84 protein-coding genes (1 of these 84 running past the window's edge) are annotated in these 102,166 nt (G+C 35.9%); 45 read left to right on the top strand and 39 right to left on the bottom strand.

Annotated features, from left to right (window positions below):
- Positions 1 to 193 precede the first annotated feature (193 nt).
- Complete coding sequence (locus LNP19_RS15385) at positions 194 to 595, top strand: acyl-CoA thioesterase (RefSeq protein ID WP_230062775.1); 402 nt, start codon at positions 194 to 196, stop codon at positions 593 to 595.
- A gap of 20 nt (positions 596 to 615) precedes the next feature.
- On the opposite strand, the gene LNP19_RS15380 is transcribed toward LNP19_RS15385, so the two are convergent.
- The 3 genes from LNP19_RS15380 to ribD are packed head-to-tail and all read right to left on the bottom strand — an operon-like array spanning position 616 to position 2,884.
- Entirely contained in the window at positions 616 to 1,227 is a 612-nt protein-coding gene (locus tag LNP19_RS15380; protein WP_230062774.1) for an IMPACT family protein, read from the bottom strand.
- An 18-nt stretch (positions 1,228 to 1,245) separates the two neighbouring features.
- A complete protein-coding gene (locus LNP19_RS15375; RefSeq protein ID WP_230062773.1) occupies positions 1,246 to 1,842 on the bottom strand; it encodes an HAD family hydrolase in 597 nt (198 codons plus the stop codon).
- On the bottom strand, positions 1,835 to 2,884 hold the full coding sequence (gene ribD, locus LNP19_RS15370) for a bifunctional diaminohydroxyphosphoribosylaminopyrimidine deaminase/5-amino-6-(5-phosphoribosylamino)uracil reductase RibD (protein WP_230062772.1): 1,050 nt from the start codon (positions 2,882 to 2,884) through the stop codon (positions 1,835 to 1,837). The genes LNP19_RS15375 and ribD overlap by 8 nt, the downstream gene beginning before the upstream one ends.
- A 118-nt stretch (positions 2,885 to 3,002) precedes the next feature.
- On the opposite strand from ribD, the gene LNP19_RS15365 reads away from it, so the two are divergent.
- The gene (locus LNP19_RS15365; protein ID WP_230062771.1) at positions 3,003 to 3,488 is read left to right on the top strand and encodes a GNAT family N-acetyltransferase; all 486 of its coding nucleotides are present in this window, start codon (positions 3,003 to 3,005) and stop codon (positions 3,486 to 3,488) included.
- Between the two features lie 37 nt (positions 3,489 to 3,525).
- Positions 3,526 to 4,386, top strand: coding sequence for a peptide chain release factor N(5)-glutamine methyltransferase (gene prmC, locus LNP19_RS15360; protein ID WP_230062770.1), 861 nt, complete (start codon positions 3,526 to 3,528; stop codon positions 4,384 to 4,386).
- A 45-nt stretch (positions 4,387 to 4,431) separates the two neighbouring features.
- Here the strand turns inward: prmC and LNP19_RS15355 are convergent, their stop codons facing one another.
- Positions 4,432 to 4,791, bottom strand: a complete 360-nt coding sequence (locus LNP19_RS15355) for a four helix bundle protein (protein ID WP_230062769.1) — start codon at positions 4,789 to 4,791, stop codon at positions 4,432 to 4,434.
- 72 nt (positions 4,792 to 4,863) lie between these two features.
- On the bottom strand, positions 4,864 to 6,108 hold the full coding sequence (locus LNP19_RS15350) for an ABC transporter permease (protein ID WP_230062768.1): 1,245 nt from the start codon (positions 6,106 to 6,108) through the stop codon (positions 4,864 to 4,866).
- Between the two features lie 196 nt (positions 6,109 to 6,304).
- On the opposite strand from LNP19_RS15350, the gene hisS reads away from it, so the two are divergent.
- The 11 genes from hisS (at position 6,305) to LNP19_RS15295 (ending at position 15,916) form a co-directional block, all read left to right on the top strand.
- A complete protein-coding gene (gene hisS / locus LNP19_RS15345) occupies positions 6,305 to 7,675 on the top strand; it encodes a histidine--tRNA ligase (protein ID WP_230062767.1) in 1,371 nt (456 codons plus the stop codon).
- A 316-nt stretch (positions 7,676 to 7,991) separates the two neighbouring features.
- Complete coding sequence (locus LNP19_RS15340) at positions 7,992 to 8,573, top strand: nucleotide exchange factor GrpE (protein WP_230062766.1); 582 nt, start codon at positions 7,992 to 7,994, stop codon at positions 8,571 to 8,573.
- Between the two features lie 49 nt (positions 8,574 to 8,622).
- Positions 8,623 to 9,738, top strand: coding sequence for a molecular chaperone DnaJ (gene dnaJ, locus LNP19_RS15335; protein ID WP_230062765.1), 1,116 nt, complete (start codon positions 8,623 to 8,625; stop codon positions 9,736 to 9,738).
- A gap of 168 nt (positions 9,739 to 9,906) precedes the next feature.
- Complete coding sequence (locus tag LNP19_RS15330; RefSeq protein ID WP_230062764.1) at positions 9,907 to 10,827, top strand: ABC transporter ATP-binding protein; 921 nt, start codon at positions 9,907 to 9,909, stop codon at positions 10,825 to 10,827.
- Positions 10,828 to 10,920: 93 nt separating this feature from the next.
- Positions 10,921 to 12,237, top strand: a complete 1,317-nt coding sequence (locus LNP19_RS15325; RefSeq protein WP_230062763.1) for an ABC transporter permease — start codon at positions 10,921 to 10,923, stop codon at positions 12,235 to 12,237.
- A 48-nt stretch (positions 12,238 to 12,285) separates the two neighbouring features.
- Positions 12,286 to 13,449, top strand: a complete 1,164-nt coding sequence (locus tag LNP19_RS15320) for a sigma-54-dependent transcriptional regulator (protein ID WP_230062762.1) — start codon at positions 12,286 to 12,288, stop codon at positions 13,447 to 13,449.
- Positions 13,450 to 13,505: 56 nt separating this feature from the next.
- A complete protein-coding gene (locus LNP19_RS15315) occupies positions 13,506 to 14,153 on the top strand; it encodes a DEAD/DEAH box helicase (protein ID WP_230062761.1) in 648 nt (215 codons plus the stop codon).
- Positions 14,154 to 14,240: 87 nt separating this feature from the next.
- Positions 14,241 to 14,486 carry a hypothetical protein gene (locus LNP19_RS15310; RefSeq protein WP_230062760.1) on the top strand — a complete coding sequence of 82 codons (246 nt, stop codon included), beginning with the start codon at positions 14,241 to 14,243 and terminating at the stop codon, positions 14,484 to 14,486.
- Between the two features lies 1 nt (position 14,487).
- The gene (locus LNP19_RS15305) at positions 14,488 to 14,787 is read left to right on the top strand and encodes a type II toxin-antitoxin system RelE/ParE family toxin (protein WP_230062759.1); all 300 of its coding nucleotides are present in this window, start codon (positions 14,488 to 14,490) and stop codon (positions 14,785 to 14,787) included.
- A 28-nt stretch (positions 14,788 to 14,815) separates the two neighbouring features.
- Complete coding sequence (locus LNP19_RS15300; RefSeq protein ID WP_230062758.1) at positions 14,816 to 15,034, top strand: putative signal transducing protein; 219 nt, start codon at positions 14,816 to 14,818, stop codon at positions 15,032 to 15,034.
- An 84-nt stretch (positions 15,035 to 15,118) separates the two neighbouring features.
- Positions 15,119 to 15,916 (top strand): Cof-type HAD-IIB family hydrolase, encoded by a 798-nt coding sequence (locus LNP19_RS15295; RefSeq protein WP_230062757.1) that lies wholly within the window; start codon positions 15,119 to 15,121, stop codon positions 15,914 to 15,916.
- 504 nt (positions 15,917 to 16,420) lie between these two features.
- Here the strand turns inward: LNP19_RS15295 and LNP19_RS15290 are convergent.
- Positions 16,421 to 16,672, bottom strand: coding sequence for a hypothetical protein (locus LNP19_RS15290; protein ID WP_230062756.1), 252 nt, complete (start codon positions 16,670 to 16,672; stop codon positions 16,421 to 16,423).
- A gap of 122 nt (positions 16,673 to 16,794) precedes the next feature.
- Here LNP19_RS15290 and mtaB point away from each other — a divergent pair, with 122 nt between their 5' ends.
- A complete protein-coding gene (gene mtaB / locus LNP19_RS15285; protein ID WP_230062755.1) occupies positions 16,795 to 18,123 on the top strand; it encodes a tRNA (N(6)-L-threonylcarbamoyladenosine(37)-C(2))-methylthiotransferase MtaB in 1,329 nt (442 codons plus the stop codon).
- Between the two features lie 185 nt (positions 18,124 to 18,308).
- Here mtaB and LNP19_RS15280 read toward each other — a convergent pair whose 3' ends face one another.
- Together LNP19_RS15280 and LNP19_RS15275 are read right to left on the bottom strand one after the other, a co-directional pair.
- On the bottom strand, positions 18,309 to 19,025 hold the full coding sequence (locus tag LNP19_RS15280; protein ID WP_230062754.1) for a 3-ketoacyl-ACP reductase: 717 nt from the start codon (positions 19,023 to 19,025) through the stop codon (positions 18,309 to 18,311).
- A 139-nt stretch (positions 19,026 to 19,164) separates the two neighbouring features.
- A complete protein-coding gene (locus LNP19_RS15275) occupies positions 19,165 to 20,001 on the bottom strand; it encodes a DUF6929 family protein (RefSeq protein ID WP_230062753.1) in 837 nt (278 codons plus the stop codon).
- A 194-nt stretch (positions 20,002 to 20,195) separates the two neighbouring features.
- Here LNP19_RS15275 and LNP19_RS15270 point away from each other — a divergent pair, with 194 nt between their 5' ends.
- Complete coding sequence (locus tag LNP19_RS15270) at positions 20,196 to 21,074, top strand: PPK2 family polyphosphate kinase (RefSeq protein ID WP_230062752.1); 879 nt, start codon at positions 20,196 to 20,198, stop codon at positions 21,072 to 21,074.
- 49 nt (positions 21,075 to 21,123) lie between these two features.
- Here the strand turns inward: LNP19_RS15270 and LNP19_RS15265 are convergent, their stop codons facing one another.
- Positions 21,124 to 21,660, bottom strand: a complete 537-nt coding sequence (locus LNP19_RS15265; RefSeq protein ID WP_230062751.1) for a hypothetical protein — start codon at positions 21,658 to 21,660, stop codon at positions 21,124 to 21,126.
- A gap of 206 nt (positions 21,661 to 21,866) precedes the next feature.
- On the opposite strand from LNP19_RS15265, the gene LNP19_RS15260 reads away from it, so the two are divergent.
- Positions 21,867 to 23,261 (top strand): MATE family efflux transporter, encoded by a 1,395-nt coding sequence (locus tag LNP19_RS15260; protein WP_230064248.1) that lies wholly within the window; start codon positions 21,867 to 21,869, stop codon positions 23,259 to 23,261.
- A 7-nt stretch (positions 23,262 to 23,268) separates the two neighbouring features.
- Entirely contained in the window at positions 23,269 to 23,499 is a 231-nt protein-coding gene (locus LNP19_RS15255; protein ID WP_230062750.1) for a hypothetical protein, read from the top strand.
- A gap of 4 nt (positions 23,500 to 23,503) precedes the next feature.
- Here LNP19_RS15255 and meaB read toward each other — a convergent pair whose 3' ends face one another.
- On the bottom strand, positions 23,504 to 24,589 hold the full coding sequence (meaB, locus tag LNP19_RS15250; protein WP_230062749.1) for a methylmalonyl Co-A mutase-associated GTPase MeaB: 1,086 nt from the start codon (positions 24,587 to 24,589) through the stop codon (positions 23,504 to 23,506).
- Positions 24,590 to 24,773: 184 nt separating this feature from the next.
- Here meaB and LNP19_RS15245 point away from each other — a divergent pair, with 184 nt between their 5' ends.
- Positions 24,774 to 25,685 carry an AEC family transporter gene (locus tag LNP19_RS15245; RefSeq protein WP_230062748.1) on the top strand — a complete coding sequence of 304 codons (912 nt, stop codon included), beginning with the start codon at positions 24,774 to 24,776 and terminating at the stop codon, positions 25,683 to 25,685.
- Positions 25,686 to 25,807: 122 nt separating this feature from the next.
- Positions 25,808 to 26,446: a peroxiredoxin gene (locus LNP19_RS15240; RefSeq protein ID WP_230062747.1), complete on the top strand. Its 639-nt coding sequence runs from the start codon at positions 25,808 to 25,810 to the stop codon at positions 26,444 to 26,446.
- Between the two features lie 84 nt (positions 26,447 to 26,530).
- On the opposite strand, the gene nudK is transcribed toward LNP19_RS15240, so the two are convergent.
- The 5 genes from nudK to LNP19_RS15215 all read right to left on the bottom strand — a co-directional run bounded on the left by nudK (position 26,531) and on the right by LNP19_RS15215 (position 32,261).
- A complete protein-coding gene (gene nudK / locus LNP19_RS15235; RefSeq protein WP_230062746.1) occupies positions 26,531 to 27,112 on the bottom strand; it encodes a GDP-mannose pyrophosphatase NudK in 582 nt (193 codons plus the stop codon).
- A gap of 100 nt (positions 27,113 to 27,212) precedes the next feature.
- Positions 27,213 to 28,484: an adenylosuccinate synthase gene (locus LNP19_RS15230; RefSeq protein ID WP_230062745.1), complete on the bottom strand. Its 1,272-nt coding sequence runs from the start codon at positions 28,482 to 28,484 to the stop codon at positions 27,213 to 27,215.
- Positions 28,485 to 28,558: 74 nt separating this feature from the next.
- The gene (locus LNP19_RS15225; protein ID WP_072938880.1) at positions 28,559 to 29,032 is read right to left on the bottom strand and encodes a Fur family transcriptional regulator; all 474 of its coding nucleotides are present in this window, start codon (positions 29,030 to 29,032) and stop codon (positions 28,559 to 28,561) included.
- Between the two features lie 103 nt (positions 29,033 to 29,135).
- Entirely contained in the window at positions 29,136 to 31,355 is a 2,220-nt protein-coding gene (locus LNP19_RS15220; RefSeq protein ID WP_230062744.1) for a RelA/SpoT family protein, read from the bottom strand.
- A 120-nt stretch (positions 31,356 to 31,475) separates the two neighbouring features.
- Positions 31,476 to 32,261, bottom strand: coding sequence for a TrmH family RNA methyltransferase (locus LNP19_RS15215; protein WP_230062743.1), 786 nt, complete (start codon positions 32,259 to 32,261; stop codon positions 31,476 to 31,478).
- A gap of 213 nt (positions 32,262 to 32,474) precedes the next feature.
- Between LNP19_RS15215 and LNP19_RS15210 the strand changes: the two genes are divergently transcribed.
- Positions 32,475 to 33,077, top strand: coding sequence for a trimeric intracellular cation channel family protein (locus LNP19_RS15210; protein ID WP_230062742.1), 603 nt, complete (start codon positions 32,475 to 32,477; stop codon positions 33,075 to 33,077).
- Between the two features lie 82 nt (positions 33,078 to 33,159).
- On the opposite strand, the gene LNP19_RS15205 is transcribed toward LNP19_RS15210, so the two are convergent.
- The gene (locus LNP19_RS15205) at positions 33,160 to 33,843 is read right to left on the bottom strand and encodes a cell division ATP-binding protein FtsE (protein WP_230062741.1); all 684 of its coding nucleotides are present in this window, start codon (positions 33,841 to 33,843) and stop codon (positions 33,160 to 33,162) included.
- A gap of 273 nt (positions 33,844 to 34,116) precedes the next feature.
- Here LNP19_RS15205 and LNP19_RS15200 point away from each other — a divergent pair, with 273 nt between their 5' ends.
- Positions 34,117 to 37,131, top strand: a complete 3,015-nt coding sequence (locus LNP19_RS15200) for a tetratricopeptide repeat protein (protein ID WP_230062740.1) — start codon at positions 34,117 to 34,119, stop codon at positions 37,129 to 37,131.
- Between the two features lie 122 nt (positions 37,132 to 37,253).
- Positions 37,254 to 39,005, top strand: a complete 1,752-nt coding sequence (locus LNP19_RS15195) for a porin family protein (protein ID WP_230062739.1) — start codon at positions 37,254 to 37,256, stop codon at positions 39,003 to 39,005.
- Between the two features lie 130 nt (positions 39,006 to 39,135).
- Here the strand turns inward: LNP19_RS15195 and LNP19_RS15190 are convergent, their stop codons facing one another.
- Entirely contained in the window at positions 39,136 to 39,681 is a 546-nt protein-coding gene (locus tag LNP19_RS15190; protein WP_230062738.1) for a DUF2911 domain-containing protein, read from the bottom strand.
- Positions 39,682 to 39,904: 223 nt separating this feature from the next.
- Here LNP19_RS15190 and LNP19_RS15185 point away from each other — a divergent pair, with 223 nt between their 5' ends.
- Positions 39,905 to 40,354, top strand: a complete 450-nt coding sequence (locus LNP19_RS15185; RefSeq protein WP_230062737.1) for a GreA/GreB family elongation factor — start codon at positions 39,905 to 39,907, stop codon at positions 40,352 to 40,354.
- A 213-nt stretch (positions 40,355 to 40,567) separates the two neighbouring features.
- Positions 40,568 to 42,244 carry an asparagine synthase B gene (asnB, locus tag LNP19_RS15180; protein WP_230062736.1) on the top strand — a complete coding sequence of 559 codons (1,677 nt, stop codon included), beginning with the start codon at positions 40,568 to 40,570 and terminating at the stop codon, positions 42,242 to 42,244.
- A gap of 92 nt (positions 42,245 to 42,336) precedes the next feature.
- On the opposite strand, the gene LNP19_RS15175 is transcribed toward asnB, so the two are convergent.
- Entirely contained in the window at positions 42,337 to 42,795 is a 459-nt protein-coding gene (locus LNP19_RS15175; RefSeq protein WP_230062735.1) for an RNA methyltransferase, read from the bottom strand.
- Between the two features lie 200 nt (positions 42,796 to 42,995).
- Between LNP19_RS15175 and gyrB the strand changes: the two genes are divergently transcribed.
- From gyrB to LNP19_RS15150, 5 genes are all read left to right on the top strand, one after another.
- On the top strand, positions 42,996 to 44,939 hold the full coding sequence (gene gyrB / locus LNP19_RS15170) for a DNA topoisomerase (ATP-hydrolyzing) subunit B (protein ID WP_230062734.1): 1,944 nt from the start codon (positions 42,996 to 42,998) through the stop codon (positions 44,937 to 44,939).
- Positions 44,940 to 45,051: 112 nt separating this feature from the next.
- Positions 45,052 to 45,987: a malate dehydrogenase gene (mdh, locus tag LNP19_RS15165; protein ID WP_230062733.1), complete on the top strand. Its 936-nt coding sequence runs from the start codon at positions 45,052 to 45,054 to the stop codon at positions 45,985 to 45,987.
- Between the two features lie 225 nt (positions 45,988 to 46,212).
- On the top strand, positions 46,213 to 49,185 hold the full coding sequence (gene secDF, locus LNP19_RS15160) for a protein translocase subunit SecDF (RefSeq protein ID WP_230062732.1): 2,973 nt from the start codon (positions 46,213 to 46,215) through the stop codon (positions 49,183 to 49,185).
- A gap of 145 nt (positions 49,186 to 49,330) precedes the next feature.
- Entirely contained in the window at positions 49,331 to 49,942 is a 612-nt protein-coding gene (locus LNP19_RS15155) for an acyloxyacyl hydrolase (RefSeq protein WP_230062731.1), read from the top strand.
- 151 nt (positions 49,943 to 50,093) lie between these two features.
- Entirely contained in the window at positions 50,094 to 51,644 is a 1,551-nt protein-coding gene (locus LNP19_RS15150) for a T9SS type B sorting domain-containing protein (RefSeq protein ID WP_230062730.1), read from the top strand.
- A gap of 62 nt (positions 51,645 to 51,706) precedes the next feature.
- On the opposite strand, the gene lgt is transcribed toward LNP19_RS15150, so the two are convergent.
- The 5 genes from lgt to LNP19_RS15125 all read right to left on the bottom strand — a co-directional run bounded on the left by lgt (position 51,707) and on the right by LNP19_RS15125 (position 56,769).
- Positions 51,707 to 52,660 carry a prolipoprotein diacylglyceryl transferase gene (lgt, locus tag LNP19_RS15145; RefSeq protein ID WP_230062729.1) on the bottom strand — a complete coding sequence of 318 codons (954 nt, stop codon included), beginning with the start codon at positions 52,658 to 52,660 and terminating at the stop codon, positions 51,707 to 51,709.
- A 65-nt stretch (positions 52,661 to 52,725) separates the two neighbouring features.
- Entirely contained in the window at positions 52,726 to 52,974 is a 249-nt protein-coding gene (gene yidD, locus LNP19_RS15140; protein ID WP_230062728.1) for a membrane protein insertion efficiency factor YidD, read from the bottom strand.
- A 39-nt stretch (positions 52,975 to 53,013) separates the two neighbouring features.
- A complete protein-coding gene (gene cysS, locus LNP19_RS15135; RefSeq protein WP_230062727.1) occupies positions 53,014 to 54,492 on the bottom strand; it encodes a cysteine--tRNA ligase in 1,479 nt (492 codons plus the stop codon).
- 147 nt (positions 54,493 to 54,639) lie between these two features.
- Positions 54,640 to 55,311, bottom strand: coding sequence for a GTP cyclohydrolase I FolE (gene folE, locus LNP19_RS15130; protein WP_230062726.1), 672 nt, complete (start codon positions 55,309 to 55,311; stop codon positions 54,640 to 54,642).
- A 264-nt stretch (positions 55,312 to 55,575) separates the two neighbouring features.
- Entirely contained in the window at positions 55,576 to 56,769 is a 1,194-nt protein-coding gene (locus tag LNP19_RS15125) for a pyridoxal phosphate-dependent aminotransferase (RefSeq protein ID WP_230062725.1), read from the bottom strand.
- A gap of 128 nt (positions 56,770 to 56,897) precedes the next feature.
- Between LNP19_RS15125 and LNP19_RS15120 the strand changes: the two genes are divergently transcribed.
- Positions 56,898 to 58,226 carry a PDZ domain-containing protein gene (locus LNP19_RS15120; RefSeq protein ID WP_230062724.1) on the top strand — a complete coding sequence of 443 codons (1,329 nt, stop codon included), beginning with the start codon at positions 56,898 to 56,900 and terminating at the stop codon, positions 58,224 to 58,226.
- Positions 58,227 to 58,285: 59 nt separating this feature from the next.
- Here LNP19_RS15120 and LNP19_RS15115 read toward each other — a convergent pair whose 3' ends face one another.
- Entirely contained in the window at positions 58,286 to 58,678 is a 393-nt protein-coding gene (locus tag LNP19_RS15115) for a DUF1573 domain-containing protein (RefSeq protein WP_230062723.1), read from the bottom strand.
- 229 nt (positions 58,679 to 58,907) lie between these two features.
- On the opposite strand from LNP19_RS15115, the gene LNP19_RS15110 reads away from it, so the two are divergent.
- Entirely contained in the window at positions 58,908 to 61,541 is a 2,634-nt protein-coding gene (locus tag LNP19_RS15110) for a valine--tRNA ligase (protein ID WP_230064247.1), read from the top strand.
- Positions 61,542 to 61,683: 142 nt separating this feature from the next.
- On the opposite strand, the gene LNP19_RS15105 is transcribed toward LNP19_RS15110, so the two are convergent.
- The 6 genes from LNP19_RS15105 to LNP19_RS15080 form a co-directional block, all read right to left on the bottom strand.
- On the bottom strand, positions 61,684 to 62,355 hold the full coding sequence (locus tag LNP19_RS15105) for a ferredoxin reductase domain-containing protein (protein WP_230062722.1): 672 nt from the start codon (positions 62,353 to 62,355) through the stop codon (positions 61,684 to 61,686).
- A 237-nt stretch (positions 62,356 to 62,592) separates the two neighbouring features.
- Complete coding sequence (locus LNP19_RS15100; protein ID WP_230062721.1) at positions 62,593 to 63,141, bottom strand: PepSY-associated TM helix domain-containing protein; 549 nt, start codon at positions 63,139 to 63,141, stop codon at positions 62,593 to 62,595.
- 125 nt (positions 63,142 to 63,266) lie between these two features.
- Complete coding sequence (locus tag LNP19_RS15095; RefSeq protein ID WP_230062720.1) at positions 63,267 to 65,660, bottom strand: TonB-dependent siderophore receptor; 2,394 nt, start codon at positions 65,658 to 65,660, stop codon at positions 63,267 to 63,269.
- 200 nt (positions 65,661 to 65,860) lie between these two features.
- A complete protein-coding gene (locus tag LNP19_RS15090) occupies positions 65,861 to 66,328 on the bottom strand; it encodes a DUF6265 family protein (protein WP_346432216.1) in 468 nt (155 codons plus the stop codon).
- Between the two features lie 241 nt (positions 66,329 to 66,569).
- Entirely contained in the window at positions 66,570 to 68,861 is a 2,292-nt protein-coding gene (locus LNP19_RS15085; protein WP_230062718.1) for a DNA topoisomerase 3, read from the bottom strand.
- 299 nt (positions 68,862 to 69,160) lie between these two features.
- Positions 69,161 to 69,673, bottom strand: coding sequence for a hypothetical protein (locus tag LNP19_RS15080; RefSeq protein ID WP_230062717.1), 513 nt, complete (start codon positions 69,671 to 69,673; stop codon positions 69,161 to 69,163).
- A 902-nt stretch (positions 69,674 to 70,575) separates the two neighbouring features.
- On the opposite strand from LNP19_RS15080, the gene prfA reads away from it, so the two are divergent.
- The 4 genes from prfA (at position 70,576) to LNP19_RS15060 (ending at position 74,570) form a co-directional block, all read left to right on the top strand.
- Positions 70,576 to 71,652 (top strand): peptide chain release factor 1, encoded by a 1,077-nt coding sequence (gene prfA, locus LNP19_RS15075; RefSeq protein WP_230062716.1) that lies wholly within the window; start codon positions 70,576 to 70,578, stop codon positions 71,650 to 71,652.
- Between the two features lie 263 nt (positions 71,653 to 71,915).
- Positions 71,916 to 72,758 carry an orotidine-5'-phosphate decarboxylase gene (gene pyrF / locus LNP19_RS15070; RefSeq protein WP_230062715.1) on the top strand — a complete coding sequence of 281 codons (843 nt, stop codon included), beginning with the start codon at positions 71,916 to 71,918 and terminating at the stop codon, positions 72,756 to 72,758.
- 207 nt (positions 72,759 to 72,965) lie between these two features.
- Positions 72,966 to 73,772, top strand: a complete 807-nt coding sequence (locus tag LNP19_RS15065) for an ABC transporter substrate-binding protein (RefSeq protein WP_230062714.1) — start codon at positions 72,966 to 72,968, stop codon at positions 73,770 to 73,772.
- Positions 73,773 to 73,784: 12 nt separating this feature from the next.
- Positions 73,785 to 74,570, top strand: a complete 786-nt coding sequence (locus LNP19_RS15060) for an alpha/beta fold hydrolase (RefSeq protein WP_230062713.1) — start codon at positions 73,785 to 73,787, stop codon at positions 74,568 to 74,570.
- Positions 74,571 to 74,849: 279 nt separating this feature from the next.
- Here LNP19_RS15060 and purU read toward each other — a convergent pair whose 3' ends face one another.
- Together purU and LNP19_RS15050 are read right to left on the bottom strand one after the other, a co-directional pair.
- The gene (purU, locus tag LNP19_RS15055; RefSeq protein ID WP_230062712.1) at positions 74,850 to 75,704 is read right to left on the bottom strand and encodes a formyltetrahydrofolate deformylase; all 855 of its coding nucleotides are present in this window, start codon (positions 75,702 to 75,704) and stop codon (positions 74,850 to 74,852) included.
- Positions 75,705 to 75,735: 31 nt separating this feature from the next.
- A complete protein-coding gene (locus LNP19_RS15050) occupies positions 75,736 to 76,446 on the bottom strand; it encodes a DUF4197 domain-containing protein (protein WP_230062711.1) in 711 nt (236 codons plus the stop codon).
- A gap of 310 nt (positions 76,447 to 76,756) precedes the next feature.
- Here LNP19_RS15050 and LNP19_RS15045 point away from each other — a divergent pair, with 310 nt between their 5' ends.
- From LNP19_RS15045 to LNP19_RS15035, 3 genes are all read left to right on the top strand, one after another.
- Positions 76,757 to 80,197 carry a methylmalonyl-CoA mutase family protein gene (locus LNP19_RS15045; protein WP_230062710.1) on the top strand — a complete coding sequence of 1,147 codons (3,441 nt, stop codon included), beginning with the start codon at positions 76,757 to 76,759 and terminating at the stop codon, positions 80,195 to 80,197.
- Positions 80,198 to 80,700: 503 nt separating this feature from the next.
- The gene (locus tag LNP19_RS15040; protein ID WP_230062709.1) at positions 80,701 to 81,921 is read left to right on the top strand and encodes a 3-oxoacyl-[acyl-carrier-protein] synthase III C-terminal domain-containing protein; all 1,221 of its coding nucleotides are present in this window, start codon (positions 80,701 to 80,703) and stop codon (positions 81,919 to 81,921) included.
- 1,162 nt (positions 81,922 to 83,083) lie between these two features.
- Positions 83,084 to 88,876, top strand: coding sequence for a T9SS type A sorting domain-containing protein (locus LNP19_RS15035; RefSeq protein ID WP_230062708.1), 5,793 nt, complete (start codon positions 83,084 to 83,086; stop codon positions 88,874 to 88,876).
- A gap of 146 nt (positions 88,877 to 89,022) precedes the next feature.
- On the opposite strand, the gene tnpC is transcribed toward LNP19_RS15035, so the two are convergent.
- From tnpC to tnpA, 3 genes are read right to left on the bottom strand one after another with little or no spacing between them, the layout of a single operon-like run.
- The gene (tnpC, locus tag LNP19_RS15030; protein WP_230061927.1) at positions 89,023 to 90,615 is read right to left on the bottom strand and encodes an IS66 family transposase; all 1,593 of its coding nucleotides are present in this window, start codon (positions 90,613 to 90,615) and stop codon (positions 89,023 to 89,025) included.
- A gap of 55 nt (positions 90,616 to 90,670) precedes the next feature.
- Positions 90,671 to 91,021 carry an IS66 family insertion sequence element accessory protein TnpB gene (gene tnpB / locus LNP19_RS15025; RefSeq protein WP_230061926.1) on the bottom strand — a complete coding sequence of 117 codons (351 nt, stop codon included), beginning with the start codon at positions 91,019 to 91,021 and terminating at the stop codon, positions 90,671 to 90,673.
- Complete coding sequence (gene tnpA, locus LNP19_RS15020; protein WP_230061925.1) at positions 91,021 to 91,305, bottom strand: IS66 family insertion sequence element accessory protein TnpA; 285 nt, start codon at positions 91,303 to 91,305, stop codon at positions 91,021 to 91,023. Before tnpA ends, tnpB begins: the two co-directional genes overlap by 1 nt.
- A gap of 256 nt (positions 91,306 to 91,561) precedes the next feature.
- On the opposite strand from tnpA, the gene LNP19_RS15015 reads away from it, so the two are divergent.
- Together LNP19_RS15015 and LNP19_RS15010 are read left to right on the top strand one after the other, a co-directional pair.
- On the top strand, positions 91,562 to 93,910 hold the full coding sequence (locus LNP19_RS15015; protein ID WP_230062707.1) for an Ig-like domain-containing protein: 2,349 nt from the start codon (positions 91,562 to 91,564) through the stop codon (positions 93,908 to 93,910).
- Between the two features lie 177 nt (positions 93,911 to 94,087).
- Positions 94,088 to 94,597 (top strand): hypothetical protein, encoded by a 510-nt coding sequence (locus LNP19_RS15010; RefSeq protein ID WP_230062706.1) that lies wholly within the window; start codon positions 94,088 to 94,090, stop codon positions 94,595 to 94,597.
- Positions 94,598 to 94,718: 121 nt separating this feature from the next.
- On the opposite strand, the gene LNP19_RS15005 is transcribed toward LNP19_RS15010, so the two are convergent.
- Entirely contained in the window at positions 94,719 to 95,123 is a 405-nt protein-coding gene (locus LNP19_RS15005; protein WP_230062705.1) for a helix-turn-helix domain-containing protein, read from the bottom strand.
- 181 nt (positions 95,124 to 95,304) lie between these two features.
- On the opposite strand from LNP19_RS15005, the gene LNP19_RS15000 reads away from it, so the two are divergent.
- Positions 95,305 to 95,856 carry a hypothetical protein gene (locus tag LNP19_RS15000; RefSeq protein WP_230062704.1) on the top strand — a complete coding sequence of 184 codons (552 nt, stop codon included), beginning with the start codon at positions 95,305 to 95,307 and terminating at the stop codon, positions 95,854 to 95,856.
- A gap of 69 nt (positions 95,857 to 95,925) precedes the next feature.
- Positions 95,926 to 96,558 (top strand): hypothetical protein, encoded by a 633-nt coding sequence (locus LNP19_RS14995; RefSeq protein WP_230062703.1) that lies wholly within the window; start codon positions 95,926 to 95,928, stop codon positions 96,556 to 96,558.
- 231 nt (positions 96,559 to 96,789) lie between these two features.
- Here LNP19_RS14995 and istB read toward each other — a convergent pair whose 3' ends face one another.
- Together istB and istA are read right to left on the bottom strand one after the other, a co-directional pair.
- Positions 96,790 to 97,527 carry an IS21-like element helper ATPase IstB gene (istB, locus tag LNP19_RS14990; protein WP_131910895.1) on the bottom strand — a complete coding sequence of 246 codons (738 nt, stop codon included), beginning with the start codon at positions 97,525 to 97,527 and terminating at the stop codon, positions 96,790 to 96,792.
- Positions 97,528 to 97,544: 17 nt separating this feature from the next.
- Positions 97,545 to 99,092: an IS21 family transposase gene (istA, locus tag LNP19_RS14985; RefSeq protein WP_230061790.1), complete on the bottom strand. Its 1,548-nt coding sequence runs from the start codon at positions 99,090 to 99,092 to the stop codon at positions 97,545 to 97,547.
- Positions 99,093 to 99,130: 38 nt separating this feature from the next.
- Between istA and LNP19_RS14980 the strand changes: the two genes are divergently transcribed.
- Positions 99,131 to 99,331 (top strand): hypothetical protein, encoded by a 201-nt coding sequence (locus tag LNP19_RS14980; RefSeq protein ID WP_230062702.1) that lies wholly within the window; start codon positions 99,131 to 99,133, stop codon positions 99,329 to 99,331.
- A 159-nt stretch (positions 99,332 to 99,490) separates the two neighbouring features.
- Here LNP19_RS14980 and LNP19_RS14975 read toward each other — a convergent pair whose 3' ends face one another.
- Complete coding sequence (locus tag LNP19_RS14975; protein ID WP_230062701.1) at positions 99,491 to 100,465, bottom strand: TerC family protein; 975 nt, start codon at positions 100,463 to 100,465, stop codon at positions 99,491 to 99,493.
- A gap of 299 nt (positions 100,466 to 100,764) precedes the next feature.
- On the opposite strand from LNP19_RS14975, the gene LNP19_RS14970 reads away from it, so the two are divergent.
- On the top strand, positions 100,765 to 102,166 hold the 5' portion of the coding sequence (locus tag LNP19_RS14970; protein ID WP_230062700.1) for a glutamine synthetase III family protein. 788 nt of this gene lie beyond the right edge of the window; only the first 1,402 of its 2,190 coding nucleotides appear in the window; the start codon lies at positions 100,765 to 100,767; the stop codon falls past the right edge of the window.

Genomic DNA, 102,166 nt, shown 5'->3' with positions numbered 1-102,166 from the left:
AAATTCTATTAAATTATTTTTTTTAGTAATCGGCGTCTTATTAAATAAAACCAAAAAAAGTCTTATTTTTCGGGGTAACAAATATGTGAACAATTTTCTGTAAAAAAAAATTATTAGGGGTTGATTATGTAGAAATATTGTCGTAAGTAGGTAAAAAGGCGTTTGCTTTAATGTTAAATATAGAAAAATTAAGATGAAAGAACATGAATTTTCAGTAAGGGTACGCTATTCTGAAACGGACCAAATGGGAGTAGTTTATCATGGGAATTATGCCCAGTATTTTGAGATGGGACGCGTGGAATGGCTTAGAAACCTTGGGGTTTCCTATAAATGGATGGAAGAAAATGGGGTGATGCTTCCGGTGGTTTCTTTAAGTATGAATTATAAAAAACCGGCACGTTATGATGACTTATTAACGGTAAAAACTATTTTTAAAAGCCAGACTTCTGTCAAGATAGAATTTGATTATGAAATCTATAATGAGAAAAAGGAGTTATTAACAATTGCCCATTCAACATTGGTTTTTGTAGACATGAAAACGGGTCGTCCTACGCTTCCTCCGGAATATGTAAAGGAAAGGCTTTTGGCAATGTAGAATTAATAAAGAATAATTGATTATTCTTTGATTTTAATATCTATTTCGAAAAGTGAATTGAAAATGTCGAATACCATTTCGGCATTTTTTTTTCGGGTTTTGATTTCGATTTCGCAGCTCATTTCCATTTTTTGATTGACAATATCTAGATTTTTTTCTTTGATAATGCGCATGACTTTATTCATGTTTTTGTAGTCAAATGCAATTTGGTAATGAACGTCGATTGTTTTCTCAATTATTTCACAACTTTCAAGTGTTAATTGAGCCGATGTTTTGTAAGCAGAGATTAAACCGCCAACGCCTAGTTTTACGCCACCAAAAACCCGAACCACCACAATTAATGTATTGGTTAGGGAAAAGGACTGAATTTGGCCATAAATTGGCATTCCGGCGCTATTACTTGGTTCGCTGTCGTCATTGGCTCTGTAAGAAAGTTTGTCAGTGCCAATTTGATAAGCATAACAAAAATGACCAGCATTGGGATGTTGCTTTCTCAGAACATCGATAATTGGTTTTACTTCTTCCTCCGATTGGATGGGAAAGGCGTAACCAAAAAATTTGCTGTTTTTTTCTTTGAATAGTATTTCTTCAGAAGGGAATGCAATGGTATTATAAGTGTCTTTGATTTCCAAGAGTTGTTTTCTTCTAATTTATATTTTTTCAAACAGATCCACTACATCTTCTTGTCCTACTTGAAGATTCCAAACGTTCATTCCGAGTGAAAGTGCAGCATCTGTATTTTCTTTTTTGTCATCAACAAACAAAGTCCGTTTGGCTTGCAGGTCGTGTTTGTTTAAAACGTGGTTGAAAATTTCAGCATCGGGTTTTCGCATTCCCATTTCAAAAGAGAAATAGACTTTTTCAAAACATTGATAAAAATCGCTGTAAAAAGAAACGCCATTTTTTTGTTCAAAAGTATCGATATGAATAGCATCAGTATTACTCAATAAAAACAAGCGGTATTTTTGCGAAAGCATCTGAAGGAATTCTAGTCGGTACAATGGGAAATCTAATAAGATAGCATTCCATGCCTCTAGAATTTCTTCTGTTGTGGCTTTTGGCACGTGTTTTTGAATGCCTGAAAGGAAGTTTTCTTTTGAAATTTCGCCTTTTTCAAAAAGAATGTTTAATTGATTCAAGTCGTCATTCCATTCCGAGAGACCTATTTTTTTCAAACCTTCGAAAGTTGCTTTTTTGTCTAAATTGATAAAGACATCTCCAAAATCGAAAATAATTGCGTTAATCATGGTTTCTGGATATTATAAGTTCATCTTGATCAATCCAATGTTTTTTGAATTGTTTTTGAGTCATAATCGGAGCTTTTACGCCATCTCCCAAGACGGAATTTCCAATAAAAACGCGTGCTTCGTCCCAAAGGTTTGCATCGATAAAAGTTTGTAATATTTGGCTTCCGCCTTCAATAATTACAGACTGAATTTGATGTTTGTAAAGCAGCTTTGTAATTTGTGACGCTATGTTTTGCTCGAAATCAATACTTTCAAAGATAGTATTTTTTGAGCCTGTTTCTGTTGTTTTTCCGCAAATAATGATTGTTTTGGTTTGATTATCAAATATATGGTTGGTTTTTGGAATTCGATTATTTTGATCCAAAATCACCCGAACAGGATGATTTCCAGTCCAGTCTCTTACATCCAGTTTCGGATTGTCATCAATGACAGTTTGAGTTCCCACAAGAATGGCCTGTTCCTCGCTTCGCCATTTATGAACTAACTGTCTGGAATACGGATTTGTAATCCAAACCGGTTTTTTTTCGTTGCGTAAAGCTGTGTTTGGAGCAATGAAGCTGTCCTTACTTTCGGCCCATTTCAAGATGATATAAGGTCTTTTCTTGTTGTGAAAAGTAAAAAAGCGTTGATTGAGTTCATTACATTCATTTTCAAGAACACCTACGGTCACCTTTATTCCGGCTTCTATCAGTTTTTTGATTCCTTTGCCCGCTACTTTTTCATTGGGGTCAACGGTTCCTATCACTACATTTGGAATTTTATTTTGGATAATTAAATCGCAACAGGGCGGTGTTTTTCCAAAATGGCTGCAGGGTTCCAGACTGACATAAATAGTCGCTTTTTCAAGTAGTGATTTGTCTTTTACCGAATTGACCGCATTTACTTCGGCATGAGGTTCTCCGGCTTTTTTGTGCCAGCCTTCCCCAATAATTTTATTGTTGTAAACAATAATGCTACCTACCAAAGGATTGGGGTAGGTGGTTCCTAGGCCATTTTTGGCGAGTTCGATGCAACGTCGGAGGTATTTTTCATGTATTTCCACAGTACAAAAGTAGTATTTTTGAATGTAGTGCCGAAACTTCAGGATTAGTTTTAAAACTTTCGAGAATAACAATAAACAATGGCTATTTTTGTGTTTTTAAAACAAGTATAGAAAAGCAATGGAAAATTGGGTTATTAGAAAAATTGAGAAAGAAGATAATCAAGGTGTTGCTCAATTGATACGAGCTGTTTTTGATGAATTAAATATCCCCAAAGTAGGAACGGCCTATGCTGATCCTTATTTGGACTTGATGTTTGAGGAATACAATAAACCCAGATCGGCTTATTTTGTTGTAGAATTTCAGGGCGAAATTGTTGGTTGCGCTGGGGTGGCTCCGCTTGAAAACGAGGCTGAGACGATTTGCGAATTGCAAAAAATGTATTTTCTTCCCGAAACCCGAGGGAGAGGTATTGGAAGCCAAATGATGGCTGAATGTTTGCAAAGTGCCAAAGATTTTGGTTTTGAGCATTGTTATCTTGAAACCATGCCTTTTATGAAAGATGCTCAAAAACTTTATAAAAAAGTAGGATTTGAATATATTGATGCTCCATTGGGAAGTACGGGGCATACTTCTTGCCCAGTTTGGATGCTGAAAAAATTATGAATTATGGTTTCTAACCCATAAAATAATGCCTAATACGATGAAAATTAAAGAATACAGAAGTCAATTTATTCAAGAACTCACGCCCATTTTTGATGCTGGCGAAGCCGAGAGTTTTTTCTATCTGATACTGGAAGAAAAGCGTCAGTTGAAAAGAATTGATTTGGCTTTGCATCCGGATTTGGTTTTTTCGACAGAAGAAATTGGGAATTGGAATGCTCTTTTGGAACAGTTAAAAAAGGAAATTCCCGTTCAATACTTATTGGGGAAAACCAGTTTTTATGGATTGGATTTTGAGGTCAACGAAAATGTTTTGATTCCAAGACCTGAAACCGAAGAATTAGTCGAATGGATTATTCAAAGTCAAAAGTCAAAAGTCAAAAGTCAAAAATTAAGGATTTTAGACATCGGGACCGGAAGTGGTTGCATCGCGATTTCATTGGCAAAAAACATTCCGAATGCCCAAGTTTACGCCATAGATGTTTCGGAAAAAGCGTTGGCTACTGCCCAAAAAAATGCGGAAATTAATAAAGTTGAGGTAACTTTTTTAAATCAAAATATTCTTGAAACGGAAGATTTGAGGCAAGAGTTTGATATCATCGTTTCAAATCCTCCTTATGTTCGAAATCTGGAAAAGCAGGAAATCAAGAAAAATGTCTTGGATAACGAACCGCATTTGGCTCTTTTTGTAGATGATAACGATGCCTTAATTTTTTATAGAAAAATAGCTCAATTAGCGCAGAAAAATCTAACTTCAAAAGGACAGCTGTATTTTGAAATCAATCAGTATTTAGGCAAGGAAATGATCGAATTGCTTGAAAAAATGAATTTTAAAAATATCGAATTGCGCAAAGATATTTATGGTAATGACAGAATGATTTTTGGGGAGATAGCAGACTAAAGAATTTAGAAAGCAGGGAAAAAATAAATTTTCTTTTTTTTTACTTTACGAGAATTTATTTGGATTGTTAATCATGTAATTTATTAGTTTCCCAACTTCCAAACTTTTATTTGTTAATTCTATAAATAATTCTTGTGAGATATATTCACAAGCTAATGAATACTCCAGCCATGTTTGGGTTTCTGCATTTTCTGCGTCACAATCTGTGAGTTTTGAAATGAAGTTTTTTTCGTATCTTATTTTTCTTGATGCTTCAGCTAAATTTGCGGAAACACTTCGCGAAGAGCGTCTAATTTGGTCTGTTAATGAATATTTTTCTTCACTCGGGAAATATTTGGTCATTCTGAAAATCAACATCGACAATTCAAATGATTTTTTATAGGCTAATAAATCTTGAAATTTCATTTTAACTTTTTTTAGTTAGAAATCTATTTTCTGCTTTCTGAAATCCGCCTCCTGCTTTCTGGATTCTCAAATCTACTCGTATCGCAAAGCCTCAATCGGGTCTAACTTAGATGCTTTTATAGCAGGATACAAACCAGAAACGATAGCAACCATGAAGCTGGTAAAAAAAGCTGCAAATATCGCTGTCCACGGAATTACAAATGCAAAATCCATGGCGGTTGCAATCCCAAGACCAATCAGGATTCCAAAAATGATTCCCGCCAATCCGCCTAATTGACCAATCAACAAGGTTTCTATGAAAAATTGGAAAGCTACAGTGGTTTTCTTGGCGCCCAATGCTTTTCGTACACCTATTTCACGAGTACGTTCTGTCACCGAAACAATCATAATGTTCATCAAAGCAATAGAAGAACCCAAAACAGTTATAATTCCGATGAGCCAAGAAGCCAGTCCCAGGTATTTGGTGATACTCAGGATTCGGTTAATTAAATCATCACTTCGTACCACACCAAAATTATTGTCTTTTATCGGGCTCAGTTTGCGAACCCTGCGCATGGTGCTGTTTGCATTGTCTATGGCTTGATCCAGTAATTCCTTTTTAGAAACCATTACACTTATGGTATAATTTATTCTAGGTGCTGTAAACAAAGATCTAGCTACTTGAATGGGAATTAAAACCCTTAAATCTTGGCTGTTGCCAAAAGTGGAGCCTTTCTCTTTTAGGACACCAATGACTTTGAATTTAGCGCCTCGAATCGAAATGGTTTTGTCAATTGGGTTGATGTCTTTTAATAATCCTTTTTCAAAATCAGAACCCACAATACATACATAAGAATTGTTGTCAACATCAAATCCTGTGAAATTGCGCCCCAAGCTGGTTTCTAAACCGGAATTGGTTAAAAAATGTTCGTCAACTCCTACAATAGAAATTTCCGGATCTGTTTTTGTCGCCTCATATTTTACTTCCGCTTTGGATGTGGCCGTAAAAGAAAGTGAAGTTTCGGTAAAAGGATACTTGTATTTGTTTTTGAAAGCGACCGCTTCGGGATAGGAAATAATAGGATTTATGATTTCTCTCTCTCCGCCTCCGCGTCTTCGAGCACTGTTTTCGTATTGGTTGATATTGAAAGTATTGGCTCCCATAGAAGCGAAATCTTTGGAAAGGGTGTTTTCTAAAGCCGAAACGACTGTTAGGATACCAACCAAGGCCGTTATTCCTATCGCAATAATTACGATGGTAAGTACGGTTCTAAGCAATTGTGTTCTTATTGAACCAATAGCAATACGGACATTTTCTTTGAATAAATTTAGCATCATAGCAGTTTGACACGAAAATACAATTTTTGTTACAAGTTTGCTTTCGAAGGAGTAATTTTTTATTTTAAAAATAAGATATTTGCAATCAAAATTTACGATTCACGTCCCGATAGTTATCGGGATTGCTTTCCGATTAGTTCTTTTGAGAACGAGCGCGGGAGCTAAAATACCAAATGATCTAAAAATCCAATAAAAAATGGCATCAAAACCGAGTATACCTAAAGGAACTAGAGATTTTTCACCTGCCGAGGTGGCAAAACGTCAGTATATTATCCAAATCATAAAAGATAATTTCGAGAAATTTGGCTTTCAACCGATAGAAACCCCTTCTTTTGAAAATTCCGAAACCCTGATGGGGAAATATGGAGAAGAAGGTGATCGTTTGATTTTTAAAATTTTGAATTCCGGAGACTATTTGGCTAAAGCCAATGCGGCTCATTTGGAGAGCAAAGACAGTACAAAATTGACGGCAAGTATTTCTGAGAAAGCCTTACGTTACGACTTGACGGTTCCTTTCGCGAGATATGTGGTGCAGCACCAGAATGATATTGAATTTCCATTTAAAAGATATCAAATCCAGCCGGTTTGGCGTGCCGATAGACCTCAAAAAGGGCGTTTCAGGGAGTTTTTTCAATGTGATGCCGATGTGGTTGGATCGAAATCGCTGTGGCAGGAAGTAGAATTAGTGCAATTGTATGATACTGTTTTTACGACTTTGGGGTTAGAAGGAGTGACAGTTAAAATTAACAACCGTAAAATATTATCCGGAATTGCCGAAGTAATTGGGGCTTCTGATAAGCTTATTGATTTTACGGTGGCTTTGGATAAACTCGATAAAATAGGTGAGGACGGTGTAAAAAAGGAAATGATCGAAAAAGGAATTTCCGAAGAAGCGATTGTGAAAGTGCAGCCGTTATTTAATTTCACCGGAACCATTTCTGAAAAAATCGAAAAATTATCCCAACTTTTATCTGCTTCAGAAGAAGGGATGAAAGGAGTGGAAGAATTGCGTTTTATATGCGATAACGTGATGAATTTAGGATTGTCATCTGCAATTTTAGATTTAGATGTAACTCTTGCAAGAGGGTTGAATTATTATACGGGTGCCATTTTTGAAGTGGCTCCGCCAAAAGGAGTGGCCATGGGATCTATTGGCGGTGGCGGAAGATACGATGACTTAACGGGAATTTTTGGGTTGAAAAACATGAGCGGTGTTGGAATTTCCTTTGGTTTGGATCGTATTTATTTGGTTGTCGAAGAGTTGAGTTTGTTTCCTGAAACCGTTACGGCAAGCTCTAAGGCTTTATTCATCAATTATGGTGACAAAGAAGCTTTTTATGCTATGAAAGCAATTAAGGATTTAAGAGCTTCTGGGATAAAAGTCGAGTTGTATCCTGATAATGCAAAAGTAGCCAAGCAGTTTCAGCATGCTGATAAACGCAATATTCCTTTTGCGGTGATTGTTGGTGATAAGGAAATGGAATCGAATACGTATTCGCTTAAAAATTTAGTGACAGGAGAACAGCTTTCGATTGATTTTGAGACTTTAAAGAATAGTTTGTCTTAAGAAATTTTTCGGTCAATAAAAAAAGCTTTGTTTTTAAAACAAAGCTTTTTTTTAATATAAGGTACTGATGAATTAATAATTATTATAGTGAACAACCTTAAATTCTTTTTTGGAAAATTAAATCTAAAATGATTCATTAACAAACTTAAAAATAATCAGTGTAAGATAGTCATAATATTTTATTAAATTTTGAACTATGAAAAAAAATAATTTGGAGTGCTTTTGGATAATAATTTCGAATCTAAAAAAAAGAATGACAATTTGACATTTTACAAGAATTGGCAGTACTTTTGCAATCCAAAGAAAAGTGTAAAAAATGAAGTTTAAGAATATTTTTAAAAATACAAGTACTATGACTACTGATAATACAGAAATCAATCAAGAGATAGAGGATGCTACAACATTAGAGCAAAATGGAAATACAGAGCAAAACGGGATTGATGAATTAAGTGTTGAAGAACAATTAGCGCAAGACTTAGCTAAAGAGAAAGATAAGTATTTGCGTTTATTTGCTGAATTTGAAAATTACAAAAGAAGAACTTCAAAAGAACGTATCGAATTATTCAAAACAGCTAATCAAGATGTTTTAATGTCGATGTTGCCTGTTTTGGATGATTTTGACAGAGCTATAATCGAAATTGCGAAATCGGAGGATGAGGCGATGGCGAAAGGTGTGGAACTTATTCATGAGAAACTCAAAAGCACATTAGCAGCCAAAGGTTTAGAGCAAGTTGATGTTAAGGCAGGTGATGCTTTCGATGCTGATTTTGCCGAAGCAATTACACAAATTCCGGCTCCTACACCTAAACTAAAAGGTAAAATTGTTGATGTTATTGAAAAAGGATACAAACTGGGAGATAAAATCATTCGTTTCCCAAAAGTGGTAACAGGGCAATAAATTTGATAGAGATGCACAGTAGTGTGACTCCACAAAAGAAAAAATAAAAATGAAAAAAGATTTTTACGAGATATTAGGTGTTTCAAGAAGCGCTGATGCTGCGGCGATAAAGAAAGCCTACAGAAAGAAAGCCATTGAGTTTCATCCTGACAAAAACCCTGGAGACAAATCGGCAGAAGATAAGTTTAAAGAAGCTGCTGAGGCCTATGAAATTTTAGGTGATGCCGATAAAAAAGCAAAATACGACCAATACGGACACCAAGCTTTTGATGGTTCAGGCGGATTTGGCGGTGGTCATGGCGGCATGAACATGGACGATATTTTCAGCCAGTTTGGTGATATTTTTGGTGGTGGTTTCGGCGGTTTCGGCGGAAGCAGAAGCGGAGGCGGAGTACGTCGCGCCAAAGGAAGTAATTTGCGTATCAAAGTGAAATTGAGTTTGGAGGAAATTGCTAATGGTGTTGAGAAAAAAGTAAAAGTAAAACGCAAAGTTCAGGCTCCCGGAGTAACATACAAAACCTGTTCTACTTGTAATGGTCAAGGGCAGGTAATGCGTGTGACCAATACCATTTTGGGCAGAATGCAATCGGCTTCTACTTGTCCTAGTTGTGGCGGATCAGGTCAAATTTTAGACAAAAAACCATCCAATGCGGATTCGCAAGGGATGATTCTAGAAGATGAAACCGTTTCTATAAAAATTCCGGCAGGAGTTGTTGACGGTATGCAATTGAAAGTTTCCAATAAAGGAAATGATGCGCCAGGAAACAGCATTCCAGGAGATTTAATTGTAGCTATCGAAGAGTTAGAACATGAATTCTTGAAACGTGAAGGAGAAAATTTGCATTATGATTTATATGTAAGTTTTCCAGAAGCAATTTTGGGAGTTTCTAAGGATATCGAAGCAATCAATGGTAAAGTAAGAATCAAATTGGAAGAAGGAATTCAATCCGGTAAGATTCTTAGACTAAAAGGAAAAGGAATTCCAAGTATCAATGGATATGGTAGCGGAGATTTACTGGTGCATGTAAATGTTTGGACTCCAAAAACATTGAACAAGGAACAAAAACAATTTTTCGAGAAAAATATTACCGACGAAAATTTTATTCCAAATCCTGAAAAATCAGACAAATCCTTTTTTGAAAAAGTGAAAGATATGTTCTCTTAAATAGAAAACTGCATTAATCGCTTTTATTAAGATACAAATTCCCATCCTTGTAAAAATGAGGATGGGTTTTTTTATGTAACAATCACAAGCATTTCGCTACTAATTATTTACTTTTACACCCGCGAAGCCAAAAAGGCCGAACTGACGAAGAAAATTCAAAAATTCAGCATGAATACCTTATTAGAAGTCAATAAAGTCGTGAAGCAATATGGTGATTACGTAGCGCTTAACGAAGTTTCATTAACCGTTCCCCAAGGCAGTATTTATGGCCTTTTAGGTCCAAATGGTGCCGGAAAAACGTCTCTTATTCGAGTCATAAACCAAATCACTTTACCCGATAGCGGCGAAATTATCCTTGATGGTGAAAAATTACAGCCAAAACATGTGCAATACATAGGCTATCTTCCCGAAGAAAGAGGATTGTACCAAAGTATGAAAGTGGGAGAACAATGCTTGTATTTGGCTCAAATGAAAGGATTGTCTAAGGAAGAAGCCAAAAAGCAATTGGAATATTGGTTTGACCGATTGGGAATTCAAGGTTGGTGGAACAAGAAAATCCAAGAACTTTCGAAAGGAATGGCTCAAAAAATCCAGTTTGTGGTTTGCGTATTGCACAAACCGAAGTTGTTGATTTTTGACGAACCTTTCTCCGGTTTCGATCCTGTAAATGCAAATGTCATTAAAGATGAAATTTTGAAATTGCGAGAAGATGGTGCTACCATAATTTTTTCTACGCATCGAATGGAAAGCGTGGAAGAACTTTGTGATCATATTGCACTCATTCACAAATCGAATAAACTGATTGAAGGCAAGCTCGAAGATGTAAAAAGACAATTTAAGACCAATAGCTTTGAAGTTGGGATTTTATCGGATAATGTTGAGGGTTTGATGTATGATATTACTCAAAAATTTACCGTAGGTCCGGCTAATTTTAAATCGCTTAATAACGAGTTGAAACTCGAAATTCAATTGGGGAAGTCCATGCCTAATGAATTATTGAACGTATTGACGCAACGAGGGCAAGTAACCCATTTTGTGGAAAAAATTCCAAGCGTAAACGATATTTTTATTCAAACAGTAACACGATAGATATTTAGAACGTTAGACTTCTTAGATTTTAGATTAAATCAGAGAACGTCTAAGAAATCTAAGAATGTCTAAAAATCTAACAATCTAATATAAATGAGTATTGTATCACTAATCATAAAAAGGGAATTTATTGCCAAGGTGCGTAATAAATCCTTTATTGTAATGACATTTTTAAGTCCGTTATTGTTTGTGGCAATAGCCGCTTTTGTGGGTTATTTGAGTTCCATGAAAGCAGATACCAAACGAATTGCCATCCATGATGAATCAGGCCTTTTTGTTAAAGATTTTACGTCTCAAAACAGCAGTAAAGACGATTATAAATACTTTGATTTATCGTTAATTGATACAAAATTTCTCAAGGACAGTATTACAAAAGAAAGCTACGAAGGTTTATTAGTAATCCCAAAAACGACGCATATTGCCGATTTGGAAAGCAAGATTCAGTTCATATCAAACAGCAGTCCTAGTATTGCATTTATTGAAAATGTACAAAATACAATTGCCAAAAAGATTACTAAACTCAATCTCGAAAAGGCACATTTGGACACTTTGGCTATTAAAAAAGCCCAATCCAAAGTCAGTATTAGTTTAGCCAAAGCTTCTGGTGAGGAAAGTGTAAAAGGATTGAATGAAATAAAAATTGCCATTGGCGGCGGATTTGGTTATCTCATTATGATGTTCATCATTATCTACGGAAACATGGTGATGCGCAGTGTTATCGAAGAAAAAACAAATCGAATTATCGAGATCATCATTTCATCTGTGAAACCATTCCAGTTGATGATTGGTAAAATTATTGGAACCTCACTGGCGGGAATCCTTCAGTTCTTTATTTGGGCGGTTATAGGACTTTCTTTGATGTTTGCCGCTTCGATGTTTTTTGGTGTCAATGTGGGGCCAACAGCCAAGGTTTCACCAGAATTAATGCAACAAGCCCAACAGGAATTTACCAGTACGGCCCAGATGTATATCAAAGAGTTGTGGAATTTGCCTATAGCGAGTATTCTTATCGGTTTCGTTGTTTATTTTATAGGAGGTTATTTTCTATACAGTTCTTTTTATGCAGCCATTGGCGCAGCGGTTGACAATCAAACGGATTCACAGCAGTTTCTGTTGCCTATTATTATGCCATTGATGTTGAGTGTTTATGTTGGTTTTTTCAGTGTAATGAGCGATCCCAATGGGACAATAGCGGTAGTTTTTTCGATGATTCCGCTTACCTCACCCATTGTCATGCTAATGCGAATTCCTTTTGGCGTACCTTTGTGGCAAATTGCGATATCAGTGACCTTATTATTTGCAACTTTCTTTGCAGTAGTTTGGTTTGCCGCCAAAATATACCGAGTAGGAATATTGATGTATGGTAAGAAACCCACTTGGAAAGAATTATACAAATGGCTTAAATACTAATAAAAGGTATAGTTTTTGATTTTTCAGAGCCAAATAAATTAAATGTAGATGAGTAAAATATTAATCATAGAGGACGAAGCAGCAATTCGAAGAGTATTGACTAAAATACTTTCGGAAGAAAGCGACAGTTATCAAGTAGAAGAAGCCGAAGACGGCGTTGCCGGATTTGATAAAATAAAAAATAACGATTATGACCTCGTTCTGTGCGACATTAAAATGCCCAAAATGGATGGAGTTGAATTGCTTGAAGCGGTCAAAAAAATAAAACCCGAGATTCCAATGGTGATGATTTCCGGTCATGGTGACATGGAAACAGCCATCAATACAATGCGCTTAGGGGCTTTTGATTATATTTCGAAACCACCGGATTTAAACCGATTGCTCAATACGGTTAGAAATGCATTAGACAGGAAACAACTTGTAGTAGAAAATAAGATTTTAAAGAAAAAAGTAAGTAAAAACTACGAGATAATTGGTGAAAGCGAAGCGATTGATCATATCAAAGTGATGATCGATAAAGTAGCCCAAACCGAAGCCAGAGTGCTTATCACGGGACCTAATGGAACCGGAAAAGAACTCGTTGCGCATCAATTGCATGAAAAAAGCGAGCGCGCCAGTTTCCCTTTAATTGAAGTTAATTGTGCCGCAATTCCTTCTGAATTGATTGAAAGTGAGCTTTTTGGTCATGTAAAAGGTGCTTTTACCTCGGCGGTGAAAGATCGCGCCGGAAAATTCGAAGCGGCTGACAAAGGAACTATTTTCTTGGATGAAATTGGCGATATGAGTCTTTCGGCTCAGGCCAAAGTATTGCGCGCCTTGCAGGAAAGCATGATTACCAGAGTCGGCGCAGATAAGGATATCAAAGTAGATGTTCGTGTGATTGCGGCGACCAATAAAGATTTGAAAACAGAAATTGCCGAAGGTCGTTTCCGCGAGGATTTATACCATCGATTGGCGGTAATATTGATAAAAGTGCCTTCTTTGAACGAAAGAAGAGAAGATATTCCGATGTTGATTTCGCATTTTGCGGCAAAAATTGCTTCCGAGCAAGGAAATGCCTTGAAGAAATTTTCTCCCGATGCGGTCAAATTACTACAGGAATACGATTGGACAGGAAATATACGTGAATTGAGAAACGTGGTGGAACGTTTGATTATCCTTGGCGGAAGCGAAATTTCGGAGAGTGATGTAAAACTCTTTGCAAGTAAATAATTGTTGAATTTAAGATTTATATCCAAAATCTTAAATTCAAAATTTAAAATTAAATTATGAAATTAAAAAAAATAAACGAAGACCTAAAGCAAAATTTAATTGACAACGGTTTAACCGAAGCCAATGCGATGCAGCAGGAAACTTTTTCGACTATAAAAAGTGGCGCCGATTGCATTATTGTTGCACCAAAAGGAAGCGGAAAAACCACTACTATTGTCCTTAATGTCATTCAAAAATTGGTTGGTGAAACCGAAGAATCTCCAAGAGCTTTGATTATTGTTGAAGACAAAACCAAAGTACTGGAAATGGTTGAGCTTTTTGAAAAGTTTGGAAAATATAGCAATCTGGAAATCTATGGTGTTCATGATAAAGGAGATATGGACTATGATAAAAACTATATTTCTACCGGAATTGACGTGTTGATAGGAACACCCAATAAGTTGAGCGATATGTTTAGTACGGCAGGTTACAATGTCAACCGATTGAAAATGTTTATCATTGATGATGCAGATCCAATTTTGAAATTGCGTCATGAGACTAAAATTATGCGTATTTCGAACAGTATTGCTAGAACACAACGCATTATTTTCACAGAACAGCTGTCTGAAAGAATTGAAAGCCTTGCAGATAAAATGATGGAAGAGCCTTTCCTTTTTGAAATTGATGACGAAGAAGAAGAGGAAGAAGACAACAGTGTAGAGTAAACAATTTTCAATTCAACGTACTTCTTATCGTTTTTGATTTTATAGGGTATAAAGATAATTTAGTACTTTTGATACAAAACAAATACGATGGATATTTCTGCTAAAAAACTGGAATTATTGGATTGGTTGCTTCATATAGAAGACGAATCTAAGCTTAAAAAAGTATTGGCTTTTAAGCATATATTAGATAAAGAAGTATTGGTTTATGACGCTAAAGGGTATCCTGTCTCAAAAGAGGAGTATATCAATTTGGTGAATGAAGCCGATGAACGAATCTCATCAGGGAAATTTACCACGCTTGAAGATTTGGAAAAAGAAATTGAGAATTGGTAATATGCAAAGGCCAATAAAGATACTTTGGGATGACCAAGCTAAAGAAGATTTAAGATTAATTTTTGATTTCATTAAAATAAAATCACTTCAAGGAGCGAGAAACGTTATTCATGATATTGTAAAGGAAAGCAAAAATATTCATTATGCGGAGCAGTATCAAGTTGATGAGATTTTAGGAGAGCCATATAGAAGAATGATTGTTAGAGACTTTAAGATTATTTATAAAGTTCATAGTGAAATTGAAATTAGGATCCTTCAAATTTTTGACACAAGTCAAAATCCAAGTAAATTAAACAAGTAAAAAATAATTTTAGATATAAAATAGTAGCATGGGATTAATGAAAGTGTTTTCAGGAAGTGAAATTTTAGCCATGGCCTTGAAAGAAAGAATCGAAGTAGCCGGTATTGATGTCGTAATGAAAGACAATATTCAATCGGCTAGATTGGCTGGTTTTGGAACTTCGGGATCAGCGGTAGAATTGTTTGTTCAGGAAACGGAATTTGCAAAAGTGAATCCGGTTATTGAAGAATTTAGATTGAGTATTTAATAGCCTATTTATTGAAAAGTATAAAAACCTTGATGCGATTTTGTCGTCAGGGTTTTTCTTTTTAAAAGGTTTAAACGAAAGAAAATGAAATATAAAATGTTGGTTTTAGACATGGATGATACCCTGTTGACGGACGACCATAAAATTTCGGACGAAAATAAAGAGATGCTTTTTAAAGCGCAGGAATTGGGGGTTTATGTTATTTTGGCATCCGGAAGGCCAACCCCTGCGATGCTTCCTTTTGCAAAGGAATTGCAATTGGATAATTCCTATATGATTTCTTATAATGGAGCGGTGATTACGGATTTGAAAGAGGATAAAGTGATATTTGAACAAACTTTGACCCAACAACAAATACATGAATTGTATGATTACAGTCTGGAAAGTAAAACGCATATCATTACTTATGTTGATGGGAAAATTGTAAGTGAAACCGATTCCGAGTTCATTGATATCGAAAAAAACATAACGGGTTTAGAACATAATAAAGTGGCTGATTTTAAACAAGCGGTGCCTTCTTCGGCTGTGAAATGCATTTTATTGGAAGAACCAACTTATTTAAAGGAAGTCGAAAAAGATTTGAAAGCGGCTATGCCGCATTTGAGTGCGAGTATGTCCAAACCTTTTTTCCTTGAGGTGGCCCAAAATGGCATTGATAAGGCGGCGAGCATAAAAATACTGGCAGAAAAACTCGATATTAAACAAAGCGAAATTATTGCTGTTGGTAACGCGGGTAATGATTTGACAATGGTAGAATATGCCGGATTAGGAGTTTGGGTCGATAATGTGAATCCAGAATTAAGAGACAGAGCCGATGTGATTGTGGCTTCAAACAATGATCATGGTGTGGCTGAGGTCGTTCGCCGATTTATATTGAATTAGGATTTTTTGCAATTTATATATTTGAACCATTAAGGTATTGAGGTAATTTAAGAGTTGTTCTTAATCTTGATTTCTTAATGGTTTTTTAGTTTGCGCTCCGCAAAGTCTCCGACTTTGAGGTCGTGATTTACGGTTTTTAACCGATTTTTGTTTTCGATTGGTTTTTTAAATCAGTCACAGACTGATTAATGCATTCACAAAGTCAGAGACTTTGCGTAGCGCCCAAATTGTTATCTTAATTTTTTCTTTTGGTTTTTGTTTGTATTGAAGATAGCAGTTATAATAATGTCTTTTTCGTCAACACTATACAAAACCACAAAAGGGAATTTTTTTACGACTGCTTGATGGTATATTTTATAGACAACTTTGTAAGTCGTGTAATTCAAAACGATTGATTTGTAGCAATTATCTAATTCGTCAAGAAATCGTTCGCCTAGATTTTTTCATCTGGATTCATAAAATTCATAAGCTACAATGGTATCCATATTAGCACGAAAAGTAAATTTAAGATTTCTTTTCATTAAAGCTTTTTCTGGCATTGTTTTTTATTTCTTCCCAAGTAAAAGAAGGTTCTTCTCCAGAATAGTATTTTGCTGTTGCGTCTTCTAAAATTAACTTTTGTTCAGCGGTCAATTCATATTTTGAATGTTCATCGCTGAAGACCTCTTTTAAAAAATCCAAGGTGCTTTGATCTTCCGTGTGGATGATTTTATCGATTAACTCCAGTTTATCTTTTTGTAAATTAGTTGATTGCATGGTTTTTTAGCTTAGAATCTATTTACAAATATAATGATAATCGCATTTTAATTGTTGTAATTAATATGTAAATTTGCAACCTCAATTTTTTTGACAACGATTTCATTAAATTGAGTTTACTTATGGAAAATAGAAAAAAAGTTGCCTTTTATACGCTGGGTTGTAAGTTGAATTTTTCGGAAACATCAACGATTGCGCGTTCGATTGAGGATGAAGGTTTTGATCGTGTTGATTTTGAAGAAGTGGCCGATATGTATGTGATCAATACCTGTTCGGTAACCGAAAACGCTGATAAACAGTTCAAACAGATTGTAAAAAAAGCAATGAAACTCAATGATAAGGCTTTTATTGCGGCGGTGGGTTGTTATGCCCAATTAAAACCGGAAGAATTAGCCGCTGTTGATGGTGTTGATTTGGTTTTGGGAGCTACCGAAAAGTTTAAAATCACCGATTATATTAATGACTTGTCCAAAAATGATTTGGGCGAAGTCCATTCTTGCGAGATTTCAGAAGCTGATTTCTATGTAGGAAGTTATTCTATTGGTGACAGAACCCGCGCTTTCTTGAAAGTTCAGGATGGCTGTGATTACAAATGTACTTATTGTACGATTCCGCTTGCCAGAGGAATTTCCAGAAGTGACGAATTGGAAAATGTGCTGAAAAATGCCTACGAAATTTCGAAGCAAAATATCAAGGAAATTGTTTTGACCGGTGTGAATATTGGTGATTACGGAAAAGGTGAATTTGGAAACAAAAAACACGAACATACTTTCCTGGAATTGGTTCAGGCATTGGATAAAGTGGAAGGAATCGAAAGATTGCGTATTTCGTCTATCGAGCCTAATTTGTTGAAAAATGAAACGATAGAATTTGTATCGAAAAGCAGAACCTTTGTACCACATTTTCATATTCCGTTGCAATCCGGAAGTAACGATATTCTGAAATTGATGAAACGCCGTTATTTGCGCGAAGTATATACCGAAAGAGTCAATAAAATCAAGGAAGTGATGCCGTACGCTTGTATAGGCGTGGATGTGATTGTGGGTTTTCCTGGTGAAACCGATGAGCATTTTTTGGAAACTTATCATTTCCTAAACGAAATGGATATTTCGTATTTGCATGTTTTTACCTATTCAGAGCGTGATAATACCGAAGCAGCTGAAATGGAAGGAGTTGTTCCTGCCAATGTTCGTGCAAAACGCAGCAAAATGTTACGCGGATTATCGGTTAAAAAACGTCGTGCTTTTTATGAAAGTCAGTTAGGAACAAACAGAACAGTACTTTTTGAGAGTGAAAATAAAGAAGGCTATATTCACGGTTTTACCGAAAACTATGTCAAAGTAAAAACACCTTGGAACCCGGAATTAGTGAATACTTTACACGAAATCAATCTGACTAAAATTGATGAAGACGGAAGCGTAAGAATGGATTTTGTTTCTGCTTTGGTTTAAACATATAAGTCATATAAGTTTTTTAAAATCATTGAGCGATTAAGCTCTTTTGAGATTAAATGCTATAATTTTTTAAACCATTAAGAGATTAAGTTTCATTAAGTTTTAAGCTTAATTTTCTTAATCTCTTAATGGTTTTTTAGTAGAGAAAGTTCGACTTTAAGACTTTTGACTTTCGGCTAATTTTAAGGATTGGTTGACCAAATGCTGCTGTTTTTAATGAAAACGCGACGATTCAATTTAAGTTGAGCGATAATTAATTCGGCCATATCTTCGGCTTGCATCACTTTCTCCGGATTGCCATCGGTCAGTTTTAAATCTTTGGCCATATCGGTAGCAACGGTACTTGGAGTCAGCGCTGTTACGCGAATATTGTGTTTGCGCATTTCTTGCATTAATGAATCAGTCAGGCCAAGAACAGCAAATTTTGAAGCGCTGTAAGCACTTGTTAAAGCATTTCCGGCTAATCCAGCAGTCGATGAAATATTGATAATGTCTCCTGTTTGTCTTTCGATCATGTTAGGAATAACGGTACGTGTTACATAATAAGTTCCCATTAAATTTACTTGAATAATGCGTTCCCAAGTTACTGGTTCTAATTCCAAGAATTTACCAAAAGCACCAATTCCGGCATTGTTGATTAAAATATCAATAGTTCCAAATTCGGCTAGAGCTTTTTCAACAGCAGAATTTACAGAGTTGATATCGGCGACATCAGCCGTTATGGCGAGTGCTTTTACTCTAAGTGAACGCGCTTTTGCAGCTACATTATCAATCTCTTCTTGGGTTCTGGCCAGTAATATTACGTTTACGCCTTCTTTGGCTAAGGCAATTGCTACGGCTTTACCAATTCCTTTTCCTGCACCGGTTATCAGCGCATTTTTATTTTTTAAATCGTTCATGTTTTCGTTTTTTTGTTGATTTCAAAAATCAAATATTGTCTTGCAAAAATACCCTTTTCGGATTTTAAATCTCCTTTTGGGTTTCTATTTAATCTAAATTTAACTTTATAAGCTTAATCTTAAAAGAAGTTTTTTTTGTTTATTTTAAATCTAAACTTAATTTATAAATGTTACTTTTTAATGCATCCGTATCGTTGTCTTCGCAAAGCAGGATTTCTATTTTTTCTTTTGTGTTTTTGAAAACAGTTATGCCTTCAAATTTATGTTTGTCGCTTATTTTTTTTGTAAAATCAATTTTCATGGTCTCAAGATCAATCCGTCCAATAAGGCTTCCCAGAACTTCTCCATCATCATAGGTAGATTGGGTATTTTCGGCAGTGGCCAAAAAATAAATCGTATTCTCTATTAAAACAGCATCGGTAAAACTGGAGCGTACTCCTTTTATTTTTGGCAGTTTATAATCATTTGAAAGCAAGCTAAATTCTTGATCTAATTTTTTGGCACGAAGGCTAAAGAGCGTGTTTTTGTTTGAAATACCATTGCCACGGTTAAAAAAGTACCAGTTTTCACCATCGTAAATAACGCCTTCGAGATTAAAATCTTCGGGTTTGATGTTTGCGAAACTTTGCATCACAGCATAAAGATCGACCAGATTATTAGTGGCAGTTTTCTTTTTTTCCTTTAAATCGAATTCAACCATCCTATTCCTGTTTGGGGTAGAACCCGAACCAAAAATATATAGGGTGTCTTGAAAATGAGTGATGGATTCAAAATCTGGTTTTTCACTTTTGGGAATATTTACCGATGGATTTTTGATGAGCGGATGTTGTTTTAAATCCTGAGAATTGATATTGTATTCGTATAGAAATCCGCTGTTGTCACCAATAATTAGTAAACTGTTGTCTTGGTAAAAAAGCCCAGATGCGGAGCCAATGCCTATAATTGTGGTGAATAATTCTAATGTTATTTTTTTCATATTTTAGTATTGAATGGGAAATGCCTAGCCCAGATAGCAGTGAAAATCCTATTGTGTGCGCCACAGCGGACACAATAGATTGCAACGAATAGCTGGAAAAAGCTCCTAATTTAGTTAATGCTTAAGATGATAAATGGTTTAATTTCAATTGATTATTTTGTTATATTTGAGTGAGTAAAGATAAAACATTTCCTATGAAGTCAATTAATCCCGATGATTTTAAAGTGGTTCGTCCTATTGAACTTTCTAAAATACCTACTTTGCTTGTTGAGGGCAGCAGTGACGAAGAGGAAGAAGATAAATTAGACAAGGTTCGAGAAAAGCTGAGTGAATTGCAGGACGTGATGTATGCGCATAATCGCTACGGAGTCTTGATTTGTTTGCAAGGAATGGATACTTCGGGAAAGGACAGTTTGATTCGGGAAGTTTTTAAGGAGTTCAATTCGCGTGGGGTAGTGGTGCATAGTTTTAAAACACCCAATTCGACCGAGTTAGAACACGATTATTTATGGCGCCATTATTTGGCTTTGCCTGAAAAAGGCAAGTTTGCGGTTTTTAATCGAACGCATTATGAAAATGTATTGGTTACAAGGGTACATCCGGAATATATTATGAATGAGAATTTGCCTGGAATTGAAAAGGTAGAAGATATTACTCCTGAATTCTGGCAAAATCGAATGGAACAGATCAGGAATTTTGAGAAGCATATTACCCAAAATGGCAGCATTGTGTTGAAGTTCTTTTTACACATGAGTAAGGAAGAGCAAAGAGAAAGGCTGCTGAGAAGGTTAGAAGAGCAAAAGCACAATTGGAAGTTCTCAACGGGAGATTTGAAGGAAAGGGAACGCTGGGCGGATTATATGCATTATTACCAAGAAGCGATTAATAAAACTTCGACAGCATATGCGCCTTGGTATGTAGTTCCGGCCGATGATAAGGAGATGTGCCGCTATATTGTGGGCAAAATTATCTGGGAAGAGATGCAAAAACACACAGACATCCGAGAGCCTGAAATGGATGAGAAAGTCAAGGAAAATATTGAATTGTATAAGGAGATTTTGAGAAAAGAATAAATAAAAAATGCGCTGAATTTCAGCGCATTTTTTATGTTTTAAAGTAAGCTTATAATTTAAAACCATAGGCCAAACGTATTCCAATTTGTCCAACTCCTTTACCGTTATTGTTTAGTTTTGGAAAATCAGAATAGTGTTCGTAATGTACCGAAAGGTCAATGTATTTTGTGGCATATCCAATAGTTGGAGCTAATAAAAAGGAGGTTTGGTTGTAGTCATTTGTTACAGCAAAGGCAGCTCCGGCTTCTCCCATTATATAAAACTGATCGTTCCATATAAAGGCTTTAAAACCCGCTTTTGCAGGAATAAAACCTAAATCACTTCCGTCAGCTTCACTTACAAATAGGTTTGAAAAACCGGTGGTTAGGGTGAGCGAATATCTTTTTGATAGGTCATATTGCAATCTGGCATCGGCTCCTAAGGCTAATTTATAAGGCTCGTTAGTGGCGTAGCCAGCGTTCAAACCAATTCCTAAACGGAAGCCTTGGTCATAATTTGTTGTTGTTTCTTGTGCTTGTGCTTGACTTGCAAATAATGTCGTGACTGCAAATACGAATAGGACTTTAATTTTTTGTGTAGGTTTCATAGTTTTTAATTTTAGATTCATTTTTTTAATTGATAACTAATGCAAATTTAGGTTTGAGAATAACGACGAATGTTATAGAATTATTTGATTTTGTTTCAAAATATTTAAACGGCTGTAAAAAAACATAAAAGATTACTATTTATTAATTGATTTATTACAGGGACATTCAGATGCTTCTAATTATCTTTGCCAAAAAAAAAGCAAAAGTGAATTTATCCCAGTACACAAAAGAGTTTTCTTATAATTTACGATTAGCCTATCCTATTATTTTGGGGATGCTTGGACATACAATTGTTGGTATTGTCGACAATATTATGGTAGGAAAACTAGGGCCAACAGAATTGGCTGCAGTTTCTTTGGGCAATAGTTTTGTTTTTATAGCCATGTCATTGGGTATAGGTTTTTCTACGGCGATTACACCTTTGGCTGCTGAAGCCGATGGAAAAGGAGATGTAGAAGAAGGACGCAGTGTGTTTCATCATGGGCTATTTTTATGTACAATCTTAGGAATGACTTTGTTCTTGATTATATTCTTTTTTAAGCCTTTGATCGCTTTTATGGGACAACCGGAAATTGTGGTTGAAATGGCAAAGCCTTACCTTGATATTGTGGCTTTTTCGCTGGTTCCTCTTATTATTTTTCAGGCCTACAAACAGTTTGCTGACGGGAAGTCGGAAACTAAATATTCAATGTGGGCAACCATTATAGGGAATTTGGTTAATGTTGTCATTAATTATTTCTTGATTTATGGGATTTGGTTTTTTCCTAAAATGGGAATTGTGGGAGCGGCTATAGGTACGATTGTTTCTCGTATTGTGATGTTAATTTATATGCATTACGTCCTAGTTAGTAAACCCAAATTTCATCCTTATTTTGAAAATTTCAGTTTTAAAGAAATTAAGAAGCAAATGGTCAATAAAATCATTAACTTAGGTTTGCCTTCGTCTATGCAAATGTTCTTTGAAGTTGCTTTGTTTACGGGAGCTATTTGGCTTTCGGGGCTTTTGGGAACAACAAGTCAGGCAGCCAATCAGATTGCGTTGAGTTTAGCATCCTTAACTTTCATGTTTGCCATGGGACTGAGTGTGGCTGTTATGATTAGGGTAGGGAACCAAAAGGGTTTGATGGATTATGTAAAGCTTCAGCTTGTGGCGCGATCCATATTTTTATTGGCTATATTTCTTGAAATTGTATTTGCTGTTATTTTTGTGGTTTTTCACCAATACTTACCAGAATTATTTGTGAATATGAATGATATGGTACATATAAATGAAACCAAGGAAGTTGTCTTTATAGCCTCACAACTGTTATTTGTGGCCGCAGTTTTTCAAATTTCTGACGGAATTCAAGTAGTTGTATTGGGTGCTTTGAGAGGCTTGCAAGATGTAAAAATACCTATGTACATTACCTTTGTAGCCTATTGGGTGATTGGTTTTCCAATTTCTATTTACTTGGGATTGTACACTGATTTGAAGGCGGTGGGAATCTGGATTGGGCTTTTGGCCGGATTGACTGCAGCCGCTTTATTTTTGTATATTCGCTTTGCGCGATTGACAAGAAATCTGATTTTGAGTAACGAAAACAACAGCATTAATAAATAAATATAACATGGAATTACCAAAATTTTTACTGGGGGACAACACTGATTTTCCCGATGATATTTTTATCATACACTTAGATTATCCAAGATTTATCATCAATTTAAAAGACGATGAGGTGGAATTCATGGAAGAAGCGGAAGATCTGGATGAGGCTGAATTGAATGCGGAAATGGAAGGTTTGATTGAGCAAGCAAACACTTTCTACGACCGAGAAATGGAACGTTACGAGAAAGAATAATAATTTATTTGAAATACTTTTCTAATAAAATTTGGGCGGCTGCAAAAGGTGATGTTTCATCATTTTGCACCGCTTTTTTAGTAGAATCTAATAGCTTTTGAATTTCAGGATTATTAAAGAAGTTCAATTTTAATTGCTCATTGATGGTTTCAAGCATCCAATATTCATTTTGTTCAGCACGTTTTGTGTCAAAATAAGTATTCTCTTTTGTCTGTTTGATATATTTATCAATGGTTTTCCAAATTTCTGGAATTCCCTCATGGGTAATGGCACTACAGGTTGTTGTTGTGGGAATCCATCCTGATTTTTTTGCCGGAAAAAGATTCAATGCTCTGTTAAATTCTGTTTTTGCCAGTTTAGTTTTTTTGATGTTATCGCCATCGGCCTTGTTGATGACAATCGCATCCGCCATTTCCATAATTCCACGTTTTATACCTTGCAATTCATCACCAGCTCCAGCGATTTTTAGCAGTAAAAAGAAATCGACCATGCTGTGAACCGCAGTTTCGCTCTGTCCTACACCTACAGTTTCTATAATAATAGTGTCAAAACCGCAGGCCTCACAAAGCGTTATGGTTTCACGCGTTTTCCGTGCCACACCGCCTAGGGTTTCGCCAGAAGCCGAGGGTCTTATGTAAGCGTTGGGGTCTTTGACCAATTCTTCCATTCGGGTTTTATCGCCCAGAATGCTTCCGTGAGATATCGTACTGCTGGGATCGACCGCCAGAACCGCCACTTTTTTTCCTAAGCCGGTCAAATGTTTCCCGAAAGCTTCTATAAAAGTGCTTTTCCCTACGCCGGGAACTCCCGTGATTCCTATGCGGACAGATTTATTAGCATGATAGAGACAGGCATTAATGACTTCATTGGCTTTGGTCAAATGCTCCGGATTGGTGCTTTCGACCAAAGTAATCGCACGGCTTAAAGCGGTTATATTGCCAGACAAAATTCCGTCAATCAGTTCTTTTGAAGAGGGTTGCTTGTTTCTGAACTTTTGAATGTTCTTTACAACCACAGGGCTGATGATTTCTGGGGCGGTAATACCGGCTTTTTCGTTTAAAGCAGAATGTTTGTTTTTATCGTTTTCCAAAACTTAAAGTCATTTTAGTAAAATTAGTACTTAAACATGAATTATTTATTTTTTTTTGTTTTTTATGCGGATAATTTAGTTAATCCTTACTTAAAAAATTAAGAAATGAATTCTATAGTTCTACTGTGAGGTTTTTGTTTGTACTCTATGATATTTTCAAATTAGTAAATATATTTGTGGGGACATGTATAACTTTATATTAATCTTTTTTTTCTTATTTCTAGGGCTTGTTTTACAACGTGTAAAATGCTTTCCTACCAATACCTATAAATTATTAAATAAGATTGTAATTTTTGTTTGCCTTCCTGCTTTGGCTTTGTATTATATACCAAAGATTCATTGGAATAATCAGCTGTTATATCCTATTGGTGTGGCTTGGATTGGTTTTCTTTTTTCCTATTTGTTTTTCAAGTTTATGGGAAATAGGTTCGGTTGGTCGAGGAAGTTAACAGGTTGTTTGATTATAACGGCAGGTTTTGGGAACACATCCTTTTTAGGTTTTCCTATCATTCAGGCCTTGTATGGAGATGAAGGTTTGAAGATGGCAATTTTAGTAGATCAACCCGGTACTTTTGTAGTGTTGTCAACTTTTGGGATTTTGGTAGCAACACTTTATTCTTCCGGTAGTCCTAGCGGAATTTTTATTGCCAAAAAAATCCTTTTTTTTCCTCCATTTATTGCTTTTTTGATTGCTTGTGTAATGAATTTTTCTGGTTTCGATTTCCATCAGTTGTTCCAGTTGCTTTTGCAAAAAGTAGGTAGCGTGATGACACCACTGGCGATGCTTTCCGTTGGTTTACAATTGCAATTTGACCGGAAAAGCAAGCATCTGAAATTTTTAGGATTGGGCCTTTTGTTTAAACTACTGCTGACACCCGCCTTATTTTATTTTTTATATGTGGTGCTTTTGGGCCAAAATTCCAAAATGATTCATGTTGCTATTATGGAAGCGGCTATGGCGCCTATGATAACAGCTAGTATTTTAGCCTCTTCCTATGGTTTAAAACCGCGATTGAGTAGTATGATGATTGGTTTTGGGATTCCACTTTCTTTTATCACCTTGGCTTTTTGGTATCTTATCGTAACCTATCTTTGATTTTATGGGGAGTTATTCAAGTAGTTGTTTATTAGTTTTTTAGATTTTTATTTGCAAGGACTCTTGCTTGTACTCTAGATTTTTTTTAGTAATTTTAGAGTAACTTAAAAACGGTATTTATCATGGCAACATTACGATTAGGAGATATAGCTCCAGACTTTGAAGCAGAAACAACTCTGGGCAAAATTCATTTTCATGAATGGTTAGGCGATTCTTGGGGAGTATTATTTTCTCATCCGGCTGATTTTACACCTGTTTGTACAACCGAATTAGGTACCGTAGCCAATTATTCTAAAGAGTTTGAAAAGAGAGAAACTAAAGTTATTGCATTGAGCGTAGATGGATTAGCTTCGCACTTAGAATGGATAAAAGACATAAACAAAACCCAGCATACTACGGTTAATTTTCCTATTATCGCCGATGAAGATAGGCGAGTGGCAACTTTGTACGATATGATCCATCCTAATGCCAATGATCATTTTACAGTGCGATCTGTTTTTATCATTGCTCCAGATAAAAAGATAAAATTAATGCTTACTTATCCTGCGTCAACAGGAAGGAATTTTGACGAAATTCTGCGTGTTATTGACAGCTTACAATTGACATCAGAATATAGTGTTGCTACACCAGCCAACTGGAAAGACGGAGAAGACGTAGTGATTTCTACCTCGGTGCCGGACAGTGAAATTCCGCTAAAATTTCCAAAGGGATACCAACAAATAAAACCTTATTTGCGTATGACTCCTCAACCCAATAAGTAAAAGAGATTGTTTTTTAAAAAATAAAAAAGGATAATGAAGCGTTTTGCTTTATTATCCTTTTTTTATAAAATGGAAATTCATTTTCTAAATAAGTCCTTTAATTTTGGCATATTGCAACAGTAGGATAGTTTTAGCATCTTTTATTTGCCCCGACTCAATCATAGCGTAAGCTTCATCATAGGACATTTCCATAACTTCAATATTCTCCTCTTCGTGTTCTACACCACCACCTTCGCTAACTTTCATTGATTGGTCATATTCACCAACGAATAAATATAAAATTTCGGTTACGGCGCCAGGAGACATATAGGTTTCCATCACTTTCTGAATGTTAGCGATGCGGTAACCGGTTTCTTCTTCGGTTTCTCTGATAATACATTCTTCAGGATTATCTTCGTCTAATAGCCCAGCACAAACTTCGATCATCATGCCCGATTCATTTCCGTTAAGATAAGTAGGTAGTCTAAATTGCTTGGTTAGGATTACGGTCTTTTTTTGTGAGTTGTAAAGCAGAATGGCAGCGCCATTGCCGCGATCGTAGACTTCTCTTTTTTGGGTTATCCAAGTATTGTCTTTTTTTTGGTAGTCAAAAGTTACTTTGTTCAAAATGTACCAATTATCAGAAAGTAATTCGGTTTTTTTGATTTCTATTTTTGGGTCGTTCATGCGTTTGAGTTTATTGTTTTTTAACCACAAATGACATAAATTAATTCGTGGAAATTGATGTAATAAAAAACGCTCTGAAATCTCAGAGCGTTAGTGAATCTTATTTAAGGATTGTTTGTTTTCTGTCTGGTCCTACAGAAACAATCTTGATAGGAACTTCCACTTCTTTTTCAATGAACTCGATATATTCTTTTAGTTCGATAGGCAATTCGTCATAAGTAGTCATACCTGTCAAATCTTGTTTCCAACCTTTGAATTCTTGGTAAACTGGAGTAACATTTTCCGGTTCGATATTGTATGGGAAATGTGCTATTTTTTCTCCTTTGTAGTTGTAATCCGTACAAACTTTTAAAGTATCAAAACCTGAAAGAACATCACCTTTCATCATCATCAGTTGCGTAACACCATTGATTTGAACAGCATATTTTAAAGCAACTAAGTCTAACCATCCACAACGTCTTTGTCTTCCAGTAACTGATCCAAATTCATTTCCAACGCGTGCCATTGTAGTTCCGTCTTCGTCAAAAAGTTCCGTAGGGAACGGTCCGCTTCCAACACGGGTAACATAAGCTTTAAAAATACCGTAAACTTCTTTGATTTTATTTGGAGCAATTCCTAAACCAGTACAAGCACCAGCGGCAGTTGTATTAGAAGAAGTTACAAATGGATATGTTCCAAAATCAACATCAAGTAAAGACCCTTGGGCACCTTCACATAGGATTGATTTACCCGCTTTTTGAGCTTGGTGTAAATACTCTTCGCTATCAATGAAATCTAATTTTTTTAGATCTTCGATTGATTCAAAAAATTCTTTTTCTAACTCTTCTAAGTTGTATTGAATGTCAACATCATAAAAGGCAATCATGGCTTCGTGCTTGTCAGCCAAAGCTCTGTAACGCTCTTTGAAATCTTCCAGTTCGATATCTCCAACACGAAGACCATTTCTTCCTGTTTTGTCCATATACGTTGGTCCAATTCCTTTAAGAGTAGAACCAATTTTTGCTTTTCCTTTTGAAGCTTCAGAAGCAGCGTCAAGCAAGCGGTGTGTCGGTAAGATTAAATGGGCTTTTCTTGAAATGATTAGTTTCGATTTTAAGTCCAAATTAAATTTAGCCAATCCGTCAATTTCACCTTTAAAAACAACCGGGTCAATTACCACACCATTACCGATGATGTTTACGTTATTGGCATGAAAAATTCCAGAAGGAATTGTTCTAAGTACATGTTTTATTCCGTCAAATTCTAAAGTGTGTCCCGCATTAGGGCCTCCTTGAAAACGAGCAATAATATCATATTTTGAAGTAAGTACATCAACGATTTTACCTTTCCCTTCGTCTCCCCATTGTAATCCTAGTAATAAATCTACGGTCATTCTGTTTATTATTTGTTATTAATTTTTATCGAATGAACTGCTCTCAAGCGGTTCGTGTTTTAAAATTGTATGTTCTAAATTGTGGTATCTGATTTTGGAGTTTTCCTTACTCCATATAAATATAAAGAGTGATTAGTAATTTCAATGTCAAATATTTCTTCAATGGTTTTCTTAATCGTTTGAATTCTAGGATCACAAAACTCAATTACTTCACCGGTATCCGTCATTATAATATGATCGTGTTGCTTGTCAAAATACGATTTTTCATAATGAGCTTGATTTTGCCCAAACTGATGCTTGCGCACTAAATTACAGTCTAACAATAATTCTATTGTATTGTATAAGGTGGCTCTACTGACACGGTAGTTCTTATTTTTCATTTTGATATAAAGATTTTCTATATCAAAATGTTCCTCGCTTTCGTAAATTTCTTGAAGTATAGAGTAACGTTCAGGCGTTTTTCGATGTCCTTTTTGTTCAAGATACATTGTAAAAACATTTTTTACAATTTCTTGGTTTTTGTCGTTATCTGTGGAAATTAGTGTCATATTGGGCAAAGATAATTTTTTATTTTAATAGTTCTCAAGTTTAATACTTATAAGAGGATAATTTTGTGAGTTTTGAAACAATAATTGGATTAAAGTTTAGGGATTAGGTTTTATAAATTCGGGTCACTTTATCTATTCCGTCCACTTTTTTGATATTGTCGATTAGTTTTTTCAAAATGGTGCTGTTTTGAACCACGACCGTCACCTGACCTTTAAAAAGCCCAGCTTCACCGCTCAAGGTTAAGCTTTGGATATTTACATGCATGTTGTTCGAAATCACCTTGGTCAACTCGTTAGTAAGTCCCAAGGAGTCCATTCCAGTGATCGTAAGAATTGCTTTGAATTCCTGTTGGGTCGAATCAATCCATTTGGCTTGCATGATTCGATAAGCATAATTGGACTGCATGGCAATGGCATTAGGACAGTCTTTTTTATGTACTTTAATTCCTTCGTTGATGGTAACAAATCCAAAAACAAGATCTCCGGGAATTGGATTACAGCAAGTTGATAATTTATAATCCAGTTTATCCTGTTCTTTGCCAAAAACAAGCATATCATAGTTACTATTTAATACTTGCTTGTGGATGTCTGTATCAGCAGTTTGGCCTGAGCGTTTAATTTTGCTTTTAAAGAAATTGATTAAAGTATTGCTTTTTTGGGCAGCAAAATCTTTGAGTTGCTGGTTATCTATAGAGCCTATACCAACTCTGTAAAATAAGTCCAAGCTGGTTTTTAATTTGAAAAAGTTAACTAATTCATTGACAACCGATTCGTTTAAGTTAACTTTAAGGTGTTTTAATTTACGCGTTAGCAGTTCTTTTCCGTCTTCTGCAATTTTTTTGGTGTTTTCGTTTAGAACATTTCTGATTTTGTTTTTCGCTCTGGAAGTAGTTACATAATCAAGCCAGTTTATCGTTGGTTTTTGATTTTGGGAAGTGATAATTTCTACCTGATCTCCGCTTTTTAGCTCATAATTCAAAGGCACTAATTTTCCGTTTACCCTTGTTCCTCTGGTTTTGATTCCTATTTCGGAGTGAATACTAAAAGCAAAATCAAGAGAAGTAGCCCCTTTTGGTAAGGATTTAATATCTCCTTTTGGAGTGAAAATATAGATTTCTTTTGAATACAAATTCATTTTGAAATCTTCTACAAAATCAACTGCACTGGTTTCTGAATTTTCAAGGGCTTCTTTGAGTAAATTTAGCCAACGGTCTAGACCAACTTCCTCTGATCCGCCATTTTTATATTTGTAATGTGCTGCATATCCTTTTTCGGCAATTTCATTCATTCGTTCACTTCGCACCTGAACTTCTACCCAGCGTCCTTTTGGTCCCATTACAGTGATGTGTAAGGCTTCGTAACCGGTAGATTTAGGGGATGAAATCCAATCGCGTAACCGACTTGGGCTGGGTCTGTAATGGTCAGTAACGATGGAGTAAATTTTCCAGGCCAAAAACTTTTCGTCATGTGGATTGGATTTGTATACGATGCGAAGGGCAAATTTATCATATACTTCATCAAAACTTACGTTTTGAGCTTTCATTTTTCTTCGAATCGAATAGATCGATTTTGGCCTTCCTTTTATGATATAATCAATGTCTTCCTCATCCAAAGAGGTTTTTATGACGTCAGAAATATCTTTGATGTAAGCATCTTGTTGCTCTTTGGTTTCTTTTATTTTGCTTACAATGCTATTGTAAACTTCGGGTTCAGTATACTTTAAACCTAAGTCTTCCAGTTTATTTTTTATTCTGTATAAACCCAAACGATGTGCCAGTGGAGCATAAATGTATAATGTTTCTGAGGCAATCTTGATTTGTTTGGCATTTTCCATCGAATCCATTGTCTGCATGTTATGCAGTCTGTCAGCTATTTTTATCAGAATTACGCGCACATCATCATTAAGAGTCAATAGCATTTTTCTAAAATTCTCGGCTTGCATAGACACATTCATGTCTTTTTGAACCAAAGAAATTTTGGTTAATCCCTCAACGAGCTGTGCTACTTTAGGATTAAATAAACGTTCGATGTCTTTAACTGTTGTAGGCGTGTCTTCGACTACGTCATGCAATAAGGCGGCGGCTATAGAAGTGGCTCCAAGACCAATTTCTGAAGCAACAATTTTTGCCACGGCAATTGGGTGAAATATATAGGCTTCGCCTGATTTTCTTCGTTGTTCTTTATGGGCTTCTACGGCAACGTCAAAGGCTTTTCGAATGAGTTTTTTGTCTTCGGTAGACAAGGTTTGGTAACTGATTCGCAGTAATTCTTTATATTCCTGAGCGATTGCTTTGTTTTCTTTTTCGATATCTATTTCTGTCATAACTTCAGGGTTCATTTTCTAAAAATAGCGATTAGTTATCATATATGCAAGGAGTAATTATGGCTTCTGATTATAATGGTTTTAGTCACTTTTTATATTAAGATTTCTCTAAATTCAAAATTAAAATCCTCTTTGTCTTTTGGCTTCAAAAATCAAAATTGCAGCGGCTACCGAAACATTCATGCTGTCGATTTCGCCTTGCATGGGAATAATGATGTTTTGTGTGGCGGCATCTCGCCATTGCTGGGTTAAACCTGTGGCTTCTGTACCTACCACCAAAGCGGTTGGAGTAGTGTAGTCTTGGGTGTGATAAGAAGTCGAGTTTTGTAAGGTGGCACAGTAGAAATTTATTTTCCTTTCTTTTAGAAAAGTAATAATTTCAGAGGTAGTTCCCGTTGCAATTTGATTGGTAAATAAACAGCCCACACTTGATCGGACAATATTTGGGTTGAATAAATCGCTTTTTGGATTAGCAATAATTACCGCATCGAGCTTGGCGGCGTCTGCCGTTCTTAATAAAGCACCTATATTTCCTGGTTTTTCAGGAGCTTCGGCAACAAGAATCAAGGGATTATCGGATAATTTTAAATCAGATAATTGCAATGATTTGGTTTTGGCTATGGCCAATATTCCTTCGGTGGTATCGCGATAGGCCAGTTTTTGATAGACTTCTTTGTTGATTTCGATCAATTCGGCATCGTTATAAATTTTTCTTGTCTCAGATTCAGAGCAAATTTCAGCCAAAAACAACATCGTTTCTATTTCATAACCTCCCTTTATGGCTAATGAAATTTCTCGCTTTCCTTCTATCAAAAAGCGGCCAGTTTGTTTGCGATTTTTTGCTTTTTCCTGTAATAATACCAAAGATTTTATGAAAGGATTTTGGATAGAAGTGATTTGTTTCAAGAGATTCTAAAATTTAATTATTATTTATCAAACAAAGATACACAGAGAAAATACAGTTTTTATAAAATTAAAATAGAATATTCGCTAATCTGCGAAAAAGAAGCTGCTTATTTATTTTGTCAGAACTGTTTTACGCAAGTATTTTTCTTTAATTTTGCTTTGATTGTTTTTGATTCAAAAACAGTTTTTCTGCAATCTAAATCCAAAATAAACATGTTTCATTTATTAGACATCATAGGGACAATGGCTTTTGCCATGTCAGGTGCATTAACGGCTATGAATAAAAAATTAGACCCTTTTGGGGTTTTTATCATTGCTTTTGTGACTGCCGTTGGAGGCGGAACATTGCGTGATGTTATGATTGGGAGAACTCCAGTGGGATGGATGCTGGATTTAAAATATGTTTATGTAATAATTGTGGGTTTTTTAATCACTTTATTGTTCAGAAAAAAAATGGATAAATTGCGAACATCTTTATTTTTGTTTGATACCATTGGTTTAGGAGTTTTTACTTTAATAGGTCTTGAAAAGGGGATTAATGTAGGTTTGCATCCTATTATATGTATCGCTATTGGAACTATGACGGCCTGTTTTGGCGGTGTAACAAGAGATATTTTATGTAATGAAATCCCAGTGATTTTTAGAAAAGAAATTTATGCCACTATTTGTATTCTGGGTGGGATTGTGTTTTTTATTTTGAAAAAATTCCATCTCGATGATGATATTTTGTACCTGACCACTTCTTTGGTTATTATTTCGATACGCTTGATGGCGGTCAAATTCAAGTGGTATTTGCCTGCTTTGGGAAATAAATAAAACGGTGCTAAACAAAATATCCTGCTTTTAGTTTAAATAATTCTTAACTAAAAACAGGATATTCGGAATAAGTGCGAAAATATTAAACGGCTCTTTGAACCACTTCGAAAATTTTAGTATCCTCGCATTTCAAGGTTTTCGATGGGAATTTCATCAATAAAGCATAATCATGGGTTGCCATAATGATTGTTTTTCCGTTTGCGTTTATTTGTCTTAAAAGCTCCAGTACTTCGGCGCTGGTTTGTGGATCAAGGTTTCCGGTAGGTTCATCGGCAAGGATAAGTTCCGGGTCGTTAAGCAAAGCTCTGGCAATGGCAACGCGTTGTTGTTCTCCTCCTGATATTTGATGCGGCATCTTATTGGCATATTCTTTCATGCCTACCTTATCGAGCACTTCATCAATTTTACGATCCATTTCATCTTTATCAACCCAACCGGTTGCTTTTAGAACAAAAAGCATATTGTCTTTTATGGTACGGTCTGGTAATAATTTGAAATCTTGGAAAACAATTCCAATTTTTCTTCTCAAAAATGGGATATCATCTTCTTTTAAAGTTCCTAAATCAAAATCTACAACATGGCCTTCTCCTTCGGTTAGTGGTAAGTCGGCATAAAGTGTTTTCATTAAGCTACTTTTTCCTGATCCTGTTTTTCCAATGATGTATAAGAATTCACCGTGGTTTACTTCCAAATTAATTTTAGATAAAATTACTTTATCCTCTTGATAAATGGTTGCGTTTTTTAAAGACAGTACAGCTTGAGACATAGTTACTATTTGTTTATTGGGTAAAAGTAATAAGATAACGCTTGTATTCAAAATAAATTTTAGCAATAAAGAGTATTCCTGTCGAGGATCATTTTAAAAAGAAGGCGTTCTTGCAGTATTAGGGTTTAATTTGTGGTTTTTGGGTTTAAATAGTAATTTTCTTAAAATGTTAAAGTGGCCATGTTTAAAAAAATGTTCATAATAAAAGCGATTTGCAAGCCGTTATAGACCGTAGAATATGATACATTTGAATATTATAAAAATAAAATAAAAATGCGTAAACTTTCCTGGCTCTTCTTTTTACTGATTTTTGTTCAGACTTTAAGCGTTTCGGCACAAAAATCATCGATATACACCCATGACTTAAAGGATTTTAACAAGGCGGTGTCTCTTTTTAAAGACAATCAATACGCTTCGGCTCAAATTATTTTTGATAAAGTAAAATCAGAAACAAAAAATGAGGAGTTGAAATCCGATTGCGCTTATTATGATGCAACTTGTGCTATCCGACTCAATCATCCCAATGCCGATGATTTGATGGAACGCTTTGTTTCAGATTATCCTACAAGTGCTAAGAGCAACCAGGCTTTTATAGAGGTAGCACATTATTATTTTGACCAAGGAAACTATCCGCAAGCTTTGCAATGGTTTCAAAAAGTTGATGAAAGCCAACTTAGTTCTGCAGATCGCGATAAATTTAATTTCCAAAAAGGATATGCTTTTTTTAGTTCTAAGAATAAAAAAGAAGCTACGACCTACTTAAATAAAGTGGTGAATTCAAAAGAATACGGTTCACAAGCCAAATATTATTTGGGTTTTATGGCTTATGAAGGTGATGATTATAAGGAAGCTACTAAATATTTTGATGAAGTTTCCGGCGAAGAAAAATACAAAGAAAAGCTTTCGTATTATCAGGCCGATATGAATTTTAAGTTGGGGAATTTCCAAAAAGCAATTGAATTAGGCGAGAAAGCCATGGCAAAATCAAATGCTTTAGAAAAATCAGAGTTGAATAAAATTATTGGTGAAAGCTATTTCAATTTAAAAAAGTACGATCAGGCAATTCCATATTTGGCGGCTTACAAAGGAAAAAAAGGAAAATGGAACAATACTGATTTTTACCAGTTGGGCTATGCTTATTACAAGCAAAATGATTTTGAAAACGCCATTTCTCAATTCAATAAAATTGTGAGCGGGAAAGATTTCGTTGCTCAAAATGCCTATTATCATTTAGGAGAAAGTTATTTGAATTTAGATAAAAAACAAGAAGCCTTGAATGCGTTTAAAAATGCATCCGAGATGGCGTTTGATCCCGCAATACAAGAGGATGCCAGCTTGAATTATGCGAAATTGAGTTATGAATTGGGAAATTCGTATCAAAGTGTTCCTTCTGTTTTGTTAGGATTTATAAAAAAATACCCAAACAACTCCAGCCGTTCAGTCATAGAAAAATTGCTTATTGACTCTTATATTTCTTCAAAGAATTACAAAGAAGCTTTGGTTTTATTGGAAAAAAATAAAAGTGGGGAGAATAAATTGGCCTATCAAAAAGTTACTTTTTACAGAGGTTTAGAACTGTATGTAGACAGGGATTATCAAGAGGCTGCAAAAATGTTCAAAAAATCTATTGAAGGACAAATAGATGCCGAGTTTACTGCCAGAGCCACTTTCTGGAAAGGAGAAACTGAGTATGTATTGGACGATTATAAAAATGCATTGTTGAGTTTCAAGCAATTCTCGGGATTGCCTCGTGCTGCTTCAACACCAGAGTATAAAAACAGCAATTACAATACCGCTTATGCTTATTTTAAGCTGAAAGAATATGAGCAGGCTGCAACGCATTTCCAGGCTCAGATTGATAAGGTAAAAGACGATAAAGTACGATTGAATGATTCCTATTTGCGATTAGGAGATTGTCAATTTGTGAGTTCTAAGTACTGGCCAGCTATGGATGCTTATAATAAAGTGATTGAATTTAAAGGTCTTGATGCGGATTATGCTTTTTATCAAAAAGCAATTTGTTATGGGTTTGTTTCTAAGAATGATCGAAAAATAGAAGAACTGAATTCTTTCTTGCAATTGTATCCTAAATCAAATTTGAGAGATGATGCGATGTATGAATTAGCCGGAACTTATGTGGCCAGCGGCAAGCAGGATTTAGCATTGAAAACCTATGACCGTTTAATCAATGAGTTCAAAAACGGATCTTATACTGCTAAAGCGGTTTTGCGTCAAGGATTGATTTATTATAATTCAGATCGAAATGCTGAAGCTTTGACTAAATTTAAAAAAGTAGCGGCCGATTTTCCTAAAACTCCCGAAGCGCTGGAAGCGGTTTCGACAGCGAGATTGATTTATGTTGACGGTGGAAGGGTAGATGAATATGCAACTTGGGTAAGAACATTAGACTTTGTTGCAGTTACGGATGTTGATTTGGATAATGATACCTATGAATCGGCTTTGAAACAATTTGAGCAAAACAACAATAAGCAGGCGATCTCCGGTTTTACCGCTTATATTTCTAGTTTTCCAAGAGGAATTCATTCGTTAAATGCTAATTTCTATTTAGCCCAAGCTTATTTTTCCGAAGGGCAAAAAGACAAATCAATACCTAATTATGAGTATGTGATTAAAGAGCCTAGAAGTGAGTTTACAGAACAATCTTTGGCAAGATTGTCTCAGGTTTTCTTAGATAATAACGAAAAAGCGAAAGCAATTCCAGTATTAACTCGTTTAGAAAATGAAGCTGATTTTCCTCAAAATAAAATCTTTGCACAATCTAATTTGATGAAATGCTATTATGACCAAAAAGATTATTCTAACTCGGTTATCTATGCCGATAAGGTTTTGAATAATCCAAAAACAGATGATAATGTACGAAGTGATGCCCAAATTATTATCGCTCGTTCAGCCGTACATACAGGTGATGAAGCCAAAGCCAGAGCAGGTTATGCCAAGTTGTTGAGCATTGCCAAAGGAGAGTTGGCAGCAGAAGCTTTGTATTATGATGCTTATTTTAAAAACAAAGACGGGAAATTTGAGGCTTCAAATGTAGTGGTTCAAAAACTGGCTAAAAATTATTCGGCTTACCGTTATTTTGGTGCAAAAGGATTGGTTTTGATGGCTAAAAACTTTTATGGATTGAAAGACAGTTTTCAGGCGACTTACATTTTAGACAATGTTATTCAGAATTTTACTGATTTTCCTGATGTTGTTTCAGAAGCGCAAACGGAATTGGATCGCATCAATGCTGAAGAATCTAAAACCAATTCGTCAATATCTAAATAAAAGTAAAGAAAATAGAATACAGATACAGAGATGTAACGGTATTAAATTAACATAAAAATTATCCTTGTTACAACGCCTTCTCCTTTGAAGAGGGTTGGGAAGAGGAAAAAAATATAAAAAACATGAAATTCAATTTCCAAAATAAAATTAGTATTGTGCTGTTGTTAATGGTTTTTCAGCTTTCTTTTGCCCAAAAGAAGGATGAGAATATTGGTTCAGAGGTGGTTAATGTGGTGAAACCTTATACGGCAACACTTTCGGACGCTTTCAAAGTGCCGGAAGCACCCGTTCTGGATGATGCCGGAAATGCCAAGAAAGAAACGATTAAGTATTCGATTTTCTCTTTTCCTGTTGCCTCCACTTTTACACCTTCTAAAGGAAAAGCCGAAGGAGTGGATAAAACAAAACAAGCCCGTTTGTATGATAATTATGCTACTTTAGGATTTGGGAATTACAGAACTCTTAATGCAGAATTATTTGTGAATCATCAATTGAATAATAACGATTATGTAGGCGGGATGTTTCGCCATCTTTCTTCGCAAGGTGGAATAAGCGGAGTGGAGCTTGATGATCGTTTTTATGATACTTCGGTCGATTTGACTTATGGTTCTAATTATAAGGATATGTCCTGGAATATTGATTTAGGCTATCAAAATCAGATTTATAACTGGTATGGATTACCGGAAGGTTTTGGAAATACATTAATGCCTTCTGGGAGAGCAGATTTGTTAAACGGAATCGATCCTCAACATAGTTATACTACTTTTTCTTTAGGTAGTAAGATTAGTTTTAAAGAAGGGTTTTTTAATGAGGCTGCGGCTAAATTCAGCCATTTTACGGATAATTTTGGTTCTGCCGAAAATAGATTTTTCATCAAACCTTCTTTGCAGTTTGATGTGATGGAGGAAGCTGTCAAAACAAACATTATTGTTGATTATGTAGGCGGGAGTTTTGAAAAGAACTACATGAATAATGCGCAACTGTTAAAATACGGTTATACTAATTTGGGTGTTTCGCCTAGTTTTGTGATGCAACAGGATGATTGGACATTAAATTTAGGAGCATCAGTATTTTATAGTATTGATACTGAAAATAGCAACAATAAATTTTTTGTGTATCCAAATATTAATGCTTCGTATAAGGTAGTGGGCGATTTGATGATTTTTTATGCCGGAGCCGAAGGAAGTTTGGAACAAAACTCTTATCTGGATTTTGTTGACGGAAATTCATTTTTATCACCAACTTTAAATATTGCTCCTACAGACAAGCAATATGATGTTTTTGCAGGATTGAAAGGAAAATTAGCGAATAATGTGAGTTATAATATTCGTGGTTCGTATAGAAATGAAAGAAATAAAGCATTGTATAAGAGCAATGATTATAGTGAAGACATTACAAACGAAGATTATGCTTTTGGAAATTCAATGCAAGTTGTTTATGATGATATGAGAACTTTGAGTTTTTCGGGAGATTTAAAAGCAGATTTTTCGGACAATGTGACTTTTGGAGTAAGCGGAACTTTTAATAGTTTTACCAATGACTTTCAGGCTGAAGCTTGGAATTTACCAACGGTGAAACTGAACTCGAATATTGATTTTAATATTACTGAAAAATGGTATGCAGGAGCGGCGGTTTTCTATGTTGGCGATCGCAAGGATATCAAAACGAACACGAATATTGTAGCTAATTATTCAGCAACAACTCTAGATAGTTATTTTGATGTAAATGCTCATTTAGGGTATAAATACAGCGACAGATTGACTGGTTTCTTGAGAGCCAATAATATTACCAATCAGGCGTATCAAAAATGGTTGAATTATCCGGTTCAGGGTTTCCAAATTGTAGTTGGTGCCAATTATAAGTTTGATTTTTAAAATAAAAATTTAACCGCAAAGAACACAAAGATTCATGCTAAGTTCGCTAAGTTTTATTTTTATAATTCTTTGCGCTACCTGTGAAATCGTTGTGTTTTTTGCGGTAAAAAATAAGTAAATTTAGGATGCTTTATTTGATAAAAGGAATAGCAACACGCATTTTATCCCAACCTAAATTAAGAATTACCCCATTGTCAGATTTGGTAAAAACCATTGAAAAAGCTTCCAGATAATCGTCGGCGGTAGTTACCGGAACAGTCAAACGCGCTACATCTTTCTCTGATTTATAAGTATAGGCTCCCCAAACGTTTCGATCTTTGTTGATGATAACAGTCCATTCTTTTTCCCCTGGGATAGTATACAAGGTATAAGTGCCTGCCTTTATTTTGGTTTTACCAAGATACAGATCAGTAAAAAAGCTTATTTCTACAGCTTCATTGGCTCCGGTTCTCCAAACTTTTCCATTTGGGGCTAATTCGTTAAGACTACGTCCTTTTAGTTGAGGTCGGCTATAGATTACTCTTACCGTTTTATTAGCGTCTTTATAATCATTAGGGAACCAAGCCGCATCCAAAGGGCTTTTGTCAAGATCAGGGAATTTTTGTGCATTTGCATTAGCAGATAAAAGCATCACAAGGGCACAGACTGCTGTGGCAAGAAGTGTCGATTTTTTCATAGTTTTTATTTTTTAGTTTAAGAGGTTAAAAATATAGATTGCTTTTTTGTAAAGTTAAAAATTCCTGTTAAAGTTTCATAAGAAAGTCTAAAGGGATTCTGAGAAAAGGCTCTGGCTTTGGAATAATAGCCTAACTTTGGACGCTTTTATGGACAAGAAGAGGTTTTCTGTTTTTGTAAAAGCTGCCGGTTTTGTTCTCATTATATAGTTAAAAATAAAAAATATGACTTTCAAACAAAAAATATATCAGTACTATTTGCAATTGGTTCAAGACAGAATAGACGTTTTCAGAGATATGATTACGGCTTTGACCGAAGATTCTAAAAATGATGCCAAAGGTTCTGCTGGTGATAAGCATGAAACTGCTTTGTCGATGATGCATCTGGAGCAGGAAAAACTCAATACTAAGCTGAGTGAAGTGCTTGCTCAAAAAGCTGTTTTAGATAAAATTGATTCTAATGCAATCGCTGAAACCATTATTGTTGGGAGCTTGGTGAAGGCTAATGGAATTTATCTGTATCTCAGTTTAGCATTGCCAAAAATAAATATCGACGGAATTAATGTTATTGCTTTGTCTCCACAATCTCCGCTGGGAGCTCATTTAATGGGGAATAAAGTAGGTTTTAGCTTTGAAATTAATACTACAAAATATACCATCGAGGAAATAGCATAGTCTTTCTGTAGCTTATTTGCTTTGCGTTTTTGTTAAAAATTAAAATTTTGAACTTTTGCAACGCATTTAAAATCATTCAAATTACATATTTGGTGTAAAAATCAATTTTAGGTTCATATATGTAATCATATATTGTTTTTGTGTTTTGTTTTTATAACTGATAACGCACCTTTGCCTTATCAAAATAAATAAAAACATTTAAAATATATAGTTATGTGCGGAATAGTATGTGCCTTTGATTTAAAACAGAACGCTGAAACTTTAAGACCACAGGTGTTAGAGATGTCTAAAATTATTCGTCATCGCGGACCAGATTGGAGTGGGATTTTCAGCAATGATAAAGCTATTTTGTCACATGAAAGATTGGCTATTGTTGACCCGGCTTCGGGCAAGCAACCATTATTTAGCGAAGACGGTAAATTAGTTTTGGCTGCCAATGGTGAGATATACAACCACAGAGAGTTGCGCAAGCAATTTGAAGGAAAATATAACTTTCAGACAGAAAGTGACTGCGAGGTTATTTTGGCACTTTATAAAGAAAAAGGCCCTCATTTTATCGATGAAATGAATGGAATCTTCGGTTTTGCCATTTATGATGTAGATAAAGACGAGTATTTTGTAGCACGTGACCACATGGGAATTATTCCCTTGTACATTGGATGGGATCAACATGGAACTTTTTATGTAGCTTCAGAATTGAAAGCTTTGGAAGGCTATTGTACTAAAATTCAATTGTTTCCTCCAGGACATTATATGACTAGTAAAGATGGAGAGTTTGTACAATGGTACAAAAGAGAGTGGACAGAGTATGATGCTGTAAAAGATAACGAAACCAGTATTTCAGATATTAAAGTTGCGCTAGAAGCGGCTGTTCATAGACAATTGATGAGTGATGTGCCTTACGGAGTATTGCTTTCAGGAGGCTTAGATTCTTCTATTACTTCGGCTGTGGCCAAAAAATACGCTCAAAAACGCATTGAATCAGATGATACTACAGATGCTTGGTATCCACAATTGCATTCATTTTCAGTAGGATTAGAAGGTTCTCCGGATTTAGCAGCTGCTCGTAAAGTTGCGGATCATATTGGTACAATTCACCATGAAATTAAATTTACTATCCAGGAAGGTTTAGATGCGGTGAAAGATGTTATATACAACTTAGAAACCTATGACGTGACTACAGTTCGAGCTTCGACTCCAATGTGGTTGATGGCAAGAGTGATTAAGTCAATGGGAATTAAAATGGTATTGTCAGGGGAAGGCGCCGATGAATTATTTGGAGGTTATTTGTATTTCCATAAAGCACCAAATGCACAGGAATTCCATGAAGAAACCGTACGTAAGTTGAGTAAATTACACATGTATGACTGTTTGCGCGCTAACAAAAGTTTAGCGGCTTGGGGTATTGAAGGACGTGTTCCGTTTTTGGACAAAGAATTCATGGATGTGGCGATGAGAGTGAATCCGAAAGATAAAATGATTACCAGTGAACGTAAAATGGAGAAATGGGTCGTTCGTAAGGCTTTTGAAGATATGCTACCAGAGAGTGTTGCTTGGAGACAAAAAGAACAATTTAGTGATGGTGTTGGATACAGTTGGATTGATACTTTAAAAGAAGTAGTTGCAGAAGCAGTTTCTGACGAACAATTGGCCAATGCAAAATATAAATTTCCATTACAAACCCCAACATCTAAAGAAGAATATTACTATCGTTCCATCTTTACAGAGCATTTCCCTAGCGATGCAGCGGCTTTATGTGTGCCACAAGAAGCCAGTGTGGCTTGTAGTACTAAGATTGCTTTAGAGTGGGATGAAGCATTCAAAAACATGAATGATCCATCAGGAAGAGCTGTGGCAAACGTGCATGATGATGCTTATGCAAAAGCATAGTTAATTAAAATAAAAAACGCTCTCAATTTTGAGGGCGTTTTTTTATGTTTGTAAATCTGGATTTTTTGATTAATTGTTGCTATTGTAATTGACTAAGACCTCGGTTTGTTAATTCCTCTATCATAAAGAACAATGCTTCCTGCAACAGAGACATTCAAGCTTTTTTCGGATTTGAATTTTACTAAAAAATGACATTTTTCAATCGCTTGTTTGGAAAGCCCATTGTCTTCAGCGCCTAATAAATAAACACAACGTCTTGGGTGTTCGAAAGTTTCTAAATCTTCTGCATTTTCATCCAATTCAACACCAACTAAACGCGCACCTTTGGGTAGGTTTTTGTAAAAGTCTTCAAAATTTTCATAATGGAAATAAGGAATCGATTTTACAGCATTATGGGTGTCGCAAGCTTGTTTTGCATATCGATTTCCAATGGTAAAGATATAACTAGCACCTAAGTTTTGTGCAGATCGCCATAAAACACCTAGATTTTCAGGTGTTTTTCCGTTTTGTATCCCAATGCCAAAATATTCAGTTGTAAAATTATCATTCATTGAGCAAAAATACAAACAGTTAGTAATAATGTCAAATTTTTAATTTGTTAAAAAAAAGACTTCTAATAAGGCTTTTTTTGTGACTTAAGTCAACAATATGTTGATAACTTAACGGCTTAAAAAGGGATTTTAACGGTTATATAGTTTACGTTTTTATATATTTGCGTGTTAGAGACAATTATATTATTAGAATAAAACATATGAGCGAAGAAATCAAGAAGGACAATTATTCAGCGGATAGTATTCAGGCATTAGAGGGAATGGAGCATGTGAGAATGCGTCCATCGATGTATATTGGAGATGTGGGTGTTCGAGGACTCCATCATTTAGTTTATGAAGTAGTTGATAACTCGATAGATGAGGCAATGGGAGGTCATTGTGATACTATTAGTGTTTCTATAAATGAAGATGGTTCAGTTTCTGTTGAGGATAATGGACGTGGTATTCCTGTAGGAATTCATAAAAAAGAAGGCGTTTCGGCATTAGAAGTTGTAATGACAAAAATTGGTGCCGGAGGTAAATTTGACAAAGATTCTTATAAAGTATCGGGAGGTTTACACGGTGTAGGTGTTTCTTGTGTGAATGCCTTGTCTTCTCATCTTACCGCTACAGTTCATAGTGGTGATGGTAAAATATACCAACAAGAATACGAAAGAGGAAAAGCGCTTTATCCTGTAAAACAAATTGGAGAAACGTCTAAGAGAGGTACTATTGTAACTTTTTTCCCGGATAATACTATTTTTACCCAAACAACAGAGTTTTCATACGATACTTTATCGGCACGTATGCGTGAATTATCTTTTTTGAATAAAGGGATTAAAATCACCTTTACTGATAAAAGAGAATTAGATAAAGACGGAAATTTCGTTTCGGAATTGTTTTATTCTACAGAAGGATTGAAAGAATACATTCGTTATTTAGATGGAAATCGTGAGCCTATTATTGCGCATGTAATTTCTATGGATCACGAAAAAGGAGAAATTCCGGTTGAGGTTGCTTTGATTTACAACACAAGCTACACAGAGAATATTTTTTCTTACGTAAATAATATCAATACACATGAAGGTGGAACGCATTTGCAAGGTTTTAGAACGGGTTTAACTCGTTCACTTAAGAAATACGCAGATGCTTCTGGAATGTTGGATAAATTGAAATTTGATATTTCAGGGGATGATTTCCGTGAAGGTCTTACGGCAATTATTTCGGTGAAAGTAGCTGAGCCTCAATTTGAGGGACAAACTAAAACCAAGCTTGGAAATAGAGAAGTTGTTTCTCCAGTTTCTCAAGCCGTGAGTGAAATGATCGAAAATTATTTGGAAGAAAATCCAAATGATGCCCGAATCATTGTTCAAAAAGTAATTCTTGCAGCTCAAGCCCGTCACGCAGCCAAAAAAGCGCGTGAAATGGTACAACGCAAAACCGTAATGGGCGGAGGTGGATTGCCAGGAAAGTTGTCAGATTGTTCTGAGCAAGATCCAGCAAGATGTGAGGTATATCTTGTCGAGGGAGATTCGGCAGGTGGAACGGCTAAACAAGGTCGTGATCGTGCGTTTCAAGCTATTTTGCCGTTACGTGGTAAGATTTTGAACGTCGAAAAAGCAATGCATCATAAAGTGTTTGAAAATGAGGAGATTCGAAATATTTTTACTGCTCTAGGAGTTACTGTAGGTACAGAAGAAGATAGTAAAGCATTGAATCTTTCTAAGTTGCGTTATCATAAGGTAATTATTATGTGTGATGCCGATGTCGATGGAAGTCACATCTCTACTTTAATCCTGACTTTCTTTTTCCGTTTTATGAAAGAACTAATCGAAGAAGGGCACGTATATATTGCGGCGCCACCTTTGTATTTAGTTAAAAAGGGAAATAAGAAAGAATATGCATGGAATGATGTTCAGCGTGATCAAGCCAATGAAAGAATGGGAGGAAGCGCAGCTATCCAACGTTATAAAGGTCTTGGGGAGATGAATGCTGAGCAATTATGGGAAACAACAATGGATCCTAATTTCAGAACATTACGTCAGGTTAATATTGATAGTTTGGCTGAAGCCGATCGTGTTTTCTCGATGCTAATGGGGGATGAAGTTCCGCCAAGAAGAGAATTTATCGAGAAAAATGCAGTTTATGCAAATATTGATGCTTAATAAAAAAGTTTAATTGTCAATTCGTTTAATTGTTTATATTTACGTAAACGATTAAACGAATTGTCGATTTATCGAAGAAATAAATTAACTAATAACCAATAAAGTATAAAATATGAAAGTTACCATTGTAGGAGCAGGTAATGTTGGAGCCACTTGTGCCGATGTGATTTCTTATAGAGGAATTGCGAGTGAAGTAGTGTTATTGGATATAAAAGAAGGTTTTGCTGAGGGTAAGGCTTTGGATATCATGCAATGTGCTACTAATACGGGTTTTAATACCAAGGTTTCCGGTGTTACCAATGATTATTCTAAAACGGCCAATAGTAATGTAGTGGTTATTACTTCCGGTATTCCAAGAAAACCAGGAATGACGCGCGAAGAATTAATTGGGATTAATGCTGGGATAGTCAAAACGGTTGTCGAAAATGTATTGGTACATTCGCCTGATGCAATTATTGTAGTGGTGTCTAACCCAATGGATACGATGACTTATTTAGCCTTGAAAGCGACAGGATTGCCAAAGAACAGAATTATAGGTATGGGCGGTGCGCTTGATAGCTCTCGTTTTAGGACTTATTTGTCTATGGCTTTAGATAAGCCTGCAAATGATATTTCGGCGATGGTAATAGGAGGTCATGGAGATACTACGATGATTCCGTTAACTCGTTTGGCATCTTATAATGGTATTCCGGTTTCTCAGTTTCTTTCCGGAGAAGCTTTGCAGAAAGTAGCCGCTGATACTATGGTAGGAGGAGCTACATTGACAGGGCTTTTAGGAACTTCAGCTTGGTATGCTCCGGGAGCTTCGGTTGCTTATCTTGTAGATAGTATCTTGAATGATCAAAAGAAAATGATTGCTTGTTCTGTTTTTGTCGAAGGAGAATACGGTCAAAACGATATTTGTATTGGTGTTCCTTGCATTATTGGTAAAAATGGGGTCGAAGAAATTCTTGATATTGAGTTGAATGATAATGAAAAAGCTTTATTTGCTAAAAGCGCTGATGCTGTTAGACAAATGAATGACGCTTTGAAATCAATTTTAGCTTAGTAATTTAGTTATATAATAGAGAAGACTGCACTTTTGCAGTCTTTTTTTTGAGATTAATTAATAAATAAATTGGTTAATCTTGTCGTTAATTATATATTTGCTCGGTTTAAAAAAATAATATAATTCTTGGTTTTTCTAATTGTATGGTTAAGAATGTATTAGGTTAAAGCTTAGAAGGACTAAAACAAAAATAAATAAATATAAAATAATTAATTTTTAGTAATAATGCAGAATAAAGGACTTATTAAATTTTTCGCAATTCTATTTGCGTTGGTGAGTATTTACCAACTTTCATTCACTTTTGTCGCAGATAAAGTAAAAAGCGATGCAAAAACTTTTGCAGGTGGAGACCCTGATAAAGAATTGAAGTATTTAGATTCTATCAGTAAGGAAAAAGTATTCAATCTTGGATTTACAGATTTTACTTTTAATGAAGTTACTGACAAGCAAATCAACAAAGGTCTTGACTTAGAGGGAGGTATCAACGTGATACTTCAAATCTCTGTTAAAGATGTTTTGAAAGGATTATCTAAAAATTCTAAAAACCCTGTTTTTAATAAATCTTTAGCTGATGCTACTGCAAACCAAAAAGGAAATCAAACTTATATTGATGCCTTTTTTGAAGCTTTTGAAGCTAATTCAAATGGAACGGTAAAATTAGCTTCTCCAGATATCTTTGCAAATAGTAGTTTGCAGGGTGAAGGTGGAATTGATTTTAAAATGACTGATGCTGAAGCTAAAAAAGTAATCAGAAAAAAAGTTGACGAATCAGTTGATAGTGCTTTTGGAGTATTAAGAGAACGAATCGACAAATTTGGCGTGACACAACCTAACATTCAAAAATTAGGGGAAACGGGACGAATTCTTGTGGAACTTCCAGGTGCTAAAGATGTAGATAGAATCAAAAGATTATTACAAAGTACTGCTCAATTAGAGTTTTGGGAAACCTATAAAATTGAAGAAATTGGTAATTTCTTAATGGCTGCTAATGAGTCATTGAAGAAAACCGAAATAAAGAAAGTAGAGACTAAAGAAGTTGTAAAAGATTCTTTGAGTGCTTTATTGTCTGATGGTAAAGATTCTGCTGTTGCTCAAAAAGGAAACAATCCTTTGTTTGACAAAATTATTGCTCAAGGTGGTGGTCCAGTTCTAGGTCTTTTTTCACCAAAAGATACTGCAGCTGTAAATGGTTATTTGAAAAGAGCTGATATCAAAATTTTGTTAGCAGCAGATCAGCGTTATGCTAAATTTGTTTGGGGTAAATTGATGACAATCAAAGATGCTAAAGATAAAGATGTTGATGCAGTTGAATTATATGCTTTAAAAGGTAATAGAGATAACCTAGCCGCAATGAGTGGTGGTGTTGTTACTGATGCTCACGATTCATTTGATCAATTTGGAAAGCCTTCGGTTTCTATGCAAATGAGCGCGCAAGGAGCTAAAGCTTGGGAAGAATTGACAGGGAAAGCATATACTCAAAAAAGTAATATCGCTATTGTTTTGGATAATGTAGTATATTCTGCACCAGGTGTTTCTAGCGGACCTATCTCTGGAGGGAGATCTGAAATTTCAGGTTCTTTTGATGTAACTGAAACTAAAGATTTAGCTAACGTTTTAAGAGCAGGTAAATTACCAGCTGCTGCTGATATTGTTCAATCAGAAGTAGTAGGGCCATCTTTGGGTCAAGAAGCTATTGATAATGGTACTAATTCTGCATTAGTTGGATTGCTTTTAGTGTCACTTTGGATGATGGTTTATTATGGAAAAGCAGGTTGGTATGCTAATATTGCATTAGCGGTTAACTTATTGTTCTTGTTTGGAATTTTAGCCAGTTTAGGTGCTGTTCTTACATTACCGGGTATTGCTGGTATCGTATTAACTATGGGTACTGCGGTAGATGCGAATATCATTATTTATGAAAGAGCCAAGGAAGAATTGCGTGACGGTAAGTCATTGAGTGAAGCTGTGGTTTCTTCTTACAGTTGGACCGGTGCTATGCGTTCTATTGTTGATGCTAACGTAACACATATTTTGACTGGAGCGGTATTGTTTATTTTTGGTTCAGGACCAATTAAAGGTTTTGCTACTACATTATTGATCGGTATTGTTACCTCATTGTTTACCTCTATTTTTATTGCTAGAATATTTATAGATAGAAATATTGCAGGAAAGAATGATTTATCATTTGTAACTAATTTTTCTAAAAATTTCTTTAAAAACTTCCATTTGGATTTCTTGAAGTATAAAAAGTGGGCTTATGGTTTCTCTGCTGTTGTTGTAGTGGTGAGTATCGTTTCTCTTTCTACAAATGGATTGGATCAGGGTGTAGATTTTGTTGGAGGTAGAACTTTCCAAGTGCGTTTTGAAAAACCGGTACAAGCTGAAGTAGTAAAAGAAGAGTTAGAGAAAGTTTTTGGTAGCGCCGAAGCAAAAGTATTTGGAAGTGATAATCAATTAAAAATTACAACTAAATATAAAGTACAAGAACACGGAAGTGAAGCTGATGAAGAAGTAAATAAATTATTGTATGATAATTTGAAACAACATTATTCTGCTGGACTTACTTATGAAAAATTTGTAAATGCTTACGATGGAAAAAAATTAGGTATTGTACAGGCTTCTAAAGTAGGACCTACTGTTGCAGAGGATATTAAAACTAATGCTTATTGGGCGGTTCTTGGATCTATGGCAATTGTATTTTTGTATTTGATGATCAGTTTTAGAAGATGGCAATATAGTTTAGGTGCAATTGCAGCTATTGCTCACGATGTTATTTTCGTTTTAGGAATTTATTCATTATGCTATAAATTTATGCCTTTCGGAATGGAGATTGATCAGCATTTCATTGCTGCAATTCTTACCGTAATTGGTTATTCTATGAACGATACTGTAATTGTATTTGATAGGGTTCGTGAATTTCTTGATGGGAAAACCAAAGGTTCTTTTTATGAGATTGTTAATAAATCTATTAACACGACTATGTCAAGAACGATCAATACCTCTTTAACAATGCTTGCAGTATTATTGATTATGTTTCTTTTTGGAGGTGAATCTATCAGAGGGTTTATTTTCGCAATGTTGATAGGTATTCTTGTAGGAACATATTCATCTTTGTTTATCGCTACACCAGTATTGGTAGATACTATTTCAAGTGTTGATAAAGACTTAATTGAAAAACAGCATCAAGAAGCTAATTAATAGTTTAAAATATTTTTCTAAAAGGCCTAACGTGAGTTAGGTCTTTTTTTTATGCTTTTTTTGATATTAATTCTGATAATAATTGAGTAATTTTAAGGTAATTATTTGATTTGCATGGTTTTAAACTTAACGTTGAAGTCAGATTATGAAAACGATAATTTTCAGTTTATTCTTTCTTTTGATTTCTTTGAGTTTGTATGCACAGGAAAAGAAACGAGATTTGTATGTAGGTGCTTTTTATGGTTTTGGTCGAGATATAAATAATGAGGATTATTTATATAAAAGCCATTATTTTAAGATTCAGTTTTCTGGTGTAATAAAAGAGTCTAATCATTTTAGATACGAATTGTTCATACAGCCTCAGTTAAATTTCATTGAGTATCAGCTTTTAAATTTAAATTATGTTGGAGATAATCAGCCTAACTATATTCAAAATCGGGAGGAATTTGGGAACTTAAAATCAATCACTGATTATGTTTTTAATGTAGGTTTTATTGTGAAAAAGACGATTTCTAAAAGATTTGATATTTTTGTTTTAGCTAGCTCAGGTCCTATGATTACCGATACGGAAACTGAAAGACTCTCTAAAGGTTTTGCGTTTTCAAGTGTTATAGCAATGGGAGTTTCTATAAAATATTCTCATTTCAGTGTTGAATTTAGCCCTAATTTTAATCATATTTCCAATGCAGGACTACAAGAAAGGAATAGTGGTTACAGTAGTCTTAATTTCGAACTTGGCCTTAAGTATCGATTGTGATTTTGTTTTTATTAGAGTTAAAGTCTTTTTTATGAGTGTTTTATGGTTTTTAATTATGTAAATTTTCTCTTTTAAAAGTTTCAAATTTTATATATTTACTAGACAATAGAATATAATTCCTGATTCTTAATCTATTTTAAAAATTAGAACTATGAAAAAGAATTTACTATTATTTGTTTTTTTAAACACTTTCTACTTTCTTTCTTACGCCAATTTGACTAATATGGATTCGGAGATTGGTTTTTTAAAGAAAATTTCAGATAAATCCGTTTTAGCGCCGATAGTAAGTTCTCCGGTATATTATTGTCAAGGGAGTGCAGCTGTACCATTAACAGCGACTCCTTCTGTTGGAGGGACTTTAAATTGGTATGGAACAAATGCAGCAGGTGGAACAGCTTCTTCAATTGCGCCTACACCATCAACAGCTGTGGTTGGCACGGTATCATATTATGTCAGTGAAACAGTTGGCGGTACTGAAAGCGCTCGTTCAAAGATCGATGTTATTGTAGTAGCTGATAATGGTTCAAAAATATTGCTTTTGAGATGTGATCCTAGTCAAATTTTAGCTGCAGATAAATATTCTTCTGTTTTATTTGACTGGACAAATACTGTCGGCCTGCCTAATCAATACAGTTACAGTTATTCAATTGATGGTGGAGCTGCAGTTACCGGAACTACTGCGCCTACTACTTTACAAGTATTAGGGCTTTCGCCGGGACAATCTGTTACTTTAACTGTGGCGCATACAACCTATCCTTGTGATCGTTCTGTAATTACTTGTAGCGTTCCATGTTTAACAACAACGACGCCTACTTTTACTCCCGTTGAACCTATATGTGAGGGAGGAACGGCTCCTTCATTAGCATCCACTTCTGATAATGGAATTACGGGAACATGGTCACCATCAACGATAGATTCTAGTGTGCCGGGAACGGTAAGACATACTTTTACTCCAGATCCTGTAGCTTATCCATGTGCTGTATCACAAACTATGGATGTAATTATTGGAGATTTTTTAGAACCTGATTTTATTGATCTGTCTATTTGCTATGGAACAATAGCTCCTGATTTACAAATGCAGTCTCCAAATGGAATTAGCGGAACGTGGTCACCGGCTGTTATTGATAACACAACAAGTGGAACGTATGATTTTACACCTGATCTAGGACAATGTGCTGTTTCAAAAACGATAAATGTTGATGTAAATCCATTGGTAGATATTCAGACTGTAGATTGGACGGTTTCGGAAGCTTTTGCAAATAACCAAATCATAACTATTTCTGTGACACCAGCAGGGGATTATTTATACCAGCTTGATGATGGCCCTTTTCAGGAAAAGGCTAGTTTTGAGTCGGTTTCTTACGGTGTTCATTCTATTACTGTTAAGGATAGGTATGGTTGTAGTCTGGCTGTAACAGTGAATGATATTCATGTTATTGATTACCCTAAATTTTTCACACCAAATGGTGATAATTATAATGATACTTGGAATGTTTTTGAATTGCAGAATGACTTGAGTTCTAAAATTCACATATTCGATCGTTATGGTAAACTGCTAAAAGAAATTAGACCAAATGGTAATGGTTGGAATGGTACTTATAACGGTAAAGCTCTTCCTGCTGATGATTATTGGTTTGTTATTCATTATACGGAACAAAATATTCGAAAAGAGTTTAAATCTCATTTTTCTTTAAAACGATGAAATAAAAAAGCTTCCGGAAGTGCGGAAGCTTTTTATTTTTATATTTTTTTTGAGAAACCTAATTAAATCTCAACTGGTTTTTCAGCTGTAAAGATAAAATAAAGGCCAATTATTATAAAAGGAATACTTAGCCATTGTCCGGTAGAAAGTAGTCCTAAAGCGCTTTCAAATCCGCCTTGGCTTTCTTTCACAGATTCTACTACAATACGTACCGAAAACAGTAATACTAGAAAAAGACCAAATAAGTAACCTGATTTCTTTCTTACATCTGTTTTCCAATATAGGAAAAACAATAGTGCGAAAACAAAAACATAACAAAATGCTTCGTACAATTGAGCCGGATGTTTTGCTGGTACCTGTTCCAGTAAACTAGCGAACTGAGGGTTAGTGGCAATAGCAGTATAAGCTTCTTTTGGGTTTTGGATTTGCGTTGCATTTACGGCGTCCCTTGGACTAAAATGATCGTGAATAAATTTAATTCCAAAAGGAGAATTAGTTTCTTTTCCTACTATTTCTGAATTGAAAAAATTACCAAGTCTTACAAATATGGCTCCGCTAGCTACAGGTACTACTACTCGGTCTAAAATCCATAATAAGGGTCTTTGTAGTACTTTTTTGCTGTAATAATACATTGCAATTATGATAGAAATTGCTGCTCCATGACTTGCTAGTCCTTGAAATCCGGTAAATTCCCATCCTGTGATTAAGTTGAAAATGACTCCGTTTGGATTTTCTCTGATAGGTAAGAATATTTCCAGCAAATGATTTCTATAGTACTCCCAATCGTAAAAAAATACATGTCCAAGGCGGGCGCCAATTAGAGTGGCAAGAACGGTCCAGATGAATAAGGAGTCTAGTTTTTCGATTGATTCTCCCTCGCGCTCGTATATTTTTTTCATAATATACCAGCCTAATCCAAAGGCAATTACAAACATTAAGCTGTAATATCGAATCATGAAAAAACCTAAATCAATTCCCTCTGATGGATTCCAAACTATATTTAAAGCATGTGTCATTTATTATTTTTTTATGATATGTTGTAAAAATAAAGATTCCGTGTAAAATCCGTACTAATAAAAGGTTAATGTTTGTGAGAACATTGTTTTTTAGGAACCGGGTCGTAACCTCTTTTTCCCCATGGATGGCAGCCAAGGATTCTTTTTATTCCTAGAAAGCCCCCGTAAAACAAGCCATGTACTTGTAAAGCTTCTATCATATAAGAAGAACATGTTGGTTCAAATCGACAGGCTGCGGGAGTAAAGGGCGATATGGCGACCTGATAAAATCGAACCAGTAATAGAAATGGATATGTGAGAATTTTTGAAAACATTTTTCAATTTGGATTTTCCACTTTGTTATTGCATTCTATTTATATGCTAAATGAAGTGCCTTCTTTACCATCTTTCAATTGGATTCCTAAAGCGATCAATTGATCTCTGATTTGGTCAGAAAGAGCAAAATTCTTATCGGCTCTCGCTTGATTTCGCATGCCAATAAGCATATTTATAGTTCCTTCTAGTTTATCATTACTATTGTCAGCAACCTTTTCGTCTTCTAATCCTAAAACATCAAACACAAAAGCGTGCATTGCTGCTGAGAATGTTTCCAGATCAATTGCATTCAGACTTTCTTTACCGTCATTTAATAGATTAACAAATCGAACGCCTTCAAATAATTGAGCGATTAAAATAGGGGAGTTGAAGTCGTCGTTCATGGCATCATAGCAAGCCTGTTTCCAGGCAGCGATGTCTAGTGAGCTTTTAGCACTTGGATTGATTTGTTTCAATACATCCATTGCTTCCATCAATCTTTTGTATCCTTTTTCGGCTGCTACAATGGCATCATCCGAAAAATCAAGAATGCTTCTGTAATGCGCCTGTAGCATGAAGAATCGAGCTACAGATGCAGAAAATGCTTTACTTAAAATCGTATTTTCTCCGGTTAGAATTTCTCTTGGCAGGATATTGTTTCCGGTAGATTTTGCCATCTTTTTACCGTTTAAGGTAAGCATATTGGCATGCATCCAATAATTCACTGGAGTTTGTCCTGTGCAAGCTTCATTTTGAGCAATTTCACATTCATGATGTGGAAATTTTAAGTCCATTCCGCCACCGTGAATATCAAAATGATTTCCAAGATATTTGGTGCTCATGGCTGTACATTCCAAATGCCAACCCGGGAATCCATCGCTCCAAGGTGATGGCCATCGCATAATGTGTTGCGGCTCGGCTTTTTTCCATAGAGCAAAATCCTGAGGATTTCTTTTGTCTGATTGACCATCAAGATCGCGGGTATTGGCAAGCATGTCTTCAATGTTTCGCCCGCTTAGCTTGCCATAATGATTGGTCTCATTGAATTTCACCACATCAAAATAAACAGAACCATTGGCTTCATAACCAATGCCTTTGTCGATAATTTTTTTGATGATCTCAATTTGTTCAATAATATGCCCAGTAGCTGTAGGCTCGATACTGGGAGGTAAAAAGTTAAATGCTTTTAGGATTTCGTGAAAATCAACGGTATAGCGTTGTACTACTTCCATAGGTTCCAGTTGTTCCAATCTGGCTTTTTTGGCAATTTTATCTTCTCCTTCATCCACATCATCTACAATATGACCTACGTCAGTAATGTTTCGAACATAGCGCACTTTATAGCCCAAATGCAACAAATACCTAAAAATAACATCAAATGACATGAAAGTTCTCACATTCCCAAGGTGAACATTGCTGTAAACCGTTGGCCCGCAAACATACATACCAATATTGCCTTCATGAATAGGTACAAAAGTTTCTTTTTCTCCTGAAAGAGAATTGTATATTTTTAGAGTCTGATTATTGTATAATGGCATTTTATGTTTTTTTTAGGAGCTATTTACTTCTTCAGTTCGTTTTGTTAATGTCCTGCTTTGTGTTTCAATCTTTTCTTTAATAAAGATAAAATGGATTTTTACATCAATCAGGACAAGGGAATGAGCTGTTTTTTTTTGATGAACCTTCTAGAATTTTGTTTCTAATTTGATATAATCCAAAAATTCTCGTCGAGCTTGGGCTTCTTTAAATTTACCGCCAAATTCAGAGGTTACCGTACTGCTTTCAATATCGCTGATTCCTCTTGAATTGACACAAAGGTGTTTTGCGTCGATAACACAAGCAACATCTTCTGTTCCTAAAGCATTTTGTAGTTCTTGAACAATTTGCATTGTCAATCGTTCTTGTACTTGAGGTCTTTTGGAGTAATACTCAACAATTCGATTCATTTTAGAAAGTCCAATCACGGTTCCATTAGAAATATAAGCCACATGAGCTCTTCCTATGATTGGTAATAAATGATGCTCACAAGTAGAATAGACGATAATGTTCTTTTCAACTAACATTTCGCCGTATTTGTAATTATTATCAAATGTGGATGCTTTTGGTTTTCGATCCGGATTTAGGCCGCCAAAAATTTCCTTTACAAACATTTTAGCAACACGATTAGGTGTTCCTTTCATGCTGTCGTCTGTCAAATCCATTCCAAGGGTAAGCAGAATGTTTTTGACATCTTTTTTTATGCTTTCTATTTTTTCATCGTCTGAAAGATCAAAAGCGTCTTTTCTTAATGGATTTTGTGCGCATGAACCAATATGATTGTCTCCTATTTCGTCATGTGATTCTTCTCTATTTATCATTAAAAGTTACGTTATAGTGGGTATAATAATTTAAGCGGTAAAGATAATTAATAAAAACCAAAGAATTTCTATCGCTTTTAATAATTAATCATCTCTTTTTGCTGCTGTTTAAACGGGAAATTTTATCAAAAAGAACAAAGGCAATAACGTTAGAATTGTTATTGCCTTTGTTATAAGTATTTAATTATTGCTTTCTCACTTAAAAAGCTTCGTTTTTTGATGAACCACTTTTTTAGATTGACAATTTTGTTTCTAATGTGTAAATTATTTCGAATTATAAGCAACAATAGCTTCTTTCAAAATATGAACCGCACTGATAAGATCTTCTTTTTTCAATACGTAAGCAATTCGGACTTGGTTTAAACCTACACCAGGCGTAGAATAGAAACCTGCCGCAGGAGCTACCATAACGGTTTCACCGTTGAAATCATAACTTTCCAAAAGCCATTGTGCAAAATCATCTGCATTCTCAATTGGAAGTTCAGCAATGCAGTAAAAGGCTCCTTTTGGTGTGGCTACTTTTACGCCTTCTATCTTATTTAATTCAGCAATAAGCGTATCTCTGCGATCTTTGTACTCAGTAATTACTTCGTCAAAATAGCTTTGAGGAGTGTCTAGAGCAGCCTCGCTTGCTACTTGAGCAAAGGTAGGCGGACTTAATCTTGCTTGAGCAAATTTCATTGCCGTAGCCATAAGTTCCTTGTTTTTTGAAACAATACAACCAATTCTGGCTCCACACATACTGTATCTTTTTGAAACAGAGTCAATCATAATAGCATTTTCCTCAAGTCCCGGGATATTCATCACTGAATAATGGATGTCACCATCATAGGTGAATTCTCTGTAAACTTCATCAGCAATTAAAAACAAATCATGTTTTTTTACCAAATCGGCTAATTGCATGATTTCCTCTTTAGAATACAAATAACCGGTTGGGTTTCCTGGATTACAAATAAGGATTGCTTTAGTTTTTGGTGTAATTAGTTTTTCAAAATCAGCTATTGGAGGTAAGGCAAAACCAGTTTCGATAGAAGAAATAACAGGTACTACTTTTACGCCAGAAGCAGTCGAAAAACCATTGTAGTTCGCATAAAATGGTTCAGGAATAATGATCTCATCACCTTGATCCATGGTGCTTCCCATAGCAAAAAGCAAGGCTTCAGAGCCACCTGTTGTGATAATAATATCTTCTACATTGATTGGCAATCCCTGATTTTTATAGAACTGGGATAGTTTAGTCCTGTAGCTTTCAAAACCAGCCGAATGACTGTATTCTAATACTTTTATGTCAAAATTCTTTACGGCATTCATGGCTACTTCCGGCGTCTTTATGTCGGGTTGACCAATGTTCAAATGGTATACTTTATGTCCTTTTTTCTTGGCAATTTCCGAATAAGGAACTAATTTACGAATAGGAGACTCAGGCATTTGTTTGCCTTTATTGGATATTTTTGGCATGATTTTAAAATATTTGGTCTGCAAATTTGCAATTTTTTTTCGAAATTAATACCGTTAAAAAGGATATTTATTGTCGATTGTGTATTATAAAGAAGGAATTTTAGTAATTTTATAAAAAACGATTCTATATGAGAAAATTGATCTTGCTTTTCTTTGTCTTAGTTGCCGTCTTGCCTGCTTCGGCTCAGGATGAATTTCAATTTAAAAACGGAATTGATAAAGTAAAGATCCCTTTTCAATTGATTAATAATTTGATTTTTATTCCTATAAAAGTAAATGGGACTCAGTTGACGGTTTTGCTGGACTCAGGTGTACAGGAAACTATTTTATTCAGTTTGGAAGAGAAAAGCGCGGTGAGTCTTAAAAATACTGAAAAAATAAGCCTGCGCGGTTTGGGAAGCGAAGATGCCGTTGAAGGCTTGAAATCGGAAGGGAATCTGGTCGAAGTTAAAGGAATGGAGTCAAAACAGCATCTCTTGTATATTATTTTGGACCCCAGTTTTAATTTATCGTCTCATGTAGGGATTCCCGTAAATGGGATTATTGGTTATTCTTTTTTAAAACATAATCTGGTTTCAATCGATTATGTGAAGAAGCAACTCATCGTTTATAAAGACAATCCGAAAAACAGAAGAAAAATTGAGAAGAATTCTATAAAGAGCTCAATTTCTATCGAAAAGGCAAAGCCGTATATAAAAACCACGATGGTGATAGATTCGGTTCCTATTGCGGCCAAATTACTAATCGATATTGGGAACAGTGATGCGATTTGGCTTTTTCAAAAGATTTCGGATAAGATAAAGGTTCCCAAGAAAAATTTTGAAGACTACTTAGGTAAAGGTTTTAGCGGAGATGTATTGGGCAAAAGAGCGCGAATTTCAGAATTTACTATGGCTGATTTTAAATTTGCCAAACCTATTGCCGCTTTTCCGGATTCCAGCTCCATAAAACATGTTACGATGGTTTCTGAACGGTTGGGTTCAGTGGGAGGTGAAATTTTAAAAAGATTCTTAATTGTTTTTGACTATTCTAATGGATTTATGTATTTGAAAAAAAACAAGGAATTTTATTCTCCTTTTCATTATAACAAAAGTGGAGTTGAAATTAGCCATGTGGGTATGCAGTGGGTCAAAGAGACAGTGCGTCTCAATACGACTAAAATTTTCATGAACGGGAGCGAAGACAAAGAGGATAGTAATGCTTCGGAATTTAAGTACAAATTTGATCTAAAACCTGTTTTTGAAATTGCAAATATTCGAAAAGAATCGCCAGCAGAAATTAGCGGTTTGCAAAAAGGAGATATTATAATTTCTATTAATAAAAGCCCAGCTTATAAGTATACCTTGCAACAAATCAATATGTTATTGAGGTCTGAGGATAATAAGTGGATAACTTTAGAAATAGAAAGAAATGGAAAATCGTATGTGTTCAAGTTTCAACTTATTGATATTCTATGATAAAAAAAATCGCTTCTTGAAAAAAGATTCAAGAAGCGATTTTAGGTGTATTGAGCATTTTAATTGGCAATTATTTCCCCTTTAATCTTTAAGGGGATTCGGCCTTCCTCATAATTTATAGCATTAGATTCCACAGTAATTGTTTTACGGATTGGTCCAGGAGCCGACATATTGTATTTAATTTCAATTTTGGCCGTTTTTCCAGGTAAGATAGAATCTTTCGGTGCGGAAAGGATGGTCAAATTTGATGTTGATTGCACGGAAACAATGATTAATGGAGCATCACCGGTATTGGTAAATTCAAAAGCCCGAATCCCGTTGTCACTGCCTTTACTTATTTTTCCATAATCGATAGTATTATTTTGTACCTTAAATTCAATTTTAGCACCTTTTTGGGCAAATCCGATACTGCTAAAGAGCACGATTGCTAATAATGTGGCTATTTTTCTCATTTTTAGTTTTATTTATTAAAAGTAAATATACTTTCTTTTAATTAGTACACAAATTTTTATTTCCCTTTTTATAGTCTACTTAATTATTTACTTTTGTTGCCTATATGATTTACAATAATTAGACCAAAGTAAGATTTAGAGCTTTTTTATGCATTTATTTCGCTGGTAATCATTGTATTGAAAGATGAAAAAGGACACCAAATTAACGATTAAACGAATCCACTATAAAATGACTATTCCTGCACAATTTGACGCCAAGACTACTGAAGATAAATGGTACGATTACTGGATGAAAAACAATTATTTTCATTCGGAGCCAGATCATAGAACTCCTTATACCATTGTAATTCCTCCTCCTAATGTCACTGGAGTTTTACACATGGGGCATATGTTGAACAATACCATTCAAGATGTCTTGATTAGAAGAGCGCGTCTAAAAGGTTTCAACGCCTGCTGGGTTCCTGGTACAGATCACGCTTCGATTGCAACAGAAGCAAAAGTGGTAGCCAAATTGAAAGCCGAAGGAATCAATAAAAACGATTTGACACGCGAAGAGTTTTTAAAACATGCTTGGGATTGGACAGATAAATATGGCGGTGTAATTTTAGATCAGTTAAAAAAACTAGGTGCTTCTTGTGACTGGGAACGAACTAAGTTTACCATGGATCCAGATATGTCAGCTTCTGTAATTCGCTCTTTTGTTGATTTGTATAACAAAGGTTTGATTTATCGTGGGTATCGAATGGTAAACTGGGATCCGGAAGCCAAAACTACTTTGTCTGACGAGGAAGTAATTTATGAAGAACAACAAGGAAAATTGTATTTCCTGAAATACAAAATAGAAGGAAGCGAAGAGTTTCTTACTGTGGCCACAACACGTCCGGAAACTATTTTTGGAGATACTGCGATTTGTATTAATCCAAATGATGAACGTTTTACTCACTTGAAAGGCAAGAAAGCGATTGTGCCTATTTGTGGTCGCGTGATTCCAATTATCGAAGATGAATATGTGGATATTGAATTTGGAACTGGATGTTTGAAAGTGACTCCGGCTCACGATATGAACGATAAAACACTTGGCGAAAAACACAATTTGGAAATCGTTGATATTTTCAATGAAGATGCAACAATGAACAGTTTTGGTTTGCATTATCAAGGAAAAGACCGTTTTGTAGTTCGTGAAGAAATAGCCAAAGAATTAGAAGAAAATGGCGCTTTGGCAAAAACTGAAATTCACCTAAATAAAGTAGGAACTTCTGAAAGGACCAAAGCGGTAATTGAACCTCGTTTATCAGATCAATGGTTCTTGAAAATGGAAGATTTAGTTAAGCCGGCAATCCAATCCGTTTTGGTTGATGGTGATATTAAATTACACCCAAAACGTTTCGAGAATACTTATGCGCATTGGTTGAATAATATTCGCGATTGGAATATTTCCCGTCAATTATGGTGGGGACAGCAAATTCCGGCTTATTTCTATGGTGACGGGAAAGAAGATTTTGTAGTGGCTGAAACTATTGAAGAAGCATTGAAGTTAGCACAAGAGAAAACTTTAAACTTTAAACTTGAAATAAAAGATTTAAAACAAGATGCTGATGCTTTGGATACCTGGTTTTCTTCTTGGTTGTGGCCAATGTCTGTTTTTGGTGGAATTATGGATCCTGAAAGTGAAGATTTTAAATATTATTACCCAACAAATGATTTGGTTACCGGTCCGGATATTTTGTTTTTCTGGGTGGCCAGAATGATCATTGCCGGTTATGAATATACAGGTAAAAAACCATTTACAAATGTATACCTCACTGGTTTGGTTCGTGACAAACAAAGACGCAAAATGTCTAAATCGTTGGGAAATTCACCAGATCCTTTGGATTTAATAGAGAAATTTGGTGCTGATGGTGTTCGTGTAGGTTTGCTTTTGAGTGCTTCTGCTGGAAATGACATTATGTTTGATGAGGAATTGTGTAACCAAGGAAAAGGCTTTACCAATAAAATTTGGAATGCTTTTAAACTGATCAAAGGTTGGGAAGTGTCGGATGCAATTGCACAACCGGAATCTTCAAAAGTAGCCATTGAGTGGTATGAGGCGAAGTTGCAACAAACGCTTTTGGAAATCGAAGATAATTTCGAAAAATACAGAATTTCAGATGCCTTGATGGCTATTTATAAATTGGTTTGGGATGATTTCTGTTCTTGGTTCCTTGAAATGATAAAACCGGCTTACCAACAGCCAATTGACAGTCTGACTTTTGCGAAAGCGATAGAAATGCTGGAGAACAATATGAAATTGTTACATCCGTTTATGCCATTTTTGACTGAGGAAATTTGGCAATTATTAGCCGAAAGAACTCCAGAAGAAGCTTTGATTGTTTCTACTTGGCCAGAAATGAAACCATTTAATGCTGATTTAATAGCTGATTTTGAAAACACAATCGAAGTAATTTCAGGAATCAGAACGATTCGTAAAGACAAGAATATTCCGTTTAAAGATGCGATTGAATTGAAAGCAATCAATAACGATAAAGCGTCGACTTATTTTGATGCTGTCGTAACTAAATTAGGGAATATTACTTCATTGGAATATGTTTCGGATAAAGTGGATGGTGCCTTGTCTTTCCGTGTAAAATCGAATGAATATTTCATCCCAATTACAGGAAACATTGATGTTGCGGCAGAAATTGAAAAGTTGACAGCTGAGTTGGTTTATACACAAGGATTCTTGAAATCAGTTCAAAATAAATTGTCTAATGAAAAATTTGTAAATGGTGCGCCGGAGAAAGTTTTGGCAAACGAAAGACAAAAGGAAGCTGATGCTTTGGCTAAAATTGAAACTATCGAGCACAGTTTGGCTGGATTGAAGTAAGGTTTTCGTTCATTTATAAAATAGCAAATCCCATCTCGAAAAATTGAGATGGGATTTTTTTATAGAAAAGTATTTGTTTTTTGGAACTTTTCGTTGTTTTAAGGTTTCTATTTCGCAATAATATGTTGTTTATTGTAGCTATTTAATAGGCTTCTTTGACGATGTCTTTGTCTTCTATATTGATATTGTGCAACTGTTTGATAATCGCATCCATCATGGGCGGTGGGCCGCAAACATAAAATTTATGGGCGTGTGAATCAATTTTTGATTTCAAAAAATCTTCGGTTATAAATCCATGATCATAGCCGTTGCGATTTTCGTCTGAGAGTATATTGATGAAATTTTTGCCAAGTAATCGGTTAAATTCCTCTTCATTAATAATGTCTTGCTTGGTTTTGTTGGCAAAAATTAATTTATTGTTTCCAATTTTATTTTGAGATTCAAGATTTCTGAAAATCGAGATAAAGGGAGTGACTCCGGCACCACCGGCTATAAAAATGCCTTCGTCGGTATAGCCGATGTCTCCGAAAACATCGTGCAAAATCAGCTCATCGCCAGTTTTAAGTTTTAGCAATTCATTGGTAACTCCTTGGTGGGTGGGATAGGTTTTAATGGTAAATTCCAAGAAATCGTCTTTGGGTAAGGAGGTAAAAGTGAAAGGACGTTTTTTATCTTTCCAGCCTTCTTTATTTATTGAAATTTCGGTTGCCTGGCCTGGATTAAATGCAATATCTTTTGGTTTTTCGAGCACAATTCGAAGCACATCGTGTGTGAGATGTACTACAGACTTTGTTTTTACGGTATAATTTTTCATGTCTCACTCCGTTTTTAAATTTATTTCCGTAATGTGTTTATAAGTTAAAAATGTTTTTTATTAATTGATAGTCATAAAGTTACGAAAAAGTTATTGTAGATTTTAAGAAGTTTTTCAAAGTAAAATATTAAGTTCTGTTAAGATAAATTTATATTCGATGGGGTTATAGCAAAATAGGTCATAAACAAAAAAAATCCGTGTTTCCACGGATTTTTTGTATGGTAAAAGATTTTAATTTTAGCCCAACAAAAACAAGAAAATCAAAGGGAAAATTATTCCGGCTAAAGCCAGTTTCCAGCCGCGTTCCTTGAAGCTGAACTTTCCGGCTTTTACCATTATCGTTCCAGTTAGAGCGATGATAATTAAACTCAAGGCAAAAATATCAGAATAATAAATCCAGAAATTAGAAGTGCTTTTATGCAATTTCATGGTTTGGCTAATGATTGGCGTTTTTAAAAAAGCGACAACTTCTCCTTTTCCCGTATTTATATCAATTTCGACATCGTGTTTTTCAAAAGAGATTTTTAAGTTTTCTTTTTTAATCGTATGACGTCTGAATTTATCATCGATGCCTAATTCCTTTCCTAAATTTTTAACATATTTTTCGGTGATTTCGTCTTCAGCAGGAAGTTGTACTTCGATCGCTTTAGTCTCAATAGTGTATTTTTCAGGATGCCAATGTTCTCTGTGATTCATCATAAGACCTGATAAAGCGAAGGAAACAATAAGTCCAATATAGAAGTAACCTAAATCCCTGTGTAAGTTACGGAAAGTTTTTTTGTTCATTTTGGCTGCTGTTTTGCGTTTGCGAAAATAATCTATTTTGCTATTATAATTCAAAAACTTTTTGCTGTTTTGATAGTTGTTTCAAAGCAGCAAAAAGTTTTTGAATCACAATGTTAGGATTGTTTTTAGAACTTGTATTTTAAAGATGTCATTACTTGGCGTGGAGCGATTGGGTTTACACTGTAATTTTCGTGAACGGTGTAATTCAATTCATTAGTAAGGTTAGATAGTTTACACAGTATGGAGAATTTCCCCCATTCATAACCAGCAGAAACATCTATGGTTGTGTAAGCTTCTAGTGGAATTTCTCTATCAAAAATTCCATTAGGTTCTGTAGCTTTATATTGGTTGTTCCATCCGCCTACTCTTTTTCCAATATAATTTGAATTTGCTCCAAAAGATATTCCTTTCAATAAGCCTGAAGGTAAGGTATAAAAGAAGCTTAGGTTAGCCGTGTTAGCTGGTGTTCTAGCCAGACGATCTCCTACGATAAAGCTTCCTTCTAGTCCTGAAGTTTTAGTATAACGCATGTCGTTATAGCTGTAACCGGCCATTATGCTTAGGCCTTCTGTAGGGCGAGCTGTTATGTCCAGTTCCACACCTTTACTTTTAGTAGATCCGCTTAAGACCTTTATGCTGGTGTCGGTATTGGGTGATCCATCTGCTTTAAATTCGGCAGTTTGTGCTAAATTGCTGTTCTCAATTTGGTATAAGGTAATGTTTGTGCTTAATATACCTCTCCAAAAATCTTTCTTGATTCCCATTTCATATTGATCTATTATGGAAGGTTTGATTACTTTTAGATCTACTGTTGTTCCAGTATTTGGTGTAAAAGAATTAGAATAGCTAGCAAATAACGACATGTCTTTTGTTGGTTGGAAAACCAAACCTAACTTTGGAGTAAAAGCTTGATCGATACGGTTTTGTTCTTTTTTAATTTCAACAGGACTCTTGGTTAAATCATGTGTGTCAGCTTGTGCTTCCTGCCATGACCAACGCAATCCTGCCAATACTTTGAATTTATCAGTAAGAGAAATTAAATCTTGGGCATAGATTCCAAAACGGTTCGTATCTGTTTTTACTATTTTGGTATTTGTACCTTCTGGTATGGCACCTCCTTGGTCAAAATTATCAAAGTCAAAGATGTTACCGCTTCCATAAGTTTTTGGGTCAAATGTAAAAGTGTAGGCTTGTGCAAATGAATTTTCAAAATCAATTCCTGTAAATAGTTGATGTTTTATCTTGCCTGTAACAAAATTTCCTTGTAAGCTAATTTGTTCGCCAATAATTTGTTCCAAGTTTTTGTTTTGTCCCAATGGTCTTTCCCAGTCTCCATTATTTTTTGGTTGGATGCGTTCTGTACCTTTTGAGGTTCTGTTGTAATTTTGAAATGAACTGTTGAAATTCAGTTTCCAATTGTCGTTAAATTCATGTTTCACTAATCCAGAAACGCTGGCTTGTCTTGTTTGACCGTTTGACCAAGTTGCCCCCAGATAGGTATTTCTTGGTAAGTCTATAATTTCTTTACCGATGATGGCTGTTCCAAAATCAGGAGTCCAATTGTCATGTAAATAATCTCCTTGCAATACAATTTCGGTTTTGTCACTTGCTTTAAAAAGCACCGATGGGTTGATATAGTAGCGTTCTTTTTTTACTACATCCCTAAAGCTCTCAGAGTTTTCATAAGAACCTGTAAAACGGTAGGCAATCGAATTGTTTAATGGTCCATAAATATCAACCGAAGGTTTGTAGAAAGCATTGCTTCCCATTTGCATGCTAAGTTCTCCACCTTTCTTAAAAGAAGGCTTTTTAGTCACCATATTCAAGATTCCTCCCGGAGCAACATTACCAAATAATAAAGCGGCACTTCCTTTAAGGACTTCTATCCTTTCTAATGAAGATACTTCCGGAATGGAACCATTGTTGAAACGGAAACCGTTTTTAAACATGTTATTTGTAGACATATCATATCCTCTGGACCAAAATGATTCTTGGCTACCTCCACGGGCTGAACCAACGTATACTCCGTTTACGTTTTTAATTACATCGCTCAATCGTATCGCTTGTTGCTGCTCAATAACGTGATGCCCCACTATTTGTATACTTTGAGGTAAGTCTATTGGCTTTATATCTAAACCGGATAGTACGGTCTCTCTTTTTTTATTGGGTGTTTGTTTAATTTGAATTACCAATTCCTTTAGGGTAGTAATGTCTTCTATTAATCTAAATTCCACAAAATTAGTTTGGTTGGCCAAAACTTTAATCTCTTTGGATTGTTTCTTCATTCCACTTCCTTCTAGAGTAATGGTATGGCTTCCGGTAGGGAAATTGGTGAAGTTAAACTCACCATTACGATCTGTTTGGGTTGTTTTTGCTTCTTTTCCTAATTTGATTGCTATTCCAGGAAGAGGATATCCATCAGCAGAAAGTATTTTTCCTTCGATGATTCCCGATTCTTGGGCTTGCATATAAAATGAAGTAAATAGTAAGATAAATAATATTCTAATTTGCCTGCTCATAATTGTTTATTTGGAATAATTAAAAATAACGATGCAAATATAGAACCTGATTTTGGTTTAACAAAACTTATTTAGATTAAATATGAATAGAGAAGTGGGATTTAGCTTTAGCCTGTTGTTATTCAGTAAATTAATAGCGAAAAAAAAACTTGCTTTTTTAGAGCAAGTTAGTTTGAATAGTAGGTAATTAGCTTTCTTTTCTATTTGATTTTCTTCATGGAATACTTTTCCGAACTTGGTTTTCCAAATTGCAGACCTGATATTTCAGCAGTCAAACTTTCATTGGAAATTTGTTTGTAGCTGATTGTTTGAGGATAATCGTGTTTTGGGTTTTCAAAACGCAATTCCTTTTCGGCAGTTTCGATTAGTTTAAAGGTAACAGCCTTATCATCATTTTGTCCTTTTACGGTGGCAATATAATCCAGTTCCTCTGCGGTTTGTTGCAAAAGCATCGTTTCAAAATGCAAAGTATCCTTATCTTTTATGAAATAAGATTGTCCTTTATAAGTGCTGTCATTCAATTTCTCCCAGTTTTCAGAAAGAGTTCCATCCGGTGTTTTGGCTTCCCATTTCCCCAGCATCCAATGAGCAGTTTTGATTTTTTCTTTTTCGTTAGAATCAGAATTTTTGCAGGAAACAATGACTGACAAAAGCAGTATAAGAGTCATTTTTTGAATCATTTGCCTAAAATATTTGAAGTTGTTTTGAACAAGCTAAATTATAAAAAAATAGAATAGTCTGACTTTTTTACTTTCTAATATTTAAAAGATGTAAAATACTTTTTTTCAACGTATTATAATTTTAATACGAAGTAGGATAGGATGCTAATTGAAACAATTTTGCTTTTTTTAGATAGAGAAACTAGCATAACTGTAGCTTTTTGTAAATCTTGCAAACAAATACAGGCGGTTAGGCATTCTTTTTCAAAATAGCATGGACCAATTCCCTGGTTGGTTTTTGATCTTTTAGATTTTCTCTAACCACATCAAAAGTCACTTTGAAATCACAGCCCAGTTTATAATTCCCGCAACCATAGGCCGTTTTTCCTTTTAGAACAGTACCTTTTTGACATTTGGGACAAGACAATTCATCCGATGTTGTTTTGGTTATCGTCTTTTTTGGTTCTAAAACCAATTTGAAGTTTTCATCAAAACGCAGTAAACCTTCTACAGCACCTGCATCGGTTTTGAAGTCTTTTAAGTTAACCGTAGAACCTTTTTGAAGCAATCTTAAGTATTGATTCTCGGATATTTTTTTCTCGGCAAAACTAAAAGGCAACAGGAAATTACAGCCCGCTTTATAATCGGCACAGCCGTAGGCTTGTTTTCCTTTTATTAAGCTTGCTTTTTTACATTTTGGGCAGGCTTCCGCCAAAATCCCCGCGACTTTCTTTTTTTCCACCGTAGCCAATTGCTTTTGAGTACTTTCGGCATGAGAAATATTGGCGTGTCTGGTTTCGCTTCGGACTTCATAAACCAAAGCTTCGACCATGCGTTTCATATTATTGATAAAGGCGCCAGCGGTAAAGCTACCTTTTTCAATGTCTTTCAGTTGCTTTTCCCAGCTTCCCGTTAATTCAGCCGACTTGATCAATTCATTTTGAATGGTGTCAATAAGTTGGATTCCTGTTGGTGTTGGCAATACTTGTTTTTTGTTTCGAACGATGTATTGGCGTTTAAAAAGCGTTTCAATAATATTGGCTCGTGTTGACGGGCGACCAATGCCGTTTTCTTTCATCAACTCGCGTAAATCTTCATCATCGACTTGTTTTCCGGCGGTTTCCATCGCGCGCAACAAAGTCGCCTCGGTAAACTGATTGGGCGGTTTGGTTTCTTTTTCTAAAAACGAAGGCTGATGTGGGCCTTTTTCGCCTACTACAAAATTGGGTAATATATCAGCCTCTTTTTCTTTGGCGTTGGGGTCTTCAAAAACAATGCGCCATCCTTTTTTTAAGATTTCTTTTCCGGTCGTTTTGAAGGCTACCTCGGCTGCTTTTCCAATTACACTAGTATTGGCGACCAAGCAATCATCATAAAATACTGCGATAAATCGTTTCACAATAATATCATATACTTGTTGCTGATTGTATTGCAAATTCGATTGAATTCCCGTGGGGATAATCGCATGGTGATCAGTTACTTTTTTATCATTGAAAACCTTAGTCGATTTTTTTATTTTTTTCTCCAAAAGCGGCTGCGTCAGTACGGCATAATTACTTAGTTTTTGCAGAATGCCGGGCACTTTTGGATAGATGTCATTTGGCAGAAAAGTGGTATCCACTCTGGGATAAGTAACTACCTTTTGTTCGTATAAGGTTTGGACAATCTTAAGCGTTTCATCTGCCGAAAATCCAAACTTAGTATTGCAATACACCTGTAAACCTGTTAAATCAAACAGTTTTGGAGCATATTCATTGCCGTTTTTTCTTTCGACAGCGACAATTTCGAAATCACTTTCTTGGACTTTATTGGCTAAAAGTTCTCCATCTTCCTTTTTCAAAAAGCGACCTTCCTCATAGCTGAAAAGGATTTCTCGATATAAGGTTTGCAGTTCCCAATAGGGTTGTGGTTTGAAATTTTCAATTTCTTTAAAGCGATCTACCACCATTGCCAATGTAGGAGTTTGCACCCGTCCAATGGACAACACTTGTTTGTAACCTCCGTGTTTTACGGTGTACAAACGGGTTGCGTTCATGCCCAGTAGCCAGTCGCCAATGGCTCTGGAAAAACCCGCATAATATAAATTGTCGTAATTAGCCGATGGTTTCAGGTTTTCAAAACCTTCTTTGATGGCTTCGGTGGTTAGGGACGAAATCCATAAACGTTGTACCTCGCCTTTATAATTGGCCTCGTTCATCACCCAGCGCTGAATGAGTTCCCCTTCCTGGCCGGCATCCCCGCAGTTGATGACCAGCTCGGCTTTGTCAAATAGCGCTTTTATGATTTTGAATTGCTTTTGGATCCCCGAATTTTGTACCACTTTGGTTTCGAATTTTTCGGGCAGCATCGGCAGGTTGTTCAGATCCCAACTTTTCCAATAGGATTTGTAATCGTTGGGTTCTTTTAAGGTGCATAAATGCCCAAAGGTGTAGGTTACCGCATAGCCATTGCCTTCATAATAGCCATCATGCTTGGTATTGGCTCCCAAAACGGATGCGATTTCGCGTGCTACACTTGGTTTCTCGGCAATACAGACCTTCATTTTCTCCTTCTAATTTAAGGGTGCAAATTAGGAATTTAGATTTTGGTATTAAAGAGAAAGTAGCGGGAGTTATGAACGGTTAGGAATAGAAGAGGAGGTTTTGGGATAAACGAAGCTGTTTTTGCCAATGCATTGTTCATACACTATCCATACACTATCCATACACTATCCATGCTTTATCCATGCCTTTGCCTGGGCTTTGACCCGTCCTGAAATAATTCATCGTCTGAAAGTACAGTTTATTCAAATGGGCATTGGTTACAAACGAGCGCCAGAGGCTATGAATAACAGAAAGGAACTTAGTTTTTGTTTTCTTCTTGGATAATTAATTTTAAGGAGTTGATGTAGTCGGTGTCAAATTCAATTGCTCTTATTTTTTTAGGTTTAAAGCTCATTTCTCCCTCAAATTTTCCTTCGGGACCCAAAAAATCCATTATAAGCTCTTTGTCATTGATTTCGATGAGTCTACCCAGATAAACCGCTTTGTCTGACTTTTTCGTAATCTGAAAAATTTCATATTTATGGGCTAAAAAATGGATAATGGTTTCTAAATCAGTAAGCGGTATTATTTCTTCGGCACTGGTTTTTAGGCCTTTTAATTTAATGACTCTTTCGGTGAATTCATGGTCTTTGTCTTGAGTAATCGATTTTACATTTTTGTTTTTCAAAATCGTATAACCATCAATAATAAAATCAACGGGATTGTTTTTAATCAAAATCCAATCTTCGGTCCAATCAATCAGAAAGCCGGTAAAAAGGTCTTTTTTATCTTCAAATTCAATTGTAATCAATTGACGCAAGTATTTTTCCATGATAGTATGTCGCTTTTCTGAGCAAATATTATTTGATCTCAGTGGTATTTTTAACCTCTCAAGTTAAGAATATTATGGGGAATTTCAAAGTTTTTTATCATATCAAAAGAAAGGCGAAGCGGACCCTTCGCAGCGTTATCACGATTTTTTTGTTGTAATGACTTGTTTATACTTCGTAGAGACTGCTTTTGATTGTGAAATTGTATTATTTGCTCAGTTTGTGCTACGAAGTCGGGAGACTTCGCAGAGCCATCACGATTGTATTTTGTCGTTTTTACTTGTTTATAGTTCGCAGAGCTTGGTTCTAATTTTAGCATACTTTATTTTCCTGTCTTTGTAGATTATTGGAATGGCTACGAAGTCGGGAGACTTCGCAGAGCCATCACGATTGTATTTTGTTGTTTCTACTTGTTTCTACTTTGCAGAGCTTGGTTCTAATTTTAGCATACTTTATTTTCCAGTCTTTGTAGATTATTGGAATGGCTACGAAGTCGGGAGACTTCGCAGAGCCATCATGATTGTATTTTGTTGTTTTTACTTGTTTATACTTCGCAGAGCCATCACGATTATATTTTGTTGTTTTTACTTGTTTCTACTTCGAAGAGCTTGGTTCTAATTTTAGCATACTTTATTTTCCTGTTTTTGTAGATTATTGGAATGGCTACGAAGTCGGGAGACTTCGCAGAGCCATCACGACTGTATTTTGTTGTTTCTACTTCGCAGAGCCATTACGATTGTATTTTGTTGTTTCTACTGGTTTATACTCTGCAGAGTTGGGGTTTTTTTGCCAGAAAAAGAGACAGTGGATAGTCTGAAAAAGCAGCTGAAAAACTTGAAACATCAAATAGAAAACTTTAAATAAAAATTTCGTAATTTTGCACTCCAATAAAAGGACTAAGATTATGTTAGATAGACTTCAAATAGTAAAACAACGTTTCGATGAGATCTCTGATTTGATCATCCAACCGGATGTGATTTCAGATCAGAAGCGTTATGTGCAGCTGAATAAAGAGTATAAGGATCTAAAGGCTTTGGCTGAAAAAAGAGATGAATATGTTCTTTTGATGGCTAATATTGATGAAGCCAACGAAATAATAGCGGATGGAAGTGATGCAGACATGACCGAAATGGCCAAGATGCAACTCGAAGAAGCGAAGGAAAGATTGCCAGAACTGGAGGAAGAAATCAAATTTATGCTGATTCCTAAAGATCCAGAAGATGCTAAGAACGTGATGGTGGAGATTCGTGCCGGTACAGGTGGGGATGAAGCAAGTATCTTTGCCGGAGATTTATTCCGTATGTATACTAAATATTGTGAGAACAGAGGTTGGAGAACTTCGGTTGTGGATATGAATGAAGGAACTTCGGGTGGTTTCAAAGAGGTAATTTTTGAAGTTAGCGGAGAAGATGTTTATGGAACTTTGAAGTTTGAAGCTGGTGTTCATCGTGTGCAGCGTGTTCCTCAAACCGAAACTCAAGGACGTGTTCATACTTCGGCAGCGACTGTTATGGTATTGCCAGAGGCGGAGGAATTTGACGTTCAAATTGATATGAATGATGTGCGTGTGGATTTCTTTTGTTCGTCAGGACCTGGTGGACAATCGGTAAATACAACTAAATCGGCCGTACGTTTGACACACATTCCTACAGGATTAGTGGCGCAATGTCAGGATCAAAAATCACAGCATAAAAATAAAGATAAGGCTTTAACGGTATTGCGTTCCCGTTTGTACGAGCAGGAATTGGCCAAAAAAGAAGCCGAAGATGCTACAAAACGTACTTCACAAGTGAGTTCAGGTGACCGTTCTGCCAAAATACGTACTTACAATTATGCGCAAGGTCGTGTGACGGATCACAGAGTTGGTTTGACATTATACGATTTAGGAAACATCATGAATGGTGATATCCAGAAGATTGTTGACGAGCTACAATTGGTGAACAATATGGAAAAATTAAAGGAAGCTAGCGAAGTTTTCTAAGAAAAAAGAGCAAAGAAAATAGACTATAGAGAATAGAAAAAAGATGCCATACTGAAATTATTTAGTGTGGTATTTTTTTATCAAATAGAATATTATTGTATAGATACTAAGGACGAAAAAATAAAACTTTGCGGTTTAATAATTGGGTATTTTTTAAACCATTAAGACATTAAGTTTCATTCAGCTTAATGTTAATTTGAAATATAAAAAACATTGTGAACTTTGCGGAAAACTTTGCGAACTTTGCGGTTAAACACACAACAATGACAACACAACAACTAATTGAACAAATCAAAATAAAAAAATCATTCCTTTGCGTTGGCTTGGACGTAGATTTAAATAAGATTCCAAAGCATCTTTTAGATTTAGAAGATCCTATTTTTGAGTTCAATAAAGCGATTATTGATGCGACACATGATTTGACGGTTTCTTATAAACCCAATACAGCATTCTTTGAGGCCTATGGTATCAAAGGCTGGATGTCATTGCAAAAAACCATCAACTACATCAACGAAAATTATCCGGATATTTTTACCATTGCCGATGCTAAACGTGGCGATATTGGGAACACTTCGTCGATGTATGCCAAAGCTTTTTTCGAAGATTTGAATTTTGATTCAGTTACGGTAGCTCCTTACATGGGAAAAGATTCGGTGGAACCTTTCTTGGCTTTCGAAGACAAACATACTATAATGTTGGCTTTGACTTCAAACGAAGGCGCTTTTGATTTCCAAACTTTAAAGGTAGATGGAACCCGAGGCGAAGCTAAAGAATTGTACAAACGCGTTTTGGAAACCTCTAAAACATGGAAAAACAGCGAAAACCTAATGTATGTAGTTGGAGCAACCAAAGCCGAATATTTTACTGAAATTCGTAAAATTGTCCCTGACAGTTTCTTGCTTGTTCCCGGTGTGGGAGCGCAAGGAGGAAGCCTTTCTGAAGTTTGCAAATACGGAATGAATGCCAATGTAGGATTGTTAATCAACTCTTCAAGAGGTATTATTTATGCCTCAAACAGCACCGATTTTGCTGAAAAAGCAAGAGAAGAAACCTTAAAAATGCAACAGGAAATGGAAGCGATTATTAGTTTAAAGTTCGAAGTTTAAAAGTTTCAATTTTGTTGGATTGTTCATAAAATATTGTGAACACTATAGATCTTAACTTTTTTAATGGTTTAAGTTTTTAAACATTGAGTTTAACTTTTTGCTTGATCTATTTTTGAGCCATTAAGAGATTAAGCTTCAGTAAATTGCTTTGTATACTTTGCGAAAAACCTAGCGCCCTTTGCGGTTAAACTCAAAATATTTTCAAACTTGAAACAAATAATTTTAGCAGATCAACTTGGAACTCAACATACATTTGAAACTTCGCCTAAGCGAATTATTTCTCTTGTTCCTTCGCAAACGGAATTGTTGTGTGATTTGGGATTGGAGGACAGGCTCGTTGGAATCACTAAGTTTTGCGTACATCCTTATCGTTTAAAAATGACTAAGAAGATAGTTGGCGGAACCAAGAAAGTCCATTTTGAAAAAATCCGTTTGTTGCAGCCGGATATTATTATTTGTAACAAAGAGGAGAACAGCAAGGAGATTGTTGAGGAATTGCGTAAAATATGCCCGGTTTGGGTTACGGATATCATTACGATTGAAGACAATTTCAGGATGATCAGTGATTTTGGGCAGCTATTCAATTGTAGAATCGAAGCCCAAAAATGGAAGGACAAATTGGCTTTTGCCTTGAGCGATTTTAGAAATTTCATCAAAGACAAACGAATTATAAAAGCAGCTTATTTTATTTGGAAAAATCCCTATATGGTTGCCGGTTCAAACAATTTCATCAATGAGTTACTGAGGTTAAATCATTTTGAAAATGTATATGAAAACAAAGGGAGGTATCCGGAAATAAATATTGAAAAAATGCAAGAAGAGGGGAATCCTGAGATCGTTTTTCTTTCCTCGGAGCCTTTTCCTTTTAAAAAAGAAGATGGCTATGAAATAGCACAATTTGTTCCTAATGCTCCAATTGTTTTGGTAGACGGAGAAATGTTTTCCTGGTATGGAAGTCGTCTTTTAAAAGCCTTTGACTATTTTAAAAAGCTACATAATACTTTATCAATTTAAAATCCTACAGCAGTGATTAATTATACCATTTATGAAAATAAAAACAGCCAGCAGTGGGTGACTTTTGTCCACGGGGCAGGTGGGAGTTCCTCTATTTGGTTCAAACAAATCAGGGATTTTCAGAAACAGTATAATGTTTTGTTGTTAGATTTACGCGGGCATGGCAATTCAAAACCTTCACTTAAAACAGCGCTTAAACAGAAATATACTTTTTCGGCTTTGGCCAATGATATTTTGGAAGTTTTGGACTTTCTCCAAATTCAGAAATCTCATTTTGTAGGGATATCTTTGGGAACCATTTTAATCAGACAATTGGCTGAAATGTATCCGGAAAGAGTGCAAAGTATGGTTTTAGGAGGTGCGATTTTAAAAATGAATTTCCGTTCGCAGGTATTAATGCGATTGGGCAATGCTTTTAAATATGTTTTGCCTTATCTCGTTTTGTATCGTTTTTTTGCTTTTGTAATCATGCCTAAAAAGAATCACAAACAATCCCGTTTGCTTTTTATCAATGAGGCCAAGAAATTATATCAAAAAGAGTTCATCAAATGGTTTAAACTCACGGCCGAAATTAATCCTGTCCTGAAATGGTTTCGTCAGGTGGAACTAAATATTCCTACGCTTTATGTTATGGGTGAAGAAGATTACATGTTTTTGCCTTCCGTTCGAAAAGTGGTAGCGGCTCATTATAAATCCTCAAAGCTATTTGTGATTGAAAACTGTGGACATGTGGTTAATGTAGAGCAACCAAATGTTTTTAATACTGCAGTGTTGTCTTTTATGAAAACTACAAAATAAAAATGCCGACATCCTAAAATGTCGGCAAATTTTTAACTAACCAAAACCAATATAATAAATAACCAGTTTATTACTCTGCAAAGATCGTATATAAGTCCTTGTTTGGCTGTTAATATTTTGTTATTAGTTTGTTGTTTATTAGTTAAGTTTTTTTTGAATTTTAGCATTCTCTCAATGATGACGGTATAAGCGGTGATTTAAGTTATAGAATCTAAACTTCAAAAAGCGATTTTAAAACTGAAAACAAAGCAGATTGCGAGCAATTATTAAACCTTGCTTTTAGTAAAACACCACCGTTTTATTCTCGAATACCATCACTTTCCTTTCCGAATGGAGTTTTATGGCTCTGGCCAAAACCGTGCGTTCTAAGTCGCGTCCTTTCATGATGAAATCTTCCACCGAATTGCTGTGAGAAACACGGCTGATGTCCTGCTCGATAATTGGGCCTTCATCCAGTTCCTCAGTCACATAATGACTGGTTGCGCCAATGATTTTTACCCCTCTTTTAAATGCCGAATGGTAGGGCTTGGCACCCGGAAAAGCGGGCAGAAACGAATGGTGGATATTGATGATTTTGTTTTTGTAAAGTGCAATTAATTTAGGTGTAATGATTTGCATGTAACGCGCCAAAACAATAAAGCTAATCTGATATTGTTGTAATAATTCGATTTGGCGTTTTTCCCCTTCCTCTTTATCGTCTTTTGTAAACGGGACATGATAAAATGGAATATTAAATTGATCTGCAATAGGTTTTAAATCGATGTGATTGCTGATAATCAGCGGAATTTCGATGTCTAATTCACCGGCGCTGTAACGCCCTAAAATATCAAAAAGGCAATGATTGTATTTGGATACAAACAAGGCCATTTTAGGTTTTACTTCCTTGTTGTAAAATTCCCATGACATATGGAAATCCTTGGCTATGGTATTTTCAAAATCATTTTTTATCGAAGCCAAAGGAATGGAAGCGTTGGTCAGTTCGCTTTCCAGTCGCATAAAAAACACATTTTGTTCCACATCAACATGCTGGTCAATGTAGGTAATGTTTCCTTCTACTTTTAAGATGAAATTAGTCACTGCGGCTATGATTCCTTTTTGGTCTTTGCAATGAATGAGCAGGGTAATTTGTTGCATTTTTGGTTAGTTTTTTGGCAATAAATAAGAATTAAATCTTCTTGTCCTGCATAGCAAATACTTTTTGTAACAAGGTTGAGGTTCTTGCGCTTAGGTTTGTTCTGATATTTTTTTCTTCAACAGCCACCATTTTAAAAACGCCATTCATCGCCTGATTGGTCACATAATCTGTCAAATCAGGATTTACCTTGTTAACTAATGGAATACTATTGTACTTAGTGATAATGTTGGCCCAAACTTTGTCGGCTCCTACCTTGGAAAAGGAATTTTTAATCACCGGATTGAATTTTCCGTACAGCGCAGTGGAAGTGCTATTTTGCAAATAATTTGTAGCTGAACTTTCATTCCCCATCAAAATTCCTCTGGCATCAGCAAATGACATGTTTCTTACGGCATCGACAAAAATAGGAGTAGCTTCTTTCACGGCATCTTCGGCAGCGCGGTTCAATACTTTTAAGCCTTCATCGGCCAAGGCGCTCATCCCAATTCTTCTCAAGCCTGTATCTACTTTTCGTAACTCTTCCGGCAATAGGATTTTTACAGCCTCATTTTTATAAAAACCATCCGTAGCGGTTAGTTTTGTTACCTGTTTCGAAATTCCGTTGTTCAAAGCTTCTTTTAATCCGCCAGATATGTCCACCAATCCCATGCCTTGGGTTTGTGGTAATTGATTCATTACTTGTTGCATTTCGGCACAGCCAAAAAGAGAAAATACTACTGTTAAAATTAAAAATCGTTTCATGTTTGTTTATTAAGAGGTTGCTTCACCTTAGTTTACTAAAAAGGTTCGAGTCAAAAATACTATTTAATTCAAAAACAAAGGCATAATTTTGGTTAGAAGCGCAAACTTTAGTTTGTATTTGGAAACAATAGTCCCGCTGTATGCTCTATCTTCGCTGATTGCCTCGTTCCTTGCAATGGCAGCGAAGGATGCCGCTCCCATCGGGGCTAATAAGAAAGATTAGTGCTTTTTTATTAACAAGTCTAAGGAACACTGAACAATCATTAAAAAAATTTGTAAATTGCAGCACTAAAATTATCATATTCTCAAAATGAATCCAGAAACACCATACATTCCTAAAAATAAAGTAAGAATTGTTACCGCAGCCTCTCTTTTTGACGGTCATGATGCGGCCATCAATATCATGAGAAGAATTATTCAATCTACAGGGGTAGAGGTAATTCATCTTGGCCATGATCGTAGTGTCGAAGAAGTGGTGAATACCGCTATTCAGGAAGATGCCAATGCGATTGCGATGACTTCCTATCAGGGAGGACATAACGAGTATTTTAAATACATGTATGACTTGCTAAAGGAAAAAGGGGCGGGACATATTAAGATTTTTGGTGGTGGTGGTGGTGTAATTTTGCCTTCTGAAATAGCTGAATTACAGGCTTATGGAATTTGTCGTATTTATGCGCCGGATGATGGTCGTTCTATGGGATTACAAGGAATGATTAATGATTTGGTAGAACGTTCTGATTTTCCTACCGGAGATAAATTAACAAATGAACTTGAAGAATTAGAATCTAAAAATCCAACGGCGATTGCAAGAATCATATCCGCAGCGGAGAATTTTCCAGAAGTGGCAAAGCCCGCTTTAGATGCTATTCATAAAATGAACGAAAATTGCAAAACTCCAGTTCTGGGTATTACAGGAACTGGTGGTGCAGGGAAGTCCTCTTTGGTTGATGAACTAGTGCGTCGTTTTTTAATCGATTTTCCGGAAAAAACAATTGGTTTGATTTCTGTAGACCCGTCCAAACGTAAAACAGGTGGGGCGCTATTGGGAGATAGAATCCGAATGAATGCCATCAATAATTCGAGAGTTTATATGCGTTCATTGGCTACGCGTCAATCGAATTTAGCATTGTCTAAATATGTTGCCGATGCGATTCAAGTAATTAAAGCGGCTAAATATGATATTATAATCCTTGAAACTTCAGGAATTGGTCAATCGGATACAGAGATTATGGATCATTCTGATGTTTCCTTATATGTAATGACACCAGAATTTGGTGCCGCAACCCAATTGGAAAAGATCGATATGCTTGATTTTGCCGATTTGGTTGCCTTGAATAAATTTGATAAACGAGGCGCATTGGACGCTATTCGTGATGTTAAAAAACAATACCAACGCAATCATAATCTATGGGATGTGAATCCGGATGAAATGCCGGTTTTTGGCACTATCGCTTCCCAGTTCAATGATCCGGGAATGAATACGCTCTACAAGGCGATCATGGATAAAGTGGTGGAGAAAACGAATTCTGATTTGAAATCAACTTTCCAAATCACGCGTGAAATGAGTGAGAAGATTTTTGTTATTCCGCCACATAGAACGCGTTATTTGTCTGAAATTGCCGAAAGCAACCGTAAATATGATGAAATTGCCTTAAGCCAAGAGCAAGTTGCCCAAAAATTATACGGAATTTTCAAAACTCTGGAAACGGTTTCGGGAAAAGTCACCGTTCTTACTAAAGCAGGAATTGATGATACATCTGTATTACCAAGCGCTATTGTTGAACATGACGAAAATAGGATTTTTCTAAATCTTTTATTAAATCAGTTTGATAAAGTCAAAATGGATTTAGATTCGTACAACTGGGAAATTATATTGACTTGGGACGAAAAAGTAAATAAATATAAAAATCCGGTTTATACTTTTAAAGTTCGTGATCGCGAAATAAAGATGGCCACGCATACGGAGTCACTTTCGCATTCTCAGATTCCAAAAATTGCTTTACCAAAGTATCAGGCTTGGGGAGATATTCTACGCTGGTGTTTGCAGGAAAATGTTCCTGGAGAATTTCCTTTCACTGCTGGTTTGTATCCTTTTAAACGCGAAGGCGAAGATCCATCTCGTATGTTTGCTGGAGAAGGCGGACCGGAAAGAACAAACAAACGTTTTCATTATGTGAGTGCGGGATTACCAGCAAAACGATTGTCAACAGCTTTTGATAGCGTGACCTTGTATGGAAATGATCCGCATCTTCGTCCGGATATTTACGGAAAAATAGGTAATGCCGGGGTTTCTATCTGTTGTTTGGATGATGCCAAAAAACTGTATTCCGGCTTTGACTTGGTCCACGCCATGACTTCGGTGAGTATGACCATCAATGGACCGGCACCTATGTTGTTGGGATTTTTTATGAATGCAGCTATTGATCAGCAATGTGAATTGTACATCAAAGCGAATGGTTTAGAGCAAGAAGTTGAAGCTAAAATAGCTAAAATATACAAAGATAAAGGGGTAGAAAGACCGCATTATCAGGGGGAATTACCCGAAGGGAATAATAGTTTAGGTTTGTTTCTTCTGGGCGTAACCGGAGATGAGGTTTTGCCTTTGGAAGTTTATAATGAAATCAAAGCAAGGACTTTGTCTCAAGTGCGTGGAACGGTTCAGGCGGATATTTTGAAAGAAGATCAGGCCCAAAATACCTGTATTTTCTCGACCGAATTTGCTTTGCGATTGATGGGTGACGTGCAAGAATATTTTATTACTAAGAATGTAAGGAACTTTTATTCGGTTTCAATTTCAGGTTATCATATTGCCGAAGCAGGTGCCAATCCAATTACACAATTGGCTTTCACGCTTTCAAACGGTTTCACTTATGTGGAATATTATTTGAGCCGAGGAATGAATATCAATGATTTTGGTCCAAATTTATCATTCTTTTTCTCAAATGGTGTCGATCCGGAATATGCAGTAATCGGTCGTGTGGCGCGTAGAATTTGGGCGAAAGCCATGAAAAACAAATACGGAGCTAACGAAAGAGCCCAAATGTTGAAATACCATATTCAAACATCAGGTCGTTCTTTGCACGCGCAGGAAATTGATTTCAATGATATTCGTACGACTTTGCAAGCTTTGTATGCCATTTATGATAACTGTAATTCCTTGCATACCAATGCTTATGACGAAGCAATTACTACACCAACCGAAGAATCAGTACGTCGTGCCATGGCGATTCAGTTGATTATTAATAAAGAATTGGGTCTGGCTAAAAACGAAAACCCAATCCAAGGCGCTTTTATCATCGAAGAATTGACTGATTTGGTTGAAGCGGCAGTCTTACAGGAATTTGACCGAATTACAGAGCGTGGTGGTGTGCTTGGCGCGATGGAAACCATGTACCAGCGTTCTAAAATTCAGGAAGAAAGTTTGTATTATGAAACTCTGAAACATACGGGTGAGTTTCCAATTATTGGAGTGAATACCTTTTTGAGTTCCAAAGGTTCCCCAACAGTTATTCCTGCCGAAGTAATCAGGGCTACCGAAGAAGAAAAGCAATACCAAATCACAATGTTGGATCATTTGCACCAAGCGAACCACGATAAAGTAGATCAAGAATTGAAAGCTATTCAAGAGGCAGCCATTAAAAATGAAAACCTATTCGAATATTTAATGGAAGCAACCAAAGTTTGTTCGTTAGGGCAAATCACAGCGGCCTTGTTTGAAGTAGGCGGGCAATATAGAAGAAATATGTAGATAAAAAGCGTGTGACTTGCTAATCCCATTTTAAAAAAAGCATCACAGCTTTACAGCAATATTCAATCAGAATTTTAAAGACCTTTCAGTGATGAAAGGTCTTTTTTATTTTAGCGATATGGTTTTGAAAGCCAAAAGTTGGATCTGTTATTTCTCGATTTTTAAATTTTGGATTGCAGTTGGTAATTAGTACTAAGTTAATTATTGGGCGTGGCATCATTCTTACAATGTATTGATAATGAGTATTTTAACAAAATAACAACAAAGTATAAGTTATTGATAATCAAGCAATTGATGTTAATTTTGATTACAAGCTTAATTGGCATATTTCTTTTTCAAAAGTTTTAATTTATTTTTAGTAGAGAATTCGTTTCGACGTTTGTGAAATGTATTGAATTTCAATTCTATAGAATTGCTTTACGGCCGCTAGATTTTCATTAAAATAAGCTTTAGCGAAGTAAAAGTGAATCTTTTATTCTAATTAAAGCAAATGTTTACTACCTATGAAAAGTGTAATTATTTCCAATTTTCATCCTATTCAGGTTGGTACCTTAATCGACCAGGCAAAGCTCAATCAGTACACCAAGTTTTTATATTATCATTTTCAAAACCTACCTAAGATAGATGCTTCAGGGAATGAGGTTAATGAGGAGGAGTCGGTTAGTTTTAAGTTTATTTCGGATCAGGTGGACAAGTATTCCGTTTCTCCGGAAAGCATTAATTGCAGGCAAAGTATTATTTTTGAAGAAGTTGAAGATTTTATTGAAAATATAATGGAAATCACTTCTCCTTCGGAATATCATTTCCCAAGTGGTTTTGAAGTCAAGTCAGGCAATTATTTTGGACCAAAGATTGAAGTTCGAATGGAGTGGTTTAAAAGAAAAATGGGTTTTGTTTTCGACGAATTTTATTCTAAAACAAGCAGTAAACCTGAAAACTTAATACATGTCACTTGTTCCGGTTATTCTTCGCCCAGTGTTGCTCAGGAAGCGGTAATAGAGAGAAAGTGGGAAACGGTTCAGGTTACGCACTCCTACCACATGGGGTGTTATGGTGCTTTTCCGGCCATACGTACCGCTAGTAGCTTGATTTGTGCCAGTAAAAGTAACGGCAGGGCCGATGTGGTGCATACGGAATTATTGTCGGCGCATTTGAATTTAACAGAATTTTCCTCTGCCAATACGATGATTTGTTCACTATTTGCGGATGGTTTTATAGGCTATTCTTTATATGAGGAGCAGTCATTCCTGAATGATGCTAGTATTCCAGAGAAAAAAGGATTGCGAATTTTGGCCTCTCACGAGGTAATTATCCCAGATTCTTTGGAAGATATGTCTTGGGATTTAGGAGAGTATAATTTTTTGATGACACTTTCTAAACGGGTGCCTGTTTTTATTCGTAAAAACATCAAATCTTTTCTAACAGCCCTTTGTAAAAAAGCTAATGTTGATCTTGAAGAACAGAAGGCCAATATGCATTTTGCCATCCATCCCGGTGGGCCTAAAATTATTGACTATGTTGTTGGAGAAATTGGTTTGTCAAGAGAACAGGCGCATTGGTCTTATGAAGTGTTACGTGGACATGGAAACATGTCTTCGGCCACCATCCCGCATATTTTTAACGAAATTATAAATGACCCTAATATTCATTCGGGAACTAAAATTGTGGCTATGGCATTTGGACCGGGTCTTACCGCTACCGGATTGCTGCTTGAAAAAATCTGATTTTTTAAGTAAAATATAGCTTGTTAAAGCGACTAAATTGCAATAGAGATTGTTTTTTAAGTAGTTAACATTTCATAAACAAGAATTAGAACAAAGAAGAATAAAACGGAGATTAGAGTCTAAAAAAAGAACATCATATTGTTTTTTTTGATCGTTACTCTATTAAATCAGCAAAAGACCTTTTCAGCAATGAAAGGTCTTTTTTTTTTCATTTGATACAGTTGGACCACTTTTTTGGAAAAGAACAGTAAACAGGTGTTAAAACCGTTGATTTTTACTTTTAAAACTAATAAAAGAGGTTCATTTAGTAAATTTAAAATTATGTATCGCTTTGGATGTTTTTTAATTTTAAGAACATTTTTTTTTGTTAAAAAATGAGAATCTATCAAATTAATTTTTAGAAATTTAACATTATTTTAATATTGACATTTTCTCGGTACGATTAATACTAATAATCTAATTATCAGTAAGTTAACCTTATATTTATTGTTAATATTTCATTGGTGTAATGCTTTTCTTAGCGTACCTTGTTCTTTGTCGTAAAAAAAAGAATTTAGTCTTGTTTAGCCTAATTCCTTTCTCTTTTTTTTGCTAAACCCTTAAATTTGAGTGTATAGAAATACAGTTCAATTGGCCTTATGGATTAACTAATAATTCAGAAAAAAGGGTAGCCTATTTTAGCTGCCATTAAAAAAGAGCTTTTGAGACAATGATTCTATGTGAATTTATTTTTTAAGTTTCTTCCCCAAGTTTTGAAACTTATTTTTTAACCTTCTCTGCTTTATTTAAAAAATGTTAATCGTTTTACTATTTATAATTTTTTGACAGAAGGATTTTAATTTCTTTACTATTGAAATAGTCCTTTGATTGATAGTGTACTTCAAGAGTTTTTTGAAGTTTTCTTTTCTGTAGCGGCTTTTCTTCCCCAAGTTTGAAAATGCTTATTTTAACCTTTTGCTCACTCCTAACCTTAAAAGTCATTTGTCAATAATGACTCTTTGATTGATAAAGGATTTCAGGGCTAATGCAATCAATAGTCCGTCCTTTGGATGATGGTATACTTCATAAGGTGTTTTATGAAGGAAATTCTTTTAAGAGCGTTCACCTCAATTCTCTCAATCGCCTACTCAATAATAACTTATGGCATAAAAATACTATTACTATGAAAAATATTATTTTTTACACGATTAAAAGTGTACTGAAATACTGGTACGCTTTTTCCTGCTGTCTCAAAGCAGGTTTTTCGAGCTTTTTTTGGACGAATGCGTTCTCTAAAAAGCTCTTTTTTTATGGTTCATTGCTGCTTTTAGTATTTGGTTTTACGACTACTACTTATGGACAGCTTGTTGGGGGTGCCGCTGTCAAGGCCAATTTTGGTATTGAGGCCGATGCCTATGCCAATCTGCTGCAGTTTGGTAATCTTGGTGGTGGTCAGAATACCGATGACTGGTTCAATCATACCTATGTAGGTACAGGTAAGGGTGTGATAGATGAAACTAATGCTGCTGGTTTGAGAACTTCGGTTCTAGCCAATAATAATTTTTCCTTTACCAAAGGGCAATCTGTAACCACTGCAGCTCCGGGATTTCCCTATCCTATAGTTGATGGTTATTTATGGATTGATTCGGTATATGGCAGGGATACTAACTCTGCTCAGGGGAATAGTGATAGCAGTATTTTTACCAGTACCGCTGATAAAAATTCAGATAATCCGATTACCTGGAGTCTAGGAAGTGGAAGTGTTCCCCAAAAAGATGATATTATTGATGTTATGGCGCATTTAAGAGGGACAAATCCGCATGATCCTGCCGATAATCCGGGTTTCCCTATTGATGACAGACCTTTTGATGTGCTGTGGGCCTATGCTGCGGCTACACTCAGATCTACTGATGGAAGTAAACATATAGATTTCGAATTCTTCAGAACTTTGGTTACTTATACTCAAGGCGATACTGCTTTTGGAAATACTGGTAGTGATGGAGGTCGTACTGCCTTTACTTTTAATGCTGACGGTAGTGTCAATGTTCCAGGAACTATTATCGTTTCCATTGACTATGAAGGAGGAGGATCTAAACCCGATGTTAGAATCAGGGTATGGATGGAGGAATCTGTTTTTAATGGCTTAAATTCATTGCCTGGCCGACCTTTTACGGTGGTACCTGGTACTTTTGTAAAAGGAGAGCAAAGCGGAAATTTTGGTTATGGACGTATTGTTTCCAATGACCCTGCTGATGTAGAGAATATTTTTGGAAGAGTTAATACAGAAGACACAACTTTAGGCCCACCATGGGGAACTATTGAGGGATCTACAGCGACTTTTTTCGATCATTATCAAATTCTTCAACATGTAGAAATCGGGATTAATCTGACTGCTTTTGGATTGGACAGAAAAGGACCAGGCTCTGGGCCTTGTGCCAATGTATTAGGTAGTTTATTGGTTAAAACCCGTAGTTCTGCCGGTGGACAGTCTGATTCTTTTACCAGTGAGCAAAAAGATTTTGCTGGGCCGTTCCCATTTGGAAACACGGTTCAACCAGAGGTAAGTATTAATGTTGATCGTGCTATTACTTGTATTAATCCAGATGCAACGATTACTGCTACGGGAGTTAAACCTCTAGGTGCTACTGTTGCTTTTTATGGACCGGATCCAACTCCTGGAAATAAAGATGACGGTATAGGGCCATTGATTCCGGCCGAAGATTCGGAACCTGATCTAAATCGTTTAGTTACTGCAGGTGGTGTATATGCTGCGGTTGTTTCGGTACCTGGATTTGCAGGCTGTACTGCTACAAGTTATGTAACCGTTTTAGAAGATAAAGTGCCACCAACAGCCAGTGATTCTCATGTCAATGTTAAGTGTAATGGTGGATCAGACGGTTCAGTAACAGTAACTTTTAGTGGAGGTACGGCACCTTATGAAGTTAATTTTAACGGTGGTGGCTTTGTAACTCAAACTTCGCCAAAAACATATACTGGTCTTACAGCTGGAACTTATCCTTGGATTGTAAGAGGTGCTAATGGTTGTATCATTGAAGGTTCTGAAACCATTACTGAGCCAACTGCTCTCGCAGCCAGTGATGCTCATACTAATGTAGCTTGCAACGGAGGATCTGATGGTTCCGTTACGGTTACTTTCAGTGGAGGAACCAGTCCTTATATGGTCAACTTCAACGGTGGTGGTTTTGCAACTCAAACTTCGCCTAAAGTTTATTCAGGACTTATTGCAGGTACTTACACATGGGTAGTGAAAGATGCCAATGGATGCGAGCAATCCGGTTCAGAAACCGTAGGACAGCCAACGGCACTTACAGCTACTGATGCCCATACTGATGTAAATTGTAATGGAGGTAGTGATGGTACGGTTACTATTACTTTTGCTAATGGTAGCACTCCATATACCGTAAGCTTCAATGGAGGTGCTTTTACAGCACAGACTTCACCAAAAGTATATTCAGGACTTGCAGCGGGTACATACCCTTGGACGGTGAGAGATGATCATGGTTGTGAATTGTCAGGCTCAGAAACCGTGGGACAACCAACCGCTCTTGCAGCCAGTGATGCTCATACTAATGCATCTTGTAATGGAGTAGCCGATGGTTCCGTTACTGTTACTTTCAGTGGTGGTACAGCTCCTTATATGGTGAACTTCAATGGAGGCGGATTTGTGACGCAAACTTCCCCTAAACTTTATTCAGGATTGGTAGCGGGTACTTATTCATGGATCGTAAAAGATGCCAATGGATGTGAACAATCCGGTTCAGAAACAGTGGGTCAACCAACTGATCTTGCAGCCAGTGATGCTCATGTTGATGTAAGTTGTAATGGAGGAACTGATGGTTCCGTAACAGTTACTTTTAGTGGTGGTACGGCTCCTTATATGGTGAACTTTAACGGCGGTGGATTTGCAACTCAAACTTCGCCTAAAGTTTATTCAGGACTTATTGCAGGTACTTACACATGGGTAGTGAAAGATGCCAATGGATGCGAGCAATCCGGTTCAGAAACCGTAGGACAGCCAACGGCTCTTGTCGCCAGTGATGCTCATATTGATGTGAGTTGTAATGGTGGCGCCGATGGTTCAGTAACAGTCACTTTTAGTGGCGGTACAGCTCCTTATATGGTCAACTTTAATGGTGGTGGTTTTGTAACACAAACATCCCCTAAACTTTATTCAGGACTGGCAGCCGGTACTTATTCATGGACAGTAAAAGACGCTCATGGATGTGAACAAACCGGTTCAGAAACAGTTGGGCAACCAACCGCTCTTACAGCCAGTGATGCTCATACTAATGCATCTTGTAATGGAGTAGCCGATGGTTCCGTTACTGTTACTTTCAGTGGTGGTACAGCTCCTTATATGGTGAACTTCAATGGAGGCGGATTTGTGACGCAAACTTCCCCTAAACTTTATTCAGGATTGGTAGCGGGTACTTATTCATGGATTGTAAAAGATGCCAATGGATGTGAACAATCCGGTTCAGAAACAGTGGGTCAACCAACTGATCTTGCAGCCAGTGATGCTCATGTTGATGTAAGTTGTAATGGAGGAACAGATGGTTCCGTAACAGTTACTTTTAGTGGTGGTACGGCTCCTTATATGGTGAACTTCAATGGCGGTGGATTTGTAACACAAAGCTCTCCCAAACTTTATTCAGGACTGGCGGCAGGTACTTATTCATGGACAGTAAAAGATGCTCATGGATGTGAACAAGCCGGTTCAGAAACTGTTGGACAGCCAGCTGCTCTAATAGCCAGTGATGCTCATGCCGATGTGAATTGTAATGGAGGATCTGATGGTTCAGTCACTATTACTTTTAGCGGTGGTACAGCTCCTTATATGGTGAATTTTAATGGTGGTGGATTTGTAACACAAAGCTCTCCTAAACTTTATTCAGGGCTGGCAGCAGGTACTTATTCATGGACAGTAAAAGATGCTCATGGATGTGAACAATCCGGATCAGAAACAGTAGGACAACCAACTGCCCTTACGGCTACTGATGCCCATACTGACGTGAGTTGTAATGGTGGAACTGATGGTAGTGTAACAATTACCTTTGGCAATGGTACTACTCCTTATACAGTGAGCTTTAATGGAGGTGCTTTTACTGCACAAACTTCACCAAAAGTTTATTCAGATCTAGCAGCGGGTACTTACCCATGGACTGTAAGAGATGATCACGGATGTGAATTGTCAGGCTCAGAAACAGTAGGACAACCAACTGCCCTTATGGCTAGTGATGCTCATGTTGATGTAAGTTGTAATGGAGGAACTGATGGTTCAGTAACAGTCACTTTTAGTGGCGGTACCGCACCTTATATGGTGAACTTCAATGGTGGCGGATTTGTAACGCAAACATCTCCTAAACTTTATTCAGGATTGGCAGCAGGTAGTTATTCATGGATCGTAAAAGACGCTCATGGATGTGAACAATCCGGATCAGAAACAGTAGGACAGCCTACCGCTCTTACCGCTAGTGATGCTCATGTTGATGTAAGTTGTAATGGAGGAACTGATGGTTCAGTTACTGTTACTTTCAGTGGCGGTACGGCTCCTTATATGGTGAACTTCAATGGTGGCGGATTTGTAACGCAAACATCTCCTAAACTTTATTCAGGATTGGCAGCAGGTAGTTATTCATGGATCGTTAAAGACGCTCATGGATGTGAGCAATCCGGATCAGAAACAGTAGGACAACCTACCGCTCTTATAGCCAGTGATGCTCATACAGAAGTGACTTGTCTTGGAGATTCTGACGGTTCCGTTACTCTTACTTTCAGCGGCGGTACAGCTCCTTATATGGTGAACTTTAATGGCGGTGGCTTTGTAACAGAAAGTTCACCAAAAGTTTATTCAGGACTGGCAGCGGGTAGTTATTCATGGATCGTAAAAGATGCCCATGGATGTGAACAATCCGGTTCAGAAGTAATAGCTGAAGGTCCATCATGTGCTGCGGGTATATGTACTTATACACAAGGAGCTTATGGTAATTCTGGAGGTAAATACTGTGACGGAACAGTAGGAGGAATTTCTACTGCGAATTTAATTACTCAGGCATTGACTAATGCGGGAGGCTCTATTATCATAGGTAAAAACAGTCAAACTGTTACTATGTCTTTACCAGATGCTGTTAGTTGTATTATTAGCGTATTGCCAGGCGGAGGTAAAGCCAGAGAACTTGATGGAGGTAATGTAAGTATTTGTTCATTGCCGGCTTCTTATTTGAAAAATGGCCGAATCAACAACGTACTTCTTTCTCAAACCATTGCTATGGCATTGAATGTAAATATAACCAGTCCGTCTGATTTAGGCAGTTTTGTATTGCAAGCAGGTACTTTGGCAACAGCCAAACCTGATGGCGGATGTGGATCTGATATTCCGAAAGCAAGAGTTTGTGGTCATTATGAAGGCGATATTTGGGTGCCAACTGTAAATGAGTATACTCGTAGAACATTCAGTGCTGCTGTTATTAATGCTATTAATGGTGATAAAACAGTTGCCGGATTGTTAGACTTAGCAAATCGTGCCTTAGCTAATGCTGACGGCATTAAAAACTCTGAGGGCGGTGCATCATTATCTGATATTGCTGGTGCTGTTGGCGCTATTAATGAAGTATTTGACGAATGTGCTATATTCATCGGTTGGGATGTTCCCGAATGTCCTAAAGGAGAACAATCATCGCTTTCTAGTACAGAACTTGCTGGTTTTACCGCTAGTCCAGTTCCGTTCAAAGATCAACTGACCATTAGATATGATTTTGATTATCAGTCTGACGTGAAAATTGAAGTGTTTAATACACAAGGGAATCTAGTGTATTCTAAAAATGACACTAATAGTTACTTAAATAAAAATGTCATGCTTGATCTCAATGTGAATAGAGGACAAGAGCAAGTTTTTATTGTAAAATTGACTACTGATAGAGGTAGCAGTTCTAAAAAAGTAATGTCTTCAGAATAGTAGTATTAATTTCTAATCCTATAAAATATAGAGTAAGGATTAGGTAGTAAGATTAAACCCCGAAAGCTATACTTTCGGGGTTTATTTATAGTTTTTTATACTTTCTTAAAGTTGTTTAAAGAACAGTATCCACCCCAGCAACTACATCAATCCAATAAATTCTGATTGAAGTATTGAGGAAGAAGATTGTGAAGTTCTGAAGATTTGGTGTCGTTGATATTTTCAAGGACATGATGTAGCCATTTGGATGGATTGATATTATTTTTCTTGCAGCTGGCAAAAAACGAATAATACATGGCAATATCCTTTGCAGCTTGGTGTGAACCTGCAAAAAGATAATTTTTTCTTCCCAAGGCCAAGGGTCGAATGGTATTTTCAACCTGATTGTTGTCAATATGCAGATTTCCGTCTTTTAGATAAGCCATCAAACTGTCCCAACGTTTCAAGCAATAATTGTAGGCCTTGCCCAGCGGACTTTTGGGTAATTCTAATTTTGACTGCACTGCAATGTAGTTCCCTATTTCGTTAAGTAAGGGATGTGATTCTTTTAATCTTAAAGCATATTTTTCCTGGATTGAAAAGTTTTCAGAAGTGGCTTTTCGTTCAATTTCATATAGCTTTTGGATAAGCAACATCACGTGCGAAGCATTTGCTTTGTTATAATCCAATGCTTTTTCAAAATAACGGCGCGCATGTGCCCAACAAGCTATCTGTGTGACGTTTTCTTTGAGTGCAAATTGCGGATATACTCCATAACCATCGGTTTGAAGATAACCTACAAAATCGTTTAACATTTCCAAAGGGCCTTCGCTGCCGCGTCCTTTTCGATAATCAAAATACACACTTTTGGGTATAGGCGCGTGATACACCCACATAAATCCAGTATGTGTTGCGCCTTTTTTATCTGTGTCCTGTACTTTTATTGGGGATTCATCCGCCTGAAGATAACCGTTTTTCAGCGTATGCTGTCGGTGACATTCGTACAAGGGTCGAAGTAATTGGGATACTAATCTTACCCATGAATCGACCGTAGAAGAAGGTATATCGACTCCTTCTCTTGAAAATCGCTGTATCTGTCGGTAAAGCGGAAGGTGATCCACAAACTTATCGGTGATGATTTGAGTCAAAAGATGGGTTCCAGCAATACATTTTGGAATCGGACGAAAATCGAGAGAGGCAATTTTGACTTGCTGGTTTCCTTTTTCATCCACCGGGGCAACATATTTATTTCGGATGTAACGGTTGATGAACAATTTTGCGGGAGTATATTCCAATTCATCAGTAATTTCCTGACCAATGCATTTCAATCCTTCTACATTTTCAGTCGGTTCCAAAATGATTTCGTTTACCGCAAGGTGCGATGGTAAAGCCATACGGCCTTGATGCTTTTTGCTTGCTTTTTCGCGTTCGTAAGTGATTTGCTCTTTTACCGATTCAACGGCTTGTGCTACTTCTTGCTCATCGATTTCAAAAGGAATGGCTAATTGCTCCGGATTTTCACTGGCGATGAAACGTTCTTTCTTAGAACCGTACATTGCTCTTTTGAACTGTTCAATCTGGAATTTTAGATAACTAACCTCTTGTTCAAGTTTCGTGGCTACAATCTCTAATTTTTCGGTTTTGGATTCTAATTTATTAGATTTGGATTCTAATTTGGAATTCGCTTTTATTTGACTTTTGAGTAATTTCAAAAGTTCGTCTTTAGAGTAATTATCAAACAAATCTGGTGCGTTTTCCATGCTTCAAAAATAAGAAAACAACAGTAAAAATGCAAAATTTCAAAGGTATTTACGATTATTTTTCGGCTGTTTTGTATCTCTTTTTTTGCTTGAAATCTCTCAATTTAAGACCACCCAAAACCAGTAGCAATTCCTCTCTTTTTAATTCCCTTGAAACCGAATCGCTTGTCAAAAAATCAAACCTTCCTTGTTCTAGTCGTTTGTAGAAAATCGCAAATCCGTCGCCGTCCCAATACAGCAGTTTGATATGGGTTTTGGATTTGTTCAAAAAAACAAAAACATCGCCCGTTTGAGGGTTTTGGTTCAGATAATTCCGAACCAAGCCCGAAAGTCCGTCAAAACCCTTTCGCATATCCACCAAAGTACAGCACATGTGATAGCGAACACCTGCACTCAAGCCCAGCATCAGTAAATCGTAATGGTGATTCCTCCAGGAAGATCGATTCGCATGGTTTTCTGATCTATCTCTTTTGAGGCTGACTGTTTTTTATCTTTTCTCGGGCTATCCGAAACCGAGAAAAAGGAAACTTCCGGTTTGGACTGTCCGAAATCCATCTCCTTATTGTACTTTTTTAGCCAATAATTGAATTGATGATAACTCAGCGATTTTAAAGCTGAAAATTCTGCTTTGGTTAAGTCGGATTGTTTCCATTCTTCAACCAAAAAATACATCTGTTCTTGTTGATTCATATCCCATAATATTGAATCAGCAAATTTAAATTAGCGGGTTTAGGTATCAAATATGGCATTGGTGGGAAGGATACAAAGAACAAGCTCGCGGTAATTAAAAAGAAACGGTTATTGTTTTCACAATAGAATTTCTTTTTGATGATGGACTACATCATAAACCTATTTTTTGATGATGTTTTGTTTTGTACAAGTTTTTCTTTCCCAAATTTTTAAGTTTCCTACATCATATATCGAATGACATAAAATTACTATTATCATGAAAAAAATTACAATTTCGAATTTTTTCGATACGTTATCTCGTAAAATGATTAGTTCTTTTTTTACTAAAGACAGTGTTTCTAGGTTAGGTTTTTTTATTCCTAGTTGTTCTTATTTAAACTTTGGATTTCAAAATGTAAAATTTTTAATTTGTTTCTTGAGTTTTTCCTCACAAATTTATGCGCAATTTGCTAATGTAAACCCACCATTTGGGGGCTTCGCTATTGATGGAGGTTTAAGAGCCAATACCCCAACCAGTCCTAGCCCCTTTGCTGCCAATCAGGGCGATTGGTATCCCGGGACAGGAGGTACAGGTTTGTCTGTTTTTGATGCTTCTGGTAATCCCTTATCACCAGGTACAGCCCAAACAAGCGGGCGTGTGGATACAGAAGAACCTTTTGGTTCTAATGACGACATTTTTACAAATGGAAGTAAATTCAATGACTATGTGTCGGCTTTAAGATGGTTTGATAATTCGGCTCCGGATAAAAATGATATTGATAATGCGTTGTATCATGTGTCACGTGATTCCGGTAATAACCAATGGATTTTTATTTCCGGTGACCGTAAGTCTACTAATGGAACCAGTTATATTGATTTTGAATTATTACAAGGTGAAGTTCTCCAGAATAGTGACGGAACTTTTACCGGAAACCCATTGACAAGTAAGCCCAATGGCGGCGGGAGAACCAAAGATGATATAATCATTTCCATGGAATATACCAATGGAGGAACAAAGCCTAATGTGTATATTTATCAATGGATGTTGAGTGGAACCAAGTGGTCTTATGAATTGGTAACTTTAGTTGATTTAGGAGCCAATGCATTTGCCGAAACTAACAGAGCGGGTACGGAATTGAATGTGCCTTATTCTGCATTTGGCTCTAATAACTACCAGCAATATGCATTTGTTGAAGCAGCTGTCAATGTGACCTATCTTCTCAATCAGGTACTTGGAGGAGCCAGTTGCAGTGGTCTTACAATAAAAACATTATGGGTTAAAACCAAGGCTTCTGCTGCTCCAACTGCTGCTCTCAAAGATTTTATAACCCCTATTTCAGTGGATTTTAATTTTGGTAGTACGGAAATCACTGAGATTGGCCCATTTTGCGCAGATGATACTACAGCTTATCTTCTATCGGCGGATCCTAGTGGCGGTACTTTTAGCGGTTCGGGTGTTAGCGGTAGCGGCCCTTATTATTTCACACCTTCTGCTGCCGGCGGTGCGAGCTCCCCCCATACGATTAATTATATTAGTGCCGATGGTAGTTGTACAGGATCAATTGAGATTGTAGTGAATGCATTACCTACTATTAGCGGTACTCTCAATGTGTGTGTAGGTTTTACTACACAGTTAACAGGATCTGGTACCCCAGCTCTTTCAAATGCATGGATGTCTGCAACGCCAAGCGTGGCTACTGTTAGTACTACAGGTTTGGTATCAGGAGTGTCAGCAGGTACTTCTATTATAACGTATACTGATATTAATGGATGTCAAAAAACTGCTACGGTTACGGTAAATGCATTGCCTACTATTAGTGGTACTCTTAGTGTATGTGTAGGTCTTACAACACAGTTGACAGGATCTGGCACCCCAGCTCTATCAAATGCCTGGATGTCTGCAACGCCAAGCGTGGCTACTGTTAGTGCTGTAGGTTTGGTAACAGGAGTGTCAGCAGGTACTTCTATTATAACGTATACTGATATTAATGGATGTCAAAAAACAGCTACGGTTACCGTAATAGCCAACCCTTCTCCGCCAAGTGTTTCATACACAGCTCCCACTTGTGATCAAACCACTTTTAGTATTACTTTGTCTGGTGTAATCAACGGAGCGACCTATACTATACTGGATAAAGAAGGGAATGCTATTAGTGGTATCGTAGGACTTACTACAGCAACAACTTATACCGGGACAGCAGTTTCCCCTGTTGTATTTAGCAATATTCCGGCGGGATCAGGTTATCAAGTTTCTGTTTCAGTCAATGGATGCGGTTCTGGTTTAAGCAGTTGTGGAGTGGTATCAGCTCTTAAAATCACAGAAACTGCCGTGTCAAAAGAAGCATCGACAAACAGAGAGGCTCCAAAATCTGGTTTTGAGGCTTATCCGGTTCCTTTTAAAGATCAGCTTACAATCAAGTACAATTTTGATTACGTTTCTAATGTCATAATTGAAGTATTCAATGCACAAGGTATCCGGATTCTTTCCAAAACAGATACCAATAGTTATTTGAACAAAGAAATTACGTTGGATCTTCATGCAAATAAAGCAAAAGAACAGATGTATATTGTGAAATTGACTACTGATAGAGAGAGTAGTACCAAAAAAGTACTGTCTTCGCAATAAATTGATTTTTTAATTTTAAATTGAAAAACAGTCGCCTACAACGGCTGTTTTTTTTTATTGTTTGTTAGTTTTTAAACGTATTAAAAAGTTACATTTTTTTATTTAAAATAAACTTTGGCACAGTTCATGAATATATTGTTTTAACAAATAATTATTAATCAATTAAAATAAAATAGTATGAAAAAGATAATTACCCTTTTGTCCTTTGTAGGAATGTTGAGCTTACAAGGCTGTACCGTAAATGACACTACCGATTATGTGGATTATGATACCATTAGTGAGGTGTTCGAAATTAAAAATATTGATTTCGGTTATAATAATGTTGACGGATTTACTATTTATCAAAAATTGACACCTAAAATACTAGCTTCAGATGTTGTGCTAATTTATAGGCTTTCCGGAACTATTGATGCCAGTACACCTATATGGCAATTAATACCTAGAACACTTTATTTAACAAATGGAAGGGAGATTGATTATGATTTTGATTTTAGCAGGGAAGATTTTACAATATTTGCCAGAGGAAATTATGATTTAGAAACAACCCCTAGTTATTTAGACAATCAGACTTTTAGAATAGTTATCGTTCCTGGGGATTTCGCAAAAACAATCGATAAAAACAATTTTGATGCAGTTATTACTGCTTTGAATGTGAATGAAAATCAAATCCAGAAAATTAATTTCTAGGTTTTAAATTAGTTTAAAATAAAGTTTTAGATAAAATATATCAAAGATAGAAAGCTGTTGAAAGCAAAAGAGGCTGTCCTTTTCGGACAGCCTCTTTTATGAATTAAGAATTATTCCTAAATTATTTATTTATTAATTTTTCGAGCCTTGCCATCATTTCATCTTTCTCTTTCAGCATTCGCTCGTATAATGCAATCTTTTCTTCGTGAAGCTTTAAAATTTCTTGTAATGGATTAACATTATAAGTACCACCAGAATTACCGATGAATGCTTCATCGTGAAAAGTATTTGAAATAATATTTATTGCCTGTTCTTCATCAAAATTCTGGAAAGCTTCTACAGGGATTTTCAGTGCATTTGAAATCTGCCTGAGCATTTCCTCCTCGATTACATCTTTTTGCTCCAGCATAGAAATTTTCTTCTGATTCCAGTCATCTCCCAGATCAAAAGCCAGTACTTCCTGCTTGATTCCAAGCATTTCCCTAAAGCGTTTTACATTTCTTCCCTGATGTATTTTCTGTTCCATAACGAGTTTCATTTTTCTGAAGGCTCAAAGATAAAGCCATTTGGATTAAAAAATCTGAATTTCAAAGGTAAAAAAAATATACTGTAAAATATCCATTTTGACAGATATTATATCCGAATTCCGTATAGATTATCCTCTTTAAAGAATAGAACTTCGCTAATCAATATTAAAATTTCCGATTATGAAAAAGAATAAAATATCCTTTGAAACTAATTTTTGGGCAGCCTATGAGATAGAAAATCCTTTTGAGGTAATTGATGCTTTTTTTGATTATGCACATCTTGACCAGTATAAGCAGAGATTAGCAGAAGCGGTTCTTTATATCAATAAGCAGGAAGTTTACAAAAAAGAGTATCCAGGACAGGTATTTGTTTTCTATACCACCCTTCGATCTTTTCTTAAAGCTTGTTTTTCTCTGCAATACAAAGGAAAAAAGAGGAAAGTCAAACCGCCATCTGATTGTAAATCGATTCTCCACCAAGGTTCATTGACAAAGGAAGAGTATGCAAATCCGTTTAGCGTATTCCAAATTGCATTTGCAGAGAAATCATTAGATGAATTTGACTTTTTTCTATGTGAAGTCATTCATATATCATTATCCCCAAGTGTCGTAGAATTTGATTATGACCTGATCACGCCCTATATCCATTTAATCAAAATGCTCGACGCAAGCCAGCTGATGCGTGAAAGAGGGCTTGAAAAGATCAAAAAGAATACCCATCCTTTAGAATAATATATCCAGTGACGGAATAGAATATCTTTCAGCGCATTCTCAACTTTACTAAAGCTAAATTTTTATGATATGGAAAATAATAAAAACTTTAAGAAAGAAAAAAGGCTTGTAAAAACGGTCGAACAGGCGAAGACAGCATTGAATCTGTTACTGCAAGATTCAGAAAAGCCTAATCTCGAAAGCGGAATTTTGGGGCTTCTGGAAAAATTAAAAAATCCCAAGCTCGATTTATTACTGGACAGGTATCCCGAACTCTTGCAAGAATACGAACTGGAACAGCTTCTTTCAGGCGAACTTGAAGTTCCTGATGCGGAAATAAGTGATGTGAAGACGTCAGGACTTTTCTGCTGTCTTCGGTTGCTGATACATTTTTGTTATGAACTTAAGGAAAATCCAAATCCCAGCGATGAATGTTATGACAGTCTGAGGTATATTTTAAGCTCAATCAGTTCTGACAAGTTTGTACACGAGGTGCTGATTATTATCGTTTCAGTTGCCGGAGTAGAATATTACGAGAAGTTCCAGCAGAAAATTCAAAACTTGGATTTAAGCTTAGAAAGCGCAAAGGGTTTGGAAAATGATCCAGAGTTGCAGGAACACATTGACCTTATGGCTTGGTTTGCATTAGTCAGGCTATTTTTAGAATCGGTCTATACCTATTTCAATATTTCAGATCAAAACCTTAATAAGCCTACATTATGAAAACTTCAAAAAAACTCACCTTTCCAAAACTCGATAACGAGTTTGTAGAAAATATCCTGAGACAATTGGTTGCAAATTCCAGTGATATTGACCACCCAATTCCAATTTAAAGTGAGCACCTGATTCCAATTCAAAATGACCACCTAATTCCGGAGCAAAATGACCACCTCCATTTTTCATTAAAAACAACTTTTTTTCATCTGTTAATTAGTATTCAAATATACTTAAATATTAGCTTTTGTTTATGCCCCTTTTTTTTCTCATAGATTCTCCGTGCAATTCGATTCGGTGAGATTGATGTATCAGCCTATCCAAAATTGCATCAGCTATTGTTTTTTCTCCAATGATGTCATACCAGCCTTGCACTGGGATTTGTGATGTTACAATTATAGAACCATTATTATGTCTGTCTTCAATGATCTCTAAAAGGGTAATTCGGTTATGACTATCTAATGCTTGGAGTCCAAAATCGTCCAGTATAATAACATCTTGCCGTTCTATTCTTGCCAGTTCTCGAAGATAAGAACCATCTGCTTTGGCCATTTTTAATTTAGCAAACAACTTTGAAGTATTAAAATAACTTACCTTAAAACCCTGTATACAGGCTTGATAACCTAATGCTGTACCTAAATAACTCTTACCTACACCAGTACTTCCTGTGATTAAAATGTTTTCGTTTTTCTCTACAAATTCGCATTCTGCCAGACGTAGCACCATGTTTCGATCCAGATTACGGGTTTGGTCAAAATTGATACTTTCAATATTTGATTTGTAATGGAATCGGGCATTTTTGATACTGCGTTCAATGCGACGATTATGCCTTTCATCCCATTCGGCATCAATAAGCATCGATACAAACTGATCAAGTGTGTAATGGTCAGTTTTCCCGCTTTCAATGGCGGTTTTAAAAGCATTATGCATACCATAAAGCTTCATTTGTTTCATTTTTGTTACTGTAGATTCATTCATGATTATTGGGTTTTAATTTAATTATAATACTGTTTTCCTCTGATGTTGCCGTGAACAGGGAGTTCCTGCTCGGGTTCTTGTTCAAAATCAATGTGGTCTAGGTTGTTTTCTAAAATATTTTGTATGGTCTTAAAATTGTAAATTTTAAAATCAAGTGCCCGTTTACAGGCATTTATTAATCGCCGCTTGCCTACCTTTTTCTCGAAGTTTAGTATTCCCAGACAACTTTTATAGGCTTGTTCGGGGTGGTTTCTGCTTTCGATTATTTGCAAAATATATTCTCCTACGGATTCATCAATACTACTGGCCCAATCAATGAAGCGGGCAGCGCTCCATTGGGCTACAAATTGGTGGGTACTGGCTAAATGTTCTGGGGTTGTGGTATAGACATAAGGTTTGTAATTCCTCGGATGAATGGCTATTCGATTGTATTTGTAATAGATCTCTACCGTTGATTTGGTATACAAGAGTTTCGCTTTTTTCTTTACATATTGATACGGAACACTATAGTAATTTTTGTCTTGACTTAATTGGACATGTCCGTTTTGCATCACCGTTGCAAAGGATTGGTATTTGATTTCAAAGCGTTCTTGTGGTAGTGGGCGTAGTTTTTGTTTCTCATCTTCTAAAAACAATTCTTTACGGGAGTAAGGACGTCCTGTGAGTTTTCGACTATTATGAGCATCTAATAAATCCCATATCTGCTGGTTTAATTCTTCTAGAGAAAAGAATTTGGTTTCTTTTAGAGTTACGTAAATCCTTCTGTACAATATCTTTACCGCACCTTCAACCAATGATTTATCCCTTGGTTTATAAGCCCTGGCAGGTAAGATTGTGGTTTGATAATATTCCGCTAAATCAGCCAGGGTTTCATTGATTGTTGGCTCAAAACGACTGCTTTTTATCACTGCAGATTTTAAATTATCGGGAACAATTGCCGCAGGAGTACCTTCAAAAAAACGCATGGCATTTTCTACCGAAGTAACAAAATCTTCCTTTTGTTGGCTCATGGAAGCTTCTGCATAGGTATATTGGCTGGCTCCCAATATGGCTACAAAAAACTGTACTTCTTTGATTTCTCCGGTATCTTTATCAATGATGGAGAGTGTTTTTCCGGCATAATCCACATACATTTTATCACCGGCTTTGTGATTCATATGCATTACAGGATTGACTCGTTTACCCCATACTTTGTAATGATGAGCAAATTGCGAACTCCTGTAACCATCGGGGTTTACGGCAATATATTGCTCCCACATATGTTGTACGGTAACGCCAACTTTCTTTAGTTCACGTTCCATTTTAGGGAAAAAATCGTATAGGATCTGCAATTTGGGACTAATGGATTCCACAGTAGTCTGTGAAAACAAAAGTTCTAGTTCTGTATCTGTTTTTCTATCAATTAATTCAAAGTTTAATCCGAGAACTTCAAATAAAGAAATATACTTCTTTACCGTATTCCTGGAAAGGGATAAGTAGCTACTTATAAACAACTTACTCTTTCCTTCACAATAGAATTTAATTACTTTTCTAATTTTACTCATGTCTGTTATTTTGTTTGCCATAATCCGTATTTTTTTAACGAATGTATGGTGCTAACAACATGAAAAAGTCAGTAGTTTTTAATAATCAATTTACCCCAAAATTAGGTGGTCAATTTGAACTGGAAAGTGGTGGTCAGTTTGCTCCGGAACTGGTGGTCAATTTACACTGGAAAGTGGTGGTCAATTTGACCGGTTTTTCCACCAATACTCATTACTCAAAAATTTGTATATTTGCTATTGAGCGAACGGAAACACGTTGAAAAGCAAAGCAATAAGCACCGTTACCAAATCGTTAGCTGACTTCTTTGATTATCTCTATAAAAGCTTAGTATTCACCGATACAGCTTTTTCCTGAAAACTTTAAAATAAAAAAAGGAAATCTCTCGATTTCCTTTTTTTTATGTTTTCTAGTATAGGTTTTAAGAATTTTCGGATTCTGTGTTTTCTTTAGAAACTTCTTTTTTATTTATCTTTAAGGATACTACAATTCCCGTTAATAGTGATACTGCAATGAATGCGAGTGATCCCCATTCTGGAATTTCTATAAAATCATGAAGCAGCATCTTGAGTCCCACAAAACTTAAGATAGCAATAAGACTGTATTCAAGGTAGCTAAATCTTTCGAGCATATTAGCCAAGAAGAAATACATGGATCGCAATCCTAATATGGCAAAAATGTTTGAACTAAAAACCAAGAAAGGATCACTTGTTATCGCTAGAATAGCAGGAACGCTATCAAGGGCAAAGATAACATCCATCACTTCAATAATAATCAAGGCAACAAAAAGAGGCGTTGCTACATTAAGATGTCTTTTTTTTACAAAGAAATGTTCGCCATCGATATGAGTGGTTACCGGTATAAATTTACGTAAGCTTTTGTAAATAAAAGATTTTTTGGGATTAAACTGTTCCTCTTCTTTAGTGAATAGCATTTTTGCTGCTGTATAGAATAAAAAGGCTCCAAAAATGTAGGTGGTCCATGCGAATTTATTGATCAATAAAACACCAAAATAGATCATGATTCCTCTAAAAACAATGGCTCCCAAAATTCCCCAGAACAAAACCCGGTGCTGGTATTTTTTTGGAATTCGAAAGGAATTAAAGATAATAGCGATGACAAATATATTGTCGACGCTAAGTGATAATTCGATTAAATATCCGGTGATGAATTTCATTGAGGCTACGGCCGGCTTTAATTCGTCAGGATTTGCAACATAATTGTTGGAGTACAACCAATAGATAACGCCTGAAAAAAGGAAGGAAATGCTGACCCAGATGGCGGTCCATTTACTGGCTTCTTTGGTACTAATAATATGAGGCGTTTTGTTGAATACACCCAAGTCGAGCGCAAGGAATAATAGAATAGCGATTAAAAAACAGATCCAGACAATCATAAAATTACAAGATTAATTAAAAGGGTAAAGATACTTTTAGATTTTTTATTTTTTAAATTTTAACTTAAAATTATTCTTTATTTAACCGGATAGGACAATATTACTATTATTGAACATCAGTGTCGCAAAAAAAAAGGAGGTAAAATTATCATGTTCTAAATACCAAGCGAAAATATTGACAATTTGGTAATTTTTAATAGTGTACCCATAAAAAAATAGAGGTCATCTATTGATAAAACATTATTTTAATTATTTTTGCATGGAAATAACAGGGGTTAAATCTTTAAAAACAATTTTTTATGTCAACAATACGTTTCCAGGCTTTGAAAGAAGCATCCAACAGAAATCCGGTTAAATTTGAAGAAGCTGATAGAAAATCTACGCTTTTTGGTTCAAATGTGTTTAATGATAAGGCGATGAAGCAATATTTGACTTCGGATGCTTTTAAAGGGGTTCAAGGTGCTGTACAGCATGGAACTAAAATAGACAGAAAATTAGCTGATTATATTGCAATGGGTATGAAAGAATGGGCGCTTTCCAAAGGAGTAACTCATTATACACACTGGTTTCAGCCTTTGACAGGAACAACTGCTGAAAAGCATGATGCTTTTTTTGAAACCTCTTATGATGGTAGTGATCCTGTTGAAAAATTTGGTGGTGCTCAATTAGTACAACAAGAACCGGATGCTTCGAGTTTTCCAAATGGAGGAATCAGAAATACATTTGAAGCCAGAGGATATACTGCTTGGGATCCTACATCTCCAGCCTTTATTTTTGGGACTACTTTGTGTATTCCTACTGTTTTTATATCGTATACCGGTGAGGCTTTAGATTATAAAACTCCTTTATTAAGAGCTTTGACAGCTATAGATGAAGCGGCTACTGAAGTATGTAAATATTTTGATAAAAATGTAAAGAAAGTTACTGCAACCCTAGGATGGGAGCAGGAATATTTCTTGATCGATAGTGCTTTGGCCAATTCCCGTCCTGATTTGATGATGACAGGGAGAACTTTGTTAGGACATACATCTGCCAAAGGACAGCAATTAGACGATCATTATTTTGGTGCTATTCCTACTCGTGCTTTGACTTACATGAGAGATTTAGAGCAAGAATGTATGCTGTTAGGGATTCCTGTAAAAACACGTCATAACGAAGTAGCTCCAAATCAATTTGAATTGGCTCCTATTTTTGAAGAGACAAACTTGGCAGTAGATCACAACTGTTTGTTGATGGATGTGATGCAAAAAGTGGCAGAACGTCATGATTTTAAAGTTTTATTTCATGAAAAGCCTTTCAAAGGCGTAAACGGATCAGGAAAACACAACAACTGGTCGTTGGCGACAGATACCGGTGTAAACTTGTTGAGTCCAAGTAAAACTCCAATGAGTAATTTACAGTTTCTTACTTTCTTTATCAACACAATAAAAGCGGTAAATGATAACGAAGCTTTATTGAGAGGAGCAATTGCTTCTGCCAGTAACGATCATAGATTAGGTGCAAATGAAGCGCCACCAGCAATTATTTCTGTATTTATTGGAGAGCAGTTGACTAAGGTTTTGGACGAATTAGAAGGTGTAACTGCCGGTAAATTATCTCCAGAAGAGAAAACAGATCTAAAATTAAACGTAGTAGGTAAAATTCCGGATGTTCTTTTAGATAATACAGACAGAAACAGAACTTCACCATTTGCATTTACAG

The sequence above is a fragment of the Flavobacterium acetivorans genome (assembly GCF_020911885.1).
GTDB lineage: Bacteria > Bacteroidota > Bacteroidia > Flavobacteriales > Flavobacteriaceae > Flavobacterium > Flavobacterium acetivorans.
This window is presented reverse-complemented; position numbering and strand designations above follow the sequence as displayed.

Bases quoted from the DNA above. Each gene is read 5' to 3' on its own strand.
- LNP19_RS15385 (WP_230062775.1), top strand. From the start codon at position 194: ATGAAAGAACATGAATTTTCAGTAAGGGTACGCTATTCTGAAACGGAC.
- LNP19_RS15375 (WP_230062773.1), bottom strand. From the start codon at position 1,842: ATGATTAACGCAATTATTTTCGATTTTGGAGATGTCTTTATCAATTTA.
- LNP19_RS15365 (WP_230062771.1), top strand. From the start codon at position 3,003: ATGGAAAATTGGGTTATTAGAAAAATTGAGAAAGAAGATAATCAAGGT.
- prmC (WP_230062770.1), top strand. From the start codon at position 3,526: ATGAAAATTAAAGAATACAGAAGTCAATTTATTCAAGAACTCACGCCC.
- LNP19_RS15355 (WP_230062769.1), bottom strand. From the start codon at position 4,791: ATGAAATTTCAAGATTTATTAGCCTATAAAAAATCATTTGAATTGTCG.
- LNP19_RS15350 (WP_230062768.1), bottom strand. From the start codon at position 6,108: ATGATGCTAAATTTATTCAAAGAAAATGTCCGTATTGCTATTGGTTCA.
- hisS (WP_230062767.1), top strand. From the start codon at position 6,305: ATGGCATCAAAACCGAGTATACCTAAAGGAACTAGAGATTTTTCACCT.
- LNP19_RS15340 (WP_230062766.1), top strand. From the start codon at position 7,992: ATGAAGTTTAAGAATATTTTTAAAAATACAAGTACTATGACTACTGAT.
- dnaJ (WP_230062765.1), top strand. From the start codon at position 8,623: ATGAAAAAAGATTTTTACGAGATATTAGGTGTTTCAAGAAGCGCTGAT.
- LNP19_RS15330 (WP_230062764.1), top strand. From the start codon at position 9,907: ATGAATACCTTATTAGAAGTCAATAAAGTCGTGAAGCAATATGGTGAT.
- LNP19_RS15325 (WP_230062763.1), top strand. From the start codon at position 10,921: ATGAGTATTGTATCACTAATCATAAAAAGGGAATTTATTGCCAAGGTG.
- LNP19_RS15320 (WP_230062762.1), top strand. From the start codon at position 12,286: ATGAGTAAAATATTAATCATAGAGGACGAAGCAGCAATTCGAAGAGTA.
- LNP19_RS15315 (WP_230062761.1), top strand. From the start codon at position 13,506: ATGAAATTAAAAAAAATAAACGAAGACCTAAAGCAAAATTTAATTGAC.
- LNP19_RS15310 (WP_230062760.1), top strand. From the start codon at position 14,241: ATGGATATTTCTGCTAAAAAACTGGAATTATTGGATTGGTTGCTTCAT.
- LNP19_RS15305 (WP_230062759.1), top strand. From the start codon at position 14,488: ATGCAAAGGCCAATAAAGATACTTTGGGATGACCAAGCTAAAGAAGAT.
- LNP19_RS15300 (WP_230062758.1), top strand. From the start codon at position 14,816: ATGGGATTAATGAAAGTGTTTTCAGGAAGTGAAATTTTAGCCATGGCC.
- LNP19_RS15295 (WP_230062757.1), top strand. From the start codon at position 15,119: ATGAAATATAAAATGTTGGTTTTAGACATGGATGATACCCTGTTGACG.
- LNP19_RS15290 (WP_230062756.1), bottom strand. From the start codon at position 16,672: ATGCAATCAACTAATTTACAAAAAGATAAACTGGAGTTAATCGATAAA.
- mtaB (WP_230062755.1), top strand. From the start codon at position 16,795: ATGGAAAATAGAAAAAAAGTTGCCTTTTATACGCTGGGTTGTAAGTTG.
- LNP19_RS15280 (WP_230062754.1), bottom strand. From the start codon at position 19,025: ATGAACGATTTAAAAAATAAAAATGCGCTGATAACCGGTGCAGGAAAA.
- LNP19_RS15275 (WP_230062753.1), bottom strand. From the start codon at position 20,001: ATGAAAAAAATAACATTAGAATTATTCACCACAATTATAGGCATTGGC.
- LNP19_RS15270 (WP_230062752.1), top strand. From the start codon at position 20,196: ATGAAGTCAATTAATCCCGATGATTTTAAAGTGGTTCGTCCTATTGAA.
- LNP19_RS15265 (WP_230062751.1), bottom strand. From the start codon at position 21,660: ATGAAACCTACACAAAAAATTAAAGTCCTATTCGTATTTGCAGTCACG.
- LNP19_RS15255 (WP_230062750.1), top strand. From the start codon at position 23,269: ATGGAATTACCAAAATTTTTACTGGGGGACAACACTGATTTTCCCGAT.
- LNP19_RS15245 (WP_230062748.1), top strand. From the start codon at position 24,774: ATGTATAACTTTATATTAATCTTTTTTTTCTTATTTCTAGGGCTTGTT.
- LNP19_RS15240 (WP_230062747.1), top strand. From the start codon at position 25,808: ATGGCAACATTACGATTAGGAGATATAGCTCCAGACTTTGAAGCAGAA.
- nudK (WP_230062746.1), bottom strand. From the start codon at position 27,112: ATGAACGACCCAAAAATAGAAATCAAAAAAACCGAATTACTTTCTGAT.
- LNP19_RS15230 (WP_230062745.1), bottom strand. From the start codon at position 28,484: ATGACCGTAGATTTATTACTAGGATTACAATGGGGAGACGAAGGGAAA.
- LNP19_RS15225 (WP_072938880.1), bottom strand. From the start codon at position 29,032: ATGACACTAATTTCCACAGATAACGACAAAAACCAAGAAATTGTAAAA.
- LNP19_RS15220 (WP_230062744.1), bottom strand. From the start codon at position 31,355: ATGACAGAAATAGATATCGAAAAAGAAAACAAAGCAATCGCTCAGGAA.
- LNP19_RS15210 (WP_230062742.1), top strand. From the start codon at position 32,475: ATGTTTCATTTATTAGACATCATAGGGACAATGGCTTTTGCCATGTCA.
- LNP19_RS15205 (WP_230062741.1), bottom strand. From the start codon at position 33,843: ATGTCTCAAGCTGTACTGTCTTTAAAAAACGCAACCATTTATCAAGAG.
- LNP19_RS15200 (WP_230062740.1), top strand. From the start codon at position 34,117: ATGCGTAAACTTTCCTGGCTCTTCTTTTTACTGATTTTTGTTCAGACT.
- LNP19_RS15195 (WP_230062739.1), top strand. From the start codon at position 37,254: ATGAAATTCAATTTCCAAAATAAAATTAGTATTGTGCTGTTGTTAATG.
- LNP19_RS15190 (WP_230062738.1), bottom strand. From the start codon at position 39,681: ATGAAAAAATCGACACTTCTTGCCACAGCAGTCTGTGCCCTTGTGATG.
- LNP19_RS15185 (WP_230062737.1), top strand. From the start codon at position 39,905: ATGACTTTCAAACAAAAAATATATCAGTACTATTTGCAATTGGTTCAA.
- asnB (WP_230062736.1), top strand. From the start codon at position 40,568: ATGTGCGGAATAGTATGTGCCTTTGATTTAAAACAGAACGCTGAAACT.
- LNP19_RS15175 (WP_230062735.1), bottom strand. From the start codon at position 42,795: ATGAATGATAATTTTACAACTGAATATTTTGGCATTGGGATACAAAAC.
- gyrB (WP_230062734.1), top strand. From the start codon at position 42,996: ATGAGCGAAGAAATCAAGAAGGACAATTATTCAGCGGATAGTATTCAG.
- mdh (WP_230062733.1), top strand. From the start codon at position 45,052: ATGAAAGTTACCATTGTAGGAGCAGGTAATGTTGGAGCCACTTGTGCC.
- secDF (WP_230062732.1), top strand. From the start codon at position 46,213: ATGCAGAATAAAGGACTTATTAAATTTTTCGCAATTCTATTTGCGTTG.
- LNP19_RS15155 (WP_230062731.1), top strand. From the start codon at position 49,331: ATGAAAACGATAATTTTCAGTTTATTCTTTCTTTTGATTTCTTTGAGT.
- LNP19_RS15150 (WP_230062730.1), top strand. From the start codon at position 50,094: ATGAAAAAGAATTTACTATTATTTGTTTTTTTAAACACTTTCTACTTT.
- lgt (WP_230062729.1), bottom strand. From the start codon at position 52,660: ATGACACATGCTTTAAATATAGTTTGGAATCCATCAGAGGGAATTGAT.
- yidD (WP_230062728.1), bottom strand. From the start codon at position 52,974: ATGTTTTCAAAAATTCTCACATATCCATTTCTATTACTGGTTCGATTT.
- cysS (WP_230062727.1), bottom strand. From the start codon at position 54,492: ATGCCATTATACAATAATCAGACTCTAAAAATATACAATTCTCTTTCA.
- folE (WP_230062726.1), bottom strand. From the start codon at position 55,311: ATGATAAATAGAGAAGAATCACATGACGAAATAGGAGACAATCATATT.
- LNP19_RS15125 (WP_230062725.1), bottom strand. From the start codon at position 56,769: ATGCCAAAAATATCCAATAAAGGCAAACAAATGCCTGAGTCTCCTATT.
- LNP19_RS15120 (WP_230062724.1), top strand. From the start codon at position 56,898: ATGAGAAAATTGATCTTGCTTTTCTTTGTCTTAGTTGCCGTCTTGCCT.
- LNP19_RS15115 (WP_230062723.1), bottom strand. From the start codon at position 58,678: ATGAGAAAAATAGCCACATTATTAGCAATCGTGCTCTTTAGCAGTATC.
- LNP19_RS15110 (WP_230064247.1), top strand. From the start codon at position 58,908: ATGACTATTCCTGCACAATTTGACGCCAAGACTACTGAAGATAAATGG.
- LNP19_RS15105 (WP_230062722.1), bottom strand. From the start codon at position 62,355: ATGAAAAATTATACCGTAAAAACAAAGTCTGTAGTACATCTCACACAC.
- LNP19_RS15100 (WP_230062721.1), bottom strand. From the start codon at position 63,141: ATGAACAAAAAAACTTTCCGTAACTTACACAGGGATTTAGGTTACTTC.
- LNP19_RS15095 (WP_230062720.1), bottom strand. From the start codon at position 65,660: ATGAGCAGGCAAATTAGAATATTATTTATCTTACTATTTACTTCATTT.
- LNP19_RS15090 (WP_346432216.1), bottom strand. From the start codon at position 66,328: ATGACTCTTATACTGCTTTTGTCAGTCATTGTTTCCTGCAAAAATTCT.
- LNP19_RS15085 (WP_230062718.1), bottom strand. From the start codon at position 68,861: ATGAAGGTCTGTATTGCCGAGAAACCAAGTGTAGCACGCGAAATCGCA.
- LNP19_RS15080 (WP_230062717.1), bottom strand. From the start codon at position 69,673: ATGGAAAAATACTTGCGTCAATTGATTACAATTGAATTTGAAGATAAA.
- prfA (WP_230062716.1), top strand. From the start codon at position 70,576: ATGTTAGATAGACTTCAAATAGTAAAACAACGTTTCGATGAGATCTCT.
- pyrF (WP_230062715.1), top strand. From the start codon at position 71,916: ATGACAACACAACAACTAATTGAACAAATCAAAATAAAAAAATCATTC.
- purU (WP_230062712.1), bottom strand. From the start codon at position 75,704: ATGCAACAAATTACCCTGCTCATTCATTGCAAAGACCAAAAAGGAATC.
- LNP19_RS15050 (WP_230062711.1), bottom strand. From the start codon at position 76,446: ATGAAACGATTTTTAATTTTAACAGTAGTATTTTCTCTTTTTGGCTGT.
- LNP19_RS15045 (WP_230062710.1), top strand. From the start codon at position 76,757: ATGAATCCAGAAACACCATACATTCCTAAAAATAAAGTAAGAATTGTT.
- LNP19_RS15040 (WP_230062709.1), top strand. From the start codon at position 80,701: ATGAAAAGTGTAATTATTTCCAATTTTCATCCTATTCAGGTTGGTACC.
- LNP19_RS15035 (WP_230062708.1), top strand. From the start codon at position 83,084: ATGAAAAATATTATTTTTTACACGATTAAAAGTGTACTGAAATACTGG.
- tnpC (WP_230061927.1), bottom strand. From the start codon at position 90,615: ATGGAAAACGCACCAGATTTGTTTGATAATTACTCTAAAGACGAACTT.
- tnpB (WP_230061926.1), bottom strand. From the start codon at position 91,021: ATGCTGGGCTTGAGTGCAGGTGTTCGCTATCACATGTGCTGTACTTTG.
- tnpA (WP_230061925.1), bottom strand. From the start codon at position 91,305: ATGAATCAACAAGAACAGATGTATTTTTTGGTTGAAGAATGGAAACAA.
- LNP19_RS15015 (WP_230062707.1), top strand. From the start codon at position 91,562: ATGAAAAAAATTACAATTTCGAATTTTTTCGATACGTTATCTCGTAAA.
- LNP19_RS15010 (WP_230062706.1), top strand. From the start codon at position 94,088: ATGAAAAAGATAATTACCCTTTTGTCCTTTGTAGGAATGTTGAGCTTA.
- LNP19_RS15005 (WP_230062705.1), bottom strand. From the start codon at position 95,123: ATGGAACAGAAAATACATCAGGGAAGAAATGTAAAACGCTTTAGGGAA.
- LNP19_RS15000 (WP_230062704.1), top strand. From the start codon at position 95,305: ATGAAAAAGAATAAAATATCCTTTGAAACTAATTTTTGGGCAGCCTAT.
- LNP19_RS14995 (WP_230062703.1), top strand. From the start codon at position 95,926: ATGGAAAATAATAAAAACTTTAAGAAAGAAAAAAGGCTTGTAAAAACG.
- istB (WP_131910895.1), bottom strand. From the start codon at position 97,527: ATGAATGAATCTACAGTAACAAAAATGAAACAAATGAAGCTTTATGGT.
- istA (WP_230061790.1), bottom strand. From the start codon at position 99,092: ATGGCAAACAAAATAACAGACATGAGTAAAATTAGAAAAGTAATTAAA.
- LNP19_RS14980 (WP_230062702.1), top strand. From the start codon at position 99,131: ATGAAAAAGTCAGTAGTTTTTAATAATCAATTTACCCCAAAATTAGGT.
- LNP19_RS14975 (WP_230062701.1), bottom strand. From the start codon at position 100,465: ATGATTGTCTGGATCTGTTTTTTAATCGCTATTCTATTATTCCTTGCG.